Genomic DNA, 115,343 nt, shown 5'->3' with positions numbered 1-115,343 from the left:
ATCTGGTTAAAGGCTGATAGCAAGATAAGCTTGCAGTTGCATCCATGATTGCTGTTGTATAATGATTTTCTTCATTAGATCCATAGGCGTTCGCTAAAGGATCGATCATATTCAAATAATACTCATCATTAATGTTATTGACGCGCGCATAGTAATCTAGACTATTGGCTAAATTGGAGCCGCAGCTAAGCTCATTTCGTATGATTTGTTCGGCAGTATTTGGAGGTAATTTCGATTGGATAGAGTTTTTATTTTTAAAAAATTGGCTTCTTATCATTCTGGAGGTTGGTGTTTCTCCCTTACTTTTTCGAGATGTGGTTTGTTTTTTAACACCTATAATATCAAAATTGTGTGTTCCTTCTGCATACCTGGTAATGCCCCATACATAGATTCTGAGTGCAAACATTGAAAAATACTGAGCATGAAGTTTGTCATTTTTTAATTCACTGGCAGGAGAGTAATGATATTTTATAAACTTATCCCGTTCCTTTTTGGTCATGAGCTTGCATCCTTTAGGACTATCAATCTCTTCAGTTCTTGCAAATAATCTTAAATCAGTAGGTATTGGCATTTATGTTCTCCTTGCGTCATTGTAGATCTAAAAATAAAAAGCTGCATTATGAAAATGATTACACTGATGTATTTAATAGTGAAACGTTCAGTTTCTGGCAATAAATAGCCGTATGAATAAACGCAACAATTTATATGGTTGGATACGCAGAGAATCTAAAAGCCATTTTTTAGATTTGACAAAATTTGAGCATAGTCTATGTTTTAATTAAACACTTATTTAATCGTTGAACTAATTATGCTTACTCAAGATCAAATTATTGCTTTAAGTGACACATTGCATTTAATGGGGGAAGCAAATCGTCTCAAACTTCTTATAACTTGCCTTCAAGGTCCAAAATCAGTTTCTGAATTAGCGGAACAATTACATCTTTCAGTCCCTTTGACCAGTCATCATTTAAGTCTTTTGCGTTCCGCACGCCTTCTTGTTGCCAGACGGGAAGGGAAACATATTTATTACAGTATTTTCGATACGCATGTTCGTTGTATTTTGGAGGACATGCTGAAACATTTTACAGAAAAAATGGAGAATTAACATGAGCTTTATAAAGCGTATTTTTGGTACTTATATCAATAATCATCAAAGTGGAAATCGTAGCTCTCACCATGATGGATATTCTAAATCACATCATGGGCAAAAGAGTCATTATAATGATTCTTCGTTTAGTAATGAGACTCAAGGCGTTCGCTGTTTAAAATGCCAAACCTATAATGCCCCAGGTGCACGTTTTTGCGGCCAATGTGGGCAAGGAATAAAAAGTGCAACATGTGTTTGTGGCTCATTAATTGAGGTGGGAGCTAAATTTTGTGGTCAATGTGGGCAGTCAATAGGATAACGCCGCAATGAATGGGCATAATAAACTTTCTATCTGGATATATTATTGACAATAAAATTTGAAATATGATTATAATGAGGAGCGGGATGTAATTTTTATCACAAGGAAGGTGTTCGATGAAAAAAATAATTCAATGGTTGACCGTAGTACTTGATGACATTGTTGGTGTTGCTGAGGAAAAACCTAACAAACGTTATATGAGTGTTTGTGAGGCTCAGAAAAAATTTGATGCTGGTTTGATCAGCGTGCGTGAATATAATGAAGTATTGAAACGCACAAGAATATAATCAAACTAAAAACAATATTACTTAGGAGTTTGTATTTCCAATGAGCAGTAAATCAATCATCTAAAATATGCCACAGGTGATTGATTTTATTTGAGCCTTCCCTATTAATGGGCAGCTGCAGATCACCCTAATATGAACTCTATAATTTTCAAAATTTCTAAAATCATAAGCTCATTCGCTGAATGAGTTTCATTCGCATATTATAACTCCTGATTTATTAATACAAAAATAGACTGTAGTTGAATCTCCATCTGATGAGGCAACTCCTGTGGCCAATGCAAACAGAGCAGTTATCTCCAATTTTGAAATTTACGTGCTAAAAATTGAATTATTAGTTTTTTTGATATGACATATAAATTAATCTAATTAGTTATAAAAATAAAAATTTGATTGAATATGGGGCTAAAATCAACCTTAAATAAGAAAATATGAAATCAACATCATTCAATCAATTACCCCCAGAACTTAAAGTAGAAATAGCAAAACATTTATCACCTAAAGATTTAGAAACACTGGCTATGACATCCACAAATCATCGGGCGTTATTTCAACCTCTAGTTGATGTTTCTAAATTATTGCACTATGTAGCTCATAGTGAGAAAAGTGCAGTGCGCTACATGTTACTAAAAGAAATTAATTTAATTTTAAAAAGAGGTAGCGTGACGGATTGTTCTGGAAGAACTTTTGAGGGAATCAGTGGATTTGAGTATGCTCTTTGGGCTTTGGATCTGGATATGTGCACAATGATTCTTAATTGCATCCCTCATAATGAGACAGGCCACAAAGTATTAGTAAAATTGCTTGCACAATACAACAAAGTAAACGCAGAGGGCATAAAATATACGCTTAGTGGTAATCCAGTTACTGAAAAACATTTTGATTTCAATAATACTATTATCAAGGAACTGCGAGTAGGAGAACGGCTGGCAAGGGGGATAAGAATGTCTAGGGATGTGAGTGTTGTTGATCAACACTGGCGAGAAGGTGTAGGTGGAGCTCAAAAGCTAATCCCTATGCATGTCCATCTTTCTTACTATCCTAAGCCTCAAAATTCCGTCAACTCCTTGTCAACATTGGATACCATGATGAAGTTTAGGCAAGAATGTGTGGATGCGGTAAAAAAACTATTGTCTGTTGGTGGGTCTACCTCTAATAATTCTTTTTTTCCTAACGCCCTGTCAAAAATATCGAAGAAAACTTGGTTAAGTAGTGATTCGAAACTAGGTAAGGATTTTGCATTATATAGAGGAGTTCAAGGAAAGGTAGTCGTAAAATATGGAGCGCCTTTTGAGCATACAACAACGCGCAATCTTACAGAGTTATCCAGGTTATTTAATACAAAAGCAAACGATTTTATAAATTTCCAAGCAGAGTTCGAAAAAAGAATGGCGTTGCAAAATCAGCCCAGAGTTTAAATAAATGACTTCATGTAGAAGCAGAAATTCGGCGGCATAGTAAGCCGCCACATGTCCATGGTGTTGAAAAAACGTTATATCTTTCCAATAAGGAGTGATTCAAAAGGCGATGAATCCTTCTAGGTGAAACATTACTCAGTCTTTCTAAACTTAGGTATGGCTCGGCTTTAGGAAAATTTTTATGACTATTAAGTATAAATATTCTACTAAAATTGAACGAATAAAGTTTTCAATAATTAATATTTAAAAAGTAATAGTCCTTCCTCTTTAAATAGCTAAAGAGTATTAACTGTCTTGAATTAATCTTGTTATTCTAATTACATTATTATTTGGCTAGCAGGTAATACTCATCATGAAAAATAATATTGTTGTTTTGGATTCTAAACCATTAATTAATGACGGTCTGTGTCTTGATAGTCTTTATGAACTAGGGGAGGTAAGTCTCTATGATAAAACACCTGACGAATTGGTTATAGAGCGTAGCAGTGAGGCTGAAATTATTATTACTAATAAAGTAAAATTAACGGAACAACATTTTAGTAAACTTCCACGTCTTCGTTATATTGGTGAAACGGCTACTGGTGTTGATAATATCGATATCAAGGCCGCAGCAAAACATAATATTATTGTTACTAATGTTCCTGATTATAGCACTGACAGTGTCGCACAGCATGTGCTTGCTTTATTACTGACTCATACCAATCATGTTGAAAATCATAACCAATCTATCCAACGTGGAGAGTGGCAAGCCCAACCTTATTTTTCGTATTGGTCAAATCCCATAATTGAATTGGCTGGAATGACTCTAGGGCTAATGGGGTATGGTAAAGTAGCGCAAAAAGTTGCTCAGATGACCAATGCTTTGGGAATGAAAATTATTGCTCACAAACCAACAATGTTTCTCGATAAACTAGCAACGTGGGTAAGTTTCTCTGATCTTCTTGAGCAAAGTGATGTATTAAGTTTGCATTGTCCATTGACTGAGGGTACAAAAAATATGATTAACAGCGGGACGCTGAAACAAATGAAGCCGACTGCTGTGCTTATTAACACAGGGCGTGGCGGTTTAATTAATGAATCAGACTTGGCTAGCGCGTTAAAGGCAAAGCAAATCACCGCTGCCTATCTTGACGTTCTAAGCGAAGAACCTCCGTGTACTGATAATCGCTTAATTGGTTTAACCAATTGCACCATCACGCCTCATATTGCCTGGGCCTCGGTTGCAGCACGAAAACGATTGTTAAATACAGTATGTGAAAATATTATTCATTTTCTGAAGGGTAAACCGATTAATGTAATACGCCCTTTATAAATCTGTGCTGAAACAATTAAGTCGATAACATCATAAAAATAGCTGAGTTGCTCTGTTCGTTTATAGTAGGGTAGTGCAAGTTTATTTTCATAGTATAAGCCACGGTTGAGTAATATTAATTCTCTCTTGTCTAAATAAGATTGGCATAATTCAGTTTTTTGCAGCATGATTTCCACGGTGATAACGCAAACACAGAGCTATTTAAATATAAATCCATCCTCAACTGTCCCCCGCCGAACTCTCTCTTTCGGCAATCGACAATTTGGGGCAATGTGACAAAAATATCAATCACTCCTGCTTAATGAGCTCTTAATACGCATAATGTACAATTGCGAACAACCAATTCTAGTGGGATATATAAATGTCTAAATATGTTCGAAAAACAGCTACAAACTTACCCTCCAACTCTCCTTTTCCCGTACAAAAATCACGCTATGAATCAAAGAAGCCTGGCTATCAAACAAAACCAAACCATTCACAACCACCTATGGACTCTTTGGCGGTCTTTGAGTGGGAGACTTTTGCTCCTTTAACAGATTTTTCAGATAACAGTTTAGCTGAAGTATATAAGCGTATTTCTCGAGATATTATTGAACGCCCATACCACTATGATCCTCATAAAGTTTTTAATGCTCAAGGTAAAAAAATTGATAAGTATCCATTTAGTAAAGCAAATAACACTGAACCCCCAGAAAAAATTTCTGGGGTAGCTGTCTATAAGCAAAATCATGGAACCGGCCATGCATTACGACAGATGATTTATACCGATGCAATAATCAATAAAATGGCTGTGGATGGTAATTCAAAAGGGCGCGCTATCGCCCAAGCAATTAATAGCAATCCTGAAATCAAAAGTGCTTTAAAATTAGCCGCTTATTGTAAACGTATTGGCCGTACCTTGGATCATGAAAAAGATAATCGTGGCTCTGCAACTATTTATTCAAAACGCTCTGCAGACATGTTTGAACAGATAGCCAAAGAATTAGGATTTAACCATAATTTAATTCAAATTATTAAAGAGGGTATGCTTGAGCATACCCTCAAAAAGAAACACACCTTAGACAGTTACCAAGATGTCGCAGGCATTAATGGTAAAGCCTTGAGATACTTTACTGAGAATGTATTGATGTCAGCTCATCGAATAGATTTAACCCGAATATTTTCTGTAAAGCGGGGTGCTTTAGAAAATTCTCTTCAATACTATTTTGATAATTCTCAATTAAAAGAAGTTGTTAATAATTTAGTAGAAATGGGATGTAAAGCCAATGCAATGACTGGAAATAAAGTGGCTCACCAAGAAGCTGGAGTTAATTATACTTACAAGCCTTCCTTAGATGGCAAAAAGCTGGTTGAGGTAGTGGCTAATATAGATCAAGCCATTACCGAACTATCTCATCTACAATTAGCAACATCAAATCCTGTGATAAATTTAGATAATCCAATAAGTCTTCCTCAACCTACTGAGACTAAATATGTATTTGCTTTTGATATAGATGACACGTTAATTAAACAACACTCATTTAAAGATAAAGAAGGACCTCTCTTTAAGCAGAAGGAAATGACTAAAATTAAGGCAAAAATGGCAGAGGCAATAAGTAATGGTCATGAAGTCTGGATTGTGACGGCTAATTGGAAATATAAAAAAGAGGATATGAAAAAATTATTTGGTCAAGACTCTGATAATCTACTAGGAAAAATAAAATTTTATAATGGTATCGATATTGGGCAAGAATTAAATATTCCGCATGATCGATTACACACTATTCACTCTGAGGGGAAGAAAGCTGAATTTCTGTCAAAAGTAATAATGAAGAACGATGATTTAAAAAATTATAAAGTTAATTGTGTGCTTTTTGATGACACTCAAAGCCAAATTGATAAATGTGTTGCGTACTGTTCTGGTAATATTAACATCGAAGGATATAGAGTCGATGATTATAAAGCTTTACGCCAGGAGCGTCCGTGGCCCAAAAGATTACTTTCTGAAGTGTTTGCTAAAAAAGTAAATAATGCACTAGCAACGCAACCTGGATTGAATCCACAAATTTGCGTACCAATGAATCAACCTCCTGTACCCTTGATAAAAGATTATTTTTTAGGTAATGGTCATAAAGTAATAGGAATCGCCGTAAATACAAAACCTGAAGGAGGATTTATTGTCCAGGGAAAAAACTCCAATGGTGATGATCGCTTTATTCAAGTTCATGCCAATGGAAGTATTCGTAATTACCAAGGAAAACGCATCATTAATGGGTATGTCGCTCAAAAGATGAAAGCGGAAGTTAGTGAAATTTTCAAACATTTTAATGTAATTTTGCTCGTCGCGGTAGAAAATAAAAATGGTTACAAAGCCTCAGATGGAAAAAATATTCATTTCTTCTCCTCTGCTATGCCAACACAGCACGTGAAGAAATTAGACCACTCAATGGAAAGCAAGGTTCAAACTCAATGCTTTTGAAAGAGCCAGGTTAAGAACTGACTATTCTTGCCCAAAGAAAATCATCTCTCTTTAATTCTCTCCCCACATGTGGGGAGAGAATACTTTTAGGAGCTAACTCAAGGAAAGGTTATATTTTTTTGATTACGTTCATTCAATGAAGTTAATCATTTTTTTTAAGTATTCTGGTACAGCTTATTTATCAATTATGGAAATTTTGTTATTCGGTACTTTTTATTGTTGAAGTGATAAGCAAATCTTTTTCTTATCATTTGAGATAATACGGTTATTTACGTGATAAGGAATTATCATATCTCCGAATCGATGATCAGAGATATGAGTCTAAATTTACAAATATTGTATGATTAACTTAGTCTAGGGTCTGTTGACAATTCACCTGTCGCCTACGTGCCACGGCTTGTCCGCGGCATCCAATGGGAGTTTATTGATGGCAGTATTGTCAAAGCTCATCAACATAGTGCTGGCGCACCTAATAAGGAAGAACAAGGCATTGGTAAGTCGGCTGCTGGAAATACAACGAAGATTCATATGGCTGTTGATGCTCACGGATTACCTATTGATTTTGAAATAACAGGTGGCGAAGTGCATGATTGCAAAGTGGCACCAGAATTTATCGAAAAGTTACCTGCTGCAGAACATACTATTGCAGATAAGGGTTATGATAGCGAAGAGGTTCGAGATACCATTCGAAAAAAATCATCCATTCCCGTGATTCCAGGAAAGAGCAATTCTAAAACTGGCAATGCAGATATGGATTGGGGTATTTATAAATACAGACATCGAGTTGAAAATTTTTTTGTCAGAATAAAACACGTTCGTGCAATCGCCACAAGAGTTGATAAATTAAAGCGAAACGATGCTTCTGTTGTTGCTATGGCATGCGCATTTTTATGGCTACCTATGTAGCGCAGCTTCCGGTATTATCTTAGTGTTTGTCCAACATTCAAGGAAGTACGATGAGTCTGGCTTATGTTTCTATTCTTGCGAGTCAGCATCATGGTACTCTTTACGTAGGGTCTACGTCAGACATCATTAAACGGACTTGGGAACACAAAAATAAAGTCAGTCCTGGTTTCACTGCTCAGTATAACGTACATATGCGGGTCTATTATGAAGCATATGAATTATACGTTGAAGCAGCACGACGTGAAAAACGTTTCAAAAATTGGCCAAGACAATGGAAAATAAATTTAATAGAGAAACTAAACCCTCAATCGCGTGACCTGTATGAAGAAATGTGCCAATGATTTAGATCGAATGGATGCCGCGGACAAGAAGCGGCACGTAGACGGCAGGTGAATTGTCAACAGACCCTAATCTTTACGTGAGAATTCGTTATTTCTAGCTGAAGATCAAGACCAAGTGAATTTAGAAATACAAACCATCCCAATGCTCTTGGAAAAGTTAGCTATAAGAATCAACAGATATCATTGAGGTGCAAAGGTCTCATCATCACCAAATCCTGGAATCTTCTAAAACGCATTACCTCGCTTCCTTAAAGGTCATCCACAATTTATTCTCAAAATCATATAATTTGCATTTTTTAAAAATACTTAATACGTATCGCAACTTAAAATGATACTCATGAAAGTATTCTCCATATTTTGCTTTTAATGCTTTATGTGCTTGCGGTAAGTTATAAAAAGGAATTCTTGGATCTAAATGGTGGGGGATATGTATCATTATATTGTGTAATAGTATTCTTGAGATTGTTGATGAGTGGATAATCGTGCTGCAATACAAAGCACCCACAGAATGAGACCATTCGTTTTTCAAATCGAAAAAAGGGATGTCGGGATGTGTGTGATGTAGATATACAATTATTGCAATGAAATAATTAAAAACGATAAAAGGTAAAATGATTGCAGCAAGAATACCGATAATGCCTCCTGCAAAAACATACCCCAAAATTGACATCATGAGCGCATAAAAGAGAACTACAAGTTTACCATGTCGATAATATTGGTATTCTTTTTTATCTTTACCAGGATTAAAACATACCATTTGTTCCCACCAAATTCTACGAAAATAATGAAAAGCACAAGTGAAAAAACATCGTTCTATTCGATAGAGTGAGCGCTGGAACATAGAAAGTGATTGGTATTCGGAACACGTCATGGGTCGCCATATCCAATCTATGGGAGAAAAAGAGGCAAATCCATGGTGAACTTTATTATGGCCAAAGGTCCACATTCGATAAATATTCAATGAGGGGAGCATGGCTATTGTTCCTAGCACCTCGGAAATTTTGTTGTTTTTGAAAAGAGCTCCATGTGCTGCATCATGTGCCCAAACAAACATCATAGCTGAAGCTATACCGGCAATTAAACCACCTAGTAATTGTAATTCCACATTAAAATTTAAAAAAACCAGAGTGATTCCGGACAAAAACAAGACGAGATCAAAAAAATACCAAAATAAAGTCTTACTATGAGACTGTTTATAACACTCATTGGGAATGTTTGAACGAGCCACAGATGATTTTATTTCCTTTATTTGTTTCCATAATTTATCTGAAGTGGTGGATTTCATAAGATGTTACCTCTAATACAGCTGGCGAAAGTTATTGGAATTTATAATTCAATAAATAAAAAATAGTTAGAGAATACGATTATTGTTGATGTAATAATGCAACCTATAATCTAATTTTTTGGTTATTTTAATGAGTTTTTTCTAGAAGACATTGATCTAGATCATGGAAACGTAATCGAGCGTAAAACTGAAACCATTCTATAGTCCTTAAGGACAAATACGGCAATTAGAATGTCTTGTTCTAAATTTTTTGCTGAGGATATATTTACTGCCGGGTAAATTTTATTTTTTAGTCATTAGGGTGCTGATAATTGGCACCTAACGCCAATGTGCCACAGTCAGCAATAAGTTTTAATTTTTCGGGTTGCAGAAATTGAATGTTTTTACGATCAATTGCGATAATTTCATTTTTTTTAAATTGAGATAAAAGACGGCTGACAGTTTCTGCTGTAAGTTTTAAATAATTACCTATATCTTGACGAGACATTGGTAAAAGAAACTTTGTATGCATTTCTGATGCATGTAATCGGAATGATAAATCAATAAGAAAAGCTGCAAGGCGCTGTTCTGCTGTGATTGAAAACAAATAATTTCCCATATTTAATTGTTGGCTCATTAAATATAAAATATGTTTTTGTAGGGCAGGATTTAATTGCAGTAATTCTAAGAAATTCTCATAAGGAATTTCACAAATAACACTATCAGACAGTGCCACCGCTGATAAAAGGTAATGTCGGGTGTAAATTGCCTCAAAACCAAGGACTTCGCCGCTAAAATAAAATCCTCGAATTAATTCATTTCCATCCGCATCAACTTGATAAGTTTTTAAATTCCCATATTGGATAGCGTAGATGTTTCGAAATATATTCTGAGGAAAATATAAGACTTCATGCTTTTTTAAATAATGGTGTTGCTTTACTGCGGGAGTAATTTGATTCATTCGATGTGAATTTTGCTCCTCTATAATACAAAAAGGAGATAAGGTGCAATCCTCACATGTTAAATGATAATTATTAATGTCTATCATATTTGAATCATCACACAAACTGAAGGCTAGATTATTTATTATAAATTGCAAATACATTTTAAAATACAAATTTTTTTCATAGTGAAGATAAATGTTTCTATTGGTGCGTTTTTAGAATTTCATAAAGTTATATTTCAGTACGGATGCTCGTTTAAAGCCTAGGGTAATGTAGGAGCGATGATCAGTTCGTTTTTAGGAGAGTTCGGCGTGTCGCTTCTATGGTTGAAAAAACTATGCTTTTTTAAGGCACTTAGGGTTTCAGGGGGCAGTGAATTTTTTTCTAGCCAAGTAATCATGGTGTCTGCTGAAGTTGGATGGGTATTTTCGGTTAATCCTAACAGTTTGGTGCAGGCCGTTAAATCTAATACCATACCGGTCCCATAATTCCCATACACATAGAGCGCATAATAAAGGTACTCCCAGGGATCAGTACCATTTGGTGTTAAGTTGAATAAATTAGGGTGTGAAGCAAGACTTGTGGCTGCATTTTTAAGTGCTAAAGCAGTGAGGGCACAACAGCCTGTGATCAACAGTGTTTTGAGGAGATCCACAGGTTTTTGTTTGACGTGTACAAAAACATTTCCAATAATGTGATCGGGAAATTCATAGCCTGACATAAAGGCCACTATACCAGCAGTGATTCCTGGAGTAATGGCAATGGCTAATTTAGCCGCATAATGAAGCTCATCCATAGGGCAATTGTCTAACAAAAGTTGACAGATCAATTTAAAACCATCATAGCCCGCTTGACTGCAAAAAATAAAGAATGCTGTGCTTAACCAGGCTCCAGTACCTGTTGTAGTTAGAAAAGTTACAAATTCACTAAGACGAGTAGAGCAAAATGGCGCTAATAAATCAGGCTGATCTAGTAGTTGTTGGTAAAATTGTCCTAATTTATCTTGAATTAATTCGTCATCAAAGGTTTGATCTGCAGGTCCTATCCATGCTAAGGCACTTGGATGTTGCTTATTAATGAGACTTAATTGCGTTATGATTTGTTTTTGGAATTGTCTGTCTTCATTAAATTTATCTTTAATCATGGTAAAAAAATTGGGTAGGAAGACAAGACGTACAGCGGAAGTCATGCAAAAGCTGGACAATGCAGAAAGACCGGATAAGGCTTGTGGAGCCCAGCTTGCTGCATAATATCCCATGGCTCCAGAGGGCATAGCAGAAATTGTCGAGATCAGCATGATGGTAGAGTTCGATAAAAAATTACCGGAGTTAGTACAGAAGCTGCCCGCGATTTTTTTTAAACTTGCTACCATGTGTTGATAATAGCTAAAACGTGTTCCCGTTCCCACAGCGAGAAAAATAGCGGATGAACCAATCAGATACAATTGTGTGTTCAGATCCAATCCTGCCCACCAATCGGCCCCTAACGAAGCAGGAGTCTTGGTTAGTACATAGGGCAAAAAGGGGAGTGTTGTCGCAAAAGCAGCGGTACCATAAGCTACGGTCGACCATGATGGCAAATAGCGTGTCAGTGAGGATGGTGATGGGAGGTAACGGGTCAACCAAGTAGTGAGGGAGGCGGGGGATACATTATATATGGCAGTATTTGCAAGATCACTGGGCTCAAAAGTATGGTAATTGGGTAGAGGGTTGATATTAAATTCTCTTCCATTGTCTGAGTGAGTCCCGCTTGGGATTTCTTGCATTTCTAAAATAACGCTACCATCTTCATGCCCTGGTTTCATAGGTCCATCTCTTCAACAGCTTTGATTGAAAATTATCAAATCGGCGCTTAGTGTGCAAGGGTTTATGCGCGTTAGGCTTCATGAGTAAATCATTGCTCCAATCATGCTCGCTGAATTGGAGCACTAATGGGTATGATAGCTCTAGGTTTTTAGGCCGCAATCTCACCAAAATTCACCCACGATTACCTCTAAATAGTAAATAATGTTATCAATTTTTGTTTATTGTTTGCTATTTTGTAAATAATTATACTTATCCTAGTTCACGAATTTTGGAGATTGTTATGCGCATCGTGGTTATAGGTGGAACTGGCACTTTAGGGCGGGAGGTGGTCAAAGAATTGTCATCACGTCATGAAGTTATAATCGCTTCAAGGCACGATGGTGATGTATTTATTGATATAACAGACCATCATACGATAGAAAAGATGTATAAAACGCTGGGTCGAGTCGATGCAGTTATTTTAACAACGGGAACCGTCTATTTTGGTGCATTGGATGAAATGACAGAATCACAATATTGCATCGGTTTAAATAATAAGCTTATGGGACAAGTTAATACGGTATTGATTGGACTGCCTTATGTCAATGATGGTGGCTCATTTACGCTAACTAGCGGTATATTAAACCGTGATCCCATTCGCTATGGCTCATCAGCTGCGATGGTCAATGGTGCTTTGGATGGATTTGTTAAAGGCGCTGCCATTGAAATGTCGAGAGGTCTGCGTATTAACGTAGTAAGTCCAACCGTTTTACAAGAGTCGATGAATGATTACGCTGACTATTTTCATGGGTTTATACCGGTATCTGCTGCTCGGGCAGCAATGGCATATTCCAAAAGTGTAGAAGGCGGCCAAACAGGGCAATTGTATTGTGTATGAAAATTAAAAAGTAGACTTAAATTGCTCCCCGGAGGATGCGAACCTTAAAACTCCTGGTTCGCAGCCACATAAATTGACTAAATTTTTAATAAAATTATCTGGTGCAATGTAATTAATAATTACGACAGTTTTCTGGCAAATCAGTTACACCTTAACTTTCTAATAGATCCGGCATGAATCTCCAAAAATTTCTTTTTGCTATTATTTTGAAGAAAAAAATGACTCAAGTTTTGGTGGGGGATTTTGTAACTCCTCTTCTACGATCTTAGAAGTTTCCGGGGTTGTTGTTATTATTAGAATAGGCTTGGGAGCCATTAATCCAAAAAAATTCAAGCTTGTTGTAGATGTTTTCTCATTTTGATTTACTTGGGATAATTGATTTTCTTGCGGTTGGAAGTTATTTTCCAAAACTGGAACATTTTGATAAGTATTATCATTTTCCTTTGTTGTATCCTCCTTCAGCTGGATATTTTGATGCAGGGTCTCCGCTGCTGCTTCAATTACGGGTATTGGTTGATCTTTAGGATTTTCTATTCTTATCGTATAAGAAATGTTTACTGTTTCTGTTTTTCCATGCTCAAAGTCTTTCATTTCTCGAGTCGGCCTGATTCCATTGAATTCAATTTCTATTTTATCCAGTTTCTCCTCAGTTTTAACAAGCACGGTATTTGCCCCCGTTAACTCAGGAACACCTAAAAAGTCATTCGATGAATAACAATGAAAACACCCCATCAAGGCAAACCACTTTCCATGATGCTCTTTCATTTCTTTCTCTATGATTTTAGTGGCTGTGTAATTCATACTTTGAATACGGAAAGAGTCCTTTGTTATTCCTGTAACCAATCCATAAGCATATATCATATGATCTTTTTCATATTGTTCCGAATAGGTATATTCCGTGTCGATTCCTACCACTCGTATGCCATATTGTTTGGCTGCTTTTACTAATTCTAAAAAATTATTTCCTGACCGATAATTACATTGTTGGCATTTACAGTGTTTATCATGAGTTAGAATCTGCTCTGGCGAAATCAGAAATCCTCGATCTAGTGTTTCCAGACAAGTTTCAATTTTTTGATTTGAGGCAGTTGCAACATTGGGATCATATTCGTCCATTTCCTGTTGATCATCATAATATAAATGCTCCAGAAACATGGTGGTATACCCAGCTTCCTTTAGTCTTTTCATATGTTGAATTAAAAAATTTTTAGGAGCGCGATCCTCATGAAATTCACCAACAATAAAATTTGTTTTCAACAAATCTGCAAGCGTGTTTACCGCTGCGTGATTTATTGGTTTGCAACTCAGATAAAAGGCCCTTAATTTCTCCTCAAGAGAAGTACGTGTTTTGTTTGGGGAAATTCTTTTATAGAAAAATGAAATTCGATTCTTGTTTTCTGGGGATCCTGTAATTTCCAGAACAGCTTGTTTGTATTTATTCTCTTTCGTTTGATCGAAAGAGGGCCGGCAATGTTTGTTTAGTTGATATACCATAATTCATTTAGCTTTTAGAAGTTATTTGTTTGAACAATAGCAAAAAATAATGAGGGGAAGATTAGCTAAATATGAAATAAGAGATTGAGTCAGTAATTTTTGGAATAGGAATTGTTATTCCTTGATTTAGCTGGATCTCAAGTGACAAAGTTGGGCATCCAGCTATCTCATTTTTTGAATTAGGGCTCTTTTATGCATCATAAGTTTCTCTTGGTATCCTTGGTTTAGGTCTTGACTGTTAGAATTTTACTTCTTCAATACCAAAGTATCTTTTTCAACTTCTTCCTTGTTTTCGATATTCTTTGTACTGATATACCGGTCTTTGAAATTTTTAAAGCGCTGACTCGATTTTATAAGAGCAGCATTCTCTTCTTTAATGAGATAATCATTCCAAATTTTCCCATAATGGGGGGAAGTAATGGAGTTTCCCTGAGTTTTGAAGCTCTCTAAATTACTGGGGTGTTTAATAGACATGAGGCTCAATTTATAAGCTTTATCCTCGATTCCAACTACTTTAGCCTTTTCTGGAATATCTTCCCGGATTTTATGTTTATCCACTAGTTTGTTGTTCCTATCGGATATTTCTCTCCAATAGCCCGCCATATTGATTAAATCACGGAAGGTGGGTGGTTTTTGATGTGTAGCTAAAGCAGTTTGGTATTTTTTGTTCCATTGTTGGCCTAGGATTTCAGCTTCTTCCTTTATGATATTTTTGGTTTGAAGAATTTGTGCTAATTCAGAAACGGGATATTCTGGCATTTGAATGGTTTGTAAGCGTCGATTAAGCGCTTCACTCGCTTGGCGACGTCCGGATAGAGTTGCTGGATTTTGAGTGCCTAGAAGTATAAATCCTGGCTGCCTGGGGTATTCCCCTGCATCATCTTTACCCATTAAAAGGTGATTTAAAAACTGTTCCATCATCGGCGAGCTATTGATTTCATCCATAATTACCACGGCGCCTTCATGAAAGGCCTTTCTTAGGAGATCTTTCTTTTGTTTGATGGAGTACTCGGCTGGAATACGATAGAAATGGTTGCTGGGTCCATCCTGAGTGTCGGGGGATTCTTTATGACTCAGAGAGCATTCCTTTAATCCCCATGATCTTAGAAGATGTATGAGGAATTCGCTTTTCCCCACGCCCGGATTGCCTTCAAGTACAAGCCCTCCTAAACCGCCATACAGCTGCGCAGGATTTGCTGAAAGGATTTCGTTGCGACGTTGTTGACGTAATAAAAACAGTTGGTTTATTGATTGTTCAATAGGTAACCTGGACGTGGTGATGCAAAAGGAGGAGTGGCAAGAAGGTTCGCTCGGATTAATCAACTGCTTTAGAGTTGTAAGTGGTTTAAAGTTCTGTTTAAAATCCTGTTGATGCTCTTGAGGTACTAAAGGCAGTGCCAATTTATAGGAAAAATGCTTTACTGCTTCTTTAGGGTTTGCATTTTGATCAGTTTTTTCTTGATGTTCACAATAACTTCGGGTCAACAAAGCCATCATCTGTAATTCTCTAGGTGAAATGAGAATTTTGGTATCGGAATAACGACATAGGGTGGTGTACACCTCAAGGAGGTGCTGTTGAATGGACTCAATTACTTCTTTTTCTAAAGAAGAGCCCTCAAAAATTGGATTTAAGATACGCTCTTTAATCACTGAGTTAGGTAAAGGGGTAAATACAACGGCATTACCATGCTCTTGAAAAAGAGAGGGTAACGTGCGTCCTTCCCCATAACTTAAAGGATTTCCAGCAAATACTACTTTATGCCGCGGGCTTAGAACATGCACATTTCCCTTGTACAATAATGAGGGCGGTGTATTAAATAAGTCCTGAAACTCACTAAAATCACGTTGACCTATGTTCGCCTCATCAATAAAGAGAATTTGGTAGTGCTCGTCTGAACCGGAGTCTTTGGCTTTCAACCATTCTTCTAGCGTGAAATGAAGCTTATGTTTGTCTCTACCACAAAATTCTGATTCTATAAACGAGGTTTTACCTACTCCAGACAGTCCACTTAAAAAAACATAGGGGTTGTTTTTTAAGACCGAATTACAAGCATCAATTCGGTCTTGCATGAATGTTTGTGCACTAATTTGCTTGAGGGGATTGTTGCTTAAGGTGTGAAAATCACTTAAGTCAGATTTTGGATTTAAAGTAGTTGGCATCAAAATCAGGTTACCTGTTGCATTTGGATCGTTTCGTCGCTCATGGAGTAAAGCGTGTAATTCATCCATTAATGGAGCTGGGATTTGACCTTTTAGAATAACGACTTGATTTTCTTTCAATGCCTTGATTAAAGCCCCTTCTTTTTCTTGAAACACGAGAGAACCTGTTTTAGTGTCTTTTAAAGTCAAGCGTTTGATTAAATCAGAAGCCTGCGCTTCAGATGCGTCAATCACGAGCGGATTGTTGAACTGTTTGATCTGATTTTGTGTTACTTCTTTAGAGTAAGATACAGGATAAAACCTATCTCGGGCATCAACTACAGGCGTTTCTTTTATGTTGTGAATAGGGCTTAAGAGTCTCTCGGGGAGACTAACACCTTTCGCCAAATACACCGTGAGTTTCAGTTTGGCTTCATTAGCTTGTGTTAGCAATTTTGCCCATTGGTCCTCGCTAAGTGCTCTGCTGATGGTTAGCGTTAATTCTTTTCCCTGGCGCTGAGCCGCCTCCTCAATCAATCCTTTTTGTTCAACTAATTGTCCGTTGTCGCAAATATAGCGTTTAAAAAGATTATTAAATCGGGATGGATTTATCACTTCACCGGATCCTTGACCGCTATAGCATGTCAAGGAAGTTTCATTCAGTTTATTCCAGTTATAACCTGTTTGGTGGAGCAACTTCAGGTTGTCAGGCAAAACAATGTTTTTTCCTTGGTGTTGGATAGATCCTAACACTATAGCTTTTTGCCAAAAGGCTTGGTATTCAGCATTAGATTCTAATCCATTGTTTATTACCAACGTTTGCGGTATGGGGTCAGATTTTAAAGCTTTTTCTAAAAGCCCCTCTTTAAAACGAAAACCATCCCTATCAGGGACCCACTGTCCTAGAAGCTCTGTTTTCCAATAAGGGGAATGAAATAGATTTATGACGGTCTTGTTACCCACATCATGGTCAAGGGGGTTTTCTAATTGGGGTACAGGAGGAAGGTCCTTGAACGCAGAGAGTTTATTCTGCATGCGTGAAGTAAAATCCGATTCATTATAACAGTCTGGATTGGCACTGTTTCTAAAGCCTATGACTCGAAATTGAGTTTTACCTTGCTCCAAAGTATTAGGGACGGAATCCCTAAAGAGGTGGCTGAAAACGACACCATCTATGGTGGGATCTGGGTCTAATAAGCTATTAAACCGTACAAAATCACTATCTTTGAATCGATCATAGTTGATAAGTAAGGTTGGATTTTTGTCTTTATTTTCCTTAAGAAAGTGATACAAAGGGCCACCAGGTCCTTTTTGTAGCTTTCCATTCTCATTGATGTAATCCACACTGCAAAGAAGATCTTCCGGTGAATCGATAAGATAGACAGGATGTCCGCTGACTTTTGCTTTTTGAAAGACCTCAAGTTGCAACATCTGTGTTTTTTTATCAGTATTGCAAGAAATTAAAGTATTGTTTTTTGCAGATAATACCTCCTTACAATACTGAGTTAAGTCTGTGTACTCGTGGGTCGGGGTACTTTGAGATTGAAGATAATCGACGCACCATTGTTCCAATTGTTTTTGGCTTTGGGTCTGTGTCTTAATGTGTTTTGAAAGATTATCTTGTGCTGCTTTTCCGGGTGTTGAATCAGAAACCAACTGAGCAATCCAGTTAGTGGCACTCGGACTCTTCTTTATCTTATGCATTTGTTCTTGGCTCAGATGGTCAATGCTTTCCTTCAAGGATTGTTCAAAGCTTAAGTTATCTCCATTGCAATAAGATTGTTTGTACTCTTTTAAAAGCTGTTTCGTAAAAACCCGTAACTCTGGGGAATGATGATTGATTCCCCAAAACCATGCAGGGATTCCATTTGTATCACGTAAGAAGAGGCCATCGGATAATTCTTCGACAGAAAATTGAACATTTTTGCACTGAGATAATATATTATCCCTGTTCTGTACCTCACATAGAGTCAATAGTCCTCCTGTACTGAGAAAATGCTTAGATAGTGACAGTGGAGTGTTGGGTTTTATAACATGTGATTCAACCGTTAGATTAGCGGATCCTAAAGCAAGTTTAATTGTCTTTTTCAGGTCTTTATCAGACACATTTTTAGGTCCATTAATATAGTTAGGGTCATAGACCGTCCAGGTGGTTTTTAAAGGAGGGGCAGGAGGTTCCAATGCAATCGCATGCCAGGGATTATGAAGTACTATGGGTTGTTTCACTTGTTCAATCAGTGCTTCTACCCATTTCTTCCCTAGACTTATGGATGTTCGATGCTGCTTAAGTTGAACCCTATTGACGTAGTCTATGAGCTGATTAAAATCATTCTCAAGTTCTTTGGGTGGATTGGGGGTGTTTATAGGATCCCACGTTACAACTCGCTCAAAGAAAGCATTAAAATCTGAGGGATTGTGAATAAAATACGTAGATAAAGCAACGCACATTCCATCTTGAATAGCCTGGACTAAATTCCTATGTTGGTTAGGAGTTTTATTCATTAAATACTGCGAGAATTTTGCAACAATCATTCCTTGGTGATTGCCTGAAAAAGAAGTTGGGAAGGAGAATTCTTCTGATTTTTTAGGTATGAAAGTTAAGAATTCTTTGACATTAAAATGAGGGTCTTCTGGAGCGGTTGCCCTATCTGAATTGTCTGTACAGTCTGAAAGGAACTTTTCACTGCCGTTAGGATCGGCCTCTAGATACAAAATTTTTACATCTTCAAGTTGGATATTTGGAGCAATTCTTACTAGTTGTTCAAAGTGCTCTTCTGTAAAGCGATCATCTACATAAAAAGATTTAAGATGAGTCAATCCTGATTGAATTGATAATAGATTGGTCAGATCTAATTTATCAAACCTGAATAAATCAAGTTTTTCAAGATTTGGTGCTGCACGCACTAGTTCGTTAAGTTCTTCTTTGCTTATGAAACTGTATCTTAAAATAAGTGACTTAAGCTTGCTCAAACACTCTGGTTGGGATGACAATGAACCTGTCAGTTGTAATTTACCTGACCAAGATAGATTAAGGGTTTCAAGATTTGGCGCTGCGAGTAGTAACTCTTGTTTTGCAGTGACATAACTCTCCTCTAAATCCAGATATTTAAGTTTCGCCAAGCATTGGGGGGGAGATAAAGTTGCGTTTGGGCACCAATAATTCGACATTTGGATAAATTAAGGGTCTCAAGATTTGGAGCTGCAAGTAATAATTGGCTAAGTTGTGCTGCGGTGATAGAAGTTCCACTTAAATCAAGAGACCTGATATTGATTAATGATTTTGGTAAAAGTGATGAAAAATCATCAGCTTCTCCAAGCTTGTTACAGTTCTTTAGAACAAGAGTTTCAACATTGGGCGTTTTGGAAAGTAATTGACTTAATTGTGTTCCGGTTATAGGACTGCCACTGAAATTAAGAGATCTAATTTGATCTGAAAAACTTAATATAGGTGATAAAAACTCATTACATCGCCTCGCGAAATTTACTTCTATTTTTTTTGCAAGCATGTCATTGCTAATGGATTCTAAGTTATTTTCCCCCGCTTGAATCGTAATGATTTTATATCGCTTTACACGGTTTAGATCCATCTGCCTTGGTGGTATAACCTCATCATCCTCAGGGAAAATATCATCAATAAACTGTGTTAATTGGGGGGAAGATTTCGCAAGTATTTCTAAGGCTTCTATCTTCGATGAATCATCTAATTTTTTCCATAAACTAGCATATATAGCTCGTTCTAAAGGTTTTTTATTATTTTCTAGAAGTTGAGAGACCCAATAATCATCCAATAGTAATATCGAATTTTTAGTAAGACGATGATTTTGAACTGCAAGTTTGATAATACTGTCTGGATAGGCTTTAGTGATAGATTCTAGAATTTCATTATTATCCAATTGCGATAGATTATCTTGATTCAGTGGTACAAGGCTTCCTTTTTGCCATAAGAATATAGGAAAGTTTTGGTTTATAAGTTCGATTAGTATTTTTTTCAGTTGCTCTACCTCATTTTGGGAACGGCAACTTAAGAAAAAATCATTAATAATTAGGGTCTTAGGTATTGATTTTTCGTTTAAACTCCTAGATACCCAAAATTTCGGATCTTTTTGTCGAAGTTTATCACTATCAAGCTCGCCTCCTGATGGTATGGTTGAGTATGTTTGTTGCTCATCACTGTATTGATAATAAAAACTTTTCCGCATAGTTTTGTCTATGAGGAGTTCAATTTTATCTGTAGTCATCCTTTGCTCCTTAAACTGTATATTATTCAGTTTAACGAGACATAATTAACCCAATATGACTTTCATGCGAACAGTGGAGTGTTCTTATTCCAGTTTGGAATAAGAACCATGCCAGGTTTAATTCGATTGCTGATCGAACATCAATAATTAACCAAAAGGATTCCGGCCGAAAATTATAGGTTTATGGTTAAAGTTGGCTCTAGAAAACGTTTGGGCATTTAAAAGACCTAAAGAAGTGTTTATGCAGCAGTATAAAAATGACTTCCTGTAGCTAGAGTACGCGGCCGATGTCTTCGGAATAGACCTTGATTTCATTGGCGTCCCGGAGAGGATTTGAACCTCCGACCTGCCCCTTAGGAGGGGGCTGCGCTATCCAGCTGTGCCACCGGGACTTAACAAAATTCTAAGTCTACCGTTATCATTGAGAAATAACAACTTCAATTTCTATTTTAGAAAATTGATGAAAATGAAGAGGGTAAAGTTGATTAAAAATTGATATATATGGACGTATGATAGACTTGCTATGGTATACTGTGACAATTTTTCATGTCGAGTCGCTTCAATGGATACTTCCGATTTAAAATACCCATTCCATTCAGCCTGGCATTTTTTATGGCAGGTGATTAAACCTTATCGGTGGTGGTATGTTCTGATGCTTCAGGCTCCGCTACTCACCGCTTTTTATATTTTTGCGAATAATTATTCTTTTAAACTCATTGTTGATGCTTTTTCCAATGAAACAGTTACCTCTTATTATCAATTACTATTTCCTATTTTGTTGTTTATTATTGCGCAAATTACTTTGGATGTAGTCTGGAGAATTAGTGATTTTGCGGAATGGAAGGCTGAGCCGTACGCTCGACAAAGATTGTTAGCTTCTGCCTATAATTATGTGCAGTATCATTCGTATAGTTATTTCCAAAACACGCCCAGCGGAACTGTAATCAGTAAACTGAAAGGGCTTTTGGATGGCTACGACAGTGTTTTTGCGAATATCCATCATATTGTAGGTAAGCATTTTTGTGTGGTTTTTGTTTCAGTTTTTGTACTTTTAGTGGTTAATCCGAATGTATTTTATTTTATGTTTGTCTGGTGTGTGTTAGTGATGGCAATCATGTTACCCATGGCGCTTAAACTAAATCAGCTATCTAATAAGACTGCAGAAAGTAAACACCAGGTAATAGGTGCGCTTTCGGATAATATTACCAATATATTTTCTTTATTCTATTTTGCAAAACGTCGTTTTGAACATCAGCGCGTGATGCAGCTAATGTCTGATAATTTTGTACCGCGCCAAATTGCCCTTTATCGATATGATTTTAAATTTAATCTGATCGGCTCAGTGCTTTATTGGTTCATGCTAATTACTGTTTTTTGTTCATGATATATTTACGTACGCATGGAGAAATTTCAACAGGCGACTTTCTGTTTGTCATGCTGACAGCGATTACAATTTCTTTTGATTTATGGACGCTTATGAGTAGCCTTTGTACTTTTTTAAAAGAAATTGGTGATTTCAAATCTTCTTTTACTATTTTATCTATGCCTCATGAATCTGTTGATGATCCTCAGGCACAAGACTTTCAACTAAGTGAAGGAAAAATTGATTTTGATCAATTATCTTTTGTTTATAATGAAGGAAAGTCTGTATTTGCAAATCTTAATTTACGCATTAAGCCGGGTGAGAAGATTGGTTTAGTCGGGCATTCTGGGGCCGGGAAATCTACTTTGATTTCGTTGCTATTGAAGAACTTCAAGCCTACTTCAGGTCAGATTTTTATTGATGATAGGCCTATTGCAAGCATTACATCCGATTCATTACGGCAACAAATTGCGCTTATTCCCCAAGATATTATGCTTTTTCATCGTACGATCGGTGAAAATATAGGCTATGCAAAAGATAATGCTACACTGCAGGATATAAAAATGGCGGCAGTCATGGCAAATATAGATGATTTTATTGAGTCATTGCCGGAAAAATATAATACTCTTGTTGGTGAGAGAGGAGTAAAACTTTCTGGCGGGCAACGCCAACGAATTGCAATTGCCAGAGCATTTTTAAAAAATGCAACAATTGTTATTCTAGATGAGGCAACTTCAAGTCTTGATAGTATTTCGGAGCAGGAAATTCAACAGTCAATTAATGAAATGTTAGAACAAAACAAGGCAACGGTAATTGCTATTGCCCATCGCTTGTCTACTATTCGTCATATGGATAGAATCGTGGTAATGGAAGATGGCATGATCATCGAAGAGGGGGCTTTTGATGACTTGGTTAATAACCAAGATAGTTACTTTAAAAAGCTTTGGGATAGTCAGGTAAATGGAATGGTTTTATAAGAGTAAAGGGAAGATTAGGTCATGTGAAGCAAAACAGTGGTACTTTTGCGCAGTTCTGCTTCACTCTATCCCTAAAATCATAATGCTGAGTTATCCCTATTTGTTATTCGGGATAGCAATATATGTCACCTCCACCAGCGGTGCCAGAATGATATATAATGACATTGCCTCCAACAACTTCTACTTTTTCTTTTAGACATCGATATCCTGAGTACGTATAGTAATAATCGCCTTCGGGAACAGGCCCCTCAACTGTGGTATAAGTTTGGGTTTGTGGATCAACGGTTATAGGAACGCTTTTCCATGTTTTGGTTTCTGTGATGATGGTGGTATCAGCAAATACAGCTGTAGCAACTGCTAATTGCAATGCGATAAGTAATATGTTTTTCATTTGCATCCTCCCTGCATATATATTTAAAATAATCAGTATCCTTAATTAGGGATGCTATGGTTAAATATAGCACTATTTGATCGTTAAATGAATTTTATGGTCTTTGGGGCTAACAGGAAGGGTAATCTATTTTATATCATAATAAGTATTTTTAAATCTTCTCCCTTTGAGGGAGAAGAAGACGTTTTAACGGTGACTGTGCACATTCACATTAGTACTGTGGCCATGGGTGTGGCTATCGTGTCCATGCACATTGTTACCACTATCATGTCCATATACGTGACTATCATGCCCGTGTACATGGCTGCTAGAATAAACAGATCCTGTATCCCGATGTCCATGGCGGTGAGAGTCCGTAAAAACTGATGCAGTAGAATTACTGGGAGAATAAAAACCAAAAGTATTATAACCAGTAGTAACGGTGCTGCTGGGTGTATAAGTAGTGTTGCGGCTAAATAAAAAAGGTAATACACAAACAAGACCAATTAAGACAAACGCAATTGGAAATAGCGGTGTAAAAGCTGATGCAAATGCCATTTTAGCAGCTATTGTGGTCGTGGTTGCTGCCGTAGACTTGAGGCTTACTGCTGCAAGTATTCCTGCGGTGGCTACTGCAGCTGCTGTGAGAGCAGCCATGCATTTAAGTAAAAAACTGTAATTGGTAGTGTCGTTTTGCTTTGTATGTTGTGTTTTCATAAGGTATTCCTTTATTTTGGCGATTGAGTAAGGATTATTAAACTCAAAAACTTAGGTCCTAAATAATGATCGAATTTAAGTGAATATTTATCGTAAGCTTAAGACATCAAAGACAGTAAGATGCCTTTGATGCCTGCTTCATGTTACTTTAATAGGTGTTTTTTAGGGAAAAGTTTCCAAAATGATGAGTTGTCCATTTCAACAATATCAGAAGCCATATAGTCAAAATACATAAATAGTCCGTTAATAATCGCTAGTGCTTCTTCATCACGATTCAGCAGACGTTCTAGTACTTCTTTTAGACCTAATTGATCCTCTTTGAATCCCCAATATTCTGGGTTACTGATTACATAGGAATCTATAGCTATTCCTGTTTTTAGATTTAATGTGAGTGAGACCACTACATCGGTTACCATAACTGAGTCACGAGATTGGTCTTCTGGAAGTTTATCAAGATCGATTTTTGCTGAAACTAATGCAGTTAACCCTGTGTAATTACCATCGGTATCTTTAGTAGTTGACGTGACCACACCATTGACTGAAATTGCTTCTCCGTATTCTTCAGTATACTCTTTTGTAAGTTCTTGCAAAAACTCAATAGCGCTTGGAATTATCTTATTACTTTCATCGCGCGTTAAAAATTTGGTAAGATCGAGCCCAATTGAACCTTTTAAAGCAGTGGTTGGCGATTTTCCATCTCCATAATCATAGCTTAGATTATCAATTGACACATTAAAGGTATTGGTTGAACCAACTTTGCTATAAAGCCCATTTAAAATGACGTTAGTTGCGCGTTCATCATCGATTTCTACTGCATCAAACTTGAGTTTAGCTGTAGTGCTTTGATTTTGAAAGGGAGCAAGAATATTTGTAATTTCAGAATTTAGTAGGTCTATTGGACTATCACTTGCAAATACGCTGGATACGAGACAAAAACTCAAACCGAGAGAACAAAAAAATTTTTTCATAGTAAAACATCCTGTTTGATATAGGTTTATTTAAATTAAGCTGTTTTTAAAAACAAAGTTAATAAAATCAATTCTATTTTTATAAAACTGCGGGTGCATTATGACATTATTTAGCAGTAAAAAAAATCTTTATCATGGAGAGGCATTAAGTGATTTCGGGGAGGGATAATGGGGGTGAACTGCTACAGCTAATGTAAGTAACATGCATTATTGCTTCTCTTACTACAACATAAGACAGTGCAATGATGCATGTTATTTGTTTATCACTATTTCAGGTGTCTCTGGGCTTAATTGAGAACTTATTCATCTTCCCAGCTTAACGTGCCTCCTGCCTGATATTCAATCACACGAGTTTCGAAGAAGTTTTTCTCTTTTTTCAAATCCATCATTTCACTCATCCATGGGAATGGATTGACAGCACCTGGATATTGTTCTGCTAAACCAATTTGAGTCAGGCGACGATTTGCAATGAAGTGTAAGTACTCTTCAAACATTTCTGCATTCATTCCAAGAATTCCTTGTGGCATAGTATCTTTGGCATATTGATATTCCAAATCTACTCCTTGACGAATGAGCTGAATTATTTCTTCTTTAAATTCAGAAGTCCATAAATGTGGATTTTCAATTTTAATTTGATTAATCACATCAATACCAAAATTCATATGCATGGATTCATCGCGTAAAATGTATTGGAATTGCTCCGAGGTGCCTACCATTTTGTTTCTACGACCCATGGAAAGAATTTGTGTAAACCCAACATAGAAGAATATTCCCTCAAATACGACATAAAAAGCAATTAAATCGCGTAATAATCGTTGGTCATTCTCTACAGTACCGGTGTGGAATGTTTCATCGGCCAAACTTTGGGTATAGGGTAATGCCCAAGCTGCTTTAGTAGCTACTGAAGGAATTTCCCGATACATATTGAAGACTTCTGCTTCGTCAAGTCCCAAACTTTCAATAACATATTGATACGCATGGGTATGCAGAGCCTCTTCAAAGGCTTGCCGCAAGAGATATTGTCTGCATTCTGGATTGGTTATATGTCTATAAACAGCCAGAACCAGATTATTGGCAACTAAAGAGTCGGCTGTTGAGAAAAAGCCTAAGTTGCGTTTGATAATTAAACGTTCTGCTTCTGTAAGGCCATTAGGATCTTTCCAGAGTGCTACGTCAGCACTCATACTGATTTCATTGGGCATCCAGTGATTAGCACAAGCGGTTAAATATTTATCCCAAGCCCACTTGTATTTAAAGGGAACGAGCTGGTTTAAGTCTGCTCGGCAATTGATAATACGCTTATCATCCACATGAATGCGCGCAGCTCCCATTTCAAGAGACTCATAGCCTGTCGCACCTGTAAGAGTGATGTCTTGTTGTTGTATGATATTTTCTGACATTTAAGTTCTTCCTAATTATTGGCACGCTTCGCAGTCTGGATCGAGTATGGAGCATGCTTTGGGTGCTTCGGTCATTATTTTGACTGCATTGAGTGCACTATCAGTCACAGTGGATTTTTCTGCATTAGATGCGCCCATGCTACGTAAATAATAAGTTGTTTTTAACCCACGAATCCATGCATGCATGTAAAGCTGATCCAGTTTTTTACCAGAAGGCTGGGCCATATAGATGTTGAGTGATTGGGCTTGATCGATCCATTTTTGGCGACGAGAAGCAGCATCAACTAACCAAATCGGATCCATTTCAAAGGAGGTCGCATAACGTTTTTTCAAGTCAGCTGGAATACGACTGATTGGTTGTACGCTGCCATTAAAATATTTCAAGTCATTAACCATCACTTCATCCCAAAGATCCAGAGCTTTCAAATCTGCAACCAGATAGGGGTTGATCACTGTAAATTCACCTGACAAATTGGATTTGACATATAAGTTTTGATAAGTAGGTTCAATGGATTGCGCTACACCGCAAATATTAGAGATGGTGGCTGTTGGCGCGATAGCCATTACGTTTGAGTTACGCATTCCTTGAGTACGTACTTTAATGCGCAAGCTTTCCCAATCTAAGCGTTGTGAACGATCTTGCTCCAAGTATTTATTACGCGCTTGTTGTAATAAATTAATAGAGTCAATTGGCAATATGCCTTTACTCCATAAAGAACCTTCGTAACTGGAGTAGCTGCCTCTTTCTTTAGCTAAATCACAAGATGCTTCGATTGCATAATAGCTAATTAATTCCATAGATGAATCAGCAAATTCGACGGCTTCTTGAGAAGCATAATCGATTTTTAATTCATACAATGCATCCTGGAAGCCCATTAAACCAAGGCCAACAGGTCTGTGTTTTAAATTGGAGTTACGTGCTTGAGGTACAGAATAATAATTAATATCAATTACGTTATCCAACATACGAACGGCTGTTTTAATAGTTTGTTTTAATTTCTCAATATCGAGTTGGCCATTTTTGATGTGCGCAGGAAGATTGATGCTGCCCAAATTACATACAGCAATTTCTTCTTCTGAAGTATTAAGCGTAATTTCAGTACATAAGTTAGAGCTGTGAACCACGCCAGAATGTTGCTGTGGTGAGCGCAAGTTACATGGATCTTTAAATGTCATCCATGGGTGGCCAGTTTCAAAAAGCATGGATAACATTTTGCGCCACAGTTTGACTGCAGATACAGTTTTTACATTTTTCATAAGACCTTGGCGGGCTTTTTCTTCATATTCACCATATAAAGCTTCAAAGGCCTTACCGAATTGATCATGTAACTCGGGAACTTCATCAGGAGAAAATAAAGTCCAATCAGCATCTTCGCGTACACGCATCATAAATAAATCGGGTATCCACAATGCAGTATTCATATCATGGGTACGACGTCGATCATCTCCAGTATTTTTTCTTAATTCTAAAAACTCTTCTACGTCTTTATGCCAACACTCCAAATAAGCACAAACGGCGCCTTTGCGTTTTCCTCCTTGGTTTACGGCAACTGCTGTGGCATCAGCAACATTTAGAAAAGGAACTACGCCTTGTGATTTTCCGTTAGTTCCTTTGATGTGAGATCCCATTGCACGTACGGGTGTCCAGTCATTACCTAAACCTCCTGCATATTTAGAAAGCAAGGCATTGTCTTTAATGGCACTGTAAATACCATCTAAATGATCAGGGACTGTAGTCAAATAGCAGCTGGAGAGCTGGGGTCTAATCGTCCCAGAGTTAAATAGGGTTGGTGTAGAGGACATGTAATCAAAAGAAGACAATAATTGGTAAAACTCAATTGCTTTTTCATTTTTATCTTTCTCCCGTATTGCCAGACCCATAGCAACGCGCATGAAAAAAGCCTGGGGTAATTCATAACGTGTTCCTTGGTCATGAATAAAATAACGATCATATAAAGTCTGCAAGCTTAGATAGGTAAATTTCATGTCACGCTCAGGTAATAGTGCTTTACCCAATTTTTCTAAATCAAAATCAACCATTTTTTCATCAAGCATTCCTTGCTTGATGCCATGGGCAACATAGATTTTAAAATAAGCAGGGTAGAGTTGACTCATTTCATCAAAGGTAGCGTCTGCTTCAATACCTAATTTATGCAATGCTTCTATTCGTAAACTGTCTAATAGTAAGCGTGCGCTGACATAAGTGTAGTTTGGCTCTTTTTCAACTAAAGTACGTGCCGCCATAATTAATGCTTTATGTACATCGGCGAATTTTGCTTCATTATAAAGGTTGCGCAGTGCATCTTTAATGACTGGTTCCGCTTCAACATGTTCTAGATTGCGACATGCTTCATGAACAATCGTATTCATTCGTTCTGTGTCTAATGGTTTTAATTCTCCATCAGGCATAGTAATTAACAGAAGCTTCTGGTCACTCGCTTGCTTTTTTAATTCATTTTCGCGTGCTCTACGATGCTCTTCGCGGTATAACACATAGGCTCTGGCTACTTTATAGTGGCCGCTACGCATAAGTGCTAGCTCGACTTGATCCTGGATGTCTTCTATATGAACCGCGCCACCACTGGGTAAACGGCGTTTAAAGACTTGTGTGATTTGACGAGTAAGTTCTTCAATTTGCTGATGGATACGATCCGATGTAGACGCTGTGCCTCCTTCGTCAGCAATAAAGGCTTTGGTAATTGCTATTTTAATTTTTGTATCATCGTAATTTACTACTTTACCATTGCGCTTAATGGTTTTTAATAAACCAGGGGCATTAGCGGTCAATTCCAATTGACTGATTTGCGGCACATCATTTACCGGATCAATAGTTGCAGACATTTTTCCTCCGCTGGGTTTTAATTTTTATTATTTGAAGTGGATATAATTACAGTATAGGAGTTAAAAATCAACAAAAAAAGTAATCAACAAAACAATATATAGTGTATTTTTTTAGTTGACGCAACAATATAATGTGTTTGTTAGTGGTTAATGTATTTTTGTCAAGAGAATAAAGTGGGAATATATTGTGGATAACTTGTGATTAATTTCAGAATAATTTTTTCTCAATCACAAGCCTCTTTTTTCACGATAATTGCATCACTAACATTGGAGAATCCATGCACATTTAGCAGGAACGATCCTATATGTGCATACAATTGACTGGAGCTACCGCCGTCCAGGTTGATGGCATCGATGCAAGATAATGGGGGGGAGCGCATCAAATGAGCAAGTTTATTAGTAGTCATTGCTGCATTGGTGGTGACCAAGAGAATAATTTTCCCGTCTGCGTTGATCCCCAAAGCAGATCGTTCGGCAATGCCAGGTTTTAGCGATGGAATTTTCCGGTTGATCAATAATCGGGGGCCACTTTGAATGGCAAAATCAATCTCACCGTCATAATGAAACTGGCGCAGACTCGAAATATGCGCCTTATTATTTTTTATAAAAAAAACACCCCACCAACTAATTCGCTTTAGTGGATTTTCTAATTTTCCATTAGTGATCCTAAGTCCAAGAGGGTTAAATTCATGATCAAAAAAACCGCCATTGAGGCTTAGAAGTGCGTTGCTGTGTTCTGCAAATTGATTAACAGAGGCATTTTTTAAGGATAAATTTTTTGCATTGACCAAACCTAACTTATTTTTATTGAGATCGATTCGAAAAACATAGACATGCGACCAAGGTGCGAGTATTCCTCCTGCGAGATCCTGATACTCTATGCCAGGGCTTAATTTCTGCCAATTTCCTTCAGCATGAGATTGAAATGGAGCTAAAAAAATACTTATAAAAAACAAGAAAAAGAACAAATATAATTTGTTTGCATGATAAACATTGGTTTGCGAAGACATGTTATTGTATCCTTATGTACATCATTCAACACCACGGAATCTCTTATGCAAATTAAACCGCAACATAACAATAGTGAAGTACATAAGTCAACTACAGATTTAACTCGTTTGATGAATGAGGTACTCGAAATTGCCCGAAAAGAGGGGGCAACAGACGCTATGGTCGCTGTGACTAATGACAAGGGTTTTTCAGTCGATGTACGTATGAGAGAGGTGGAAACTGTTGCTTTTAGTGAGGATAAAGGAATTGGTTTGACTGTGTATATTGGCAAACGAAAAGGGGGAGCCAGCAGTACGGATACATCGCCTGCTGCCTTGGAGGCAATGGTTAAAGCCGCCTGCGATATAGCAAGAGTGAGTGCTGAAGATCCTTGTTTTGGATTAGCAGATAAGGAGTTAATGACGACTAATTATCCTGATCTTGATTTATTCCATCCTTGGGATATAAATCCTCAACAAGCGATTGATTTAGCTATAAAATGTGAAAACTATGCCTTGTCATTGGATAAGCGAATTACAAATTCAGATGGAGTTAATGTGTCTACACATGAATCCCATCATGGATTTGCAAACACGCATGGTGGGTGTGGCTTCATCCATAGTACACGCCATAGTTTAAGTTGTTCGTTTATCGCCAAAGAGGGTGAGGAAATGCAACGTGATTATGATTATACCACCGTTCGTCATGCGAACGACTTGGTGGACAGTCATTTAGTCGCAAAAAATGCAGTAGAGCGAGCTGTCAGTCGGTTGGGAGCACAACAGATTGCTACACAAACAATCCCTATTATTTTTTCATCGCGAATTTCTAGTAGCCTATTTTCAAGTTTTATTAATGCAATTAGTGGTTCGAATCTTTATAGAAAAAATACCTTTTTATTGGATTCCATAGGACAACTAGTGTTTCCTGAATTTATTCGTATTTATGAGCAACCTCATTTGTTGGGCGCTTTAGGGAGTTCGCCATTTGATAGTGAGGGTGTTCCCACTCGGCCTAATCTCATAGTAGAAAAAGGACGTGTGATGCAATATGTATTAGGAAGTTATTCCGCTCGTAAGCTTGGCTTAAAGACGACGGCAAATAGTGATGGAGTGCATAATTTAACAATTGACCCAACAGCAGGGGATCTGGCTGATTTATTAAAAATAATGGGTAAGGGACTGTTAGTTACTGAATTAATGGGTCAAGGAATAAATGGGGTTACAGGAGACTACTCACGGGGGGCGAGTGGTTATTGGGTCGAAAATGGAATGATTCAGTATCCTGTTGATGAAGTGACCATTGCAGGAAATTTAAAAGATATTTTTAAAGGGATTCTTGCGGTGGGAAGTGATATCAACCCTAATATTGCTACACGATGTGGTTCTATACTCATTGACAAGATGATGGTGGCAGGAAAGTAATTTAATAAGGTACGTTCGATGTAAAGGCACTTTTATGCGGCCTTTACATCGGCTAAACCACGTGAATTAAGGTAATGTGATGAATCCATTCATCGTATTAAATTGAGAAAAAACTTACTTACAAATAAAATCCATTCCATCTGTTACCTAAGCGGAAGGCCTAAGATCCCCAGGTGATCATCTGAAATAGATATAATTCTTCTTTAAATAGAGACAATTACTTGCTTTGTTGATTCTATATTCTACGCTTTAGATAAGAGGATTCAATTGGAGACAGCATGCGCAGCTTTATTTTAGCAGCATTGCTGGTTGTCAATACTGCTTTTGCTGATGGAGAGGTTGTCGGTTTTGCAGCATTTGAAAATGGAGATTATACAACTGCTTATCCTTATTTGATGCAAGCAGCCAGAGATGGCAATATTGAGGCTATGTATTTACTGGGTCGTATGTTCCAATATGGACAAGGTGTATCAAAAAATCCCGAAGAAGCGCTCAAGTGGTATCAAAAATCTGCAGAAAAAAATTATCCTTTAGCACAATTAAGTCTAGGTTTTATGTATGATCTGGGGGAAGGGGTAAAACAAAATTTTCCAGCGGCGTTTCAATGGTATATGAAGTCGGCACAACAAGGTAATGCCATCGCACAAAGAAATATTGCTTTGATGTATAGCACAGGGGATGGTGTCACAGCAAATAAAAAAATGGCATTTGATTGGTTCGAAAAATCAGCAAAACAAGGGTACAGTAAAGCACAGGTGAATCTTGCCTATGATTATATTATGGGAGAGGGAACCAAAAAAGATGTGAATAAGGCCCTCTACTGGTATCAAAAAGCAGCAGAACAAGGTGATGCAAAAGCAGAATACAGTTTAGGGCTTTTATATACTGGGCAACAACCCGGTGTTGGACAAGATGATCCATCGGCTTTTTATTGGTTTTCACAAGCAGCAAATCAAGGTCATCCCAGAGCACAAACTTACTTAGCTTATTACTACCTAAAAGGCTATGGAGTTGAAGCTGATCCTCAAAAAGCAGCTTATTGGTATCAGGTTGCTGCTCAAAATGGGCAATCTGATGCCCAGGTAGAAATAGGGCAATTGCTACTCACGGGAACAGGAGTAGATAAAGATTATGCACAATCCTTCTATTGGTTTACTAAGGCTGCAGCACAAGGAAACACACTAGGACAAGCTAAGTTAGGTTATATGTATCTTGCAGGATTAGGAGTCGATAAAGATTGGATTAAAGCGTATGCTTTATTTAAAATTGCAGCAGAAAATAAAAATCAGGAAGCAGCAAAAGAGTTAAAAGTGCTTCAAAAGAAATTATCTGCAGATGAGATAAAAGAAGCTGAGGAGCTGGCTAAAGAAATAGCCCAGAATATGAAACAAGAATCTCAGGATGATTAAAAAATATTGAGACTTTCTCTCAGAAGCGTAACCGTAATTTTTCCATTTTTATCACGATTTCTTTTCAACAAAGAATATACGGTTAAGTTTATATTATCACTGGTAGCGGAGGCAACATTGAGAAAGTAACTGCTTTCTAGTGTGATTTGATCGCTGGCAATATCGAGTTTCTGGAGTAATTCAGTGATTTTTTTTAAGTCTTTAATTCCATTTTCTTTTCTTTGTTTCAGTAGCTCATTAAGTTGGGTATCTTTTATTGTAGCGCTTAATGATTTTAGCACTTGTTTTGGTGCTGTATTGATATTAATAGGCGTAATCTCAGGTAATGCACATATGAATGGCTCTAAAGCCAAGTAAATAGGTGCGCTTACATCTTTAACCAATCGTAGTTCAGATTGGCTACTCATGAGTTGATGGCTTGGATAATAAGGGGGTTTTTGGCTTGTGTAATAAGATAGGTAGTTATCTTTGCCTCGAGCAAGATCATAGGATGTCAGCCAATCACTCACAGCAAGAGTTAATTGCGTTTTTTCTGCTTCGGAGATTTGTGGTATGGTTGCTCCAATAAGATTGACGAACCCAAGCATTGCTTTTTTATTTGTCAAATTATTTAGGTTATATCGAGATTGTAAATCATAAAGTACACCACTTAATACAACTGTCTTGTCAATATGCTCCATATTTAGAGGATATTGGCTTACTATTCCCTGAGCGCTTGCTTTCATGAATTTATTTTTGGGATTATTTAATTCTCCCATTGCCCAAAAAGTTTCTGCTTGGGTAGCAAGATAAAGCTTATCATGAGTGAGTATTAGTTTTGTACGGTAAATATCTAACTGGATTTTAGTACTCATTGCTGTAGCTACGATTGCAACTAAGGTCATGATAAAAAGAGCAGTAAGCAACGCACTGCCTTTATTTAGCCTCTTATGACATACTACAGTGAGTTTTTCCTCAAATTTTACTGTAGGCTTTACCGTATTAATTTTGGGCATAAAGTGCCCCTGGTAAGGTGAATAATAAATTGATTTCACCTAGATCCCGCAAAGTCAAATTCACTTGTAAGGCTTTGGGAAATGGCTCTTTGCGTTGATTTAAGCTCACCGCTTGTTCTCTCCATTCAGGGAGTATTTGCAAGTTTTGATTTAAGTAACCAAAATGACAATCAGTAAGATGAGATAATAAAGGCTTATCTTCATAAGCATTTCGATTTAAGCTATCAAGTGTATTCCATGATCTACGAATCAAAGTTCCTTCTTGACAAACATAAGCTACTCGTTTTAGTGTGCTCCGCTTTTCAATACTACCAGGGTTTACCACTCCATCACGTGTAAATTCCAGGTAGTTCGTCTGTCCTATAAAAGCTGAAAATAAGCGCATTTCGTTGCCTCTTATGGCTCGTTCCACAACTTGGCTTGTATCTTGCTGAATTAGACTTATTGCTAGTTGAACTTCGTTTAAACGATAGCTTTGCTCATTAACTCGTGAACGAGTGGTAAATGCATTATATAAAACGGATGTGGTGATTGTAGCAAGAATGGCAAATACGGCCAGCGCAATTAAAATTTCAATTAGAGTAAATCCCCTAATTTTTTTTTGATTTTTTAAGGTTTTTTTCATGGCACATACCTGAATGCCTGCAGCTCTTCCCTAAAAGGGCCTGCTTTTTCGGTGCTTACAAAAATAATTATTTTTTGAATGTTTTTTTGTGATGTTGCGCTGATTTTTGCTCGCCAATACCAATGTTCATTGAGCATCGTTGTATCTTGGGTTGTTTCTTGACTTGGACTCACCTGAAGTAAGTTGAGCTGAATCATGGCTACCCCTTGCATGGCAATCCAGTGGCTTACGGTCTTTTCTTTAATACGTCGCGCAGTTTCAACATTTTGAGAAATTGCCTTGAGCAACGCTGTGAGTGCAATAGCAATTACAGAAAGGGCTAATAATACTTCGATGAGTGTAAATCCTGCTTTTTTATCATGCTTTATCATTTATTATTAACCACATTAAATTTTAAACTTCCATTTGACTTGCCAACAATTAAGGCGAGATTGTGTTCTTTCTCAGTACCGAAATACAAAGAAAATGGCGTCATATCACCAGATGAGGTCAGAATGATAGAAGGTCCACCAGACAGAGCCCGGTGGTTGATTTTTAAGTTAATATGTGTGCCTTGAGGGAAATAGGTGACTTTAAATACTCCTTTATTCGAAATGGGTTTCCATTGCGAATTATTTTGCAGCTGAAGAATTTGATAGCTCTCGTTATTAATGCGTAGACCCAGTGTACTGGTCTCTAAAATTGCTTGTTGTTGTGCCAATTGAAGTGTATTTACTAGCTGTTCGGCTGCAAACAGAACACGTCGACCTTCTCCAAAATCACCAAAGCTAAGTAAGGCAAAACCAAAGGTTATGCCTATAATCACTAAAACTATTAAAATTTCAATTAAAGTAAAACCTAGATTATTTTTTCTCATCCCAATTACCGATCTCGGCATTAATTCCTGTACCTCCTGGTTGTCCTTCCGCTCCGTAGGTAAACACATCTACATCACCATGTTGTCCGGGATTTAAATAAAGATAATCTCTTCCCCATGGATCAGTTGGTAATGATTTTAAGTATTGCTTCCAATTGTTTGGTATGGGGTTGGAGTTGGGTTTGTCAACAAGTGCTGCTAAACCTTGATCCGTAGTTGGATAAGTGCCGTTATCAAGTTTATATAAGTCAAGAGCATTTTGAATGGCAAGTACATCTTGTTTTGCTTTGACTTTTCGTGCTTCATCGGGGCGCCCCATAATTTTAGGAACCACTATAGAGGCAAGAATGCCCAATATAACAACCACAACCATGATTTCAATTAATGAGAAACCTTTTTGTCTATTCATCTTTACTCCGTCTAAATATAACCTAGGTAATGGAGGCACCTGCCATAAAGCAAATCCCAGGAAATCCATATTATACCCCATTTTGGGGTTTATTTATTGCGGTATTATACCATATTAAGTAATTAATTGTTCCATTGAAAAAATAGGAAGCAAGGTAGCTAAAACAATGAATAAAACGATTGCCCCCATCAAAAGAATGACCATAGGTTCTAATAATGTAAGTGATGTATCAATTAAACGTTTTACTTCGTTATCTAGATGAAGTGCTGCGCGTTCCATCATATTTGCCAATTGGCCGCTCTTTTCGCCACTGGCAATTAAATGGATTGCCATGGGACTGATATAACCTGTTTCTTTTAACGCTTCATTGATCCCACATCCCTCTCTTACTTTTATTGCCGCCGTATCAAATGACTGGCGCATGATAACATTAGTCACTAAACTCGCAGCAACACGCATTGTTTCAAGAACGTTTACACCGGCAGCGAAAAGAATACCAAAAGTATGAATATAGCGTGAGACATTAATGGTTTTTACCAAATAAGAGACTATGGGAAGTTTAAGCAGTAGGCGATGCCAGAATGTTTTAATTTTAATATTAGCTAAGCTTTTTTTAAAAGCAATCAGTAGAAGAAGAATCCCAAGTAACGTGTAAAAGCCATAATTTTTGATGAAATTGCTCAAGCTGATTAAGAGCACAGTCATTTCCGGCAGTGTTTGTCCACTACTAGTGAATACTTCGATGATTTTAGGGACTACGAAGCTTAATAAAAAAGATATAATGCCAATTGAAACGAGAATCATAATGATGGGATAGATTAAAGCTTGTTGAACTTTTTGTTTTGTTTGCTGTTGATTTTCCGTGTAATCCGCCAATTTTTCTAAAACGACATCTAAACGCCCGGTTTGCTCCCCTGAGCCCACTGTTGCTCGATATAACTCAGGAAATGCATGGGGATATTGAGCCATAGCTTGCGCTAAACCATAACCTTCAAGTACTTTTGAGCGAACCCCAATAATTAATTCTCTCACTTTATCTTTTTCTGTTTGTTCACTGACACCACGTAGTGATTCCTCTACAGGGATACCCGCTGCCAGTAATGTGGCTAACTGACGAGTGAATAAGGCCAGATCGGCCGCAGAAATTTTACTTTTGGCGTGATTGCCTGAGCGTTGTTGTGTTAGAATCCGAATTTGTGTGGGGATAAGTCCTCGATCACGTAAGAGTTGGCGCGCATGGCGTTCGGAGTCCGCTTCGAGCACTCCTTTAGTCGTATTGCCATTTTTTTGTAGTGCCTGATATTGATACGCACCCATAGTTTTTTATTGTTATGAAGGAAAACATACAGTTTAATCTATTGGGTTTAAGAAGTCACTTAAGGTACACTATACAACCAGATTATCCTGGAGACCTATAATGAGCAAAAATACTATACTTGAGGCAATTAAAGAGCACGAGGCAAAATTAATTGACTTACGATTTACTGATATACGCGGGAAAGAACAACATATTACTATTCCAGTTTCTGCTGTAGATAATGATTTTGTTGAAAGCGGGAAAATGATCGATGGATCTTCTTTTAAGGGATGGCAAAAAATTCACCAGTCAGACTTGGCTTTGGTACCTGATTTGGAAACAATAAAGCTCGATCCTTTTTTTCAAGACAATACCTTATTTATCCGTTGCAACGTTGTTGATCCTAAAACAATGATGGGATATGAGCGTTGTCCGCGTTCTCTCGCTTTACGAGCTGAAGCTTATTTACAATCCACAGGAATAGCTGATACTGCTTATTTTGGTCCCGAACCCGAATTTTTCATTTTTGATAGCGTACAATGGGAAACAACTATTGGAGGCGCTTTTTATAAAATTGATTCGGAAGAGGCTCAATGGTACTCAGGAAAAGAGTTGGAAGGAGGGAATATTGGTCATCGTCCTGGAATAAAGGGGGGGTACTTCCCTGTGCCTCCAGTAGATTCTTCTCATGACATACGATCGGCAATGTGTTTGACTTTAGAATCATTAGGAACGATCGTCGAAGCGCATCATCATGAGGTTGCCACCGCAAATCAGTGTGAAATTGCAACTCGCTATAATACGTTGACCAAAAAAGCTGATGAATTACAAATTTTAAAATATGTGGTCCATAATGTCGCACATAATTATGGCAAAACAGCTACTTTTATGCCCAAGCCGCTGGTAGGAGACAATGGAAATGGGATGCATTGTCATCAATCCTTATCCAAAGATGGTGTTAATTTGTTTTCTGGAGACCAGTATGCAGGACTTTCAGAAACTGCATTGTATTACATTGGAGGCATTATAAAACATGCTCGTGCCTTAAATGCATTCACTAATCCAGCAACGAATAGTTATAAGCGTTTGGTTCCAGGCTTTGAAGCTCCCGTTCTTTTAGCTTATTCTGCAAGAAATCGATCAGCAGCTATTCGTATTCCTCATGTGAATAATCCTAAAGCTCGTCGTATTGAAATACGATTCCCAGATCCTACAGCAAATCCTTATCTTGCGTTTTCAGCAATGATGATGGCTGGCTTAGATGGTATTCAAAGAAAAATTCATCCAGGGCAGGCAATGGATAAAGATCTTTATGATTTACCACCAGAAGAGCTTGTTGATATACCTACAGTATGTTCTTCTTTGGAACAAGCAATGGAACATCTGAAGATGGATCATGATTTCTTATTACAAGGTGATGTATTTACTAAAGACTTCATTATGAATTACATCAACATGAAAGAAGAAGAAACAAGCAGAATTAGAAGTATGACTCATCCTTATGAGTTTGAGTTATATTACAGCCTTTAGGAATAGAGTGATGAAAGTTTTTGTCTTTCTATTATTAATGACGATAATTTGCGCATCTAATGCGCAAATTTATAAATGGGTAGACAGTCAGGGAGGTGTGCATTTTAGTGATACACCTCATGCAGGAGCTCAAATCATTACTCTCCCTGATGAAAATAACTCTTCGTCACCATCTTCTATACCTCCTAAAACATCTCCTGAACCAAACGAATTACAAGATCAAAGCCCTGTAAAATTAAAACATTCGTATACTCAAATTGGGATTGTTCAGCCTGAGAGCGGAGCGACAATTCGTAATAATCAAGGTTTTGTCACAGTAACAGCTCAAACAGAACCTGATCTTTATCCAGGTGACAAATTGCAATTGCTCTATGATAATGCAGTTCTAGGGGAGCCGCAAAAAAATCCTGTGTTTGAAATAAATGGTATGTATCGAGGATCACATACTTTAGCAGTTCAAGTGATAGATGAGGATGGAAATGTAATTGAGAGTAGCGATCCCATAACGATTTATGTTTTCCGACCGAGAGTAGGTATGGTCCCTGGTACTAAACCACATTAAAAATACATGGAAATGATACATGCTTATTTTATTATCACCAGCTAAAAAATTATTAGATCCATCTAAGCCATACGATGCTAATATATCGAAACCCGCATTTATGGATAAAACGCGCATTCTTGTAAATTTGATGCAAACTAAATCTGTAGATGAAATTGCAGCGCTTATGGATTTATCGAAAGATCTTGCTGAATTAAATTATCATCGATACCAAATATTTCATTTGGATGATAAGGCGTTACTTCATTCATACCCAGCATTATTTTTATTTCAAGGTGATGTCTATCAAGGCTTACAAGCAAAAAACTGGACTCAAGATGCGGTACGATATTCTCAAGATCATTTAAGAATCCTGTCGGGACTTTATGGTCTACTGAATCCTCTAGATGCAATTCAACCTTATAGACTCGAAATGGGAGTTCGTTTAGAAAATTCTGAGGGAAAGAATTTATATGATTTTTGGCAAGATACAATAACAGATGCACTGAATCAACAGCTGGCCGATCAAGAAAATCCTGTATTAATTAATCTAGCTTCTGTTGAATATTTTAAGGTAGTTGATGAAAAAAAATTCAATTATCCAATAATTACGATTAATTTTTATGAAAACAAGAATGGACAGTTAAAAATGATTGGCATTCATGCTAAAAAAGCTCGTGGAGCCATGGCAAGATTTGTTATGCAAAATCAATTTGATGATTTGTCTCGTCTTAAAGAATTTAGTGAGCTAGGTTATAAGTTTAATGAGTCTACATCCTCGGAACGGCATCTGGATTTTGTTAGAAGCTCTCCAGCGTGAATTATCGTAGCCTGGTGAAGTTTAGCTTCTAGACAACTAACTATAAAAATCTAACAACTGTCATGTGGAATTTATCTAGTAGAGCACACCGTTTAAATCATTTTCCTGCGGATGGGAGCGTTTGTTATGTCAAAAGAGATGACGAGTTAGGTTGTGGAATTAGCGGTTCGAAATTACGTAAATATGCTAGCCTTTTACCTTTTTTGCTGGAGCAAAAAATACGCCATCTTATTATTATTGCTGGACCTCAATCGAATAACTTACTTGCGGTTTTGCAACTAGCAAGAGAGTTTCAATTTAAAGTGACTGCTTTTTTGATTCAACCTTGGAAATTAGAATTGCAAGGAAATTATAAACTAAGTCGTCTTTTTCTCGAAGAGCATGAAGTTGTATGGGTGGCTCGTCACGAATGGTCTCAGGTGAATAAACTTGCTTATTCCTATCTTAGCACACTCAGTGAACAAGGATTTGTATTACATGAAGGGGCGAGTGTTCCAGAAGCAATGGAAGGATCTTTGACGCTTGCTGCAGATATTATCTTAAATGAAAGTGCTTTAGGAGTAACATTTGAACATCTTTTTATTGATGCCGGAACTGGTTTTTCTGCTGCAGCACTCATTAATGGGCTAGCAAGATTAGAGCATCAAGCAAAAATTCATGTACTGCTATTAGCGGATAATGAAGGGTTATTTCGTAGTAAGTTAAATCAATGGATTGGATCCATTCCAACTAATTTCTGCTGTTTTTACCCAACAACAGCTAAGGCTTTTGGCTCTGTGAATCAAACAATTAAAAATGAAGTAAAACGTTTAGCAAAAGAAGAGGGTATTTTGGCAGATCCTATTTATGCTGCTAAATTATTTCATGAGTCAAGAAAGCGTATTAGCTCAGAACAATTAATAGGTAATATATTGATTATCCATTCTGGTGGAACCTTGACTGTTTCTGCATTTAATTATGTCTAATAAATGGAGATAACATTGTATGTCTTCGCAGCTTTTACCCATAATCTATTAGCAAATTGATCGATGCGCGAATTTTATGTACCTCTGAGATTTCTTAGGTGCTGAGCGTAAGAATTTTAATTTTCATCATATTACCCCTTGAAATTTAGCAACTGATCCCTATATCAATTAAATCATTAGATAATGTGTTAATAGGAGATTAGATAAAAATGTCAAGCAAGCAACAAACTATGGGCTTTCAAACAGAAGTAAAGCAAATGTTGCATTTAGTAGTGCACTCGCTTTATTCGAATAAGGAAATATTCTTACGTGAATTAATTTCTAACGCTTCAGATGCTTTAGATAAATTAAGATTTTTAGCTTTATCAAACAGTGCACTTTATGAAAATGATTCGGATTTGAAAATCAGTATTGATTTTAATGAAAAATTGAAAACTATCACCATCAGAGACAATGGAATTGGTTTAAGCTGGGATGAGGCCATTGATAATTTAGGTACCATTGCTAAATCTGGCACCAAAGAGTTTATGAGTCATTTAACAGGTGAAAGTGCCAAAGATTCCCAATTAATTGGACAATTTGGGGTTGGTTTTTATTCAGCTTTTATTGTTGCAGATAAAGTCACAGTTAAAAGTCGTCGCGCAGGTTTAAAACCCGAAGAAGGTATTGTTTGGGAGTCAAATGGTGAAGGTGAGTTCACTATTGATTATGAGAAAAAGGCATCCCGTGGTACAGAGGTTATCCTGCATATCAGAGAAGATAATGATGAGTTTTTGAGTGGTTGGCGTCTTCGCAGTATCATAAGCAAATATTCCGATCATATTTGTTGGCCCATAGTGATGAAAAAAACATCAACTGAAGAGAAAGAGTCCGATGAGTATGAAACAGTAAATAAAGCGACTGCCTTGTGGACGATGCAGAAATCAGATATTACCGATGAAGATTATAAATTGCTTTATAAGCATATTTCTCATGATTATCAAGATCCGCTTACATGGTCGCATAATCATGTTGAAGGAAAGCATGATTATATTTCTTTGCTTTATATTCCAGCTCATGCTCCTTTTGATTTATGGCAACAGGAAACCAAACATGGTTTAAAACTCTATGTAAAACGCGTATTTATTATGGATGATGCAACTCAGTTTTTACCGCGTTATTTACGATTTATAAAAGGTATTGTTGATGCAAGTGATTTGCCATTGAATGTATCACGAGAAATTTTACAAGATAATAAACAAGTCGAAAGCATCCGCGCGGCATGTACAAAACGTGTTTTGTCCATGTTAGAAAAGATGAGTACTCAAGATAAAGAAACCTATCAAAAATTTTGGAATGAATTTGGTTTAGTATTAAAAGAAGGTCCTATCGAGGATTTTGCAAATAAAGAAACGATTGCTAAATTATTGCGATTCGCTACTACGGCCAGTGAATCAGAGAAGCAAGAAGCGACTTTGGATGATTATATAAGTCGAATGAAAGAAGGGCAGGATAAGATCTATTATATTACGGCATCTAGCTATAATGCGGCTAAGAACAGTCCTCATTTAGAAATCTTCAAGAAAAAAGGAATTGAGGTATTATTATTAAGTGACAAAGTCGATGAGTGGTTGGTTGGCTATTTAAGTGAATATGCTGGTAAAAAATTGCAGTCGATTTCTAAAGGAAAAGTTGAGTTTGATGATGATGCTACAGATCAAATTAAAGAACAAGAAAAAACACTAGAACCAATTCTTACTCATATTAAGAAAATTTTAGAAAGTAAAGTTAAGGATGTAGTTGTTACTAATCGTTTAACTGATTCTCCTGCATGTATTGTTGCTGACGAACAAGATATGGGCTTGGAAATGCAACGTATTTTACAAGCAGCAGGCCAACAAGTTCCAACGACTAAACCCGTATTTGAAATTAATCCTGAACACGTATTAATTAAACGTCTGCATGATATTCAGGATGATAATTTGTTTGAGTTATGGGTTACTATGTTATTTGAGCAGGCCGTTTTAGCAGAAGGCGGTCAATTAGATAATCCTGCGGATTTTGTAAGTAGAGTCAATAAGCTATTAGCATCATCAACGGTGTAATTGTAGTCTGATAGAAGCGCGGCAAATCACAGTTTATGAGGATTTGCCGCGCTTACCTTTTCAACTAGAACCTAGCAAGAAAGAGTATTTCTTGGGGTGTGTTCTAATTGTGGTGCTGTTGGCTTAACCGTTGATTGAATTATGGTTTCACCACCAAAGAACGGTATATTCCTTGCTTCTGTCACAACAATTTGTTTGGCCTGATGAAGTAATGAATCTTCTTGTTGTTGCAAATTGTTAATTTTCTTATCAAGTAAATTAAAACTCTTTTCTGCCTCACTGATTTTTTCTTTTATTGAAGGAATTATTTCTTGTTCAAGAGATATGATTTCTCCAGATTGTTTCGATATGGCTGTTATATTTTGCTGCATTGTTATTTTGTTGTGTTCTAACGCATTGCTATCACTATTGTTTTTTAGCGTATATGCTAAAGTTGCCAGGAAAATACCTACGGTAATAAAGCTTATTACTGCTGCAGGAGCAAAGCACAAAGAGATTAAAACCATAGGCATCATATACATTCCTAAAAATCCTCCGCCAACAGCGATTCCTGAGCATAAGAGGCTAAATAATCCAATTTTTAGTAGATAATCTCTATAAGTGCCTCGTTCTTCAATGGTATGTTTTAATTGTTTATTTTCTATTTCAAGAGCTTGATTTTGAGCATGAAGTTGCGGGTTTGCTTTTTTTAATTGAGCGACCCTACTTTCTTTTTGATTTAAATCTTGTACATGTGTCTCTTTATCACGATAAACTGAGTGGCGGATTGAAATTTGCTTATACTTTTCAGCTTGGGTTAAAAGATAATTCTCCATAGCGCTAATTATTTGTCTTAACGCTTCTTTTTCCTGATACTTTAAGGTTAGTGATTGTAATAGATAGGGAAGCCGGATCAAGAATGTTTTATAGCTCATTTCTGTTGCATTTTGCATTAATTGATGCTGCATTTTGTGAAGTTTTTCATGCGAATCAATAATTGATTGTTGTAAAGCACGATAATTTTTTATGGATAATTGGTTTTCGGTAGCTTCGTCGTATATACGAGCTTGCTCTCGCATTGTGCGTGCCTTGGCGCGATCATTTCGTTGCTTTTGTTTTTCAGGGAATTCTGTAGTTAATCTGGTTGTTATGCCTTCTATGCGTCTTTGTTGTTCTTGAGCAAGCATACGTTTGTTTCTTAATGTTCCTTCCAGTTGCTTTAGTTTTTGAGAAAGAGTATTTTTCTGAAACTCTAATGATTCTCTCTCGTGAGCATGGTGATGTCCTGTGTCTGATGGACTTTGGGCTGTGTTAGGACGTTGATCCGTCATGTTCGGATGCGTATGTTGTGTTGGCTCAGGATGAGTATGTGTATGTTGTGTTGGCTCTGGATGAGTATGTGTATGTTGTGTTGACTCTGGATGAGTATGTGTATGTTGTGTTGGCTCTGGATGAGTATGTGTATGTTGTGTTGGCTCTGGATGAGTATGTGTATGTTGTGTTGGCTCAGGATGAGTATGTGTATGTTGTGTTGACTCAGGATGAGTATGTGTATGTTGTGTGGATTCTGAATGGGGCGTTAGTGCAATTTGTCTTGAGATTTCTTTGATGTAAGATTCATGACGCAATATATCCTCTTCAATCTCATTAAGCTCGTTACCAATCAATCGTTTTTGTACTTGAGTTGAGAGCAATTCATGTTCTAGTTGAGCGACTAATTCTAAATCGGTTTGGCTTTCTTGATGGTCTACTTCTTTTTCTTTCAAATCGTGTTGAATTTGTTTTTTACATGCATCTACCGTTAATTGAGTGGCAGTATTTTGTTTATCTTGGGCTAAAAGCTGGCTAAGTTCCTTTTGAATTTCAGTTGTTACAGCAGATACTGGCGATAATTGAATACAGGAATTACGTAGAGTAGCATAATCTGAAACAGCAATGTACCTATCTGTTATTTGTTCCAGTAAGTGATTAATATTAAGGGTTGATAATGACATACTGAGTTCCTCCATGCGAATTTTTTGTCCATTTTATAGAAGGATACTAAAGAGTCAACCAATAAATTTTAAAAAGATCCTGAAAAAAGAGAGTAATCTTTTTTCAGGAATTATCAATAAGAAAAATTATGCATAAGGAAGAACTAATACGGTTGTACCTACATCAATAAAATTCTCATTGAGCCACTTTGCAGCGCCTGGGAGGACACGAATACAGCCATGGCTGCTATTGTATTTAGGAACCTCATAAGCCGCATGAATTGCGTAGCCATCATGAAAATGCATGCAATAAGGCATTTTGGCGCCACCGGCTACGTGACCATCACGTGCAAGAGGATATTCATTGGATTTACAATCAGCCCCTTTTTTATTAAATACAGCGAAAGTTCCAGTAACAGTTCGACATGATTGATCCGAGTCAGGGCAGTGATCCATGCCTCCAGAGGCGCTGCCTGTCATTACTCGATTACCTTGAGCATCGTAGGCCGCCCATGCATCAGCATTAGGATCAAAAACAAAAAGTTTTTTACCTTTTACATTCCATGTCGCGGGGAACACATTTTGACCTCGTGTATCATCTTGGTAGGGGGTGGTGTAATGTAATTGACCTGCATCATCAGCGATAACATCAGGTTTGTCAGTGACACAAGAAGTTGCAAGAAGACCAATTAGGGGGGCTAGATACATAAATTTTTTCATCTAATAAATCCTTAAAACATACTGTAAAAAAAAGGCTCGATTCATCGAGCCTTTTTATTCTAATCGGAAATCATTCCAAATTAAAACTATTCATCAGTTAATCGAAAATATTTTGTTCCAAAATATCTTTGAAGTTTCTTCCTAATTGTGCCGCGACTAATGCCAAGCATTTTAGCAGCTTGTAGTTGATTGCCACGTCGTTTTTCCATTACTGCTTGAAGCAATGGAGGTTCAACCTCAGATAATATCATGTCATATAGATCATCAATGTTTTTATTTTTATTTTCGGCAAGAAAACGAGAGACTAAATTATAGACTAGATCTTGTAGACCTTGGTCTTGTTTAATGATACTTTGGGTTGTTTCAGGTGTTTCAATGACAGTCATCTTAACTTCCTTATTAATAATTAAATCATAATTCCAGTTGCTTACATTCAAAATGAAAGCAAAATTAATTGTACATGAAGGATAATTGATATTCTATATTTTTAAGATAAAACTATGCATTTTTTTTGTGCAATTCATTCGCCACAAGATCAAACAATGAGCGATCAGATTTTTCTGCAGACAACGACTGTTTCACCTTAGTTAATTGGGTGAGCATTTTATGGGGTTGTTCAGGATCGTTATAGAAATGATCAATATAACGAGTTAATTCATATGCATTGCAATCATATTGCAAGAACTCAGGAACGATCATTCTATTTGCTAGAAGATTACACAAGCCTAAAAATTTTACTTTGATAAACTTCATTGCTAAAACATAATTGAGTAAAGATGATTTATAAATAATACACATCGGTTTTTCTAATAATGCACATTCAAGAGAAGCGGTTCCCGAGGAAACAATGACAAAATCTGCTGCGGCCATACAATTTAATGCTTGTCCCTCTATAAAACTTATTGGTAAGTGGGTTTCAGAAAAATAATGTTTAATTTTTTCGGGATTAATTGTATTCGCAATAGGAATGACAAAATATAGGTTAGGATGGCGTTTTTGAAGAAGCAGTGCTGTATCACGTAAAATTGGCATATGATGCTCAATCTCATTATTACGGCTTCCTGGAAGAAGTGCAATAATTCGACTGTCGGCAGGAAGCTTAAGTGTGTCGCGCTGTATTTGAGTATCGTTGGCGGAGAAAGATATTTTTTCTACTAAAGGATGGCCAACAAAATTTACTGGAACTTTTGCTTTTTCATATATGGCTTTTTCAAAGGGCAAAATAACCGCCATTTGGTCAATGCATTGCTTTATAAGATGAATTCGTTTGGCCTTCCAAGCCCAAATTTGGGGGCTTATATAGTAAAGAATTTTAATGCCTAGTCTTTGCTTTGCATATTTTGCTAATCTTAGGTTAAAACCAGGATAGTCGACCAGAATGAGTAGATCTGGTTTTTGCCGGTTTAAATGTTTCTTTACTGCAACAAAAGCCTCACGAATTACTTTAAGGTGACGAATGACTGCTGTAAGACCTGTTACCCCAAAGCGCGCGAGATCAGAAATTAATTCTGCACCTGCTTCTTGCATATGCTGGCCACCTATTCCACTAATTTTTATATTGGGGTAGGCGTCTTTTAATTGACGAATCAAAACTGATGCATGAACATCCCCTGATTCTTCCCCCGCAATAATCACTATCCGTTTAGATTCTTGCATGGCGTTCCATCAAGTTAGCATTGATAAGTGAAGTAATTTTTTCTGCTGTTTCCAGGGCCTGTAGGCCGTCTTCTCCAGTAACCAGCGGGATACTATCTTCTTCAATGCATTTGATAAAAGCTTTTATTTCTTCATACAAAGCATCTCCATTGGCAAATTCCTTTTGTTCATGGGTAATATCGGGAATTCCAGGGAACAGCTCACCATCACCTTTTTTAAAGACTGCAAATTTTTTATTTTGATAGTCTATTGAAAGATAAGTATTTTGTTGAAAAATTCGTGTCGTGCGTTCAGTTTTAAAACTAATACGGCTTGCTGTAAGATTAGCAACACAATGGTTGGCAAAAGTAATGCGAGCATTAGCAATATCGATTGCGTTTGTCAGTACTGGGGCTCCTTGAGCAGAAATTGAAATAATAGGGCTATTAACCATATTTAGAATTAAATCAATATCATGAATCATCACATCAAGTATCACATTGACATCAGCGCCACGCGGATTGTATGGAGCTAAACGTTGTGAGTCTATAAACAATGGATTATCCAGGTATTTATCTAAAGCGAGTCGGGCGGAATTAAATCGCTCTAAATGCCCAACTTGCAATTTAGCATTGTTCATTTTGGCCAGTTGTATTAATTCAGCTGCTTGTGATAATGTTTCGGTAATTGGTTTTTCTATTAAGGTGTGTATTCCCCGCTCTAAAAAAGATTTCGCAATTTCATAATGTTTGTTAGTCGTTGCCGAAATACTTACCGCATCAACCTTATCAAATAAATCATGATAATTAGTATAACCGGGAACTTGTAACTCATGCGATACTGTTTCTACTGTTTTTTGATCTAGATCGCAAACGGCAACTAATTCTACATTAGAAAGAAGTTTATATTTTTGTGCGTGAAATCTACCTAAATAACCGACACCAATTACTGCACAACGAATTTTACTCATTCTGTCTATCTGTTAATTATTTGTGCGCATGATCGCATTTCTTTGATGATAAATCAATTTTAAAAGGATATTATTAGCCTTTAATAAAATGAATCATGGATAATATAATGCTTGTAGCTGGTGTAGATGAAGTCGGACGAGGGCCTTTGGCTGGAGCTGTTGTAACTGCTGCTGTTATTTTAAAAGAACCCATAGAGGGGCTTACGGACTCAAAAAAATTAAGCGCAAAAAAACGTGAATTACTCTCATTACTTATTAAAGAACAAGCTATTGCTTATGCTTATGGTCGGGCGGAAGTCGATGAAATTGATGCGCTTAATATTCATCATGCTACTTTGTTGGCGATGCAACGAGCCATAGAGGCTTTATCGGTTAAGCCTGATCAGGTATTAGTGGATGGTTTACATATTCCTAAGTTAAATATTCCGTGTAAGGCAATCGTTCAGGGTGATGATTTAATTCCCGAAATTAGTGCTGCCTCTATTCTTGCTAAAGTCTCCCGTGATGCAGAAATGGAAGCACTTGATGCGATTTATCCAGGATATGGTTTTGCTGGGCATAAGGGATATCCGACGGTCGCACATCGAGAAGCATTAAAACGACTTGGGCCAAGCCAGATTCACCGAAAAAGTTTTGCGCTAATCGGCAGTTTAACTTAATTTAAACTGTTAAATAAAATCTTGTGCGAGCTAATAGACATCAAGATACCAAAACTTGCTAAAAAGGTAACCATTGCTGTTCCTCCATAGCTTACCAGCGGTAATGGAATACCGACAACAGGTATTATTCCCATGACCATGCCGATATTAACAAATCCAGACATGAAGAAGGACATAGCGAGACTTGCTGCTAATAAGCGGGTAAATGTAGTTTGGGCATTAGATGCAATATGGAGACTACGCAAAGCGATCATGACAATAAGAGCAATGATCGCGAATCCACCAGCAAAGCCAAACTCTTCGCTACTTACAGCAAAAATAAAATCAGTGGCATGTTCTGGTAAAAAATTAAGATGGGATTGACTTCCCTCTAACCAACCTTTTCCTGCAAGCCCGCCTGAGCCAATAGCAATTTTTGATTGAATGATATGGTATCCTGCACCCAGAGGATCTTGTTCTGGATCAAGCAGGGTATAAACTCGTTGCTTTTGATAATCATGCATCACATGCCAGATGACTGGAATAGCTGATCCTACCATAAGTATAAGTAATAGAATCACTTTAAAGCGAATTCCTGCTAAAAATACAACACATAATCCAGCAGCTGAGACCATTATCGCAGTACCCAAATCAGGCTGTTTGGCAATTAATAATGCGGGGACACAGATAATCAGTCCTGCGACAGCAATCGCTTTAAAACTACTCGGGCGAGCTTGACGATCAAAATACCAAGCAGCCATCATGGGTACAGCTAATTTCATGATTTCCGACGGTTGAAATCGGAATAAACCTAATTCGAGCCAGCGTTGAGCTCCTTTACCGATTTTCCCCATCAGCATTACTGCAATCAATAAAGTTAATCCTACGCTATATATCCATGGTGTCCAAATTTTGTATTTATGGGGGGGAATAAAACCAAGCACAAGCATAATGAACGAGGCAAAAATGAGTCTCATTGATTGACGTAAGATCATTCCCGTGTTCGCGTTAGAGGCACTATACAAAATCAAAAGACCAAAACTAATCAATACAAGCAATAAGCCCAATAAGGGGAAGTCTAAGTGTAATGATTTCGCAGTAAAACGATAAACGGGTTTACTATTGAGTCTGTTCATTTTTCTTTTTCATCGGATAAAGTTTATAATATGTATCAAGTACTTTGCGAGCAACCATTGAGGCGGCAACATCATTTTCTACAACCACTGCTATTGCAATTTCTGGTTCTTCAACCGGAGTAAAAGCAATAAACAATGAATTGTCTCGTAATGCTTCAGGGATGTCTTCATATTTTGTTTTTTCATATTGTCTGCCGCTAAAAACCTGGGCAGTTCCCGTCTTTCCCGCAACAGGGTAGGGTGGATTGCGACCAAAACGATAACCTGTACCTTCATTACTGATTAAAACATTATGCATGGCGTCAGCAACTATGTCCCAGTTTGCTTCATCTTTCAGATAAATTGGGTATTCTTCTATGGGTTTATATCGTTTTACCTCCCCACTGTCACTATTTACGGTTTTTGTTAATAAATGAGGTCTGAATCGGCGGCCATGTTGACTTAAGGATGCTGTTGCGTTAGCCATCTGTAATGGTGTAGCTAACATAAATCCTTGTCCTATGGAAGTAATTAAGGTATCACCAGGATACCAGGGCACACCTTTAGTTTGTTTTTTCCAACGCAAGCTTGGGACGATACCAGAAGCTTCTTCATGGAGATCAATTTGGCTTAAATGGCCTAGACCAAATTTGACAAGCATATCCTCAATATTGGAAATACCCATTTTATTTCCAAGCTGATAAAAATAAGTATCGCACGAAACAGTGATTGCTCTTTTAAAATTGATCATTCCATGTCCTGTTTTTTTCCAGTCTCTATAGATATGGCTGGAGTTAGGTAGTTTATATTTACCTGGATCATAGATTGTTGTTGCTGTAGTTATAAATCCTTTTTCTAAACCTGCTAAACCAACAAAAGGTTTAATTGTTGATGCAGGAGGATAGACACCGCGAACAGCACGATTAAATAGCGGTCTTTGTAAGGTATTAGAAAGTTTTTTGTATTCCTTAGAGCTTACTCCAGCCACAAAAATATTGGGATCAAAACTAGGAGAGCTTACCATAGCCAGAACTTCACCATTTTTAGTATTAATAGCTACGGCAGCTCCACGCTTATCTTTTAATGCTTCATAAGCTGCTTGTTGCAGTCTGACATCAAGGCTTAAATAGAGTTTTGATCCGGAATGAGGATTAATTTTATCAATTGTTCTTAGAGTACGACCACTAACATCAGTTTCTACCATTTGATATCCAACTTTGCCGTGGAGAATATCCTCGTAGTATTTTTCAATGCCGGCTTTACCAATAAAGTTTGTAGCTCGGTAATTGGTAGGATCTACTGCTTTTAATTCTTGGAGATTGATTCTACCTACATAACCAAGAACATGTGCCGTTATTGCTCCTAAAGGGTAGTGACGCATCAGACGAGCTTTAATGCTCACACCTGGAAAATGGTATTGATTAATCGCAAAAATGGCAACTTCTTCCTGAGTCAATTTTAATTTGATGGGGACGGGGACAAATGAGCGATTTTGTTTGCGAGTGCGCTTAAAATTTTCAATATCTTCGTCAGAAATTGAAGGAATTAGTTTTTGCAATTCAGCTAACGTATGCTCCATATTCTTTACATGTTCAGGAATAATTTCCAAAACATACACGGGTACATTTTCTGCCAACAATACTCCATTTCTGTCAAGAATAACCCCTCTTGGTGGCGCAATCGGAATGATACTCATTTGATTTTTTAGTGAAAGTGTTTGGTATTTTTTGAATTCAGAAATTTGTAGAAATGCGAGCCTTAAAACTAGGATTAAAGATAAAATAATAAGAAAAGCGACCAGCAAGTTAATTCTGAAAAGTTGATGCCGAGATTCGATTCGATAATTTTTAAATGATTGATTTCGACTCATAACCTACAGTCAATTAAGATGGATACAAAAAATCGCATGGTAACTTAAAATGGGGCCGTTTACTATAGATTTACTTACTTATGGTACGGATGATTGTGAATAATAGACCAGGCCCTATACAATGTTTCTAATAAAATGATTCGCACTAATGGATGGGGGAGAGTAAGTTTTGATAAAGACCATCGTTCATCACAACGATTGAGCGTTTCTTGCGAGAGTCCCTCTGGCCCACCTATTAAAAAGCAAAGGTGGCTGTCTGTGTGTTGTAATTGGGAAATTTTAATTGCTAGCTCTTCACTGCTAAATGATTTTCCCCCCATGTCTAAAGCAATAATTCGTGAATTATGTGGTAATGCTTCTTTAATTAGAACTGATTCCTTTTCTAGAATCTTGCTTAAATCAGAAGACTTACTCCGACGAATTAAAGGAATTTCGATGATTTTAAGCTGAATACCGTCATTAAGTCGCTTTGCATATTCTTGAGAGCCTTGGACGACCCAAGCGGGCATTTTATTGCCTAACGTGATAACGGTAACTTTTAGCATAATATTGTTTAAGGCAGATCTTCCCAAAGACTCTCAAGATTATAGTATTGTCTGTATTCAGGTTGCATAACATGGACAACAAGGTCACTAAAGTCGATCAGTGCCCAATCTCCTGTTTCTAGGCCAGTGCAATGCATTGCAGGCATTCCTGAGGACTTCATTTCCTCCATTATCTTTTGTGAGATTGCTTTGACATGGCGCGATGAACGACCTGAAGCAATAATCATATAGTCAGTAATAGTTGTTTGTTTGCGAACGTCGATTACTTTAACGTCAATTGCTTGGTTGTCATCAAGTAGATGTAACACTTTGTCTAACATTGGGTTTTGTTCTGACATATTTTTAGGTGGTTATTTATAAAAAAGCGCTGAATGATAGCAGTATTTTCTCTATATAAAAAGAGTTATCAGCAGAAACTCGCTTTAGGATAACAATATTAAAATGCTTCATCTGATTTATTCAGTCAAATGGACATGCGTCAATAAAAATTTAATGACCGCAAATAAAACCAGACAGCATAAAGAGGCAAGAAAAAGAATACCTAATTGTTGTGTAAATGCGGTAGCATAAAGTGTTTTTAATACAGCAATGTTCGTTTCTCCAGAAGGAATTGCGGTTAATGCTGCGAGCTTGCCAGATAGAAATCCTCCAATTCCTAGAGAAACAAAAAAGATTCCCATCATAGTGCTCACTTTATTTTTATCGGCTAAAAGTGTAATTGCAGATAATCCCACTGGTGATAAAAGTAGCTCGGCTAATGAAAACATTAGATATGCAGGAATAATTAAAAGTGGAGAGAGTAAAGAGTTCTTGTCAGTAAAATTACTGACCAATGCGATGACCGCGTAAGCTAAAGTGGTAATAAATATTGCAAGCAAGAATTTTTTTCCAATGCTTAAACCACGCTCAATTAAATTAAGTTTGAAATTTCTGCGTGAGAGGACAAAACCAATAATGAGCATGCCTAGACTTTGGATGGTAACGTAATAGGGGGGGGGAAATAAAATGCCACAAAATGTGGGTTCAACAACTCGTGAAATAAACAGCGTCAGCGACATGAACATTTGAAAATAGAAAGCCCAAAATACCACTGAAATAATGCATAGTAAACCAATAACTAATGTTTTTCTTGATTGATTCGCATTTTCCTTACTCACTGAATACATGATGTAAGCTGCAGAAAATAAAACAACAAGTCCAAAGATAAGGTTCGCTAATTTGGGTGAATTCAAAATATAAAATGATAAAGACCAAAGAAATATCATTAGAGCAATTGCTGCAATGATTTTTTTATATTGAAAAACAAAAGGGTTGTAATCTTTTATTTTATATTTTTTGATTCCATATGAAAAGACAATAAAAGCAATGATCATTCCAATTGCTGCGCTTGTAAAAGAAGCTACCCAGCCAAAGCGGTCATGTAAAATACTTGGTAAAGTAGTCCCTAAAATAATACCGGTGGTTATTCCCATATAAAAGATAGTAAAGCCGCTTTCACGACGAGCGCAACCCGAAAGGTATTCATTACCTAAAAGGGAGGAAATATTGGGCTTTAGTAAACCAGTGCCCACGGCAATACCAGCAAGTGATGCAGTAAGCACGAAGGGATTATCTACCAATGAGAGTAAGCAATAACTTATAAATAAAACAACAGCCCCGAGTAACACTGCTCTTTTTTGGCCAATTAATTTGTCGGCTATCCAACCGCCAACGACTGGAGAAAGATAGGTTAGAGCGGTAAACGAGCCAACTAAAGCATAAACTTCCTTATCAGGCCATTTAAAATACAACGCTAAATAAAGTGCGAGAAGGGATTGAACTACATAAAAGCCGTAACGCTCCCACATTTCGGTTGCGAAAAAGATGCGTAATGATTTTGGATGTTTTTCGTTTTGCACTTTAATAATACACTTGGTTCGATATTTTAATTATATAACATATCATTTCTTATGCTATATACAAAGTGTTATTTTATATTGCATCTTGTAGGTTAGATAATACAATTATGAAGCATATTAAAAATAACAAACAGTGTTTACACTATGATATAGACTTCCCCGCTCGATAAAAATCTTCTGTATGTTTGTAAAATAAAAATTTATTACCTCGTAAGCGATATAGATGTCTATGCGCTGAAATTTCTCTGGTGTATGATGCTTCTATTTGATTCTCTATAGGGGAGTTTGTATGAATGGACACACCCAAAATCGGGTAATTAGGGCTAATCGTGGGACTGAAAAGCAAGCTAAAACGTGGTTGACAGAGGCAGCACTTCGTATGCTCTGCAATAATCTTGATCCAGATGTAGCAGAAGATCCTAATTCTTTAATTGTTTATGGTGGTCTGGGGAAAGCAGCACGTAATTGGGAGTGCTTTGACAAGATTGTAGACGTTCTTAAATCATTAGAAGAACACCAAACTTTATTAATTCAATCAGGGAAACCAGTCGGCGTATTTACTACTCATGAAGATGCACCGCGAGTACTTATTGCTAACTCTAATTTAGTTCCTCATTGGGCTACTTGGGAACACTTTAATGAGTTAGATAAAAAAGGGTTGATGATGTATGGACAGATGACCGCGGGCAGTTGGATTTACATTGGTTCTCAAGGTATTGTACAAGGAACTTATGAAACTTTTGTTGCAGCGGCGCGAAAACATTATGAAGGAAGTTTAGCGGGACGCTGGATTTTAACAGGTGGCTTAGGAGGTATGGGGGGAGCGCAAACTTTGGCTGGCACAATGGCAGGAGCAAGTGTTTTAGCTGTTGAATGTGATTTATCAAGAATTGAGAAGCGCCTTAAAACTAAATATTTAGATCGTTATACTACAAATTTAGACGAAGCTTTAAATTGGATAAACGAATCTTGTGAGAAAAAAACTCCATTATCTGTTGCTGTATTAGGTAATGCGGCAGAAATATTTCCTAAGCTCGTTGAACGTGGAGTTTCTCCTGCTTTAGTTACCGATCAAACAAGTGCCCATGATCCATTAAACGGCTATCTTCCAGCAGGTTGGACTTTAGAACATGCAGCTGAATTGCGCAAAACTGCTCCTGAAGAAGTTGTAGCGGCAGCTAAAAAATCGATGGCAGTTCAAGTTCATGCAATGTTGCAATTTCAAAAAAGAGGTATCCCTGTTTTCGATTATGGCAATAATATAAGGCAAATGGCTTTTGAAGCAGGGGAAAAAAATGCCTTTGCATTTGAAGGTTTTGTTCCTGCTTATATTCGACCCCTATTTTGTGAGGGGATAGGACCTTTTAGATGGGTGGCTTTATCAGGAGATCCTGAGGATATTTATGCTACTGATGCAATGGTAAAAAAACTTATTCCGAATAATCCTCATCTGCATCATTGGTTAGATATGGCAAAAGAGAAAATTTCATTTCAAGGGTTACCAGCCAGAATTTGTTGGGTTGGTTTGAAAGATCGTGCACGCTTAGCATTAATATTTAATTCAATGGTTCGTAGTGGAGAACTTAAAGCACCTATTGTAATTGGGCGTGATCATTTGGACTCAGGCTCTGTGGCAAGCCCTAATCGCGAAACAGAAAGCATGATGGATGGTAGCGATGCAGTTTCTGATTGGCCCTTACTCAATGCGTTACTCAATTGTGCCAGTGGTGCAACTTGGGTTAGCATTCACCATGGTGGTGGTGTTGGAATGGGTTTTTCACAACATGCAGGCGTTGTTATTGTGGCTGATGGAACAGAAAAAGCCGCACTGCGAATATCGCGAGTCCTGCATAATGATCCTGCTACTGGTGTGATGCGTCATGCTGACGCAGGTTATGAGATTGCAAAAAATTGCGCTAAAGAAAACTCACTTTGGCTGCCTATGGAAGTTTAAAATGTTATCTGAGTCTCGTGTTCCATTCCCAAGTAAAAATGTCAGATTGGAGTGCACGGATTTCAGTCAGCCGGTAGGTGACTCAGGGGGCAGCGAAACGGACCCCAGTTTTTATAGTACGATTTCCCGGGTTTCGCTTTGCTGCACCCAGGCTATATGTTTTAAAATAGCAAGGAGTTAATTGAATGGCCGAACATTTTATTCTTCAACCTGGTGCATTGACTTTACAGTCAATTAAGCACGTTTTAAATCAACAGTTAAAGTGTAGCTTAGCTGAAGATGCATTGGCGAAAATTGATGCATCACGCCAGACTGTTAAAAAAGTAATTCTTGATAAAAAAACAGTGTATGGCATTAATACAGGGTTTGGCTCATTAGCTAATCAAACTATCTCTTCAGAGAATTTAAAACAATTACAAAGAAACATTGTGCTTTCCCATGCTTGTGGTACTGGTGAATTACTTTCGGATGAAATCGTTTCTTTAATATTATTGCTTAAAATAAATAATTTAGCGCAAGGTTATTCTGGGGTACGTTTGGAACTCATTGAAACTCTAATTTCTCTATACAATCATAAGATTTACCCTTGTATTCCTTCTAAAGGTTCTGTTGGTGCTTCAGGTGATTTAGCCCCTTTAGCGCATATGTCTTTACCTTTACTTGGGGTAGGAGAGGTACGTTATCAAGGAAAAAAAATAAGTGCGGTAGAAGGTTTAAAAATCGCCGGTCTAAAACCAATTGAATTAGAGGCTAAAGAGGGACTAGCTCTTTTAAACGGATTACAAGTTTCAACAGCAATTGCTTTAACCGCGTTGTTTGCTACGGAAAATCTGTTCGAAACAGCATTGATTGCGGGGGCATTATCTGTTGATGCAGCAAATGGCAGTGATGTTCCTTTCGATGATCGAATCCAAAAAGTCCGAGGCCATGAAGCTCAGCGAAGTGTGGCCGCATGTTATCGAGAGTTATTAGCAGGAAGTCAGATCAGAGAGTCACATCTTGATTGTGCTCGTGTACAAGATCCCTATTCATTACGATGCCAACCACAGATTATGGGCGCGGTGCTTCATCAAATCCAATTTGTAAAGGAGACTTTGCAGGTAGAAGTGAATGCTATCTCTGATAATCCTCTAGTTTTTAGTGAGCAAGAACAAATTATTTCAGGAGGTAATTTTCATGGTGAAATTGTTGCTATGGCAGCTGATAATCTTGCTTTAGCTATAGCTGAAATTGGCTCTAATGCGGAGCGAAGGATTGCATTACTTATTGATAAAAACTTTAGTAATTTACCTGCGTTTTTAATTAAAGAAAGTGGTTTAAACTCAGGCTTCATGATTGCCCATGTGACTGCTGCTGCATGTGCGAGCGAAAACAAAGCCCTTGCTCATCCGCATTCAGTGGATAGTTTACCTACCTCCGCTAATCAAGAAGACCATGTTTCAATGGCAACAAGTGCAGCAAGACGATTACATGCTATGAATGATAATACTGCAACTATTTTGGCAATCGAATTATTAGCAGCAAGTCAGGGAGTAGAGTTTCATAAACCGTTAAAATCATCGCAGTTATTGGAAGAGGTGCATCAACGTCTGCGGTCTTATGTAGCACCTTATGATAGTGATCGTTTCTTTGCGCCTGATATTGATCTCGTAAAAGAGAAAATTTCAGCTGGAGAATTCACCACTCCTTTTTTTCACTTGTGGGATATTGAGTAGGATCAACGTGATTGTCGAAATTTATACTGATGGGGCATGCAAAGGAAACCCCGGGCCTGGAGGCTGGGGAGTGTTACTTCGTTTCAAAGGGCAAGAAAAGACTTTACACGGCGGAGAAGCACATACTACAAATAATCGTATGGAACTTATGGCTGCAATTAAAGGTTTAGAGGCTCTAAAACGTTCTTGTATTGTAGATCTATACACTGATTCTCAATATCTAAGACAAGGAATGATGGACTGGTTGCCTAATTGGAAAATGAAAGGGTGGCGAAACTCCAAAAAAGAGCCTGTAAAGAACGCTGATCTTTGGATGTTGCTTGATGAATTAGCTTCTCGTCACCAAATAAATTGGCATTGGGTTAAAGGTCATTCAGGTCACTTGGAAAATGACCTCGTTGATGCTTTGGCTAACCAAGCTATTCAAGAGTTAAGAGAGTAAGGCATGAGACAAGTTGTTTTAGATACAGAAACTACAGGTATTGGGCATGAGCACGGCCATCGTGTTATAGAAATTGGTTGTGTGGAATTAATTGATAGAAAATTAACCGGAAATCATTATCATGTTTATCTCAATCCACAACGTCTGGTAGATGAAGGAGCATTCCGTGTCCATGGAATAAGTAATGAATTTCTACAGGACAAACCTTTATTTGCAGAGGTAGCTGAGCAATTTTGGCAGTTTATTAGTGGTGCAGAATTAATTATTCACAATGCTCCTTTTGATGTCGGCTTTTTAAACTCAGAGTTACAACTTATTAACTGGAATAAGAAACTTGAAGTTTATTGTAAGATTACCGATACACTGGTTTTAGCCAGAGAAAAATATCCAGGACAACGTAACAGTTTGGACGCGTTATGTAAACGCTATGGAATCGACCATTTTAATCGTGAGTTACATGGAGCTTTATTAGATGCTGAGATTTTAGCTTTTGTTTATCTAGCAATGACTGGTGGACAAACTAGTTTATTTGCAGAAGTTGAAGAAGCCTCCATCCATGTTAATGCAAAAAGCCAAGAAACAGTTGCGCTTCATTTAGAAAACTCTGTAGTTTTGCCAGTAAGCTCTGATGAACTTGAATCACATCAATTATTTGTTGATTTTTTGCAAAAAAAATCTGGAGTGAATTACTGGGAAGATTAATGCTTCTTTTCTGGTTCAAAAATATAATTGGCGCAGAATTTTCGAGGAATTTCTGCGCTTTCCTGTTTTGTGCTCAATGCTTTAAAAATATTAAACAACAACGAATGATGATTTGTCTATATTTATTATCTCAGCAACAAACCCGTTTACTCATGAAAACCAGGTAAAGTACCAGTCCTTCACGTTATCCTTGATGTGAATATAAGTTGCGGTGATTTAAGAGGATTTGAGTTAATCTGCTTAAATCCTAGAACAATATTATGTTACAGACGCTCTTGGTGACAAAAAAATAATCAAATAAATTACTTGTTGTTATTATTCCTTATCGTGCTATGCGCTAAGCACGGTGAGCTCAAAAAATAATAACAATCCAATCTCGAGCTCACTTTAATTTACTAGAGGGCTGTTCTTAAGTAATTTTCATTTATATTTTTTATTTATCATTTTATTAGCTTTTTGGAATCAGATATTTAATCGCAAAATCTTTACCGATACATTCTCCAAGGGATTTTCCCCAGGTAGCTGCTGTCTCATCTGTGAGTTTATCGGGGATTTTTGCATAGAGATCTTGCTGGCATTTACTGACACTTTCAGGAATTGCGGCCAGACATTGATCATGAGTCATTTTGATATCATCAAGTCGTTTTTTCAACTGAGCATCATTTTCGAATCCTTTACAAATAAGATCAGGTAGTAAAGGAGTAATTGATTTGAACCATTCATCTTTTGTAATACTAGTAGAAGTGCTGGATGCACTCGCACCTGTAGTGTCAGTACTTGTGGTGCTAGCAGTACTAGGGCTATCAGCTTGTACTGTATACGGTATAACGGTGCAACTAATAAAAACTGCTGTTACTGCAGATATAAGTCTACGCATGATTGAATCCTTTTAAAGGTGCTCAATTAATATAGTAGAACAATTATTGTTTGATTGTACAAAAAAATCTTGTTTTGATTAAAAATTAATCTAAAATATAAAGTGAAGATGAATAATAATTAGGGAATAATTATGGAAAAACAAAATCCTATTTTATCGTCGCTAGCTTATGCCTTATTCTTTCCACTCTTGTATTTTCTTTGTTTGTCTCCTGCTGATGCGAATACTTTTGTTTTCAATCCAAATACACTTTCATGGAAGGCTATTAACTCACAAGGCAAGGTAGTGCGCACAGGAAGAGCTTCGGGGGGCAGAAAATACTGTCCGGATATACACAGAGGGTGTAAAACGCCTTCAGGCGTTTTCTCAGTTTGGAGCAAGGGCGGTCCAGGATGTGTTTCCAGTCGATACCCCGTAGGGAAGGGAGGAGCTCCTATGCCTTATTGCATGTATTTTACTAAAAATTATGCGATACATGGTTCCTATGAAGTCCCTCATTACAACGCCAGTCACGGATGCATACGTTTGATCCCGAGTGATGCTAAATGGCTAAGTTATAATTTTATTAAAATAGGGACTAAGGTAATCGTTTATCCTTATTGAGCAGGATCTTGTTCTAGTAAAGCAGAATTTAATTTTCTGTTTACTAGGCAAGATGATTTTTACTCTTCATCATCCATGCTAAATGAGGAACCACACCCGCAAGTGGTTTTAGCATTTGGATTTCGGATCACAAATTGTTCCCCTTGAATCCCTTGAGTATAATCAATTTCAGCATCATGTAAATATTGATAGCTCATTGAATCAATAAGCAGTTTTACTGACGATGTTCCATCGGAGCATTGTTGTACTATTACAGTATCATCTTCATTAATCTCTTCATCGAAACTAAATCCATATTGAAATCCAGAGCAGCCCCCGCCTGTAATAGAAATACGAAGATTCAAATTGAAATTATTTTCTTCTCTAATCAGTTCAGCTACTTTATCTGCTGCACTAACAGAAAATCGGATGTCACTGGTAGTAGGGGATATATCTATAGCAGCCATTTTAACTCCCGTTGTATTCATATAATTATAATCTAACTATCCTAAATCAATTACTTATTTAGGATTATCTAATAATGTGTTCAATAGTAGCGCCACCCAAACATTGGTTTTTATCATAAAAAACAATATATTGTCCTGGTGTAACAGCACGTTGTGGATTTGAAAACATCACATAATGTTGATTTCCATCTTCAGGAGAAATCATGCATCCTTGTTCTGCTTGCCTGTATCTTGTTTTTGCATAACAAGTAAGTGGTAATTTATTACTGCAATCAGCTAACCAATGAATTGGACCACATATAAGACCATGCGCATAAAGCATGGGATGTTGACTTCCTTGCGCTACATATAAGGTATTAGTGCTTATATCTTTATCAACAACATACCAAGGATCATCTGTTGTGTTTTGTAGACCACCAATACCTAAACCTTGTCTTTGCCCTATAGTATAAAACATTAATCCATCATGTTTTCCTAATATTTCTCCCTCGGTACTTTTGATTTCTCCTGGGCGAGCCAAAATGAACTCTTGTAAGAAAGTCTTAAATCGTTTTTCACCAATAAAACAAATTCCTGTTGAGTCTTTCTTAGCTTGCGTGACTAATCCTAGCTTTTTGGCAAACTCTCTGATTTCAGGTTTTGTATAATCTCCAATGGGAAATAGTGTTTTTGCCAGAGCTTTGGGATTTACTGCATGAAGAAAGTAAGTTTGATCTTTATCTCTATCCTTTGCTTTAAATAAAAATCCAGTATCTCCATCGATGACGTTTTTAGCATAATGTCCCGTTGCAATATAATCGGCACCAAGGGTTAATGCATGGTCTAAAAAAGATTTGAATTTTATTTCTTTATTACAGAGTACGTCAGGATTTGGGGTTCTTCCCTTTTCATATTCACTCAAAAAATAAGTAAACACATTTTGCCAATATTCTTTAGAAAAATTGACAGTATGTAGAGGAATTCGCAATTGATTACATACTGCTTGAGCATCAGCAAGATCTTGTGCTGCAGGACAAAATCCGTCTTTGTCATCTTGCTCCCAGTTTTTCATAAACAAGCCTTCAACCTGATAGCCTGCTTCTTGTAATAACCATGCTGCAACTGAGGAGTCAACTCCTCCTGACATTCCGATAATAACTTTAGCTTTCATAAAATTGAGATACCGCTTAATATTAAAAAGTGAAAAAATTTAATTTTAATAAATTTAGATTTATATAATAGAGTTTAACTGTTTTTTCACCGTTAAAGCAAAAAATATAACATTCTAGGATAAGATAATAATGCTTCACTTACAAGAAATGGTCAAACATGGCTCGCAAAATAGAACAATAGAGCTCAAGGAACGTTTACCGAATTTTATAACTGCTCCATGTCATTTACATGTGACTTATCAGGTTGAGGCTAAGGAGGATTTTTACCTCGTTTATCTTCATGTTACAGGTGAATTACCTATTGAATGTCAGCGCTGTCTAGACGAATTTAATTTTCCATATGATAATAAGACAGTGATTGCGGTATGTCGTAATGATGAACGTGCAGAACAGATACTTGAACATTATGAGTGTATTGTTTCTGCTAATTTACAAATAAGTCTAGAGGACGTGCTTATTGACGAATTACATCTTTATGCACCACAATTTCATGCGCAAATGAGTGATTGCAGCAGTGAAATAAATCAAATTTTGATGGGAACAAAGTGAATTTTATTGAAATTTTATTGAATTAACACTAATATTCACGCTTTATGAATGCAAATTGTTTAGGAGTAATACAATGGCTGTACAACAAAATAAAAAATCACGTTCACGTCGTGATATGCGTCGTTCACATGACGGTTTAACTAAGCCAACGCTTTCTGTTGATGCAACTACTGGTGAAACACATCTGCGTCATCATATGACACCAGATGGTTACTATCGTGGTAAAAAAATTATTGATACTGATACCGTATACGAACAAGAGTAATTTTCTTGAAAAATATCACCATTGCAATTGATGCGATGGGTGGGGATCATGGATTAAGCGTAGTGATTCCTGCCTGTGTTCGCGCTGCGAAAAATAATCCTGAATTAAAGCTGATACTTGTCGGAGTTCACGATAAGGTACAAGCTTTTTTAAAAAAATATGGTGTATCGTCCTCAGATCAATTTTCTATAGTTCATGCCTCAGAAGTGGTAACAATGGATGAATTGCCTTCTCACGCTTTGCGTAACAAAAAAGACTCTTCTATGAGAGTGGCAATTAATTTAGTTAAAGAAGGCATGGCTCAAGCCTGTGTTAGTGCTGGAAATACTGGTGCATTAATGGCCACAGCACGTTTTGTTCTTAAGACACTCCCTGGTATTGATAGGCCTGCAATTGTTTCTGAATTACCAACGAAAAAAGGTAGAACCTGGGTTATTGATCTAGGCGCTAATGTAGATTCCTGCGCAGAGCATTTGTTTCAGTTTGCGGTTATGGGATCTGCATTAGTACAAGCAGTTGCCAATAAGCCTAAACCTAAAATCGCCTTATTAAATATTGGCGTAGAAGAAATGAAAGGAAATGATCAAGTCAAGCGTACTGCACATATGCTTGCTGAATGCTCAGTAATGAACTATGTGGGCTATGTTGAGGGAGATCATTTTTATAGCGGAGAAGTAGATTTAGTCGTTTGTGATGGTTTTGTGGGTAATGTTGCTTTAAAAGCTAGTGAAGGCCTTGCAAAGCTTTTTGTGAGTTTACTCATGGAATCATTTAGTAAGAACTGGTATACCAAGCTTTCTGCATTAATTGCACGTCCGGCATTGAGGCATCTTAAGAGGCGCTTCGATCCTTCTAGCTATAACGGGGCGAGTATGCTTGGTCTAAATGGTATTGTAGTTAAAAGTCATGGTGGAGCAAATGAACTTGGGTTCCAACATGCCATAGAGCAAGCAGTTTTGGAAGTAAAAAATAATGTAATTGATTTAGTGCGTGCTCAAATAAATGATTTTATAAATCAAGGGTTGCTGTTATGAAAAATGCTGTAATTAGTGGCACTGGAAGTTATATTCCCGAGAAACAACTGACTAATCTTGAACTGGAGTCAATGTTAGAGACCACTGATGAATGGATTGTCACCAGAACAGGCATAAGCAGTCGTAGTATTGCGCAACCTCATGAAACTACATCATATATGGCAGCTCAAGCTGCTGAGCAAGCATTAAATGCATCAGGTTTAGACGCTAATGAAATTGATTTAATAGTGGTTGCTACCTGTACTCCAGATCATTTTTTTCCTGGAGTAGCATGCTATGTCCAACATGCATTAAAGATTAAAAAACCTATACCAGCATTTGATGTCGGTGCTGCATGCAGTGGTTTTGTGTATGTTATGGATATTGCCAAACAATACATTATGAATGGCATGGCAAGACATATTCTGGTCATTGGTAGTGAAAGCATGTCCCGGGCAGTGGATTGGAGTGACCGAGCAACCTGCGTACTTTTTGGTGATGGTGCCGGTGCAGTAGTCTTAAGTGCAAGTGAGCGTCAAGGTATTGTAGGAAGCGTATTGCATGCATCTTACGATGCTGAAAAATTATTAAACCTAAGTAATGGAACATTTGATACGCAACGAGCCATGATAAGTATGCGCGGCAATGAAGTTTTTAAAATCGCGGTCAAATATATGGGAGATGTTGTTGATGAGGTTTTAGAGGCGAGTCAATTGACCAAAGCAGATATTCAATGGTTAATTCCCCACCAGGCAAATATGCGTATTATTCAAGCTATAGCTAAGAAGTTAGATCTGCCTATGTCTCGAGTGATTGTTACAATAGGTAGCCAAGGCAATACCTCGGCAGCTTCCATTCCTTTGGCTCTAGATCATTCTATTAAAACCAATCAAATAAAGCGAGATGAGCTATTATTGATTGAGTCCTTTGGTGGTGGAATGACTTGGGGAGCTATGGTTATTCGTTATTAATTAATTGTAAATTTAAATTAAAATCTAGTTCGGAGCTATTTTTAACATGGTAAAAACGGCGTTTGTATTTCCTGGGCAAGGATCTCAATCAATAGGGATGTTGGCTGATTTTGAGTTGCAATACTCTATTGTGGTTAAGACTTTTGCTGAAGCATCAGAGGCTGTAGGCTATGACTTATGGAAACTCATACAACATGGACCTGAAGAAAAACTGAATCAAACAGAACATACTCAAGTTGCAATGCTTACTGCAGATGTTGCTATATACAGGTTACTGATGCAACAAGGTATTGTTCAACCATGTATCATAGCTGGCCATAGTTTAGGTGAATATGCTGCTTTAGTTTGTGCTGATGCTTTATCCTTGTTTGATGCTGCTAGTTTGGTCAGCCGTAGAGGACAAGTAATGCAAAATGCAGTGCCCCTAGGATTAGGAGCGATGGCTGCACTGGTTGGCTTAACTGATGAACAAGTAAAAAATTTATGTGATCAAGCAAGTCGATCCAATGAAGTAGTTACGCCAGCAAACTATAATGCAATTGGACAAGTTGTTGTTGCTGGTCATACTCCCGCGGTGACACGAGTTTTGGGATTAGCTGAAGATGCTGGGGCTAGATTGGCTAAAATAATTCCTGTAAGTGTACCATGCCACTGTCCTTTATTATTTGATGCAGCGGAAGTTTTTGGTGAGTATTTAGCTAAAATCGAATTCAAAAAACCCAAGATTGATGTTGTTAGTAACGTGGATTTGAGTATTTATCATTCAGCAGAAGATATACGTAAAAAATTGCAAGAGCAATTATATAGTCCTGTACGATGGGTTGAGACAATACAACTTTTTAAACAAAATGGCATCGAAGTTGTTCTTGAGTGTGGGCCTGGAAAAGTACTTGGTGGGTTAATTAAACGAATAGATAGGAGTTTAAATACTATCAGTGTTTACGATACTATTAGCCTTGAACAGGTTGAGGAACAATTTGCATAAATGGCAAAATTGAGCTTTGCCAACAATATCTAACCAATTACTCAATACGTTGTGTTCCTCAAACAGGCATGAACATAGGCAAACTGGGTGTTAAAATAAATATTTAAAGGAAACTAAATGATTAATTTAGAGGGCAAAATTGCCTTAGTTACGGGAGCGAGCCGAGGAATAGGTCAAGCAATAGCTTCAAAGTTAGCACAACAGGGAGCTTTTGTTTTTGGCACAGCAACTACAGAACAGGGTGCTCAATCAATCAATGCTTATCTTGAGAAGGAAAAACTATCTGGAAAAGGCCTTGTACTCGATGTAACTAATTCAGAACAAATAGAAGAGGTGATGGGGAAGCTAAGCGATGAAAACCAATCTCCTTCAATATTGGTAAATAATGCGGGAATCACTTCTGATAATTTATTGTTACGTATGGATGATGATGAATGGTATAAAGTCATTGAAACCAATTTGAACTCTATATATAAGATGACTAAAGTTTGTATAAAGTCGATGTTTAGAGCACGATGGGGACGAATTATTTCTATTGGCTCAGTTGTTGGTTCAAGTGGCAACTCAGGCCAAGTCAATTATACTGCTGCCAAAGCAGGTATCGTCGGCTTTAGTAAATCATTAGCACAAGAATTAGGTAGCAGAGGAATTACTGTGAATGTTGTTGCACCTGGTTTTATCGATACGGATATGACGGCCTCATTACCAGATATGGTTAAAGAGGAAATGTTAAAAAGAATCCCTATGCGTAAGCTTGGTGAACCATCTGATATCGCTGAAGCCGTTGCTTTTCTAGCATCAGAAAGTGCTAAATATATCACAGGTGAAACAATTCATGTCAATGGTGGCATGTATATGAATTAATGCACTTGCGTTATCTGTATAAATGAATAAACTATACCACTTCCATTTAACTTTGACTATTTTTTTGGATTAGATGCTAAATTTGACTGATGAATTGATCTGTAAGTTAGCTCAAAGGAGTTCTTGCTAAGCAGTTAAAGTTAAGTGGAAGTAGTATGATAAAATACCTTTATAGTTTTTATATTTCTATCAACCGAAAGAGGAAAATCAAGTTATGAGTACAGTTGAAGAGCGTGTTCGCAAAATTGTTGTTGAACAATTGGGTGTTAAGGAAGAGGAATTAAAGAATGATGCATCATTCGTTGATGATTTAGGTGCTGATTCTTTAGATACCGTTGAATTGGTTATGGCTCTCGAAGAAGAATTTGAAACAGAAATTCCTGATGAAAAAGCTGAAAAAATCACCACAATTCAAGAAGCGATTGATTATATTGAATCTAATTTAAATAAAGAAGAAGCATAATATTTGTAATCACTCAGATCCCCTATATCAATGTTTGCGTGAGCGGTAGGATTTGAGTACAGCTTGTGAGAAAATTTTTCTAAGTAAGTGCAGCATATAAGTTGTGATATAAAGCATTGCTTAGGAAAATTTTCTCGCAAAATGTGCCAAATAATACTGTTCGTCCATAGGGGCTGACCACTTACTGATTTTTTGCTTTTATCTCGTCTCTCCTGCTAGACATGTGAGGGATAGAGTTTGTTTTAAGGAGCTTTCATTGAATAAGCGGCGTGTAGTAATTACTGGCATGGGTATGATTACTCCTGTTGGACTTAATGTAAAAGAAACTTGGCAAAATATATTAGCCGGCGTGAGTGGTGTTGTTTTGGCTGAAGAATTTGATCCCAATGAATACAGCACACGAATTTGGGCTAAGGTTAAGAATTTTAATATTGAGGACTATGTTCCGCTTAAAGATGCTCGTAAGATGGATGTGTTTACCCAATATGGTCTTGCTGCTGCTGACGAAGCAATTCTTGATTCGGGTTTAAAAATTGATGCGAGTTTATCAACGCGTGTTGGTGTAGCTGTTGGTGCAGGTATTGGCGGTATTCAAACCATCACGAATAACCAAGATAAGCTTATGGCAGGTGGAGCTCGAAAAGTTTCTCCATTTTTTATTCCGGCGGGCATTATTAATATGGTTGCCGGACAGATTTCGATTAGACATCAGCTTAAAGGCCCTAATATTTCTGTAGTCACCGCCTGTACGACCGGAACTCATAATATCGGTCTTGCTGGGCGTATGATTACATATGGTGATGCTGATGTTATGGTATGCGGTGGAGCAGAAATGACCTTAACTCCACTGTGTTTAGCTGGATTCTCTGCGGTACGTTCATTATCCAAACGTAATGAAGAGCCTGAAAAAGCATCACGACCTTTCGATAAAGATAGAGATGGTTTTGTTATGGGCGAGGGTGCTGGTGTTCTTGTATTAGAAGAATATGAGCATGCAAAAGCCCGTGGCGCAAAGATTTATGCGGAACTCGTAGGTTTTGGTATGTCTGGGGATGCTTATCATATAACTGCACCTGATGAAGATGCCGATGGTGCTGCTCGTGCAATGGAAGCAGCGCTACATGATGCGCATATTGATGTAGAACAAGTGGATTACATTAATGCGCATGGTACATCAACTTATTTAAACGATTTAAATGAAACGAAAGCTATTAAGCGAATATTCAAACAACATGCTTATGAGTTAGCGGTCAGCTCTACTAAATCTATGACTGGCCATTTGCTAGGTGCTGCTGGTGCAGTAGAAGCGATATTTAGTATTTTGGCAATAAGAGATCAAATTGTTCCACCAACCATTAATCTGGATAACCCAGATGAAGGGTGTGACTTGAACTATGTGCCTTATACTCCTCAAAAGAGAGATGTTAATTATGTTCTTAGCAATTCATTAGGTTTTGGCGGAACTAATGGTAGTCTCTTATTTAAACGGATCTAAATGGCATTTTTAAGACATAAAAAGTGGCTATTCTCTATTGCAATACTGTTTTTTATGTCTTGCATATTTTTTCTTGTGCCTATCTATATGCAGATAGCAAAACCCCTTGTTTCTATTCAAGGGGTTCCGGTAGTAATCACTCTTGATCGAACTACTACGGCCTCACAGTTTGTGCACACATTAAAGGAACAAAATTTAATTTCTGCCAGGACACCCCTTCTTATGGTGATTCGCTACACTGGCCTTTCCTCCCAACTCAAAGCTGGAGTATATGAAATAAAGCCTGGCGAAACGGCACTACAACTGCTTCATCGAGTTGTAGATGGTGATGTTTTAACGCAAAATTTCACGATTATTGCAGGAACTACCCAACAAAAAGTGACGCAAGATTTAACAAAAGCCGCTTATCTAAACTATCAAGCTAGTGATTGGAATGATATAAAAGGAAATTATCCTAATGCCGAGGGATTGCTGCTCGCGGATACTTACCAGTACCAAGGTGGAAGTAGCAGTAAGAGTTTATTAGAGCACGCGCATCGTAATTTAATTAATTACTTGAATAAGAGTTGGGCTAATAGAGCGCCTCATTTACCCTATAAAAATCCTTATGAATTGCTTACTGCGGCTTCGATAATCGAAAAGGAAACTGCTATTCCACAAGAACGAAAGTTGATTTCAGGAGTACTGATTAACCGCTTAAATAAAAACATGCCGTTACAGATGGATCCTACTGTAATCTACGGTTTAGGTGCTGCATACACGGGAAAACTATCTCATGATGATATGCAAATTGATTCACCCTATAATTCATATCGTTATAGAGGCTTGCCACCAACGCCTATTGCTATGGTCGGTAAAGAGTCTTTGGATGCAGCAGCGCATCCCCAACTGTCTAATTATTTATATTTTGTTGCTAAAGGAGATGGAACACATCAGTTTTCAGAAACTTATCAACAGCAAAAACAAGCAATTAACCAATATAAACGAAAGGATTTCTAAATGATCTCTTCAACGGGGAAGTTAATTGTTATCGAAGGATTAGAGGGTGCAGGAAAATCCACTGCGGTAAATACAGTAATCGACTTTTTAGCCGAAAGGCAGATCAACACAATCACCACACGTGAGCCGGGTGGGACGGCTATTGGTGAGATTTTACGTAATCTAATAAAAAATCCTGAGTATCGTGATATTTTGGATGATCGAAGTGAATTATTACTTCTTTATACAGCTAGAATCCAATTATTGAAACAAGTTATTGAACCTGCACTGCAAAAGGGTGTGTGGGTTATTGCTGATCGATTTGAATTGTCAACTATTGCTTATCAAGGTGGAGGTAGAGGGTTGGATCAAGAGATGATTAGCCATCTGTCTTCCTTTGCATTACAGGGATTGAAACCTGATTTGACTTTGTATCTAGATATTAGTCCTGAAGAGGGAATGCAACGTGTTAAGTCAAGGGGGGAACTTGATAGAATCGAGCAACAATCAATCGAATTTTTTCATCGAGTGCGTGATAGTTATCTTCAATACATCAAAATGAATCCCTATGTAGTAAGTATTAATGCCGCACTTCCATTAAAAAAAGTGCAATTAGCGCTTCAAAAAGCAATAGATGAGTTTATAGAGCATCAAACATGATCGCTTATATTCAAAAAGAAGAAAAATATTTGGCTCAATGGAATCAAATTCAATTAGCATGGCAAAAGGGGCGTGCGCCTCAAGGAATGTTATTTGTTGGTTCATTAGATTGTGCTTTAAGTGAGTTTATTCGTAAATTTGCTCAATTCATTTTTTGTAAGAAGGAAGAAAAACCGTGTGGTGAATGTATTGATTGCCGAATGGCCCTCTGTTCTGAGCATCCCGATCTGAAGTGGATTAAGCCAGAAAAAAAAGGAGGATCAATAAAAGTTGATTCAATAAGAGAACTACACGATTATGCTTATTTAACTCCCCAACGAGCAAATCATCGTTTGATTGTGATTGAATCAGCCGAACGGATGAATATCTCTGCTGCAAATTCATTATTAAAAATTTTGGAAGAACCCGCTCAACATATTTTGTTTTTACTGGTGGCACAGCAGTTGAGCACAGTATTACCAACAATCTTAAGTCGATGTCAGATAATGCATTTTGCATCATATGTTGATTTATCTACTTTAAATTTTCTGCAGTTGGGAGCGCGTTATCCTCAAGAATCAGAACAAATGGAAATTATAAACCAAGCTGAGTTTGTCTTAGATGGTTTGATTTCTGTGATTAAAGAGCAAACACATCCATGTATTGTGGCTGCGCAATGGAGCCAATTTGAGATTAATATTCTGTTGTGGTTTTTGTATTTGGTTTATTCACAAATACAAATAATACAAATTAATGGAATGATTAATGCTGGGTGTGCAACCCAACAGCTGCAAAGCTTAGCAAGTTTATTAAGTCCCGTTATGATTTTTGCTCAAATTGATAGAATAAATGCATTGCAGAGAAAATTAAGCCATAATATTAATGTAAATCAAACTTTAGCATTAGAGGATCTATTGTTGGCGATTCGCGGTGAATAGCTATCATATAAGATAAGCAGATTGCTTTTGGGGTTGATGAATAAGGAAATTAAGTATGGATAAACAACAGATTAACTGTATATTTCCTAATGAATCAGTGCTGTATGCAGCCTATATGCCCTTTGTAAAAAATGGTGGAATATTTATTCGTACAAATCATAAAATTGAATTTGGTGCCCTGGTGAGCTTATCCATAAAACTAATGGATGAGGATGAGCTTTTCGATGTTGATGGGAAAGTGGTATGGATTACGCCTCAAGGTGCTCAAGGTAATAAGACTCCTGGAATAGGGGTGCAGTTTGTGGGAGAAAATAGCAGTAATTTGTGCAATAAAATAGAGACCTATTTAGCAGGCATGTTAAAATCACCCCAAATAACCGATACAATTTAGTTGGTTATTGAAATAATAAAGCGCTGAAGAAACTTAATTTTTCTACGCCATTTTTTGCTATTTAATGAGGCCATCCCATGTTAGTTGATTCGCATTGTCATTTGAACTTTCTTGACTTAGCTGATTTTAATCATGATATTACAAATGTTCTATCACAAGCAAAAGCCAATGATGTGGGGCATTTTTTATGTGTTTGCGTGGAGTTGGTCGATTATCCGCAATTAAAAAATCTTGCCATGCATTATTCCAATATTAGTATTTCTGTTGGTGTTCACCCAAATAGCGACATGGATTTTCCTGTTACTTCTGAAATGTTGTGTAATTTAGCTGTGAATCCTGCATGTATTGCAATTGGTGAAACAGGCTTGGATTATTATCGAACACATACAGATGAGGCGCAAGAAGTACAGCGCCATCGATTCAGAGAGCATATTAAAGCCGCTTTAAAGACTGAAAAACCATTGATTATTCATACTCGTGAGGCAGCAGAAGATACAATCGCACTGATGATAGAGGAAAATGCGGCTCAAATTGGTGGGGTTATGCATTGTTTTGCAGAAAGTTTAGATATAGCTTATAAAGCTATGGATTTAAATTTTTATATCTCATTTTCAGGGATTCTTACTTTTAAAAATGCAACTGCCCTTCAAGAGGTAGCTCGAAAAATACCTTTAAATCGAATACTCATAGAAACAGATTCACCTTATTTGGCACCAGTTCCTTATCGAGGCAAACAAAACCATCCTGCTTTAGTGAAATATGTAGCAGAAGCCCTTGCTGAGCTACGAGGTATGGACGTTGAAGAAATTGCTGCGATAACAACAGAAAATTTTTATAATTGTTTCAAACTGAGGAACAGCTAATGAGTTTATACATAGGCTTAATGTCTGGAACAAGTATGGATGGTATTGATACTGCACTTGTTGATATCTCTACAAATAAATTATTGTTGGGCCTCACTATAGGATATAGTGATGAGGTCAAAAATCGGATTAATATTCTGTTGGATGGCTCAAATTTAAGTCTTGCTTCTATTTGTCAATTAAATACATTAATCGGAAAAGAGTTTGCTCGTGCAGTCAATGAGCTGTTACACGAAGCACAATTATCCCCCAGTGATATTTGTGCTATAGGAAGTCACGGTCAAACCGTTTGTCACGACACCAATTGCGCTATTCCCTATACATTGCAATTAGGATGCGCCCATACTATTTCTACACTAACCGGTATTACGGTAGTGGCTGATTTTAGAACTCGAGATATAGCCCTTGGAGGGCAGGGTGCTCCTTTTGCACCAATTTATCACCAAGAACTATTTAAACATGAAAATAATCCTATAGCTGTAGTTAATGTGGGAGGAATTGCTAATATTACCCTGATTAACCCCAATGAACCAATTAAAGGATGGGATGTTGGACCTGGAAACTGTTTAATGGATGCATGGATTATGAAGCATCAAGGAAAATCCTACGATGCTCATGGCAGTTGGGCTCAGCGGGGAGATGTTATTGAGACTCTGCTTACATCATTAATGGGAGATCCTTTTGTCCATCTTTCAGCACCAAAGAGTATAGGTAAAGAGTACTTTTCTTTAGCATGGTTGGAAGGTCATTTACGTAATGATTATAAGCCTGTAAATGTGCAAAAAACATTGCTGGTATTTACCGTAAAAACGATTGCTCATAGTCTTTTAACAGAAAAAAAATATGTTGAGAAGTTGTACTTATGTGGAGGCGGTACACATAATCTTGCTTTATTAGACATGCTCAATCAATTATTGCCTGCAATAGAAGTAAAAAGTATTGCCGATGTAGGCATAAGTCCTGACCATTTAGAAGCAATGATGTTTGCCTGGCTTGCCGCACAAACAATAAATTCTATTCCCTTAGATTTAAGAACAATAACTGGTTCAACTCATCCCGCTATATTAGGTGCCATTTATCCAATTAGCAAAAAGTCAGTCTGCTCTCCTCAATAGGTTCTTCTTGTTGAGTATCCTGAGGTTCAACGACTTGTTTTTGGACTATAGAAGGAGTTTGGTTTTCAAATTTAGCTGCGGCTTCTTGAACTAACTCATCAGTTTCTTCTGTTGTTTTAGGGGTAAACTTCTGAATTCGCATTAATGACTGGGTACAGCAAGAATAGAATTTTTGTTTTAGTTCGACATCCTCATGGGCCATTATAAAGCTCAGTACAGAGTCATGTGCTTCTGGGCTTAAAATGACAACCTTATTAGGATTTTCTTCTAGTTTTAATTCAAATTCATCTATTAACTTTTTAGGAGACTCGTGATAGTCAATAATAAGGGTATTTTCATCAATATTTGATTTTCCTATGAAGTAACGCTGCTTGTATTTTTTCATTACTCATAGGGCCTGTAACTTCATCTGTATTTATAGGATTTTGATTGAATAAATTTCTTATATAGTGAAAAGGCTTATTTATAGTGCTTCCAACTATCCCCGCTCCTGTTTGGGCAGCAGTTAATGTGGCTGATACTAATAATGCAGGTGCAGCTAATAAAGTTGCTCCTACTTTTAAACTGGTGGAATTACGATCATAAATAAGATTTAAGTTATATAATATATCTTCAAATTGTTCTTTGGGATTTACCAAGCCTCTAAAAAAAATATTTGGAGTTTTAGCTAGAGCGACAAGAGCAACTAAAGCTAAATTGGCATTTTTTCTTATTGGTGTTGCAGAGGTCATATACCTTTCTACGTAATAGCCAAGAGCGTGATCTAATGGTCTATGAGTAGTAAGTGGTGAAAAGAAACCAAATTGTTTTCCTTCAGAGATAGTATTTCTTGCTGCTTTAGCATTTTCCAATACTTGTTGTGGTGTTCCAAAAAAACCCAGAGCACGTTTTTCCAATATAGATTTCAACAACGGATCATGAACTGCTCCTGCTGACAAAACCTCTATTGAAGTAAGAGAACAGTTATGAGTCTGTAAATCGAATTTTTTTGCACCAGGTGAAGCAAGTTCGTTCATTTTTTGCAACATGGCAAGAGGGTGTAATCCTCTATTGCCATTCATTGCTAAAGGTAAAGATACTTGATGATCAGGAGGTAGTCCAATGACCATGTATGCTGAGGCATTTTCACTATAAAATTCTGAAAATTCTTTTATTTTGAATAACTCGATTTCTATTTTTGCTAATTCATCTTTAAGCTTATTTTCTGTTTCCGGAAGTGATCCTTTTTCTTTTGTTAGCTCAATTTGGCGTTGCTCAAGCTGGCTTATTATTGATTTTTTAGATTCTTTTGTGATTCTTTGACAAGGTGCGTCGAGCTTCGATTTCCATTCTTTTACTGAATCATTAAATGACTCTTCCAACTCACGTGACAACAATACTCCAGTGAGTTTGTCGCTTCTTAATTGCTCTTGAATATGAGTTAATTTTGCAATTTCGGGATTTTCAGACTGTAATAACTCCTTTCTAGCTTGTTTAATATCATTTTCTTCAATTCCTTCTTCCCACAGCGCATCTGCTAGACCGCTGTCATCATCTTCATATTGCTTACACATGTGCTCATATTTTTCGATTAACTTAAGGTATTGATCATTTTTTCCACTTTGTTTATCTAAAAGTTTTGATTTTAATATGTCGATATACTCTATTAGGTTTTCAATGGATTTAGGTGATAGAGAAGAGTTTTCTAGTTGTACTGCATCTTTTAAGAAGGGCAGGGATTGAACCAACTTATCTATTTCTACTGTATAGGGAGTTTGATCAGAATCATCTTTTTCAAACTCTTTCAATAACTTTTCTATGCTCACTTGTTGCTGTTCTATATGTTCAATTTGCTTTTGTACATCTTCTAATTGATTTTGAATTTCGTAAAAAGCATTTTCAATATTTTTTGAAGCATCCTCTGTCTTTATACCCTTTTCAGCATCATGAAGTGCTATTTCTAATTCTGATCTTCTTTCATACAAGCACGTTGAAAGATATTGTTTGAAATCACTTAAGTTAGATAGATCTGTTCCTTTTTCTTTGGTTTGATGAAGAATATGGTTGATATTCATACCCAAGTTTTTAAACATTAACTCCATAGACGGACTTATTTTTGCAGAAGACAATACGTCAATCTTAGAGCTTAATAAATTAATAAGGTTTAACTTTTCTTCAATTTGATTAATTTGATGTTTCCTTGTTATTCTATCTAGCTCACAAGAGGGAATATCTCTTTGGTGGATAATCGCCGAAGGTGCATAATCCATTAGCCTACTTCCTAATTTCCCTCGATGTAATCTTTGCTCTGGTTCTAAAATTTCTTTCCATTTTTCATCGTATGCAAAGTGTTTTCCTTCTCGCTCCCAAATCATATCGTCGTTGGTATTTTGTATTCTTCCAGGCCACCAACTCCAATCAATATCAAAATAAATTTGTTCATATGCTTTTTCATTTGTAGGGAAAATAATGCCAGATGAGTCATATTTAGCTACCCGAGTTATTTGGTTTGTTAGCGTTATGGGAATTAGTTTATCTGCCTCTTCAAGGTATTTCTCATAACTTATATCTTCTCCTTTTGATTTTTTATATTCTTCGTAAGTTTGTTTATAACAATAGTTTTCTATCCATTCTTTTGTCGTTGATGTAACGGGTAATTTCATGTTAATAGATGCATGACCTACATCACCTCCAAAAAGCTGTTGATCAGCAAATGTAAGCATCCCATTGCTTGCTCTTGATTTTGTTCCCCAAGTTTGAACTGTAATGCCAAACAGCGAGTCATTAGGTATTTCAATTTCATCTTTTGAATTAGACATTTTAGCGCTCTCAATGATTGCCTATAAATACATCATAAATGTCTTTAGTTAATCAAAAGTTAAAATACTCGATCATTTTTTGTGTGGCATATACTGTTTTTGAAGAGAGCAACGAACGATAAGCAGATTCTATACTGTCTTGTTTAATTGATTCTATTTGGATTTCAATGGTTTAAATTAATACAATTCACCCCAAATTAACACAAGAAGTAAAGGTAACTAAAAAAGAAAAAAAATAAATTATTTTGAGCAACTATTTTTTTCTTTAAACACAAGCGCCTATCTGTTACTAGAAAAGTTCTTCAAGGAAATAAGATAGAAACTATTGTTCAGAAACTACAAAAATTTAGTCAAAGTTTATATTATCTTTATTTTATTTAAATAGTTATATTGTTTATATACTAAGATTATATTGACAAAGTAAATATGTATAAGCTTAAATGTGGAATTTCAAACGGAGTGACCTTAAATTGAGCTCATATAATATTGATAATACACCTCAAGGAGCAAATGCTCGCCTTGGTACCGCTTATTTTATTTTTTTTCTGGCAGCATCATTTTATTTATATGAATTCATTCTTCAAGTAGCGCCCAGTGTAATGGCGGAATCAATGATGAAGACTTTTGGTGTCACAGGACAGGGGTTTGGCTTTATTTCCGCGTTTTATTTCTATGCCTATGCACCTACCCAATTGCCGGCAGGGGTGTTGTATGATCGTTATGGTCCGCGCAAGTTGATGACTTTCGCAATTATTTTATGTGCTTTGGGTTCGGCATTTTTTGCATCTACGGACAGTATATTTACTGCTTGTATTGGTAGATTTCTTATTGGAATTGGCTCTGCTTTTTCTTTCATAGGTGTTTTGGTTCTTTTATCGCGTTGGTTTCCTCCTTATTATTTTGCGATTTTGGCCGGAGTAGCTCAATTAATGAGTTCAGTAGGCGCTATATTTGGAGAAATGCCATTAGCCTATTTGATTGCGGGTGTTGGCTGGCGTAATGCAAGCTTTATTTTAGCTGTTATTGGTTTTATATTAGCGATATTTTTTTGGTTTTTTATCCGTGATTATCCTCATCAGCAAAATCAATCCGTACCTGAACATTATCTGCGTGAGGAGTGGAAACGACTTGTTGCAGTATGTAAACATAGTTATACCTGGATAATAGGAGGATATGCTTTTGCGATTTGGACTCCAATTGCCGTTTTTGCAGCACTTTGGGGAGTGCCCTATTTACAAGAAAAATTTCAAATTAGTGTTGTTGCTGCTTCAGGGCTCTGCAGTTTAATTTGGATTGGGATAGGAGTAGGAAGTCCTCTGCTAGGCTGGTTAAGTGATCGAATTGAAAGCCGTCGAATAGCTTTGATTCTTAGCGCTGTTTTAGGTTTATTGGCAACATTAGTATTATTGTATGTACCAGGATTAACTTATGGTTGGGCTCCATTTGTTTTATTTGTACTCGGTTTGGGAGCAGGAGGACAAACAGTGAGTTTTGCTGTGGTTAAAGAAAATAATCCTCCAGAACTTGTTGGCACTGCTTCGGGGTTTAATAATCTTTCTGTATTAATCGGTGGTGCAATATTTCAGCCTTTAGTTGGTTATATATTACAACATACTCATTCATGGCATGTGGTTAATGGAGTACATGTATATAGTATTACAAGTTATCAGGTTTCTTTGATGGTTATGCCAATATGCTTTTTAGTTAGTTTGCTCATCGCAGTTTTCTTGCTTAAAGAGTCTCATCCAGCACATAATAAGCATGCATAACTAGCCAGTCTTTTAGAGGCACCTCAATCAATTGACGTCTGCGACTTTACCTGTGTTGTTGCCGATTTATAAAATCCGCAACAACGTAGATAAAGCGATGGAGTATTTCATGTAATAGTTTTTATCGACCCATGATAATAACTCTGTTGCAGTACTGTTCTCTAAGAAACAATTGGATCGTATGAGCCCATTTCCCATGTTTTGGGCCCGCTCCTATATCTACAGATAAATAACCATTTTTTAATAGAACATTATTAAATAAATTAGCTGTTAATTCACCAAATAGAATGGGAGTATATTTAGGGAGCTGGAAATTAGCAGTCGTTGTAAATTCTTAGGTACTATTGTGCGGGCTCGGATTATTAAAATGATTTTGATTTCCCCAATTATCAAAAAATTGCCGCAGAGACTTTTTTCTGTTTTATTGAAATCAAGGTATTGCTCTGCAAGTTTTTTTAAACCTTGCAAAACCAACTCTTCGTTATAGAAGAATTTACAGATCGCCAAAATATCCTGCCTGAGATTTTCATCGAGTTCGGTATATCCATATTTTTTTAGCCAGAGCTCATAATCATTGCTATCGATTTGTTTCTTGCGAATAAGATCTAAGGTCATTATGATTTGCTCTCTTTATGAAAATGACTGATATAGGAATCAGAATTTTATAAAATAAACATCACTTGAGAATTTAAATTGAACCTATAAATCCATAGTTGCACGAAGAGTTTTAATAAAGAGCGAATTGGGGAAAGTAAGTTAAAAACATAAACGCTTTAACTTAGTGGACAGTTTTATGCTCACCAACAGCCATGTCTTTATCAATTAAAAAAATTAATCCTGTAAATATAAAAAATAGTAATTCTGTGATGTTACAGTAGAGTCCGAAATGAAGATTATTATGGTGCACGTAAAATAGATTTCCCGTTTCTGTTCCTATAGCCCCAATAACCATAATGCCTAAGCTGATTACAGCTGAGGCAGTACCTTTGCTTACTGGAGTGACAAAAAGGCAATATCTGTTTAATGGCGCATTAATAATGCTGAGTGCAAAGAAATAAATGATTGTTCCAGGCAACAAATAATAATATGCATTGCCGAACAGATAAGGAAGAAGGGATGTTAAAACTGCACCAACAACCATAATGATACAACCTAGTAGGATGATTTGTTTGATTTGATACCTATAAGTTAAGTGATGTAAAAACCAATTACCTAAAATAGTTGCCCCAAAGACTGGAATTTGCCAAAGTGCGTATTGGATTATCGTGAGTTTTGCTTCAACAATCAAAATAATAGGTGATAATGCAATCCAAGCAAGACAAGGAATACCAACTGTGCCAGCTGCCAAGGTCGCAAAACAAAAAATTTTATTAGAAAATAAGGTCTTATAGTTTTCAAAAACCTTTTTTGCAGAAAATTTAGCCTTGGGTGTTAACTCTCCATTTCTTTTAATCTGACCTATTGGTTCAGGCATGTATCGCCACAACCCCCATAAAGCAATAAGTGCACCTAGAGCAATGGTTACGAAAATATAGCGCCAAGAAGTGTAGTGAATCACTACAGCACCGATGAGTGGCCCTAATAAAGGAGCTAGAATTGCCACATTTGCCATAATTGAAATGATGCGGATAGCATCCATTTCCTCAAAAATTTCTTGGATTGTGGCGTAACCAATAACACCTATGAAACACAGACCCATTCCTTGAAAAAAGCGTGCAGTTAAAAATTGACTCATTGAATTGGAGCAAGCAATAAATATAGTAAAAATAAAAAATAAAAATGCACCAAGAAGCATCATTGGCCTTCGACCATAGCTGTCTGATATGGGGCCTAAAATAACTTGCAGACTCGCGCCACCAAGTATGTAGACAGTTAAAGACGTTGCTATCGTTGTTTCAGCCGCGTTAAATGAGTGCACCACATGAATCATCCCGGGCATAATCATATCGTTGGCGATATACGTTAGAAACTCATACATTACAAAAAAACAAGCGAAGGTTAATGCATGCTTTTTAGTGATAAGAATAAGGGGTTCAGTCATAGCAATCACTCTGGTATTTTTTTTCTTCAAGTTGTTCTTCCTTGTAATTCTATGGTTAAATTTTATATACTCTTCTGATATTTTTTTTGGGAAACAATCTTATGAAATGGCATTTTTTTGGCGAAAATGGTGGTAAACCCAAAATAAGTGAGCATTTAATGCTCTACATTCTAAGTCTACTTGATCCGTCTTCACAGTTCAACGCTTCGTTGGTGAATCATAAATGGAAAGAGTTAGTTGATTTAACTCGTAAATACATGGCATTGCTGCCAACGATTCAAAAAATACCTATGCTTTCTACACTTGGTCTTGATGTTTTAAGATTAAAATTAATGGCAGGCGGTATGACAAACACCACATACAGAGTGCAAGTCGGCCCTGATATCGCTAGATGGCTCTCAAAAACTCCTGAAGTAGATCCTTCTATTGTTGCGCGCCACAAAGCCAATCGATGGGTACTGCGTATTCCTGGTGAAGTGTCATCATTTTCAGTATCACGAGAGCATGAAGCAAAAAATGCGCGTCAAGCCTCAGTTTTAGGACTTAATGTCCCTATAGAGTATTTCGATTCGAATGGATTGCAGTTAACAAAATTTATTGAAAAAGTTAAAATTCTGGACAAAAAAACATTAGAGCGGGCTGATATCTTGCAAACGCTTGCTACGATGGCAAAACAGTTACATTCTTCAGAGCGTTTTGCCAATGATACAGCCGTTTTTGAACGCAATCAGGGATTACTTGAGGCATTAAAAACAAAAAGCTTTAATTTTCCTGGTGAAGTAGGGGGCATTGAAGAAAAAATGTCAGCGTTGCATCAATTGTTTTCTGCTTATAGGATTGAAACATGTCCATGCCATAATGATTCAACACCTCTAAATTATATGATGACCCAAGAAAAAGATAAAAAAGAATCGTTCTATCAAATTGATTGGGAATACTCAAGCAATAATGATTTTCTTTGGGATCTTGCTTATTTTGCCATAGAGGCCAAACTTGATAAAGAACAGGAGCTGACTTACTTAACTGCATATTTTGGTAAAGAAAGGCTTACAGATACAGTACTTGCCTGGTATACAGCTTATAAGCCTGTTGTTGAATGGTGGATAACTCTTTGGTCGTGGACCCAATTAGCCAATAAAGCAAAATCTGTGGATCCGGAAGCCTATGCTCAATTAGGTTTAGAGCGTTATCAAAAAACGCTCATGCATTTGCAAAGTGATGAGTATATGAATGCGTTAGCAGTGATTGATAAAGAGAGATTAATGCCTTCATTTTCGGGGCAAAGGCCTTTTTAAAGAATTAGAAAAAGGCCATCTTATCTACAAAGTTTTTTATTAGGTCCTGAAATTTTGTGTATTCAAGCTGCTGATGAGTTTAAAAATTGGGGTTCTATTTATTTGTTTGGATCAATGACGTGACTTAACGAATCTGACCCTTCGTAAACAAGTGTTTGGTACTCTGCGTAAAACGTATGGGCTGTTTCATAAAGTGCTTGAACTTAAGTTATCACAGAGCTTATTAATTAAATAAACTCTTTTCTTTGGACATATTGTTTAAAAATTCTTGTAAGTGTTTTTCTCCTTTTCGGAGCCTAGATAGGTTTTAAGTAATGTTATTGAATGCTCGTATTCTTCATGGTTAATCACCCCACGCATCAATTCAAATCGTAAAAAGACACAGTAGGTATTCAAGACGTCGGTTTCACAATAATCACGGATATTTTTTATCTGGCCTGATAAATAGTGTTCCCAAACTTTGGAGCCGCTCATTCCCATTTTCCCAGGAAAACCCAACATACTGGAAATCTCATCTAATGGAGCAAATGCTTTATTTTGGTATCCAGCAATTACATCCATGAGATCGAGATGACGATAATGAAATCGGCTTAAGTAATTGTTCCAACGAAAGTGCTGCTGATTTTCACCAATTTCCCAGTAAGTAGGCGCTTGGATGCCGTGTAATAGAGCTCGATAATGTAAAACAGGTAGGTCAAACCCACTTCCATTCCAGCTAACCAAAGTTGGAGTATGTTTATCTATTCCAGCAAAAAAACGTGTGATTAATTCTTTTTCTTCTGAGAGCTCATCTCCTAAAGACCAAACTTTAATCTGGGAGCCATGACTCATTACTAAGGAAATAGCACAAATCCTTTGTAAATAATGTGGTAAAAAATCGTTACCTACTTTGGTACGACGCAATGCAAACATAGCTTGAGCTGTCTCTTCATCAGTCAATCCATGTAAATTGTACAAATTACGGGCGGATTCAATATCAGGAATCGTTTCTATATCAAATACAAGAATGGTCATTGGCTACACGTAGTCATTTAAAATGAGTTGATATAGTAACATGAAGCAAAATGAGGTAATAGATTTTCATACCTGAATGATGAATTATCCAGGTATGTCTCAGTACTTTAGAGTTAGGTTAATGAAAACCAGCCCTATTTACTTTCTAATGGGTGTTGGACTCGTGCTCTTGTTTAACGAAAAGCGATCAACAATAGTTGATAATCTCATAACAAAACTGTCAAGCGTTGAATTAAGACTTCTAACTAAGGATGAGGAGGGATGTTGATCTATAGTTTCAGGGGCTAGCTCTTTAATTTTTGCTTGCCTTGCTTTTAATGCTCCTGCCATAGCTGTTCTTAATTTTGATGATCCTTCATAAATATCGATCCGGTTACCATTACGAGATTGGGGTAAAGGTGGTTTTTTAGGAAGATCGAGCATTAGCTCCTCGAGCTTTTGCTCTTTCATCAGAATTTGATTTGTAAACTTAATCACTTCATTGTTAAGTTGTTTACGGCCATTTTCGGTATTTCGATGAGGGAATTTGGTAATATTGTCCAACTTATATTGACTCTCATCACGAAGCCTTATGCTGGAAAGTATGTCATCTTTTTGGGCTTGAATAACTGACTCAATCACTGCCTGGGGACGAGTATAATTAATGAGAATATCCACTTGGCCTTTGGTATAACCGTCTATCTTTACTCTAGTAATTTGATCAGATGGAAAAGCTTTGCCTTCACATCCAGAGCGAAATGGTTTACCTTCAATTCCTACCTCATCAATGACTACCACTGAGTCTCTATTAATAAATGTGTCAGTTGTAATGCCATGAGTATGGTCTTCTATCCAAAAGTGAGAAGCAACAAGATCCTCTTCGGAGTTAAAGCAACCACAAAAATAAATGTCCTCTACGGGGTATTCTGTCGGATCCCTAAGAGCAACAATCTGTCTCATGGCTTCAAGTCTTTGCTCTTGAAGGTTATTACCAAGCTTCGATCGATCTTGATTTAAAAGATTATCTGCAAGCTCCATAAATTTTTGATGGATATTTGTTAAGCTGGATTCATCCCCGCTTAAAGCCCATGTAGAGCAGGCTTGATCTCCAATTGGATATGGCATAATTAATCCTCTTATTGCGGTTTACATAAGAAACAAATTGATTAATATGATATCACAAATTAAACTTAATACAATAATATATACGAATTGTTCAAGCTAAGTCTGAACAAGAGAAAAGCATGTTCTACTTTAGTCTTTAGGGACGAGTACTAAGCTACCCTCATCCCTATTTTTTAAAGTTGAATCGTCAAGCGATAAGTCGTTTCACTTCAAGAGAAATATGAGTAAGTTCCTTAAAAAAACCGTTTTCTACATATTCAGCGACATTATTCCCTTCGGATATTTTTTGAATCAAACTCTCAGTCCCTACAAAAATATCCATTACAGAGGCAACTTCTTTCTCGCTATTACTGGCTTTATCGGAATCTTGTCTTAGTTTTTTATAAGAACTAATTTTCACTAAAATGATATCCAATTCCGCATCATCTATTTTCGCTAAAAAGAAAGGAGTTTTTTGCTTTTTACCAGCGGCAGATTTGGCTGAAAGTAGAACTTTCCTAATTGACTCTACCACTGAATCTAGATTTTTTAATAGTATCTGAAGTTCTCGATTATCTTGACTCATCGAATTTCCTTGTTTATAGGTCGTTTTGCAACCAATCTCTATTAATAAATGGATCTGTCGTAATACCATGAGTTGCTCTTCTATTCAGTAATAACTTAAGACAACATCATTTTCCCTTATAAAACCATCACATAAAGAGTAGCAATTTGTTTCATTACCTCAAGCCGTTGTGCTTGAAGATCATCACCTTGCTCTCTTCATTGATATTCAAAAGATGATCGGCCAATTTAGACAGTTCTCGGTAAGTGCTTGTTTCTCTAGATTCATCAACGCTTAAAGCCATGTAGAGCAGGATTGGTCTCCAATTGGGAATAGCATATTGAGTCTCCTATACCTTGATTGTAAAAAATCACTTGAGTTAATATTTTATCAGTGTTGGCTTAGTATTTTATTAAATACATTACAAAAATTATCAAATTTTTATAGTACGCCATGATGGGCATAGATTGTAGTTGCTAAATTTGCTAAAATTAATTTTTTGCATCTTTGGTTGCTCATGAGCTTTTTATTTCAATTTTTTAAGAAGTTAAGAATAGCCGTTCTATTCGTTGCTGTATTGCTAACAGGCTGTGTTAGTCCTCCTCCGGCAGATGTGAATAATCTTTGCAATATATTTAGACAATATCCTAAATGGTATACAGACGCTAAGGATGTTGAGCGACGTTGGAAGGTACCGGTTCCAGTCCAAATGGCTATTATTCATCAAGAGTCAAAATTTAATGCCCGGGCACGTCCTCCACGGACAAAACTATTATATATAATTCCTTGGAAAAGGCCTTCTTCAGCTTATGGCTACACACAAGCATTACATGATACATGGAAACATTATAAACGAAGTAATGGCGGATTGTTTGCTTCACGCGATGATTTTGGTGATGGTGTTGATTTTATTGGATGGTACGCAAATCAAGCATATATCAGAGCTGGAATCGCACGGACAGATACGTATTCACTTTATTTAGCGTATCATGAAGGGATTGGTGGTTATCAACGCAAAACCTATTTAAAAAAATCTTGGTTAATTCCTGTCGCAAGGAAAGTTCAAGCGCGATCCCAGCTTTACGCAATGCAACTTAACTCATGCAGGAGATCTTTTGAGTCTCGCTTATGGTTCTAAGCTCAGAAATGACTATATTTTGAACTAATAGAGCAATAATACGAAGATATTTGGATTAAAGAGGATACTAAAGACATTATAAATGGAATGTAATGGTATTAATGCTGCATACAGGCTACATTTAATTTATAAAATTTTAAACTAATAGTATAATACTACTTAAAAATGAAATGGGTATAAATATCATTAAGGAGTTTTAATGCGATTAATGCTTTTAGGTGGTCCTGGTGCAGGAAAGGGAACTCAGGCTTTGCGTTTGATTGAACGTTATAAAATTCCACAAATTTCAACAGGTGATATGCTACGGGCAGCTATCGCACAAGGGACTCAATTAGGACTAAGTGCGAAAAAAATTATGGAAACTGGTGGTTTAGTGTCAGATGATATTATCATCGGTTTAGTTAAAGAACGTTTAAAGAAAAGTGATTGTGCTAATGGTTTTCTTTTTGATGGTTTTCCTAGAACTATTATACAAGCAGATGCTTTAAAGCAAGCTGGTATTTATTTAGATCACGTCATCGAAATTTCAGTAGATGATGAGGAAATTATTAAACGAATTAGTGGTCGACGTATTCATCAACCATCAGGTCGTGTTTACCATATCCAAAATCATCCCCCTAAACAGGAAGGTATTGATGATGTTACTGGAGATCCTTTAATCCAACGGGAAGATGATAAAGAAGAAACAGTTAGAAAGCGATTAGAAGTTTATCATAACCAAACCGCCCCTCTAATCAATTATTATAAGGCTTGGTCTGAAAATGATGGCCACGGCGCTCCTGAATTCCATAGTATTTGCGGTACCGGAGACGTTGATGAAGTATTTCAAAAGATTATAAACTCTATAGAAGCCAAGGAAGAAATATGACTTCTTTAAGTGTATCCAGTGCAGACTTTGAATCTTTAATCAATGATAATGAAATTGTATTTATTGATTTTTGGGCCGATTGGTGTGCCCCATGCAAACAATTTTCGAATGCATATGAACAAGTGGCTGAGCAATTTCCTAATATCAAATTTGCAAAGGTAAATATCGAAGCAGAGCAGCAATTATGTGATTTTTTTGAAATACGCTCTATTCCTCATCTTATGGTTTTTAAAAAAGGGATCATTGTTTATTCTAATGCAGGAAGTATTCCTGCATCTACTTTAAAAGAGTTAGCTCAACAAGCTTTAGTGGTTGATGTTAGTGCCATACAAGAGGAGCTTCAGCAGGATGATGAAAAAGAGTAATTTTTGATAGATATTCCGCAAGATTTTCTCTACCTTTTGCATCGATGACTAACTCCAACTTAGTTCGTCGTTTTAATATATCATCACAACTTTGAGCCCATTCTTCTAAAATTAAATAATCGACCTCTACTTGGTAAAGATAAGTACAATATTTTTTACCAAGACATTCCATATTGGAACAGGGCGCAAGAAATTTTTCCATACAACTACCATAAGTGTATAAGTAGCGATTAAGTAAATCTGGATCCATCCATTTGTATTTTTCTTTAGCATACATGACATACTGTGCAAAATTCATTTGATCAAAAGATGCTCCTGGCAAAGGCGTAGTTGCTGTTACTGATTGGCGCATGTCAGGAAATATAGGGATAAGTTGATTAATGATTTCTTCTGCTAATTGTCGATAAGTGGTAATTTTACCACCGTAAATTGTAATAATAGGTGCTGGTTTAAAAGAAACTTTGTAGGAATAATTACGACTCAGAGATTTTGCCTCTTTGTTTTCATCAGCTAATAATGCTCTTACACCACTCCAGGTGTAGATGATATCCTTTTCGGATAATTTGCTTTTGAAATAGAAATTGACCAAATTAATCAAATAGTGAATTTCCTCATGACCGATAGTGACATGATCTGGATTGCCTGGAAGTGGAATATCTGTTGTGCCAATCATACTAAATCCATGATAAGGGATAACGAAAATGACTCTTTTGTCTTCATGTTGTAAAAAATAAGCATGATGACCTTCATAGATTTGTGGCACGATAATGTGGCTGCCTTTAATTAAACTAATTTTTTGTTGATCAGGGGTTTGCGTGAGGTGTTCTACAGATTTAACCCATGGCCCAGCGGCATTTACTATTGAGCGTGCATGGAGTACATAAGTTGAACCTATTTTAGGTTCAATGGTTAATTGCCATAAATTGTTTACAACCTCGGTATGAATTACTGCTGAATGTGTGCGTATGCTTGCACCGTGATTTTTTGCTTGGATTGCATTGATGATCGTTAATCGAGCATCATCTGTTATGGCGTCATAGAATAAAAAGCCTTTATTGAGCTCATTTATTAAAGGATCAAAATAACCTCCTTTACTTTCTCTGTGAATTGTTTTGCATTTGGGTAAGCGATTTTTACGACTTAAATGATCATAAAAAAATAGTCCCAAACGTAGAAACCAAGAAGGGCGCATATGATGTTCATAAGGTAAAACTAACGCTTGAGGGTGTACCAAATGAGGTGCCAAATCTAATAATCTTTGTCGCTCAATGAGTGCTTTTTTAACCAGGTTAAACTCATAATGTTCCAAGTACCTTAAGCCACCATGAATAAGTTTAGTACTGCTTGAAGAGGTTTTGGAGGCCAAATCATCTTGTTCAAGAAGCACTACTGACAACCCTCTTAATGCTGCATCAGCAGCACAACCAGAGCCATTGATGCCGCCTCCAATAATTGCAACATCAAAAACCACACTCATATTTTGGTCTCCATAAAAAAGATATACACTAACACTATACACATAATCGTTGGGACAAGGAACAATGCAAATAATGGGTTATTTACTTGCTATAGATCAGGGAACGAGCAGTACACGGGCTATGTTATACACTACGCAGGGGGAATTAATTGCAACAAGTCAGTATCCTCTTGCTCAATATTATCCTAAAGCAGGTTGGGTGGAACATGATCCAGAGGAAATATGGAAAAAGACTTTAACCGCAATGAGAGATGTAGTGTCTCGAGTTCCTGGAGAGCAAATCTTATCTTGCGGTGTAACGAATCAACGAGAAACTACAGTCATTTGGGATAAAAAAACAGGTGAATGCATTGCTCCAGCTATTGTTTGGCAGGATCGTAGAACTGCGGAGTATTGTAAAAATTTACTTGCTGATGAAAGAATGATTCAAGATAAAACTGGTTTGCTCCCAGATCCCTATTTTTCAGCCAGTAAATTGAAATGGTTTTTAGATAATAATGCTAAAGCGAATGAACTCGCAAAAAAGGGTGAGTTAGCTTTTGGAACTATAGATAGCTTCCTGATTTGGCGCCTCACTACAGAACATTTGCATTTAACTGATGTCACAAATGCATCACGAACAATGTTATTTAATATCAAAACAGAACAATGGGATTCTGATTTACTAAAATACTTCGCAATACCTGAATCTGTTTTACCTAAAGTTTGTGCAAGCGATAGTCATTTTGGAATTATTAATAAACAGTGGCTTGGCTTCGAGTTGCCTATTACTGGGGTAGCTGGAGATCAGCAAGCAGCATTAGTTGGACAAGGATGCTTTAAAACGGGAATGGTAAAAGCAACCTTTGGTACAGGTGCCTTTTTATTACTCAATACGGGTACTAAACCAGTGTTTTCAAATCATAAGTTATTAACAACAGTGGCTTATAAAATTCGAGGGCAGATGGTTTATGGGTTAGAGGGAAGTATTTATCATGCAGGTACTACAGTAAAATGGCTACGCGATTCCATGAAATTAATTACTCATGTTGATGAAACGGAGGTATTAGCGCGATCATTAGAGAAAAATGAGGGTGTGTATTTAATTTCATCATTTACAGGTTTAGGTGCTCCTCATTGGTTATCAGTTCCTGGCGCATCTATTGTAGGTTTGAGTCTTTATAGTAATAGAGCTCATTTTGCTCGAGCAGCACTCGAAGGAGTATGTTATCAGGCTCGAGAGGTTTGTTTTTGTATGAAAGAGGACAGTCAAATGGACTTATCACTGTTACGCGTTGATGGAGGTATGGCCGTTAATCAATGGTTTTTACAGTTTTTAGCAGATCAATGCCAACTAAAAATCCAAAAACCTAGAGATATTGAAACAACTGCTAGAGGGGCAGCAATTTTGGCTGCATTAGGATATGGTGTTTTTGATTCATTAGATGAGCTGCACATAACATGGGACTTGGAGCAAGAGTTTCAACCACAAAGACCTTTAAATCAAGTAGAGGAGGATTATCAAGGCTGGAGGCATGCTTTACAAAAAGCAAAAGGATAGTTTCTGCGCTTAGATTGCAAGCACTATTTTTTCACTATCGAAACAGTAGGGTTCGAATAACCCTGTTTTTTCTTAGCTTGAAATAAAGGTAGTAGATAATTCTGTTAAATCGATTAACTGCTCATGGCCTTCAAATAGCACTGAGTGTTCGGCTCCTGTCAATATACTTACTGCAACTAAATAGTGTCCATGATCTAATATAGAAAAGTCGATCAATTCACCAAGCTCTGATGATTGATATCCACTAAACAACTTTTGCCCAGAATATATTTTTTGCTTCGTTTTAATTTCATAAATTTTTAATTGATGTTTTAATGTCGCTTTATAGTGCATGCGTGCGATTATCTCTTGTCCTTTGTAACACCCCTTATTGAAACTAATATAATGGGTTTGATGTAAATCAAGTCGATGCGGAAGGAATAAACCTCTAGATGTTGGATAAATCTCAATTTGTTGTTGTGCTAACCTCAACGTATGCCAAGATAATGAGCCAAGTATTTGTTCTTTATCTACAAAACACTTTTTTATATCATGAGCCAAATCAGAGTGAACTAACAAAATATAAAACTCATTACCTAAATGATACAGGCAAGAATAATCGTTGTAGGTTTGAGCATAAAAAGGGGCGGGAAAAAATTTTATATTAGGAAGAATATCTTCATCGTTTTGCAAATAAAATCCAAAAATACATAACTGATCATTTTTTTTAAGGGTGATGCGAGAAAGCATCGCGGTTTTATTTAATGAGTTTAGAGTAGGCTCAATCAGATCTTTGGGGAGTACTAATTTAACTCCCTGCCAAGAGACGATATCCATTAAACATAAAATTCGTCCTTTAAGGTTACACTGAGCACCTTGAACCATTTGAATGTCGGAAATTGAGTGGATATCGCAGGTTAATTGCCCTTGAAGAAAATCCAATGCTTGAGTCCCTTCAACGTCCAAAACAGCAAGATAGGATAAATCAAACAAATAGTTTTTTTTAGGTTGAAGCTTTAATTCTTCATTTATCGGTTTGAATGTAGATAGCATTCTATCATTAATCGAATATTCAAAAATAGTACTCATCATCGTATAACGCATTTCGTTTATAAATACACTAGTGTATCATTTATAAGTTACTTAAATCACGAAGAGATTTGCAATGTTGGACAATCAAGAGAAAGCAAGGCTTGCATGGCATTGTCGCCGTGGCATGTTAGAATTGGATCTTATTTTACAACGATTTCTTGAAAAGCATCTGGATCTTATATCAAAAGAGGAGCTGGATGCTTTTAACAATTTATTAAGTTGTACCGATCCCGAGCTATTTGCATGGTTAATGGGACATGATGAACCCCAAGAGAATGAGTTAAAAAAAATTGTCGCTATTATTCGATCTAGTAATTGAGCCAAAAAAATCAAAAACTTATTTGCGATTGGTTTTGATAATTTATTTATTCACTGTTTTGTTAATTTTATATTCATCAATATATTTATTTCTTAAATTTGCTTTAATTGGATATATTGCTGTTTTATTCAGATTTGATTGGATCAATCGGAAACCATGCGTGGAAATTAAAAAGATTCAATTCATTGATAATCAATGGGTTTTAGAATTTCATGATGGTAAAAAAGAAAATTATCTTCAAGTAACGATTCTTATCAATAACTTTCTTTTTTCATTAATTCAATTAAAAAGCATGCAACAAAAAAGATCGATCATTTTATTTCATGATCAGCTTACAGCGATGCAATTACGTTTCTTATATTTTAAAACACAAGATCAATATATTGGTATATAATTAAACATAATAATCAATTATTATACATCGATCTAAAAAAATAAAGAGAATGTAATGAAGAAACAAACTTCTTATAGCGATGAAGACTTGGTTAGTTTGGCACAACAAGGGGATATGGGTGCGTATAATTTGTTGTTGTCACGATACAATAACAAGATTCAGCAAATAATTAACTTGCATATTCAAGATAGAGCAAATGTAAGTGATTTAGTTCAAGAAGTGCTCATTAAAGTCTATCGTTACCTCCAGCATTTTAATGAAAAAAGTCAATTTTCTACGTGGTTATATCGAATTACACAAAATACGATTAAAAATCATTATAGATCAGCTAGCTTACGTATGGATTTGGAAGCAGAGTATGCTGACAATTATGCTCCATCAGTTCAATTATCACCTGAATATTTATTAATTAATATTGAGTTTGGAGAGCAGTTAGAGTCAGCTATTTCTACGTTGTCCGATGAATTACGTATTTGTTATGGAATGCATATTATTGATGGCCGATCTTATGAAGATATTGCAAAAAAGATGGATTGTCCTATTGGGACCGTACGGTCGAGAATATTTAGGGCTAGAAAATTACTAATGCAATCAATGGGCTCTTATTGAGGTATATAAGAAAGAACATTTTAATTATTGTGGTTATACCAGGCAAGTATTGCTGGAGAAAAATGATTTAAGTTTGTATATTATTTAATCGGCAAAATTTACAACTTTGAGCATTAAGGAGTTATGCAAAGCGATTTTGCCATTTTTTTATTTGACTTAAATATCTTTTTGTAAGGTTACTTGTCGCATCCCAATTATATGTTTATCATTATATTTTATTTGTCTATTTCAAAATGATTGATGCGATACAAAACGAACTCAACAATGAATTTACTTATAATTACAAACAACCTGATGAATACCATTTTAGTCTTGACTCAATTCACCTTGCTAGATTTGTCGCAACACAATTGAAATCCCACTCAGATCTTGGTTCATTACGCGTATTGGATCTTTGTGCAGGCTGTGGGGTTATTGGGATGGAGTTATCATGGCATCTTAAAGCAATTCGACAGATTGATTTTATCGAGATCCAGGATATTTATACTGAATATTTTTATCAAAACCTGGCTCATATCAATCGACCAGAATTGCAGTTTCGGTGGCATCTTTTAAATTATGATGAATTACATGAAAAAAAATGGGAAGGTCAATTTGATTTGACTGTCAGCAATCCACCTTATTTTCAACTAGGTCATGGAATGCTTTCACCCTCCCAATTTAAAAATCGGTGTAGATTTTATTTAGATAGCTCTTTTCATAATTATATTCGAGCACTGGAAAATTCGCTTGCAAACAAAGGTAAAGCTTATTTTTTATTACGACCATTAAAGCATCATGGGTTGGATTTATTTGCTGATATACAAAAAATACTACAGGAAACATCAACAACAGTAAAAAAAATATCGCATATCCGAGGTACAGATATTATTTTATTGCAAAAACTCAATTGACGTTTTGGGGCGAATGAAACTTGTCTTGCTTTTCTCGGGTGTGGCGAGGATCCCGCATCGATATAATAAAAGCCTCTATTTAAAAAAATTTTAAATCAGTGAATATATTTATATAAAAATATTTTTTTAACGGGTTACAAAGAAAACGACTCTGAATTCAAGGCTATGTCCTGGGTAGATATATAGTTTGAATGACTCAGAAAATAGCTATCAGGGTAATATGCAAATACCACGGAACCATTTTTAATAGTATTGATCACCGGTTTCGCTAAACTTTCTGCAATAGCAGGACAGCCCCATGAACATCCTGCTCGTCCTTCCTTTTTGATAAAACTCGGTTCTACGTACCAGGCTCCATGAACCACTACTCGTCTATTGTAGGCATTAGAGTTGAGACCTTTTTCTAATCCTTCAAGGTTTAGGGAAAGCCCTTTGCGTCCTATGTATGCATCTTCAGTGATATAGGTTCCAAGACTCGATTTTTTGCTTGATATGTCGTTAGAAAAGCTATCAGGTACTTTTCCTGATCCCGAATTACGACCATGAGCAACATAGGTTTCAAATACTAAAGATTCTGTATTCATATTAAAAATCCACATGCGAGGCTGATCGGATGGGACAGAATAATCGATAATTGTTAAGACAGGTCTTTTAACGTCCCCTTGCTCATAAGCTTTGGTATATGCTCTTAATGCAAGCTCAATCACTTCTTTATTCAATGTTGGTGCTGAGTCGCTAAGTTTTTGTATCTCTAATTGGTACATGGGTAAAGTATTTGTCTCTTGTTCCATGTCCGTAATTGGAAAAGCTAACGCGGGGATAATTGCTGTTAAGGTAGATAATAAAACAAGTAACTTACTCATTGGACCTCTGATATGTATAAATAATGATATCTATGTGTATGAAAGCGAGTTGAAATTCATTTATTTTGTCTTAATTGATCATTTTACAAAAGTGAACTTAACAGAAGATTATACGAACATTCATATTAGTAATGGGTTATGCCAAAGTGTAATGGCTACTTGTCAATCAAATATTCCGTTATTAAAGAGCTTATTTTTAATTTTTTTAAAATCAGCTGCGATTCAAAAAACATATGATAAAATGCTTTTATCCATCAAAATCCCTAAATAAAATCCTATGCTGGAAAGTGATCGCATAATAAGCACTCAAAGTAATGTCTCAGATGAAGTTATTGATCGGGCTATCAGACCCTTAAGTCTTGGTGAGTATATTGGGCAAGAAAATGTAAGCTCGCAGATGCAAATTTTTATTCATGCTGCTAAGAAGCGGAGTGATGCTTTGGATCATGTATTGATTTTTGGTCCTCCGGGTCTTGGAAAAACAACTTTGGCCAATATTATTGCACATGAAATGGGGGTTAATTTACGTCAAACCTCTGGGCCTGTAATCGAAAGAGCAGGGGATATTGCCGCAATACTCACCAATTTACAAGAAAATGACATTCTATTTATTGATGAAATTCATAGACTTAGTCCAGTTATTGAAGAGGTGCTCTATCCAGCGATGGAAGACTATAAATTGGATATTATGATAGGAGAGGGGCCTGCTGCCCGCTCTATAAAGCTCGAATTACCTCCATTTACGTTGATTGGAGCAACGACGCGAGCAGGTTTATTAACTTCTCCGCTTAGGGATCGATTTGGTATAGTCCAACGTCTTGAATATTATTCTGTAGATTCACTGACGAAAATTGTTGCGCGCTCTGCACAACTACTGAATGTAAAAACACAACCTGAAGGGGCACGAGAAATTGCCTTACGTTCAAGAGGTACGCCACGAATCGCCAATCGTTTACTTCGTCGTGTTCGAGATTATGCGGAAGTGAAAGGTGGTGGCATTATCAATATTGAAATTGCCCAAAAAGCTTTAGAGATGCTCGAGGTAGATAAACACGGTTTTGATCTTATGGATAGAAAATTGCTTATGGCTGTAATCGAGCAATTTAGTGGTGGTCCAGTAGGAGTTGATAGCATCGCTGCTGCAATTGGCGAAGAAAAGGGCACAATAGAAGATGTATTAGAGCCATTTTTAATACAACAAGGATTCCTTATGCGCACGCCAAGAGGTAGAATAGCTACCCGGAGGGCATATATGCATTTTGGTATACCGATAGATCAGGAGCCGGATTAGTAAAATGGATGATACAACCACGCATCAATATACCTTCAGAATCTACGTTGAGGATGTAGATTATATGGGTATTGTTTATCATGCGAACTATCTTTGCTATTTTGAACGTGCTCGAACAGAGATGTTGAGACAAAATAATATGGTTCTTTCTGATTTAATAAAGCAAGACACGTTGTTTGCTATATATGATGTACATATTCGTTATAAGGCGCCGGCCCGGCTGGATGATTTATTAACGATTAAAACTCAAGTCCAGCAATTAGGTGTTTGTAGTTTTTTATTTGATCAGATAATGCAAAACCAACAGGAACAAATAATTTGTGAGGCTAAAATACAAGTGGTATGCGTGAATAGTAATTTAAAACCAAAACGAATTCCGCATTAAATGGGTTTCATAAATCATATTTTAGGCTGGGTAAAGTACAATATAACTTCAAAGTATATTCTTGGAATTAATTTCTACTGTACTTTCCCAGGTGATGAATTTTATAGAAGCAAAAAGTAAAAAAATCTTGCTACTGGAGATGATAGATGGGTAATCAAGCAAATGTGTTAATGTACTTTATGCAAGCAGGCTTAGTTGTTAAGACCGTCATGTTATTGCTGGCCGCTGCATCAATTACTTCATGGACATTAATATTTCAAAGAGCATGGTTTTTTAACCAGAAGAAACAACTTACAGATGCGTTTAATCGGCGATTCTGGGAAAGCGGTGATTTAAGCAGGCTTTATGCTGATGTTGATAGTAACTCCGATGAGCGGCAGGGGATGGCGGCTATTTTTCACTCTGGTTTTAAAGAGTTTATACGAGCTCGTAAGCAGGGGAATGTAGTTATTGAACCGATACAAAGAGTAATGCAAATTACTCATGCTAAAGAAGCAGAAAAACTAGAAAAGCATTTGCCTTTTTTTGCTTCTGTAGGTTCTATTGCACCTTATGTGGGACTATTTGGTACAGTTTGGGGTATAATGACCTCTTTTCAGGCATTAGGCCATGCTCAGCAAGCTACTATAGCCATGGTGGCTCCAGGAATTTCTGAAGCACTAGTAGCTACAGCTTTAGGTCTATTTACAGCAATACCTGCTGTTATTGCCTATAACCGTTATACAACTCGTGCTAATGATTTATTAAATCGATTTGATTTATTTCAGGAAGAATTGATATCGCTTATAGAACAACAAAGTAATGACACTGTAAGAGGGTAAAAATGATCAGAGCAAAAACAAAACGCGATCGTCCCATATCTGAAATTAACGTTGTACCCTATATTGATGTAATGTTGGTTTTACTGGTTATCTTTATGATTACAGCACCTATGTTGAGTCAAGGTGTTACAGTTGACTTACCTAAGGCAGCAAGTCAAACTCTAGCACCTACGGATAGAGAACCTATTATTGTTTCAGTAAATCAACAGGGGTCCTATTTCCTTAATATTAGCAGTACACCTGCAGAACCTATAGAAGCACAAGCTCTAGTTGTTCGTGTTGCTGCGGAATTAGAGTTAGCAAAACAATCAAGCCAGAAACTTAACGTTTTAGTTAAGGGTGATCAAGGGGTTGCATATGGTAAAGTTGTTCAAGCAATGGCATTACTCAAGCAAGCAGGAGCGGAGCAAGTAGGCTTGTTAACTGATTCAGAGTCAGAGAAATCAGAGGGTCAAGCATGATAAGCAACTCCAGTTATCGTAATGCCTTTTTTGCAGCGGTTGGTTTGCATCTTTTTTTAATCGTGATGCTTTTAACCGATAATTCAAGCCAACGTCCTGTGTTAACAGCTGAAACTAAAAATATGCCTGGTATAGAGCAACCTGTTGCTGTGACACCACAAAATGAGGTTGTAAAAGCAGTAAGCGTTGACAACAAACAAGTCATGGAAACAGTTAATCGTCTAAAACAGGAACGTGAGCAACAAAAAAGAGCTGAAATCAATAGACAAAATGAGCTTAAGCGTCAGGCTGAAGCCGCTCGTCAGCAAAGAATTAAAGAACAACAACAATTAGCACGACTTAAAGAAGAAGCAAATAAAATCGCTATTGCAAGAAAAAAACAAGCCGAAGAAGAAAAGAAACGTTTAAAACAAATGGCTGAGCAAAAAGCACTAGAGGCAAAGCGTATTGAGGAGTTAAAGAAACAAAAGGAAGAGTTAGTCAAACAGCAAAAATTGGAAGCACAGAAACTTGCTGAATTAAATAAAAAGAAATTGGCTGAAAAAGAAAAAGCAGAGAAAGCCCAAGCAGAAATGGAGAAAAAGAAAGCTGAGGCGGAGGCAAAAAAGCAAGCTGAAGCGGATGCTGCTGCTGCCAAACAAGCACAAGCAGCACAAAATGCTGAAAGACAGGCTCGTATAGCGGGTGAAGTGGATAAGTATAAAGCACTTATTGTCAATGCGATCGGCAGAAATTGGATATTACCCGAAAATGTTGACAGTACCTTGTCAAGTCAATTTAGAATTCGACTTGCTCCTGACGGCATGGTTTTAGAGGTCTCTTTAACACGCAGTAGCGGTGATCCGCTTCTTGACCGTTCAGCGCAAACTGCTATTTATAAAGCATCACCACTACCTGTACCTACAGATCCTGATACGTTCAATCTGTTTCGTGATATAAGTTTAACCGTTCGTCCTGAACAAGTTAGGGGATAAAACTCGTGATTAATCGAATTATTAAATTATGTTTTCTGTTTTTTATGCAGCAAGTTTTTGCTCTTGATTTAGAGTTAACCCAAGGGGTTAATTCAGCGCTACCTATTGCTATTAATTCTTTTGGTACGAATAGTTCCGCCCAAGAAATTGGTCAAATCATTGAAAATGATTTAAATTTATCAGGACAATTTCGAATTGTTTCAGGGCCTCAAGGTCCGAATGGACAATCATCCGTAAATACTTTACGACAATTGGGAGCTGATAGCGTTGTAACTGGCCGAGTCAATCAAGTAGGTAATCGCTATGAAGTAAGCTTTACTTTAACTGATGCAGTTGCCAAAGGAGCAACTTTACTGACTAAAACCTATCAAGTTAGTGCTAATCAAATTAGACCACTAGCACATCATATTAGTGATGAGGTATATCAAAAGTTAACTGGAGAAAGAGGAGTATTTTCTACACGTATCGCTTATATCTCAGTACAAAGAACGCCAAGAATTACTCGTTATTCTCTCGAAGTTGCTGATGCAGATGGATATAATCCTCAAAGTTTATTGGTTTCAGGGGATCCAATTATGTCTCCTGCGTGGTCTCCTGATGGCAAATCAATCTCTTATGTGTCGTTTGAGAAAAAGAAAGCTCAAATTTTTACGGTTTCAGTAGAAACAGGACAAAGACGCTTAATCACAAGCTTCCCTGGCATTAATGGCGCTCCCGCATGGTCACCAGATGGAAATCAATTGGCTGTAGTTCTATCTAAAAGCGGTACACCTAAAATTTACAGTGTTGACATACATAGCGGCACTATGAAGCAATTAACTTTTGGCGATGCTATTGATACCGAACCACGGTATGCCCCTGATGGGAAAAGCATATTATTCACTTCAGGTCGAGGTGGTTCACCGCAAATTTATCGTTTATCTTTAGCAACAGGCGAGGTAGCTCGCGTAACCTTTGAAGGAAATTATAATGCACGCGCTTCTTATACACCTGATATGAAAAATATCGTGATGCTGCATCGTGATGATAGACAATTTAATATAGGACTACAAAGCGTTTCTGGTGGGCCTATTCTTAGTTTGACTTCTTCTGGTCGAGATGAGTCTCCATCTGTTGCTCCAAATGGTCGTCTTGTTCTCTATGCGACGCATAATCAAGATAAAGGAGTATTGGGCATCGTTTCTCTTGACGGTAGAATAAAAATGAGACTTCCTGCGCGGGAAGGGGATGTACAAGAGCCCGCTTGGTCCCCCTATTTAGGTTAATAATGATTCGCGTTATTTATTCATTCATTTTTTGTTTTTGGGTATTTCAAGGTTACGCGTGGAATGCGGCAGGCCACAAGGTAGTGGCTCAGATTGCTTACGATAATTTATCACCTGAAGCAAAATTGATGTCTCACAAATATCTTCGTTCATACTCACATAAAACGCCTAACTCAAGTTTTGTCCGCGCGTCAACCTGGATGGATGAAATCAGGTTTAGAGAGATTTATTGGTATGATGTAATGCACTATATCGATATTCCCTTTAGCACAGAAGAGCTGGAATTACCTCCAGTTGAGAGTATTAATGCAGTGTGGGCAATTAAGCAGGCTATGCATGTATTTTCATCTAAAAAGACAAAACCATCTGAGAAACAGCTTGCGTTACGTATGTTAATCCACATTATTGGAGATATCCATCAGCCATTGCACGCAGTAACTCGAGTTAGCCAAGAATATCCTAAGGGAGATTTAGGAGGGAATTTGTTTCCTTTAGGTGTGAATCCTGTAGGTAATAATTTGCATAAGTACTGGGACAACGGCGCGGGTTTTTTTCTAGGTAAATATGATTCAAAAAAGGTTAAAAAGACAGCACATGATTTAGAGAAAAATTTATCATGCTCACGAATTAGTACACAAATAGAACCTAAAAAATGGGCCAAGATGTCTCACAAGCTTGCATTAAAAAACGCGTATCAGCTCAATCCCAAAGAAACTCCAAGTACTAAATATCAAGAAAATGCACAAATGCTGGTACGAAAGCAGATTGTATTTGCAGGTTGTAGATTAGCTGTGATACTCAATAAATTGGCTAAAGCATGAATTAATCGTTTTCTAGATTGTGCATAATGCAGTGGCTCTGATCCTGTGATATTTCCTCTCGAGTAAGTAGTGCTATTTTGCTTTTCTTATACCCTTAATCATCTTTAGTGCATTAATAGGAGTTCGACTAAAGATGAGTCACTAAAATTTAGCCAATTATTTAATCAAATAGCCTTTAATATCTAAATTTTGCTATACATGCTACTATTCGTTCATTTTATACCATAATCGATGATATGTGAGATTTATAATGAGTAAGAACCCTAAGGAAGAAGTAGCACGAGCGGTAGCAGCAAAAATCGTTAAAGATTTATTGGATACACCAAGGCAAAACCCTTTAACAAAACAAGAAGTAAGCACTCTCATTAATAAACATATAGAAGAGGCTTATCAAAACACCACTCATGTAGAGATAACATCCTTATATAAAGCGTTCTGTATACTCTTGCACCCCGATAAGCAGTTTTCTGAAATTGACCCAAGACTAAACAGCTATCTGGAACAGGACGAATTAGCTCTTACTGGGGAACCATTTAAAGTTTTAAATCGGATCAATCAGAAGTATCTCCTTAAGAATGCGACCAAAAATCCAAAGGATGGTTTTAGTAGTTATATGGAGTATTTTGATGAGTTAATGAAGCCTTTGGAAGATTCCTTGAATCGTTATTATCAACCATTTCGATTTTTAGCAAAGGCCGCTTATGGGATGTTTTCTATATTCATTGGTGCAGCTGTTTTTATTGGTATCATTGGTTTTATTCTTGCGACGATTGTTTTAGAGATTACTAATGGACTTATTCATTTTACAGTAAATTCATTAACAAATAATCAATATACCAAAGAGTTAAATGATTATTTGGAACCTCATTTTGAGAAATATAAAGCATCATTCTTAAAAAACTATAGAGCTGAGGTAATTGAGTTACTCATTGCACAACAAAAAGAGCAAGAGGCAGAACAAATTCAGACAATGAGTGATGATGATTTATTTACATACATTATTAATACTGAAGTGGAGATTAAGTTAAGAGAATTATTTCAACAAAATATAAATCCCTTCACACCTAATACAGAAGCCTTGATGATGCAAATAAGACAACAATGCACCGAATCATTAAGAAATGAAATAAATAATAATTATAAGCAATTCATTAAAAATCAAGCTTCTATTAATAATTTTACTCGACTGAAATTAATAACTTTTGCTTTATATGACGCGATAACGAAACCATTAGATCAAGTTGACGGGAATAAATTATTCTCCTTGAGTTTGAGGCCCATACAAATTGCAGCATCACCTTTAATCCTTGGAGCAGCGATTCTGGTGGAGTTAATGAGTGTTATTACCGTCGGTCTGGTTCTTACTGGAGTGGGTTTAAGTTTCGTAGCTAAAGCTGCAGCATTAGCACTGCTCAACACACCTCTTTTTGTATTGGATTTTAGTCATTATGTGTCAAAAAAACTCCAGAAATGTGTACGACCCAATGAATATAATGAATTAATGAATGAAGGACCCCGAAATTTACTCATGCTTGAATGGCATCAAGATAATTCGCCAAAATGCACAGAAAAACCTCCTGTCCATAGTGAGGCCCTGTTTACAAACCCAACATCTAGGATCCCAACAAAAATTAGTGAGCAAGAATTACCAACAAGAGACTACTCAATAAGTTGTTAAAATTTAAAAAGAAAGGATGTAGATGGGGCAAGGAAGCTCTTTCTTATCCTAATAGGTCGATAAATCTTTCTTCTAATTACCTATATGTATATATAGTGCACTGTTATACTTAATTATATACTATTGTTAAAAAGCAATTATGACATATCCTCACAAAAAGCATGTCATTCTATCCGAGAAAATGAATGAGTTAAAAGGCAAAATAACTTTATTACAACAACAGCAGAAATTATCATTTATCGAAACAATCAATAAAAGGGGAAAATTGTCAAAATTTTTTCTGGATGGCGTGCAAAAAATATTTGATTTTGTGACATCAATCATTGCCTCCAGCAAAGAATTACCTATCATTGGATTTGTATTACGAATGATTTCAGCAATTCCCAATGCAATAACTACTTTGACTGATAAAAATAGTTCCGTTGGAAGTAAAGTTTTAGCTATGTCGCTTCTTTTAGTTACAACAGGTTTCGGTATTGCAGCGTTTATTCTAGGAGGAATAGTATCTGCCGGTATTGGATTAGCTTTTGCTTCGCTTGGTACCCTTATTGAGGGTATTTCATTACTAAGCTCGATAATAGAGAAATTTCAATCTGCAAAAGCATATAAAGAAAAAAAGATATTTATGGACCTCATAGGCAAACGAGAGTTATCTGTATTGGACTCTGATATTTATAGAGATCGATTAGAGATTCGTGCTTTGGAACTGAAATTTTTACTCAATAAGCCCAACACCCTATCTAGTAAACAAATAGAAGAAGAGCTGGAGTTTATTAATAAGATTAGAGTACAAAGAGGTTGGAACCAACAGACTTTTTCAGATGATAGCCTACCATGTAAACTGCTAAGGCTATATCAAGAGCGTAATGAAATGTTGGTGCACTTGGAGAAAATGGTACAAATTTTTGAAAAAGAGTACACGAGAGGCAAAAGCACCGAAAACTCACAACTTATTGACTTCGTGAGTAATCTCCAACATGAAATCACTCAAATCGATGAGGATATTGGAAAAATAACTGAACCATTACACCAATTAAAGCAGCAAAACTTGTTAGCCAATGAGACTATTGCTAAATCCTATACTAATTTTGCGCTTGGTGGTGCTGGTGTAATTTTCTCAGTTATTGGATTAATGGTGCTTATTAGTGCATTTGCTGTGCCACCCTTGGTTGGTACTATTTTATTTGGATTTGGTATTGGCCTTGCAACATTTGGATTGATTAAATGGAGCGTAGAGCAATATGCAAATAAAGAAGATAAAAAACTCCTAAAGGAACGTACAAAAGAACATGAAGAAACGATACTTGAAGAGGCACTTGATTGTTATGAGCATGAGATGACAAAAAATTATCATCATGCAGGGAAATGCAGCTACACAACAAGCTTAAGAGAGCTCCTCTTATCAAGCGAAACGAGAGAAAATATTTCTGAGTGTGACGATTTGATAACAACATCCAAAATACCAGAGCCTGCTATGGAGCTTTCGGAAAAGAAGTCGGAACTTGTCCGTACTAATTATTATTGAATGAGGTATATTTTGAGTAATTAAAATTACTCATCAATGCACTCTAATAACAAAAAATAAATATTGTGCTATATTTTAATGGTCACTATAAATTGGATGCAGATCCTAAATAAAAGGAATAAAAATATGAACAAGTTATGCGTAAAAATGGGAGTATTTGCAGTATTAATGAGTGTGAGTTTTTTGGGTTGGTCAGGAGGAGCTTGTAAGGCTATTGCAATCTCTTGTATGCAGAATGGTTATTTTAAGGGAGGGGAAGGCTCAGGCAAAGATTTAATTAAGAATTGCGTAATACCTGTAGTAGCAGGTACTAAAACCCTGCCAAACACAAACTTTAGTCCAGAACAATTGCAACAATGCAAGATGTCATTAGCTGAAAAAATGAAGGACAAAATGCAACAAAAAGCACAAACTCAACAACCACAAACTCAACAGCCAGAAACTCAACAGCCACCACAACAATAAAATACCAGCCTCTCTTGCGTCCCGTGACGTGTTCGTTGGGTACGGTGTTTAGCAACAGTACCCTAGATTCCGTGGACAAGCAGAGGAACGGCGGAGGATGTTTTCATCTTCTTGTTGAAGAAATTGGCTTAAGTTCATTTGGCGCGATATGCGCCAAATGAAGCCTCTCGATGTATGAGGGATGAATACACCGTTTGGGGAGTGCGGTATATAATTTAGCTTCTATTCCATCTGTAAGGATTGTATTACGGAACCTAAGAAGCGAGTTGCCTCGCCACCTGTAACAGCCCTATGATCAAAACTAAGTGATAAAGGAAGCATATTATGCACTTCTATTTTCTCCTCGACAGGAACAACCCCTTGATAAAGCCTTCCGACAGCTAAGATTGCAACCATTGGTGGGACAATAATAGGGCTTGCAAAACGACCAGCAAATTTGCCAAAATTCGAGAGCGTAAACGTAGCCCCCTTTAATTTGTCCGCTGTAATTTCACGATTACCTACCGATTGTTTGAATTCATTAATCATGGTGCGTAATTCAGTATCAGAGCGTTTTCCTGCATCATGAATAACAGGAACAAATAACCCTTCCTCATTATCCATCGCTAACCCAAGATGTACTTCATTAAAGCATTGTCGCGCACCATGTTTTGTATCAAACCATGCATTTAATGCAGGTTCGCATTTAGTGGCATCAATTATAGCTCTAATTAAGCGAACGGTAATATCAGTTCCAGATTTCCAGGCACTTATATCTGCCTCATCAAAGATGCTCACAGGAACTACTTCGGCGTGTGATTGAGCCATGCTATTGAGCATAGCGCGCCTTACTCCACGCAGAGGTTCAAAACCTACAGGAACTTGTGAGTTCTTATCTGCTTGGGCTTGAACATCATCTCGAGTGATGATTCCAAATTCACCTGTACCTTTTATTGTCGATAAATCAACACCTAGTTTTTTTGCAAGCATTTTTACAGCAGGGGTTGTCTTTATACGACCATGAGTAGTGTGTTGTACCCCAATAGTAAAAGTATCTTCGAAAACTTCGCTACTTTCTTCTAGGTTGCCAACTACGGTTCCCTTATCGGCTGCTTTTGCTACTGACGATACAAAAGCAACTAATGGTTCCCCTGTTTTAATAATGTCGCCTGGTTTGCCATATAATTTACTTATAATTCCTGTTTGTGGGCATGGAACATCCACCACAGCCTTAGCTGTTTCCATAGAGACTAGAGGTTGATCTACGACAACAGTATCTCCTTCTTTGACAAACCACTCATGAATCTCAGCATCAGGTAAGCCTTCACCTAAATCAGGTAGATTGAAAATATTCATTATTACTCCATTATGCTCATAACACTGTTTTTAATACGCGTAACACTGGGGATGTATTGCTTTTCCAGTTGGAAATAGGGCATTACTGTATCGTATCCAGTCACCCTTTGAACAGGGGCCATTAAATCAGCCATGGAATTTTCCATAATGAGGGCTGAAATTTCAGCTCCTACACCACAGGTTTTTGCTCCTTCATGTACAATAACGCAACGACCAGTTTTTTCTACTGAGGCTAAAATTGTTTCAATATCTAAGGGTTTAATTGTAGCGACGTCAATTATTTCACAAGAAATTCCTTCCTCTCTTAATTGTTTCGTTGCGAGCTGCGTTTCATGCAAACTTGCTCCCCAACTTATTAAGGTAACATCTTCACCTTGTTGTAAGGTGAAACACTTACCAATGGGCAGTGCCTCTCCATTATCTTCCACAGGTTGTTTAACAAGGCGATAGATACGCTTTGGTTCTAGAAAAATTACTGGATCGGGATTACGCATTGCCGCCAAGAGTAAACCATAAGCACGTCTAGGCGAAGAGGGTATAACAACTTGTAAACCTGGAATATGGGCAAATAATGCTTCGGTGCTTTCAGAGTGATGCTCTGGTGCCCTGATTCCTCCCCCAAAAGGAGCTCGAAAAACGAGAGGACAGTGTAGGCGTCCGCGTGTCCTATTTCGCATACGAGCAGCATGAGAGATAATTTGATTCATAGCAGGGTAAATAAAACCCATAAATTGAAATTCGGCAACGGGCCTCAGGCCTTGTATGGACATTCCGATTGCTAATCCCGCAATCATTGACTCAGCTAGAGGAGTATCAAATACTCTTTTTTCTCCGAAGCGTTCTTGTAACCCTACTGTTGCCCTAAAAACACCACCGTTTTTACCTACATCCTCTCCAAAAACCACCACATTTTCATCGTGAGCTAACTCATAAGCTAAAGCCTGAGTAACTGCTTCAATTAAAGTAATATCAGGCATTGGTTGCTTCCTCCATAGCTATTGCACGTTGTTCAACTAAATATTCAGGTAGTTCTGCATAATGATAATCAAAAATGCTGGTAACTGGTTGAATTTTCATGTTCAGATATTCATTAACTGCTTTTTCAACTTCTTCTGAGCATTGGATAACCAAGTTCTCCTCATCTTGCGCATTCCATATCTTTTGTTCCATGAGAAACTCTTTAAATCGTGCAATAGGCTCTTTCGGTTTGGCTTTTTCTACATCTGCAGAGGGTTGATATCGGGTTGCATCATCAGCAGTGGTATGATCGGATAAACGATATGATAATGCCTCAATTAAAGTTGGGCCTTCGCCTTGACGCGCTTTTTCAATAGCATTCCCTATGATCTGTCTTGTTGCTAAGATGTCATTGCCATCAACTTGTATGCCAGAAAAGCCTGCAGCAATTGCTTTTGTGCAATAGTTTGGGTCCCCGTTTGTTTCTCTCTGGGAACTGAAATAGCCCATTGGTTATTATTTACCACAAAAACCACAGGTAATTTCCAGGTGCCCGCTATATTTATAGCTTCATAAAAATCACCTTCAGAAGTACCGCCTTCACCAAGACAGACTACTGCAACACGAGGCTGATTTCTGTATTGGAAAGCAAAAGCAATACCTGTCGCATGCAGACATTGCGACGCAATGGGAACGCAAATAGGTAAGTCTTCAGAATTACAAGAAAACTGACTGCCACGCTCATCTCCTCCCCAAAAGGCAAGAATCTCAGACATTTTTACGCCGCGTTGAAATTGCGCAGCATAATCACGATAATAGGGTACGAATACGTCCTCAGGACGCATCGCATGGCCTATGGCTGTAGAAATTGCTTCTTGGCCATTAATAGGAGCATAAGTTCCCATCTTTCCGGTTCTTTGTAGCGCAATTGCTTTTTTATCAAAGGTACGCGTCAGAACCATCATTTTATAAAGTTCTTTCAATACGGTATAATCTTTGGCAAAATCAGGAAGCTGACCTGCTAATTTTCCATGTTCATCCAAAAATTGAGTATAAGTAATGTCAAATTGAGCAACTGTTGCCATGGAGGCTCCTTGTCAATAAAGCGTGTGCATAGCATACTCACAAATGAATTTAAAAACCAGAGATAAGTAACGTGAGTTTGATTGAAAAGAGTATAGAAATGCATTTTGCTTACTAAGCGAAGTTTATCTTATACGGCTTGTTCTTAGTGACGTGAGGGACATAGAGTATTTATGTGGGATTTTCAGTTTAAAAGACAGTAATCCGATATATGAACTGAACTGGAATTGTAGAAAGCAACTAGCCTTATATAGAGCAATGATGTTACATTAAAAATCATTGCGGTTGAGAGAAATAAAGGCTTAGATAACCGTGAGGTCTGTGGGATATAAGAGATTTTCTTTTATCTCTATGTCTATAATACTCAATTTGCTTGCAGAATCCAAAGAGAATTAAGTTTTTTGCTCAACAATATGTTGAGCAACATAGGTTCAATGAATTTATTTGTGAGGATATATTTTGAGTCAATTTGTACTATATTCTTTAGACTATTCTCCGTCTCTACCTGAATTGTATCAAAAACTTAGCCATCTTCCTGGTTTTGTGTTGCTTGAAAGTAGTGATCATGTAAGAGGTCGTTACGATATTGTCAGTGCATATCCTTATGATTTTATCCAGATCGATCAAAACACGCATAACACCCAGTCGCTGGTCAATCAGTTGAATCATATCTTATCTTCTCAGTTGGCAGTGACTGATCTTCCTTTTCAAGGTGGGGCTATAGGCTATATTTCTTATGATTTTGGAGCAAGACAATTAGGAATTGATTCAAAGGTTCAATCTGGATTGCAGAATATGCCCTTATTAAATCTTGGTTTGTATGATTGGGCTATCATAGCGGATCATGATCAAAAATCAGTGACTTTATTTGCTGCAAATCTTCAGCAGGCGACGCCTGGGGTAGTCAAGGAAGTTTTAGACTTATGGCATGACTCGGAAAAGCAATGCAAGGATTGCATCCTTCAGAGTGATTTTATCCCTTTAATGGACCACGAAAAGTATATAAAAGCTTTTGGGGAAATATATCAATCACTAAAAGCAGGGAGAAGTTATCAAGTCAATCTCACTCAGCCTTTCCTTGCTGCCTATGAAGGAGATAGTTGGGCTTTATATAAAAAAGTCAGCAAACAAAATCCAGTGCCTTTTTCTGCTTTTTTAAGAACATTTGCTGGAGATATTTTAAGTTTTTCTCCTGAGCGTTTCTTGTATTATGAAAATGGTCAATTAATCACATCACCCATTAAAGGAACCATTAGACGTTCTAACGATCTTTTAGAAGATGAACAATTAAAACATGAATTGAGTTCTTGCGAAAAAAATAGGGCTGAGAATGTTATGATTGTAGATCTTCTACGTAATGATTTGGGTAAAATTGCTCAACCAGGTTCAGTCCAAGTAACTGGTTTATGTGAGGTTCAAAGTTATAATTCAGTTCATCATTTAGTAAGTACAATAGAAGCTCAATGTTTATCATCGGTGCGACCATTCGATGCATTTTTATCTTGTTTTCCAGGTGGTTCAATCACGGGTGCTCCAAAAATTGAGTCAATGAAAATTATTCATGAACAAGAGTTGTATGCGCGTGGCGTTTATTGTGGTGCAATCGGTTATTTTTCACGACATGGACGTTTTGATACGAATATTGCAATTCGAACAATAACAGCTAAAGATAATTTTTTACATCTGGCAGCTGGCGGTGGAGTCGTTATTGACTCAAACTATGAAGATGAATATCGTGAATGTTTTATTAAAATGGCAGCAATCATGAATGGCCTCAAATGAATTAATAGCAAATGGTTTTACAAATTCAGCCGTGATTGTTCTTTATGAACAAGAGTCTGACTCATTAATTCTCACTAAAAGGAGCGATCAACTTCGGACGCACCCGGGTGAAATTTGTTTTCCTGGTGGAGTGTGGGAGGAGAGTGATGAAAATTACTATGCTACTGCACTTAGAGAGTTGAATGAAGAGCTGGGTATTAATCCTCATCGTGTAACCCTAATAAAAGAATTAAAGATCCAAAAAACACTCTTAGGAAGCATTATTCATCCTTGGTTTGCAGGTATAAGCTCAATACATCCTTATCATTTAAATGTTCAGGAGGTGGTAAGTGTCATTTCTATTCCCATGTCATTAGTGCAAAATCCAAAGAATTATAGAACTTTTATGATTGAACGTAATGGACTTAGGTACAAGACGTGTGAATTCACAGCAAATGAAGATTGGGTCTGGGGGGCAACAGCTAGGATAATGCAGCAATTGGTAAAATAAATCCCTGACAAGCCCCCCGAGAATAGAATCAACATCAATGTACTTCTCTATTGTACAGATTACAAGGAGTTATTGGTGGGTCAATAAAACGACCACACCTACAATAAAGCGTCTCTAGGCTATTTTTATACTGCAACAGCAGGTTTTTTACTTGATAGACTCGGAGAGGGAGTGTCTTGCGAGTTTTTAAGTGCACGGCGGAGGATTTTACCCACATTTGTTTTTGGAAGTTCCTTATAAAACTCGACCTCTTTAGGAACTTTATATGCAGTTAAATGCTCACGGCAATAAGAAATAACTTGTTCAGCAGTAAGATTAGGATCTTTTTTTACAATACATGCTTTGACGCGCTCACCAGAATCCTTATCAAAAATACCAACAACACCAACCTCTAACACACCAGGATGCATCCCTATTACCTGCTCTATTTCATTAGGATAAACATTAAATCCAGAGACTAACAGCATGTCCTTTTTTCGATCAACTAAATAAATAAAACCCTCTTCATCCATTCTCCCTATGTCTCCAGTCTTCAAATAGCCATTCTTAGTAAAAACTAAGGCTGTTTCATCGGGTCGCTTCCAATAGCCAGGAGTTACCTGTGGTCCTTTAATACATATTTCGCCACTTGTCCCTATAGGAACTTCATTCTCGTTGTCGTCGACAATAGCTACCTCAGTAGATGAAATAGGTACTCCTATACTGCCAGTGTATTCTGTAAGATTCATGGGATTCATGATGGCTGCGGGACTTGTTTCTGTTAAGCCATATGCCTCTAAGACAGGGGTCTTAGTCACTTCGAGCCACTTAAGTGCAACACTTTTTTGTAATGCCATTCCACCAGAAAGGGCAATTTTTAATCTACTGAAATCAACATCTTTAAATTGTGGATGGTTTAATAAACCGTTAAATAAAGTATTTACACCAGTAATAGCAGTAAAACGAACATTTTTAATCTCTTTAATAAAATTTCCCATATCACGAGGATTTGTTATGAGTACATTTTTTGCGCCTTCTTTTAAGAAGGTCAGACAATTAGCAGTAAGGGAAAAAACATGATATAGAGGAATCGCAGTTACAATAATCTCATCATTATCTAAACCTAAAGGCTTTATCCATGAATCAGCTTGCAAAATATTAGCTATCATATTGCCATGTGTTAAAATAGCACCTTTAGCTACACCAGTTGTTCCTCCTGTATATTGGAGAAATGCAATATCATCATGAGTTAAGTCCACGTGATGTAATGGAGCTTGTTTTCCTTCCAATAACGCATAATTAAAGGCTACTGCATGAGGAATGTGATAAGCCGGTACTCCTTTTTTTACGTATTTCACTATGGAATTGACAATGATTCGTTTTATCGTAGGAAATAAATCGCCTACTTCGGTGACAAGAACATGTTTTAAAGCAGGAATCGAGCTTAATCCTTTTTCAACAGTTTTTGCAAAATTTGCAAGTACTATGATTGCTTCAGCTCCGGAATCATTCATTTGATGAACGAGTTCATCAGTCGTATAGAGCGGATTTGTGTTAACTACAACATAGCCCGCTCGCAAAATAGCAAATAAGGCTACCGGATATTGGAGAACGTTAGGAAGCATAATGGCAACTCGCGCTCCTTTTTTTAAGTTAAGTTGTTGCAGGTAGGCAGCAAAATCACGGCTTAATGTATTTAGTTCTGCAAATGTAATACTGTGCCCCATATTGGTATATGATGGTTTATGAGCATAACGAGTACATGATTCTTTAAACAAAGCTACAAGGGAAGAATATTGACTAGGGTCAATTTCATGAGGAACTCCTTTTTGATATTGTTCAAACCACCGTTTATCCACCTTAATATCCTTCTGTTATTGGTTTTCACATGTTAGTATAAACAAAAATATTGATTATGGATATCATACTCATGAGTGAAAATACAACACAGATACAAGCGTTTAAATTAAAAGGGCGTCTTTATACATTTACTGTATTACATGTATTAAATACAAACATTAATCTTTTTTCACACCAACTCCATGATACAATAAATAAAGCACCAAAATTATTTGAACATATTCCTGTGGTTTTTGATTTATCTGCCGTTCAACATCTGGAGTTTGATTTACAAGCATTAGTCCAGGCTGCTCGAACTCATGGCATGATTCCTGTTGCTATTCAAGGTGGAACTGCACTGCATCATTCTGTAGCACAATGTCACGGTTTAGCTGTGTTGCATGCCTCTTCGAATCAGGATAAGCCTATCGTCGAAACTATTGAGAACACGCATCATGATACAGTGAAAACAACGGCTAAATTACTTACTACTCCTGTTCGATCAGGACAACAAGTGGTGGCCAAAGGTACTGATCTTATTGTTACTTCTTCAGTGAGTCATGGCGCTGAATTGTTAGCTGATGGAAGCATCCATGTTTATGGTGCTTTAAGAGGAAGGGCTTTAGCTGGTATTTCTGGAGATAAAGAAGCGCGGATTTTTTGTCACTCACTTGAGGCAGAATTAGTATCAATTGCAGGTTTTTATCGCTTAAGTGATGCAATAGAACCTTGTAATAAACCTTGTCAAATTTATTTATTAGACGAACACATACACATTGAGCCTTTATGATAGATGTTGTTTTTATTTCAGACCTACATTTGCACCCAGAGGATCATAAGATTCAAGAGCGTTTTAATCAATTTATTGAATGGGCAAAAGTCTCTGTTAAAAATATTTATATTTTGGGAGATTTTTTCCATGCATGGGCAGGAGATGATTCAATTGATGAGTGGAGTAGAGGTATCGCTCTTCAATTACATGCTTTGAAAAATCAAGGAATAAATATTTTTTACATGCATGGTAATCGTGATTTTTTATTGGGCAGGGATTTTGCCCAACTTGCAGGCTGGACGATTTTATCTGAACCCACTATTATTAAGTTAGGACAAGAAAAGATACTTTTAGTTCATGGAGATCGTTATTGTACTAAAGACTTCGCACATCAACGGTTTAGGCGATTAACCAGAAATAAGCTATTTCCCTACTTTTTTCTAAAGCTCCCGCTAAAATTGCGCCAGCGTTTGGTGAGTCAAGTGCGTTATCGAAGTCAGATGAATCTAAATAAATCTGTGGAAGAAATGGATGTGGTTTCAGAAGTGATTATTCAACATATGGTGTATTATAAAATCACGCAATTAATTCATGGACATACTCATAAACCGGGTATAACTATTTATGAAAATAATTTGGAAAAATTAAGACGTTATGTATTAAGTGATTGGGATGACAAACCTCAGTTGTTGTGTTATGATAATACAAAAGGGCTCTGTTTTGCTCATATTTAATTTTTGTGGAGAGGCTGAGTATGACTAGTAGTAAAGATGATGAATATGCGAAAAAAATGGCCGAAGCACAGGAAAAATCTGCAAAAGCCGCAGAGGAGTTCCGTAGAGAAGAAAATGAAAGAATAACCCAAGACTACCAAAATGCGCAAATGCTTAAGCGGCGCATGGAGTATGCTCAGGCAATGGAGGAGCTTAGAAATAGGCATATACTCCATAAAGGGACTCAGCAAGAAACGACTCTTTGGGAGGAAGTCAACCGCCTTGCTGACGAAGCCATGAAACCAGAACAAAACTCTTATCAAGACTATCGTGCGTCAATGATGTCTTTGTTGAATATGTTTGGCAAAATGAACAAAGCAATCAATGTATCAGTTGATCAAACTTTTGGCGAATTTTATAACAAATATGTATATGAGAAAAATGAAGATCCAATTGGTAAAGCATGGCTTAAGTTAAAGAGTAATATGCGTGATGCCCTTAAAGGTGATCCTAACATTGACCTGCCTACCCTTCACCACAATGTTACATTTAAAGATGGGAAGCTAGATGTTGCTTCGTTAACTCGTAAAGATGGTGCTCCACTGGTAGTTTACGAACGAGATGAAAAAGGGAATCTTAAATATGAAATGGATGAAAAAACCGGAAAACCAAAGCTTGATGATAAGAACCAGCCGATAAAGATACCTAGCTCAGAGCCTCACCCCGCAAATGAAGCATTTAGAGCTCTTATTGATGCGTGGTTAATTGAAAATGATTTCCAACCAGTGCCCGGAGAGCCAAATAAGTATATGAATCCCACTACTGGTAAATATTTAGATGAAGATACGTTCAATAGCTTAAAACCAAGCCTTGCTGAATTTCTAAAAAATCCAGCAAATGCTGAACTGACTATTGAAGAAGCACCGCCGTCTCCTTCAATGAGATGAGATTTTATTGATACGGTATTCCGCTATGAAAACGAAATACCGTATCTGTTGCCAAAATAAAGCTATTCTCCAAAGATAAAAAGATGTTGAGTCGGCTTTCAATATCCCCACCGTATAATTTCGCTAGCCGCAAGTAATCTTCGAAATGTCGGGCTTCTGATTTAATTAAAGTACTGTAAAATTTTACTAAATCATGGTCTTCAAGGTAAGGAATAATGGCATGGAAACGCTCGCATGAACGTGCTTCAATGATGGCACCAATTATAAGCTGATCACATAAACGCTGAATCATATCTCTGCTTGTAACCTGCTTATGCATTTGAGTTGCATATCCAGAAGGCTGCAAAGGACTAAATTGAATGCCTTTGCGAAGCATAATTTGTATCACTTTTTCAAAGTGAAGCAGCTCCTCACGTGCCAAAGGCGACATGACTTCGACTAATTCCTTTTTTTCTGGATATTTACTGATGAAATTGATGGCACTTGCGGCTGCTTTACGTTCACAATGAGCATGATCAATTAACAGTAAAGGAATGTGTTTTGCTGCATACTCCAACCATTGTTGAGGTGTTTTTATCCTCAGAAAATCATTTACTGATTGTAAATCAGTATCTAATCGTTTTAACATCTATGAATACACTATACTTATTAAAATAAGCTGTCTTATATCACATACTTTAAAAAAATTAAATCGGATGAAAAATGAACGGGGAAGAAGGTAATAATGAATTAAGCCATTGGTTTTCTACTTATGGCGCCATCACGGCTGAACGCATCTTGGGTAAATACCAAGTTAATTTAGAATATGCAGAACTGGTTGAAGCAGTTAAAACTCCGACTAGCTTATATCATCATCTAGTGCAAGTTCCATTAAGAAATGTATTAAATGGCATTATTTTGGAACAGGCAAATGATTATCACGTCTACGCTCAAAAACTTTTCATCGATTATTTGTTGTCTGGAGAAAGTGCTAAAGATGAAGAGGCTCAAGGTGCTGCAACTCGGGAAGCTTTAGAAAGGGAGCGACAACAATTAATATCCCTTGGTGATGAGTTTCATAAAACACATGGCCAGCATGATTATCTCATTGCTGAAAGTCAATCAGTCCTTATAAAAGTAACGCAGATGTTTAATAGTGAAATGGAAAAAGCGATTAATGCGTTGAAGTCCCCATTAAAAACTGCGAATTTTTCGGGAACTAAAAGTGAAATTCGTAAAGCAATTAGACACGCCTTGATTTATTGTAACATAATGGATAATCAAACAGAGGAAAACAAACTTCATTTTATTGAAAAAATGAATGAAACACTTAAAGCATCATTAAACCAGGATCTCAAAGCAAGAATGGTTTTCAATTTGGAAAAAATATTTCAAATTGAATCTGATTTTGATGTGCAAATAAAGGAATATATTATTAGAGCCGAAGAAA

108 protein-coding genes, 1 tRNA gene and 3 pseudogenes (2 of these 112 running past the window's edge) are annotated in these 115,343 nt (G+C 36.9%); 64 read left to right on the top strand and 48 right to left on the bottom strand.

The genetic code is table 11. The annotated features are described in order from the left end of the window. On the bottom strand, nucleotides 1-571 hold the 5' portion of the coding sequence (locus EL220_RS09815; RefSeq protein WP_027272303.1) for a hypothetical protein. The gene continues 497 nt to the left of window position 1, outside the view; only the first 571 of its 1,068 coding nucleotides appear in the window; its start codon is at nucleotides 569-571; the stop codon falls past the left edge of the window. Nucleotides 572-808: 237 nt separating this feature from the next. Here EL220_RS09815 and EL220_RS09810 point away from each other — a divergent pair, with 237 nt between their 5' ends. From EL220_RS09810 to EL220_RS09780, 8 genes and pseudogenes are all read left to right on the top strand, one after another. Continuing rightward, nucleotides 809-1,105: an ArsR/SmtB family transcription factor gene (locus EL220_RS09810; RefSeq protein ID WP_027272304.1), complete on the top strand. Its 297-nt coding sequence runs from the start codon at nucleotides 809-811 to the stop codon at nucleotides 1,103-1,105. Between the two features lies 1 nt (nucleotide 1,106). After that, nucleotides 1,107-1,406, top strand: a complete 300-nt coding sequence (locus EL220_RS09805) for a zinc ribbon domain-containing protein (protein ID WP_027272305.1) — start codon at nucleotides 1,107-1,109, stop codon at nucleotides 1,404-1,406. Between the two features lie 116 nt (nucleotides 1,407-1,522). Further along, complete coding sequence (locus EL220_RS18185) at nucleotides 1,523-1,693, top strand: hypothetical protein (RefSeq protein WP_164480592.1); 171 nt, start codon at nucleotides 1,523-1,525, stop codon at nucleotides 1,691-1,693. A gap of 428 nt (nucleotides 1,694-2,121) precedes the next feature. Then, entirely contained in the window at nucleotides 2,122-3,108 is a 987-nt protein-coding gene (locus EL220_RS09800; protein WP_027272306.1) for an F-box protein, read from the top strand. Nucleotides 3,109-3,460: 352 nt separating this feature from the next. Beyond that, the gene (locus EL220_RS09795; RefSeq protein ID WP_035906591.1) at nucleotides 3,461-4,420 is read left to right on the top strand and encodes a D-2-hydroxyacid dehydrogenase; all 960 of its coding nucleotides are present in this window, start codon (nucleotides 3,461-3,463) and stop codon (nucleotides 4,418-4,420) included. 361 nt (nucleotides 4,421-4,781) lie between these two features. Continuing rightward, nucleotides 4,782-6,878: a SidE phosphodiesterase domain-containing protein gene (locus tag EL220_RS09790; protein ID WP_051544793.1), complete on the top strand. Its 2,097-nt coding sequence runs from the start codon at nucleotides 4,782-4,784 to the stop codon at nucleotides 6,876-6,878. Nucleotides 6,879-7,286: 408 nt separating this feature from the next. Continuing rightward, nucleotides 7,287-7,784 (top strand): annotated as a pseudogene (locus EL220_RS09785) (IS5 family transposase); the annotation flags it as partial. Between the two features lie 50 nt (nucleotides 7,785-7,834). Next, nucleotides 7,835-8,125: a GIY-YIG nuclease family protein gene (locus EL220_RS09780; RefSeq protein WP_128130874.1), complete on the top strand. Its 291-nt coding sequence runs from the start codon at nucleotides 7,835-7,837 to the stop codon at nucleotides 8,123-8,125. Between the two features lie 235 nt (nucleotides 8,126-8,360). Here EL220_RS09780 and EL220_RS09775 read toward each other — a convergent pair whose 3' ends face one another. The 3 genes from EL220_RS09775 to EL220_RS18925 all read right to left on the bottom strand — a co-directional run bounded on the left by EL220_RS09775 (nucleotide 8,361) and on the right by EL220_RS18925 (nucleotide 12,137). Continuing rightward, nucleotides 8,361-9,410 (bottom strand): fatty acid desaturase, encoded by a 1,050-nt coding sequence (locus tag EL220_RS09775; RefSeq protein ID WP_027269696.1) that lies wholly within the window; start codon nucleotides 9,408-9,410, stop codon nucleotides 8,361-8,363. A 289-nt stretch (nucleotides 9,411-9,699) separates the two neighbouring features. After that, entirely contained in the window at nucleotides 9,700-10,437 is a 738-nt protein-coding gene (locus tag EL220_RS09770; protein WP_027269697.1) for a helix-turn-helix domain-containing protein, read from the bottom strand. Nucleotides 10,438-10,595: 158 nt separating this feature from the next. Beyond that, on the bottom strand, nucleotides 10,596-12,137 hold the full coding sequence (locus EL220_RS18925; protein ID WP_232002367.1) for a hypothetical protein: 1,542 nt from the start codon (nucleotides 12,135-12,137) through the stop codon (nucleotides 10,596-10,598). A gap of 281 nt (nucleotides 12,138-12,418) precedes the next feature. Here EL220_RS18925 and EL220_RS09755 point away from each other — a divergent pair, with 281 nt between their 5' ends. After that, complete coding sequence (locus EL220_RS09755) at nucleotides 12,419-13,015, top strand: short chain dehydrogenase (protein ID WP_027269698.1); 597 nt, start codon at nucleotides 12,419-12,421, stop codon at nucleotides 13,013-13,015. Between the two features lie 201 nt (nucleotides 13,016-13,216). Here EL220_RS09755 and EL220_RS09750 read toward each other — a convergent pair whose 3' ends face one another. From EL220_RS09750 to EL220_RS09740, 4 genes are all read right to left on the bottom strand, one after another. Further along, nucleotides 13,217-14,509: a membrane-targeted effector domain-containing toxin gene (locus EL220_RS09750; protein ID WP_027269699.1), complete on the bottom strand. Its 1,293-nt coding sequence runs from the start codon at nucleotides 14,507-14,509 to the stop codon at nucleotides 13,217-13,219. A gap of 246 nt (nucleotides 14,510-14,755) precedes the next feature. Continuing rightward, nucleotides 14,756-19,816 (bottom strand): P-loop NTPase family protein, encoded by a 5,061-nt coding sequence (locus EL220_RS09745; protein ID WP_232002366.1) that lies wholly within the window; start codon nucleotides 19,814-19,816, stop codon nucleotides 14,756-14,758. Continuing rightward, entirely contained in the window at nucleotides 19,741-20,886 is a 1,146-nt protein-coding gene (locus EL220_RS18920; RefSeq protein ID WP_232002365.1) for a leucine-rich repeat domain-containing protein, read from the bottom strand. The genes EL220_RS09745 and EL220_RS18920 overlap by 76 nt, the downstream gene beginning before the upstream one ends. 315 nt (nucleotides 20,887-21,201) lie before the next feature. Beyond that, nucleotides 21,202-21,278 (bottom strand) — tRNA-Arg (locus EL220_RS09740). Between the two features lie 170 nt (nucleotides 21,279-21,448). Here EL220_RS09740 and EL220_RS18915 point away from each other — a divergent pair. Together EL220_RS18915 and EL220_RS18910 are read left to right on the top strand one after the other, a co-directional pair. Continuing rightward, nucleotides 21,449-22,270, top strand: a complete 822-nt coding sequence (locus EL220_RS18915) for an ABC transporter transmembrane domain-containing protein (RefSeq protein ID WP_232002364.1) — start codon at nucleotides 21,449-21,451, stop codon at nucleotides 22,268-22,270. Beyond that, nucleotides 22,267-23,226, top strand: a complete 960-nt coding sequence (locus EL220_RS18910; RefSeq protein ID WP_232002363.1) for an ABC transporter ATP-binding protein — start codon at nucleotides 22,267-22,269, stop codon at nucleotides 23,224-23,226. The genes EL220_RS18915 and EL220_RS18910 overlap by 4 nt, the downstream gene beginning before the upstream one ends. Nucleotides 23,227-23,329: 103 nt before the next feature. On the opposite strand, the gene EL220_RS09730 is transcribed toward EL220_RS18910, so the two are convergent. The 6 genes from EL220_RS09730 to EL220_RS09705 all read right to left on the bottom strand — a co-directional run bounded on the left by EL220_RS09730 (nucleotide 23,330) and on the right by EL220_RS09705 (nucleotide 30,532). Further along, on the bottom strand, nucleotides 23,330-23,617 hold the full coding sequence (locus tag EL220_RS09730) for a hypothetical protein (RefSeq protein WP_027269702.1): 288 nt from the start codon (nucleotides 23,615-23,617) through the stop codon (nucleotides 23,330-23,332). A 186-nt stretch (nucleotides 23,618-23,803) separates the two neighbouring features. Continuing rightward, nucleotides 23,804-24,313, bottom strand: a complete 510-nt coding sequence (locus EL220_RS09725; protein WP_027269703.1) for a hypothetical protein — start codon at nucleotides 24,311-24,313, stop codon at nucleotides 23,804-23,806. A 143-nt stretch (nucleotides 24,314-24,456) separates the two neighbouring features. After that, on the bottom strand, nucleotides 24,457-25,281 hold the full coding sequence (locus EL220_RS09720) for a hypothetical protein (protein WP_027269704.1): 825 nt from the start codon (nucleotides 25,279-25,281) through the stop codon (nucleotides 24,457-24,459). A gap of 299 nt (nucleotides 25,282-25,580) precedes the next feature. Next, nucleotides 25,581-26,681, bottom strand: coding sequence for a ribonucleotide-diphosphate reductase subunit beta (locus tag EL220_RS09715; RefSeq protein ID WP_027269705.1), 1,101 nt, complete (start codon nucleotides 26,679-26,681; stop codon nucleotides 25,581-25,583). Between the two features lie 15 nt (nucleotides 26,682-26,696). Then, nucleotides 26,697-29,522: a ribonucleoside-diphosphate reductase subunit alpha gene (locus tag EL220_RS09710; protein ID WP_027269706.1), complete on the bottom strand. Its 2,826-nt coding sequence runs from the start codon at nucleotides 29,520-29,522 to the stop codon at nucleotides 26,697-26,699. Between the two features lie 224 nt (nucleotides 29,523-29,746). Continuing rightward, the gene (locus EL220_RS09705) at nucleotides 29,747-30,532 is read right to left on the bottom strand and encodes a phosphodiester glycosidase family protein (RefSeq protein WP_128130873.1); all 786 of its coding nucleotides are present in this window, start codon (nucleotides 30,530-30,532) and stop codon (nucleotides 29,747-29,749) included. Between the two features lie 45 nt (nucleotides 30,533-30,577). Here EL220_RS09705 and pmbA point away from each other — a divergent pair, with 45 nt between their 5' ends. Together pmbA and EL220_RS09695 are read left to right on the top strand one after the other, a co-directional pair. Further along, entirely contained in the window at nucleotides 30,578-31,936 is a 1,359-nt protein-coding gene (gene pmbA, locus EL220_RS09700) for a metalloprotease PmbA (protein WP_027269708.1), read from the top strand. Between the two features lie 278 nt (nucleotides 31,937-32,214). Beyond that, entirely contained in the window at nucleotides 32,215-33,345 is a 1,131-nt protein-coding gene (locus EL220_RS09695) for a tetratricopeptide repeat protein (RefSeq protein ID WP_027269709.1), read from the top strand. Here the strand turns inward: EL220_RS09695 and gspK are convergent. From gspK to lspF, 6 genes are all read right to left on the bottom strand, one after another. Continuing rightward, nucleotides 33,342-34,340, bottom strand: coding sequence for a type II secretion system minor pseudopilin GspK (gene gspK / locus EL220_RS09690; RefSeq protein ID WP_027269710.1), 999 nt, complete (start codon nucleotides 34,338-34,340; stop codon nucleotides 33,342-33,344). The two genes, EL220_RS09695 and gspK, sit on opposite strands and share 4 nt — an antisense overlap. Further along, nucleotides 34,327-34,965, bottom strand: coding sequence for a GspJ family T2SS minor pseudopilin variant LspJ (gene lspJ, locus EL220_RS09685; RefSeq protein WP_027269711.1), 639 nt, complete (start codon nucleotides 34,963-34,965; stop codon nucleotides 34,327-34,329). The genes gspK and lspJ overlap by 14 nt, the downstream gene beginning before the upstream one ends. Beyond that, nucleotides 34,962-35,336 carry a GspI family T2SS minor pseudopilin variant LspI gene (lspI, locus tag EL220_RS09680; RefSeq protein ID WP_027269712.1) on the bottom strand — a complete coding sequence of 125 codons (375 nt, stop codon included), beginning with the start codon at nucleotides 35,334-35,336 and terminating at the stop codon, nucleotides 34,962-34,964. The genes lspJ and lspI overlap by 4 nt, the downstream gene beginning before the upstream one ends. Continuing rightward, nucleotides 35,333-35,821, bottom strand: coding sequence for a type II secretion system minor pseudopilin GspH (gene gspH / locus EL220_RS09675; protein WP_027269713.1), 489 nt, complete (start codon nucleotides 35,819-35,821; stop codon nucleotides 35,333-35,335). Before gspH ends, lspI begins: the two co-directional genes overlap by 4 nt. Then, nucleotides 35,808-36,230 (bottom strand): GspG family T2SS major pseudopilin variant LspG, encoded by a 423-nt coding sequence (gene lspG / locus EL220_RS09670; protein ID WP_027269714.1) that lies wholly within the window; start codon nucleotides 36,228-36,230, stop codon nucleotides 35,808-35,810. Before lspG ends, gspH begins: the two co-directional genes overlap by 14 nt. Nucleotides 36,231-36,344: 114 nt before the next feature. Beyond that, nucleotides 36,345-37,547 (bottom strand): GspF family T2SS innner membrane protein variant LspF, encoded by a 1,203-nt coding sequence (lspF, locus tag EL220_RS09665; RefSeq protein WP_027269715.1) that lies wholly within the window; start codon nucleotides 37,545-37,547, stop codon nucleotides 36,345-36,347. A gap of 100 nt (nucleotides 37,548-37,647) precedes the next feature. On the opposite strand from lspF, the gene glnA reads away from it, so the two are divergent. The 5 genes from glnA (at nucleotide 37,648) to htpG (ending at nucleotide 43,467) form a co-directional block, all read left to right on the top strand. Continuing rightward, nucleotides 37,648-39,057, top strand: coding sequence for a type I glutamate--ammonia ligase (gene glnA, locus EL220_RS09660; RefSeq protein ID WP_027269716.1), 1,410 nt, complete (start codon nucleotides 37,648-37,650; stop codon nucleotides 39,055-39,057). A gap of 10 nt (nucleotides 39,058-39,067) precedes the next feature. Further along, nucleotides 39,068-39,619 carry a DUF4124 domain-containing protein gene (locus tag EL220_RS09655; protein ID WP_128130872.1) on the top strand — a complete coding sequence of 184 codons (552 nt, stop codon included), beginning with the start codon at nucleotides 39,068-39,070 and terminating at the stop codon, nucleotides 39,617-39,619. Nucleotides 39,620-39,638: 19 nt separating this feature from the next. After that, a complete protein-coding gene (gene yaaA / locus EL220_RS09650) occupies nucleotides 39,639-40,418 on the top strand; it encodes a peroxide stress protein YaaA (protein WP_027269718.1) in 780 nt (259 codons plus the stop codon). A gap of 62 nt (nucleotides 40,419-40,480) precedes the next feature. Further along, nucleotides 40,481-41,383 carry a pyridoxal-phosphate dependent enzyme gene (locus EL220_RS09645; RefSeq protein WP_027269719.1) on the top strand — a complete coding sequence of 301 codons (903 nt, stop codon included), beginning with the start codon at nucleotides 40,481-40,483 and terminating at the stop codon, nucleotides 41,381-41,383. A 209-nt stretch (nucleotides 41,384-41,592) separates the two neighbouring features. Further along, on the top strand, nucleotides 41,593-43,467 hold the full coding sequence (gene htpG / locus EL220_RS09640; RefSeq protein WP_027269720.1) for a molecular chaperone HtpG: 1,875 nt from the start codon (nucleotides 41,593-41,595) through the stop codon (nucleotides 43,465-43,467). A 71-nt stretch (nucleotides 43,468-43,538) separates the two neighbouring features. On the opposite strand, the gene EL220_RS09635 is transcribed toward htpG, so the two are convergent. The 5 genes from EL220_RS09635 to EL220_RS09615 form a co-directional block, all read right to left on the bottom strand. Next, complete coding sequence (locus EL220_RS09635) at nucleotides 43,539-45,440, bottom strand: hypothetical protein (protein ID WP_027269721.1); 1,902 nt, start codon at nucleotides 45,438-45,440, stop codon at nucleotides 43,539-43,541. Between the two features lie 126 nt (nucleotides 45,441-45,566). Then, the gene (locus tag EL220_RS09630; protein WP_027269722.1) at nucleotides 45,567-46,139 is read right to left on the bottom strand and encodes a L,D-transpeptidase; all 573 of its coding nucleotides are present in this window, start codon (nucleotides 46,137-46,139) and stop codon (nucleotides 45,567-45,569) included. Between the two features lie 86 nt (nucleotides 46,140-46,225). Beyond that, nucleotides 46,226-46,525, bottom strand: coding sequence for a helix-turn-helix domain-containing protein (locus tag EL220_RS09625; protein WP_027269723.1), 300 nt, complete (start codon nucleotides 46,523-46,525; stop codon nucleotides 46,226-46,228). A 112-nt stretch (nucleotides 46,526-46,637) separates the two neighbouring features. Further along, complete coding sequence (lpxB, locus tag EL220_RS09620; protein WP_027269724.1) at nucleotides 46,638-47,795, bottom strand: lipid-A-disaccharide synthase; 1,158 nt, start codon at nucleotides 47,793-47,795, stop codon at nucleotides 46,638-46,640. Further along, entirely contained in the window at nucleotides 47,782-48,744 is a 963-nt protein-coding gene (locus tag EL220_RS09615) for a Gfo/Idh/MocA family protein (RefSeq protein ID WP_027269725.1), read from the bottom strand. Before EL220_RS09615 ends, lpxB begins: the two co-directional genes overlap by 14 nt. A 107-nt stretch (nucleotides 48,745-48,851) precedes the next feature. On the opposite strand from EL220_RS09615, the gene rnhB reads away from it, so the two are divergent. After that, nucleotides 48,852-49,403, top strand: coding sequence for a ribonuclease HII (rnhB, locus tag EL220_RS09610; protein WP_035905602.1), 552 nt, complete (start codon nucleotides 48,852-48,854; stop codon nucleotides 49,401-49,403). Here the strand turns inward: rnhB and rodA are convergent. The 5 genes from rodA to EL220_RS09585 form a co-directional block, all read right to left on the bottom strand. Beyond that, the gene (rodA, locus tag EL220_RS09605) at nucleotides 49,400-50,518 is read right to left on the bottom strand and encodes a rod shape-determining protein RodA (protein ID WP_027269727.1); all 1,119 of its coding nucleotides are present in this window, start codon (nucleotides 50,516-50,518) and stop codon (nucleotides 49,400-49,402) included. The genes rnhB and rodA overlap by 4 nt on opposite strands. Continuing rightward, entirely contained in the window at nucleotides 50,502-52,367 is a 1,866-nt protein-coding gene (gene mrdA, locus EL220_RS09600; RefSeq protein WP_027269728.1) for a penicillin-binding protein 2, read from the bottom strand. The genes rodA and mrdA overlap by 17 nt, the downstream gene beginning before the upstream one ends. Nucleotides 52,368-52,441: 74 nt before the next feature. Beyond that, entirely contained in the window at nucleotides 52,442-52,912 is a 471-nt protein-coding gene (gene rlmH / locus EL220_RS09595) for a 23S rRNA (pseudouridine(1915)-N(3))-methyltransferase RlmH (RefSeq protein WP_027269729.1), read from the bottom strand. A gap of 8 nt (nucleotides 52,913-52,920) precedes the next feature. After that, a complete protein-coding gene (gene rsfS / locus EL220_RS09590) occupies nucleotides 52,921-53,250 on the bottom strand; it encodes a ribosome silencing factor (RefSeq protein ID WP_027269730.1) in 330 nt (109 codons plus the stop codon). Nucleotides 53,251-53,367: 117 nt separating this feature from the next. Continuing rightward, nucleotides 53,368-54,759: a peptide MFS transporter gene (locus tag EL220_RS09585; RefSeq protein WP_051544694.1), complete on the bottom strand. Its 1,392-nt coding sequence runs from the start codon at nucleotides 54,757-54,759 to the stop codon at nucleotides 53,368-53,370. Nucleotides 54,760-55,099: 340 nt separating this feature from the next. Here EL220_RS09585 and hutU point away from each other — a divergent pair, with 340 nt between their 5' ends. The 4 genes from hutU to dnaQ all read left to right on the top strand — a co-directional run bounded on the left by hutU (nucleotide 55,100) and on the right by dnaQ (nucleotide 59,623). Continuing rightward, nucleotides 55,100-56,764 carry a urocanate hydratase gene (gene hutU, locus EL220_RS09580; protein ID WP_027269732.1) on the top strand — a complete coding sequence of 555 codons (1,665 nt, stop codon included), beginning with the start codon at nucleotides 55,100-55,102 and terminating at the stop codon, nucleotides 56,762-56,764. Between the two features lie 185 nt (nucleotides 56,765-56,949). After that, on the top strand, nucleotides 56,950-58,479 hold the full coding sequence (gene hutH / locus EL220_RS09575) for a histidine ammonia-lyase (RefSeq protein ID WP_027269733.1): 1,530 nt from the start codon (nucleotides 56,950-56,952) through the stop codon (nucleotides 58,477-58,479). Nucleotides 58,480-58,486: 7 nt separating this feature from the next. Further along, nucleotides 58,487-58,921 (top strand): ribonuclease HI, encoded by a 435-nt coding sequence (gene rnhA, locus EL220_RS09570; RefSeq protein ID WP_027269734.1) that lies wholly within the window; start codon nucleotides 58,487-58,489, stop codon nucleotides 58,919-58,921. A gap of 3 nt (nucleotides 58,922-58,924) precedes the next feature. Beyond that, nucleotides 58,925-59,623 carry a DNA polymerase III subunit epsilon gene (dnaQ, locus tag EL220_RS09565; protein WP_027269735.1) on the top strand — a complete coding sequence of 233 codons (699 nt, stop codon included), beginning with the start codon at nucleotides 58,925-58,927 and terminating at the stop codon, nucleotides 59,621-59,623. A 448-nt stretch (nucleotides 59,624-60,071) separates the two neighbouring features. Here dnaQ and EL220_RS09560 read toward each other — a convergent pair whose 3' ends face one another. Next, entirely contained in the window at nucleotides 60,072-60,500 is a 429-nt protein-coding gene (locus tag EL220_RS09560) for a hypothetical protein (RefSeq protein WP_035905606.1), read from the bottom strand. Nucleotides 60,501-60,632: 132 nt separating this feature from the next. Here EL220_RS09560 and EL220_RS09555 point away from each other — a divergent pair, with 132 nt between their 5' ends. Continuing rightward, nucleotides 60,633-61,103: a L,D-transpeptidase gene (locus EL220_RS09555; protein WP_027269737.1), complete on the top strand. Its 471-nt coding sequence runs from the start codon at nucleotides 60,633-60,635 to the stop codon at nucleotides 61,101-61,103. A 59-nt stretch (nucleotides 61,104-61,162) separates the two neighbouring features. On the opposite strand, the gene erpA is transcribed toward EL220_RS09555, so the two are convergent. Continuing rightward, the gene (gene erpA / locus EL220_RS09550; protein ID WP_027269738.1) at nucleotides 61,163-61,549 is read right to left on the bottom strand and encodes an iron-sulfur cluster insertion protein ErpA; all 387 of its coding nucleotides are present in this window, start codon (nucleotides 61,547-61,549) and stop codon (nucleotides 61,163-61,165) included. 64 nt (nucleotides 61,550-61,613) lie between these two features. Then, a complete protein-coding gene (gene mnmA, locus EL220_RS09545; protein WP_027269739.1) occupies nucleotides 61,614-62,699 on the bottom strand; it encodes a tRNA 2-thiouridine(34) synthase MnmA in 1,086 nt (361 codons plus the stop codon). Nucleotides 62,700-62,829: 130 nt separating this feature from the next. Between mnmA and EL220_RS09540 the strand changes: the two genes are divergently transcribed. The 14 genes from EL220_RS09540 to EL220_RS09475 all read left to right on the top strand — a co-directional run bounded on the left by EL220_RS09540 (nucleotide 62,830) and on the right by EL220_RS09475 (nucleotide 74,229). Beyond that, nucleotides 62,830-63,249 carry a YceD family protein gene (locus EL220_RS09540; protein WP_027269740.1) on the top strand — a complete coding sequence of 140 codons (420 nt, stop codon included), beginning with the start codon at nucleotides 62,830-62,832 and terminating at the stop codon, nucleotides 63,247-63,249. Between the two features lie 73 nt (nucleotides 63,250-63,322). Beyond that, complete coding sequence (rpmF, locus tag EL220_RS09535) at nucleotides 63,323-63,514, top strand: 50S ribosomal protein L32 (RefSeq protein WP_027269741.1); 192 nt, start codon at nucleotides 63,323-63,325, stop codon at nucleotides 63,512-63,514. A 5-nt stretch (nucleotides 63,515-63,519) separates the two neighbouring features. Then, nucleotides 63,520-64,548 carry a phosphate acyltransferase PlsX gene (gene plsX, locus EL220_RS09530; RefSeq protein WP_027269742.1) on the top strand — a complete coding sequence of 343 codons (1,029 nt, stop codon included), beginning with the start codon at nucleotides 63,520-63,522 and terminating at the stop codon, nucleotides 64,546-64,548. Continuing rightward, nucleotides 64,545-65,498 (top strand): beta-ketoacyl-ACP synthase III, encoded by a 954-nt coding sequence (locus tag EL220_RS09525; protein WP_027269743.1) that lies wholly within the window; start codon nucleotides 64,545-64,547, stop codon nucleotides 65,496-65,498. The genes plsX and EL220_RS09525 overlap by 4 nt, the downstream gene beginning before the upstream one ends. Before the next feature lie 46 nt (nucleotides 65,499-65,544). Next, nucleotides 65,545-66,483, top strand: coding sequence for an ACP S-malonyltransferase (fabD, locus tag EL220_RS09520; RefSeq protein ID WP_027269744.1), 939 nt, complete (start codon nucleotides 65,545-65,547; stop codon nucleotides 66,481-66,483). A 117-nt stretch (nucleotides 66,484-66,600) separates the two neighbouring features. Then, complete coding sequence (gene fabG / locus EL220_RS09515) at nucleotides 66,601-67,347, top strand: 3-oxoacyl-ACP reductase FabG (protein WP_027269745.1); 747 nt, start codon at nucleotides 66,601-66,603, stop codon at nucleotides 67,345-67,347. A gap of 214 nt (nucleotides 67,348-67,561) precedes the next feature. Next, a complete protein-coding gene (gene acpP, locus EL220_RS09510) occupies nucleotides 67,562-67,810 on the top strand; it encodes an acyl carrier protein (protein ID WP_003631752.1) in 249 nt (82 codons plus the stop codon). A 256-nt stretch (nucleotides 67,811-68,066) separates the two neighbouring features. After that, nucleotides 68,067-69,305 carry a beta-ketoacyl-ACP synthase II gene (fabF, locus tag EL220_RS09505; protein WP_027269746.1) on the top strand — a complete coding sequence of 413 codons (1,239 nt, stop codon included), beginning with the start codon at nucleotides 68,067-68,069 and terminating at the stop codon, nucleotides 69,303-69,305. Continuing rightward, on the top strand, nucleotides 69,306-70,304 hold the full coding sequence (gene mltG / locus EL220_RS09500; protein ID WP_027269747.1) for an endolytic transglycosylase MltG: 999 nt from the start codon (nucleotides 69,306-69,308) through the stop codon (nucleotides 70,302-70,304). Further along, nucleotides 70,305-70,943, top strand: a complete 639-nt coding sequence (tmk, locus tag EL220_RS09495) for a dTMP kinase (protein ID WP_027269748.1) — start codon at nucleotides 70,305-70,307, stop codon at nucleotides 70,941-70,943. Then, nucleotides 70,940-71,860, top strand: coding sequence for a DNA polymerase III subunit delta' C-terminal domain-containing protein (locus EL220_RS09490; protein WP_035905610.1), 921 nt, complete (start codon nucleotides 70,940-70,942; stop codon nucleotides 71,858-71,860). The genes tmk and EL220_RS09490 overlap by 4 nt, the downstream gene beginning before the upstream one ends. A gap of 55 nt (nucleotides 71,861-71,915) precedes the next feature. Next, the gene (locus EL220_RS09485) at nucleotides 71,916-72,251 is read left to right on the top strand and encodes a PilZ domain-containing protein (RefSeq protein ID WP_027269750.1); all 336 of its coding nucleotides are present in this window, start codon (nucleotides 71,916-71,918) and stop codon (nucleotides 72,249-72,251) included. 77 nt (nucleotides 72,252-72,328) lie between these two features. Then, entirely contained in the window at nucleotides 72,329-73,114 is a 786-nt protein-coding gene (locus EL220_RS09480; protein ID WP_027269751.1) for a TatD family hydrolase, read from the top strand. Next, entirely contained in the window at nucleotides 73,114-74,229 is a 1,116-nt protein-coding gene (locus EL220_RS09475) for an anhydro-N-acetylmuramic acid kinase (RefSeq protein ID WP_027269752.1), read from the top strand. The genes EL220_RS09480 and EL220_RS09475 overlap by 1 nt, the downstream gene beginning before the upstream one ends. Here the strand turns inward: EL220_RS09475 and EL220_RS09470 are convergent. Both EL220_RS09470 and EL220_RS09465 read right to left on the bottom strand, forming a co-directional pair. Continuing rightward, entirely contained in the window at nucleotides 74,198-74,614 is a 417-nt protein-coding gene (locus tag EL220_RS09470) for a hypothetical protein (protein WP_051544688.1), read from the bottom strand. The two genes, EL220_RS09475 and EL220_RS09470, sit on opposite strands and share 32 nt — an antisense overlap. After that, on the bottom strand, nucleotides 74,568-77,027 hold the full coding sequence (locus EL220_RS09465; RefSeq protein WP_051544689.1) for a coiled-coil domain-containing protein: 2,460 nt from the start codon (nucleotides 77,025-77,027) through the stop codon (nucleotides 74,568-74,570). Before EL220_RS09465 ends, EL220_RS09470 begins: the two co-directional genes overlap by 47 nt. A gap of 470 nt (nucleotides 77,028-77,497) precedes the next feature. Here EL220_RS09465 and EL220_RS09460 point away from each other — a divergent pair, with 470 nt between their 5' ends. Continuing rightward, nucleotides 77,498-78,796: an MFS transporter gene (locus EL220_RS09460; RefSeq protein WP_027269753.1), complete on the top strand. Its 1,299-nt coding sequence runs from the start codon at nucleotides 77,498-77,500 to the stop codon at nucleotides 78,794-78,796. Nucleotides 78,797-78,917: 121 nt separating this feature from the next. Here EL220_RS09460 and EL220_RS19565 read toward each other — a convergent pair whose 3' ends face one another. Together EL220_RS19565 and EL220_RS09455 are read right to left on the bottom strand one after the other, a co-directional pair. Further along, a complete protein-coding gene (locus EL220_RS19565) occupies nucleotides 78,918-79,085 on the bottom strand; it encodes a LirA/MavJ family T4SS effector (RefSeq protein ID WP_269147474.1) in 168 nt (55 codons plus the stop codon). 489 nt (nucleotides 79,086-79,574) lie between these two features. Beyond that, entirely contained in the window at nucleotides 79,575-80,837 is a 1,263-nt protein-coding gene (locus tag EL220_RS09455; protein ID WP_027269755.1) for an MFS transporter, read from the bottom strand. A 101-nt stretch (nucleotides 80,838-80,938) separates the two neighbouring features. Between EL220_RS09455 and EL220_RS09450 the strand changes: the two genes are divergently transcribed. Next, entirely contained in the window at nucleotides 80,939-82,132 is a 1,194-nt protein-coding gene (locus EL220_RS09450; protein WP_027269756.1) for a phosphotransferase, read from the top strand. Nucleotides 82,133-82,355: 223 nt separating this feature from the next. On the opposite strand, the pseudogene EL220_RS09445 reads toward EL220_RS09450, so the two are convergent. The 3 genes and pseudogenes from EL220_RS09445 to EL220_RS09435 form a co-directional block, all read right to left on the bottom strand. Continuing rightward, nucleotides 82,356-83,146: pseudogene (locus EL220_RS09445) on the bottom strand (3'-5' exonuclease). Nucleotides 83,147-83,284: 138 nt separating this feature from the next. Next, nucleotides 83,285-84,250, bottom strand: a complete 966-nt coding sequence (locus EL220_RS09440; RefSeq protein WP_027269758.1) for a hypothetical protein — start codon at nucleotides 84,248-84,250, stop codon at nucleotides 83,285-83,287. A gap of 187 nt (nucleotides 84,251-84,437) precedes the next feature. Then, nucleotides 84,438-84,815 (bottom strand): hypothetical protein, encoded by a 378-nt coding sequence (locus EL220_RS09435; RefSeq protein WP_027269759.1) that lies wholly within the window; start codon nucleotides 84,813-84,815, stop codon nucleotides 84,438-84,440. Nucleotides 84,816-85,311: 496 nt separating this feature from the next. On the opposite strand from EL220_RS09435, the gene EL220_RS09430 reads away from it, so the two are divergent. From EL220_RS09430 to EL220_RS09420, 3 genes are all read left to right on the top strand, one after another. Then, nucleotides 85,312-85,932, top strand: coding sequence for a transglycosylase SLT domain-containing protein (locus tag EL220_RS09430; RefSeq protein ID WP_027269760.1), 621 nt, complete (start codon nucleotides 85,312-85,314; stop codon nucleotides 85,930-85,932). Nucleotides 85,933-86,131: 199 nt separating this feature from the next. After that, nucleotides 86,132-86,800 carry an adenylate kinase gene (adk, locus tag EL220_RS09425; protein WP_027269761.1) on the top strand — a complete coding sequence of 223 codons (669 nt, stop codon included), beginning with the start codon at nucleotides 86,132-86,134 and terminating at the stop codon, nucleotides 86,798-86,800. Next, nucleotides 86,797-87,165, top strand: coding sequence for a thioredoxin family protein (locus EL220_RS09420; protein ID WP_027269762.1), 369 nt, complete (start codon nucleotides 86,797-86,799; stop codon nucleotides 87,163-87,165). The genes adk and EL220_RS09420 overlap by 4 nt, the downstream gene beginning before the upstream one ends. Here the strand turns inward: EL220_RS09420 and glpD are convergent. Next, nucleotides 87,119-88,642 carry a glycerol-3-phosphate dehydrogenase gene (gene glpD, locus EL220_RS09415; RefSeq protein WP_027269763.1) on the bottom strand — a complete coding sequence of 508 codons (1,524 nt, stop codon included), beginning with the start codon at nucleotides 88,640-88,642 and terminating at the stop codon, nucleotides 87,119-87,121. The genes EL220_RS09420 and glpD overlap by 47 nt on opposite strands. Before the next feature lie 73 nt (nucleotides 88,643-88,715). Here glpD and glpK point away from each other — a divergent pair, with 73 nt between their 5' ends. Next, nucleotides 88,716-90,182 carry a glycerol kinase GlpK gene (glpK, locus tag EL220_RS09410; RefSeq protein ID WP_027269764.1) on the top strand — a complete coding sequence of 489 codons (1,467 nt, stop codon included), beginning with the start codon at nucleotides 88,716-88,718 and terminating at the stop codon, nucleotides 90,180-90,182. 72 nt (nucleotides 90,183-90,254) lie between these two features. Here the strand turns inward: glpK and ygfZ are convergent, their stop codons facing one another. After that, a complete protein-coding gene (gene ygfZ, locus EL220_RS09405) occupies nucleotides 90,255-91,250 on the bottom strand; it encodes a CAF17-like 4Fe-4S cluster assembly/insertion protein YgfZ (RefSeq protein ID WP_027269765.1) in 996 nt (331 codons plus the stop codon). 76 nt (nucleotides 91,251-91,326) lie between these two features. On the opposite strand from ygfZ, the gene EL220_RS09400 reads away from it, so the two are divergent. The 4 genes from EL220_RS09400 to EL220_RS09385 all read left to right on the top strand — a co-directional run bounded on the left by EL220_RS09400 (nucleotide 91,327) and on the right by EL220_RS09385 (nucleotide 93,468). Continuing rightward, entirely contained in the window at nucleotides 91,327-91,572 is a 246-nt protein-coding gene (locus EL220_RS09400; protein ID WP_035905615.1) for an FAD assembly factor SdhE, read from the top strand. Between the two features lie 160 nt (nucleotides 91,573-91,732). Then, nucleotides 91,733-91,966: a hypothetical protein gene (locus EL220_RS18905; RefSeq protein ID WP_232002362.1), complete on the top strand. Its 234-nt coding sequence runs from the start codon at nucleotides 91,733-91,735 to the stop codon at nucleotides 91,964-91,966. 54 nt (nucleotides 91,967-92,020) lie between these two features. Then, nucleotides 92,021-92,575: a sigma-70 family RNA polymerase sigma factor gene (locus tag EL220_RS09390; protein ID WP_027269768.1), complete on the top strand. Its 555-nt coding sequence runs from the start codon at nucleotides 92,021-92,023 to the stop codon at nucleotides 92,573-92,575. 233 nt (nucleotides 92,576-92,808) lie between these two features. Continuing rightward, entirely contained in the window at nucleotides 92,809-93,468 is a 660-nt protein-coding gene (locus EL220_RS09385) for a methyltransferase (RefSeq protein WP_027269769.1), read from the top strand. Nucleotides 93,469-93,602: 134 nt separating this feature from the next. On the opposite strand, the gene EL220_RS09380 is transcribed toward EL220_RS09385, so the two are convergent. Then, the gene (locus EL220_RS09380) at nucleotides 93,603-94,331 is read right to left on the bottom strand and encodes a murein L,D-transpeptidase catalytic domain family protein (protein ID WP_027269770.1); all 729 of its coding nucleotides are present in this window, start codon (nucleotides 94,329-94,331) and stop codon (nucleotides 93,603-93,605) included. 277 nt (nucleotides 94,332-94,608) lie between these two features. On the opposite strand from EL220_RS09380, the gene ruvB reads away from it, so the two are divergent. The 10 genes from ruvB to EL220_RS09330 all read left to right on the top strand — a co-directional run bounded on the left by ruvB (nucleotide 94,609) and on the right by EL220_RS09330 (nucleotide 104,017). Beyond that, complete coding sequence (gene ruvB / locus EL220_RS09375; protein WP_027269772.1) at nucleotides 94,609-95,622, top strand: Holliday junction branch migration DNA helicase RuvB; 1,014 nt, start codon at nucleotides 94,609-94,611, stop codon at nucleotides 95,620-95,622. A 4-nt stretch (nucleotides 95,623-95,626) separates the two neighbouring features. Further along, nucleotides 95,627-96,007 (top strand): YbgC/FadM family acyl-CoA thioesterase, encoded by a 381-nt coding sequence (locus EL220_RS09370; RefSeq protein WP_027269773.1) that lies wholly within the window; start codon nucleotides 95,627-95,629, stop codon nucleotides 96,005-96,007. A gap of 146 nt (nucleotides 96,008-96,153) precedes the next feature. Next, a complete protein-coding gene (tolQ, locus tag EL220_RS09365) occupies nucleotides 96,154-96,828 on the top strand; it encodes a protein TolQ (RefSeq protein WP_027269774.1) in 675 nt (224 codons plus the stop codon). Between the two features lie 2 nt (nucleotides 96,829-96,830). Next, entirely contained in the window at nucleotides 96,831-97,289 is a 459-nt protein-coding gene (gene tolR, locus EL220_RS09360) for a protein TolR (protein WP_027269775.1), read from the top strand. Beyond that, nucleotides 97,286-98,263 carry a cell envelope integrity protein TolA gene (tolA, locus tag EL220_RS09355; protein ID WP_027269776.1) on the top strand — a complete coding sequence of 326 codons (978 nt, stop codon included), beginning with the start codon at nucleotides 97,286-97,288 and terminating at the stop codon, nucleotides 98,261-98,263. Before tolR ends, tolA begins: the two co-directional genes overlap by 4 nt. 5 nt (nucleotides 98,264-98,268) lie before the next feature. After that, nucleotides 98,269-99,528: a Tol-Pal system beta propeller repeat protein TolB gene (gene tolB / locus EL220_RS09350; RefSeq protein WP_027269777.1), complete on the top strand. Its 1,260-nt coding sequence runs from the start codon at nucleotides 98,269-98,271 to the stop codon at nucleotides 99,526-99,528. A 2-nt stretch (nucleotides 99,529-99,530) separates the two neighbouring features. After that, entirely contained in the window at nucleotides 99,531-100,349 is an 819-nt protein-coding gene (locus EL220_RS09345) for a S1/P1 nuclease (protein WP_027269778.1), read from the top strand. Nucleotides 100,350-100,599: 250 nt separating this feature from the next. Continuing rightward, entirely contained in the window at nucleotides 100,600-102,027 is a 1,428-nt protein-coding gene (locus tag EL220_RS09340) for a hypothetical protein (RefSeq protein WP_027269779.1), read from the top strand. 139 nt (nucleotides 102,028-102,166) lie between these two features. After that, nucleotides 102,167-103,552 (top strand): T4SS effector SidA family protein, encoded by a 1,386-nt coding sequence (locus tag EL220_RS09335; RefSeq protein ID WP_027269780.1) that lies wholly within the window; start codon nucleotides 102,167-102,169, stop codon nucleotides 103,550-103,552. 126 nt (nucleotides 103,553-103,678) lie between these two features. After that, the gene (locus EL220_RS09330; protein WP_027269781.1) at nucleotides 103,679-104,017 is read left to right on the top strand and encodes a hypothetical protein; all 339 of its coding nucleotides are present in this window, start codon (nucleotides 103,679-103,681) and stop codon (nucleotides 104,015-104,017) included. A gap of 222 nt (nucleotides 104,018-104,239) precedes the next feature. On the opposite strand, the gene EL220_RS09325 is transcribed toward EL220_RS09330, so the two are convergent. From EL220_RS09325 to pdhA, 3 genes and pseudogenes are all read right to left on the bottom strand, one after another. Beyond that, nucleotides 104,240-105,352 carry a dihydrolipoamide acetyltransferase family protein gene (locus EL220_RS09325; RefSeq protein WP_027269782.1) on the bottom strand — a complete coding sequence of 371 codons (1,113 nt, stop codon included), beginning with the start codon at nucleotides 105,350-105,352 and terminating at the stop codon, nucleotides 104,240-104,242. 2 nt (nucleotides 105,353-105,354) lie between these two features. Further along, nucleotides 105,355-106,329, bottom strand: a complete 975-nt coding sequence (locus tag EL220_RS09320) for an alpha-ketoacid dehydrogenase subunit beta (protein ID WP_027269783.1) — start codon at nucleotides 106,327-106,329, stop codon at nucleotides 105,355-105,357. After that, nucleotides 106,322-107,271, bottom strand: a pseudogene (gene pdhA / locus EL220_RS09315) (pyruvate dehydrogenase (acetyl-transferring) E1 component subunit alpha). Before pdhA ends, EL220_RS09320 begins: the two are co-directional and overlap by 8 nt. Before the next feature lie 580 nt (nucleotides 107,272-107,851). Here pdhA and pabB point away from each other — a divergent pair. Next, nucleotides 107,852-109,174: an aminodeoxychorismate synthase component I gene (pabB, locus tag EL220_RS09310; protein ID WP_027269785.1), complete on the top strand. Its 1,323-nt coding sequence runs from the start codon at nucleotides 107,852-107,854 to the stop codon at nucleotides 109,172-109,174. After that, complete coding sequence (locus EL220_RS09305) at nucleotides 109,161-109,664, top strand: NUDIX hydrolase (RefSeq protein WP_027269786.1); 504 nt, start codon at nucleotides 109,161-109,163, stop codon at nucleotides 109,662-109,664. Before pabB ends, EL220_RS09305 begins: the two co-directional genes overlap by 14 nt. 125 nt (nucleotides 109,665-109,789) lie before the next feature. On the opposite strand, the gene EL220_RS09300 is transcribed toward EL220_RS09305, so the two are convergent. Continuing rightward, nucleotides 109,790-111,502 carry an AMP-binding protein gene (locus EL220_RS09300; protein WP_027269787.1) on the bottom strand — a complete coding sequence of 571 codons (1,713 nt, stop codon included), beginning with the start codon at nucleotides 111,500-111,502 and terminating at the stop codon, nucleotides 109,790-109,792. Nucleotides 111,503-111,573: 71 nt separating this feature from the next. On the opposite strand from EL220_RS09300, the gene minC reads away from it, so the two are divergent. The 3 genes from minC to EL220_RS09285 are packed head-to-tail and all read left to right on the top strand — an operon-like array spanning nucleotide 111,574 to nucleotide 113,914. Next, entirely contained in the window at nucleotides 111,574-112,272 is a 699-nt protein-coding gene (gene minC, locus EL220_RS09295) for a septum site-determining protein MinC (protein ID WP_027269788.1), read from the top strand. After that, nucleotides 112,269-112,988, top strand: a complete 720-nt coding sequence (locus EL220_RS09290) for a UDP-2,3-diacylglucosamine diphosphatase (RefSeq protein WP_027269789.1) — start codon at nucleotides 112,269-112,271, stop codon at nucleotides 112,986-112,988. Before minC ends, EL220_RS09290 begins: the two co-directional genes overlap by 4 nt. Before the next feature lie 20 nt (nucleotides 112,989-113,008). Then, complete coding sequence (locus tag EL220_RS09285) at nucleotides 113,009-113,914, top strand: hypothetical protein (RefSeq protein WP_027269790.1); 906 nt, start codon at nucleotides 113,009-113,011, stop codon at nucleotides 113,912-113,914. A gap of 4 nt (nucleotides 113,915-113,918) precedes the next feature. Here the strand turns inward: EL220_RS09285 and EL220_RS09280 are convergent, their stop codons facing one another. Beyond that, nucleotides 113,919-114,542 (bottom strand): MiaE family protein, encoded by a 624-nt coding sequence (locus tag EL220_RS09280; RefSeq protein WP_027269791.1) that lies wholly within the window; start codon nucleotides 114,540-114,542, stop codon nucleotides 113,919-113,921. Nucleotides 114,543-114,616: 74 nt separating this feature from the next. Here EL220_RS09280 and EL220_RS09275 point away from each other — a divergent pair, with 74 nt between their 5' ends. Then, on the top strand, nucleotides 114,617-115,343 hold the 5' portion of the coding sequence (locus EL220_RS09275; protein WP_027269792.1) for a hypothetical protein. 161 nt of this gene lie beyond the right edge of the window; only the first 727 of its 888 coding nucleotides appear in the window; it begins with the start codon at nucleotides 114,617-114,619; its stop codon lies off the right edge, out of view.

The sequence above is a fragment of the Legionella sainthelensi genome, from assembly GCF_900637685.1.
In the GTDB taxonomy this organism is placed as follows: domain Bacteria; phylum Pseudomonadota; class Gammaproteobacteria; order Legionellales; family Legionellaceae; genus Legionella; species Legionella sainthelensi.
The sequence above is the reverse complement of the archived record's forward strand: the minus strand, read 5'-3'. Positions and strand labels throughout refer to the sequence as shown.

Coding starts and splice junctions, on each gene's coding strand:
- EL220_RS09810 (WP_027272304.1), top strand. CDS start 809: ATGCTTACTCAAGATCAAATTATTGCTTTAAGTGACACATTGCATTTA.
- EL220_RS09805 (WP_027272305.1), top strand. CDS start 1,107: ATGAGCTTTATAAAGCGTATTTTTGGTACTTATATCAATAATCATCAA.
- EL220_RS18185 (WP_164480592.1), top strand. CDS start 1,523: ATGAAAAAAATAATTCAATGGTTGACCGTAGTACTTGATGACATTGTT.
- EL220_RS09800 (WP_027272306.1), top strand. CDS start 2,122: ATGAAATCAACATCATTCAATCAATTACCCCCAGAACTTAAAGTAGAA.
- EL220_RS09795 (WP_035906591.1), top strand. CDS start 3,461: ATGAAAAATAATATTGTTGTTTTGGATTCTAAACCATTAATTAATGAC.
- EL220_RS09790 (WP_051544793.1), top strand. CDS start 4,782: ATGTCTAAATATGTTCGAAAAACAGCTACAAACTTACCCTCCAACTCT.
- EL220_RS09780 (WP_128130874.1), top strand. CDS start 7,835: ATGAGTCTGGCTTATGTTTCTATTCTTGCGAGTCAGCATCATGGTACT.
- EL220_RS09775 (WP_027269696.1), bottom strand. CDS start 9,410: ATGAAATCCACCACTTCAGATAAATTATGGAAACAAATAAAGGAAATA.
- EL220_RS09770 (WP_027269697.1), bottom strand. CDS start 10,437: ATGATAGACATTAATAATTATCATTTAACATGTGAGGATTGCACCTTA.
- EL220_RS18925 (WP_232002367.1), bottom strand. CDS start 12,137: ATGAAACCAGGGCATGAAGATGGTAGCGTTATTTTAGAAATGCAAGAA.
- EL220_RS09755 (WP_027269698.1), top strand. CDS start 12,419: ATGCGCATCGTGGTTATAGGTGGAACTGGCACTTTAGGGCGGGAGGTG.
- EL220_RS09750 (WP_027269699.1), bottom strand. CDS start 14,509: ATGGTATATCAACTAAACAAACATTGCCGGCCCTCTTTCGATCAAACG.
- EL220_RS09745 (WP_232002366.1), bottom strand. CDS start 19,816: ATGTCGAATTATTGGTGCCCAAACGCAACTTTATCTCCCCCCCAATGC.
- EL220_RS18920 (WP_232002365.1), bottom strand. CDS start 20,886: ATGACTACAGATAAAATTGAACTCCTCATAGACAAAACTATGCGGAAA.
- EL220_RS18915 (WP_232002364.1), top strand. CDS start 21,449: ATGGATACTTCCGATTTAAAATACCCATTCCATTCAGCCTGGCATTTT.
- EL220_RS18910 (WP_232002363.1), top strand. CDS start 22,267: ATGATATATTTACGTACGCATGGAGAAATTTCAACAGGCGACTTTCTG.
- EL220_RS09730 (WP_027269702.1), bottom strand. CDS start 23,617: ATGAAAAACATATTACTTATCGCATTGCAATTAGCAGTTGCTACAGCT.
- EL220_RS09725 (WP_027269703.1), bottom strand. CDS start 24,313: ATGAAAACACAACATACAAAGCAAAACGACACTACCAATTACAGTTTT.
- EL220_RS09720 (WP_027269704.1), bottom strand. CDS start 25,281: ATGAAAAAATTTTTTTGTTCTCTCGGTTTGAGTTTTTGTCTCGTATCC.
- EL220_RS09715 (WP_027269705.1), bottom strand. CDS start 26,681: ATGTCAGAAAATATCATACAACAACAAGACATCACTCTTACAGGTGCG.
- EL220_RS09710 (WP_027269706.1), bottom strand. CDS start 29,522: ATGTCTGCAACTATTGATCCGGTAAATGATGTGCCGCAAATCAGTCAA.
- EL220_RS09705 (WP_128130873.1), bottom strand. CDS start 30,532: ATGTCTTCGCAAACCAATGTTTATCATGCAAACAAATTATATTTGTTC.
- pmbA (WP_027269708.1), top strand. CDS start 30,578: ATGCAAATTAAACCGCAACATAACAATAGTGAAGTACATAAGTCAACT.
- EL220_RS09695 (WP_027269709.1), top strand. CDS start 32,215: ATGCGCAGCTTTATTTTAGCAGCATTGCTGGTTGTCAATACTGCTTTT.
- gspK (WP_027269710.1), bottom strand. CDS start 34,340: ATGCCCAAAATTAATACGGTAAAGCCTACAGTAAAATTTGAGGAAAAA.
- lspJ (WP_027269711.1), bottom strand. CDS start 34,965: ATGAAAAAAACCTTAAAAAATCAAAAAAAAATTAGGGGATTTACTCTA.
- lspI (WP_027269712.1), bottom strand. CDS start 35,336: ATGATAAAGCATGATAAAAAAGCAGGATTTACACTCATCGAAGTATTA.
- gspH (WP_027269713.1), bottom strand. CDS start 35,821: ATGAGAAAAAATAATCTAGGTTTTACTTTAATTGAAATTTTAATAGTT.
- lspG (WP_027269714.1), bottom strand. CDS start 36,230: ATGAATAGACAAAAAGGTTTCTCATTAATTGAAATCATGGTTGTGGTT.
- lspF (WP_027269715.1), bottom strand. CDS start 37,547: ATGGGTGCGTATCAATATCAGGCACTACAAAAAAATGGCAATACGACT.
- glnA (WP_027269716.1), top strand. CDS start 37,648: ATGAGCAAAAATACTATACTTGAGGCAATTAAAGAGCACGAGGCAAAA.
- EL220_RS09655 (WP_128130872.1), top strand. CDS start 39,068: ATGAAAGTTTTTGTCTTTCTATTATTAATGACGATAATTTGCGCATCT.
- yaaA (WP_027269718.1), top strand. CDS start 39,639: ATGCTTATTTTATTATCACCAGCTAAAAAATTATTAGATCCATCTAAG.
- EL220_RS09645 (WP_027269719.1), top strand. CDS start 40,481: ATGTGGAATTTATCTAGTAGAGCACACCGTTTAAATCATTTTCCTGCG.
- htpG (WP_027269720.1), top strand. CDS start 41,593: ATGTCAAGCAAGCAACAAACTATGGGCTTTCAAACAGAAGTAAAGCAA.
- EL220_RS09635 (WP_027269721.1), bottom strand. CDS start 45,440: ATGTCATTATCAACCCTTAATATTAATCACTTACTGGAACAAATAACA.
- EL220_RS09630 (WP_027269722.1), bottom strand. CDS start 46,139: ATGAAAAAATTTATGTATCTAGCCCCCCTAATTGGTCTTCTTGCAACT.
- EL220_RS09625 (WP_027269723.1), bottom strand. CDS start 46,525: ATGACTGTCATTGAAACACCTGAAACAACCCAAAGTATCATTAAACAA.
- lpxB (WP_027269724.1), bottom strand. CDS start 47,795: ATGCAAGAATCTAAACGGATAGTGATTATTGCGGGGGAAGAATCAGGG.
- EL220_RS09615 (WP_027269725.1), bottom strand. CDS start 48,744: ATGAGTAAAATTCGTTGTGCAGTAATTGGTGTCGGTTATTTAGGTAGA.
- rnhB (WP_035905602.1), top strand. CDS start 48,852: ATGCTTGTAGCTGGTGTAGATGAAGTCGGACGAGGGCCTTTGGCTGGA.
- rodA (WP_027269727.1), bottom strand. CDS start 50,518: ATGAACAGACTCAATAGTAAACCCGTTTATCGTTTTACTGCGAAATCA.
- mrdA (WP_027269728.1), bottom strand. CDS start 52,367: ATGAGTCGAAATCAATCATTTAAAAATTATCGAATCGAATCTCGGCAT.
- rlmH (WP_027269729.1), bottom strand. CDS start 52,912: ATGCTAAAAGTTACCGTTATCACGTTAGGCAATAAAATGCCCGCTTGG.
- rsfS (WP_027269730.1), bottom strand. CDS start 53,250: ATGTCAGAACAAAACCCAATGTTAGACAAAGTGTTACATCTACTTGAT.
- EL220_RS09585 (WP_051544694.1), bottom strand. CDS start 54,759: ATGTGGGAGCGTTACGGCTTTTATGTAGTTCAATCCCTTCTCGCACTT.
- hutU (WP_027269732.1), top strand. CDS start 55,100: ATGAATGGACACACCCAAAATCGGGTAATTAGGGCTAATCGTGGGACT.
- hutH (WP_027269733.1), top strand. CDS start 56,950: ATGGCCGAACATTTTATTCTTCAACCTGGTGCATTGACTTTACAGTCA.
- dnaQ (WP_027269735.1), top strand. CDS start 58,925: ATGAGACAAGTTGTTTTAGATACAGAAACTACAGGTATTGGGCATGAG.
- EL220_RS09560 (WP_035905606.1), bottom strand. CDS start 60,500: ATGCGTAGACTTATATCTGCAGTAACAGCAGTTTTTATTAGTTGCACC.
- EL220_RS09555 (WP_027269737.1), top strand. CDS start 60,633: ATGGAAAAACAAAATCCTATTTTATCGTCGCTAGCTTATGCCTTATTC.
- erpA (WP_027269738.1), bottom strand. CDS start 61,549: ATGGCTGCTATAGATATATCCCCTACTACCAGTGACATCCGATTTTCT.
- mnmA (WP_027269739.1), bottom strand. CDS start 62,699: ATGAAAGCTAAAGTTATTATCGGAATGTCAGGAGGAGTTGACTCCTCA.
- EL220_RS09540 (WP_027269740.1), top strand. CDS start 62,830: ATGCTTCACTTACAAGAAATGGTCAAACATGGCTCGCAAAATAGAACA.
- rpmF (WP_027269741.1), top strand. CDS start 63,323: ATGGCTGTACAACAAAATAAAAAATCACGTTCACGTCGTGATATGCGT.
- EL220_RS09525 (WP_027269743.1), top strand. CDS start 64,545: ATGAAAAATGCTGTAATTAGTGGCACTGGAAGTTATATTCCCGAGAAA.
- fabD (WP_027269744.1), top strand. CDS start 65,545: ATGGTAAAAACGGCGTTTGTATTTCCTGGGCAAGGATCTCAATCAATA.
- fabG (WP_027269745.1), top strand. CDS start 66,601: ATGATTAATTTAGAGGGCAAAATTGCCTTAGTTACGGGAGCGAGCCGA.
- acpP (WP_003631752.1), top strand. CDS start 67,562: ATGAGTACAGTTGAAGAGCGTGTTCGCAAAATTGTTGTTGAACAATTG.
- mltG (WP_027269747.1), top strand. CDS start 69,306: ATGGCATTTTTAAGACATAAAAAGTGGCTATTCTCTATTGCAATACTG.
- tmk (WP_027269748.1), top strand. CDS start 70,305: ATGATCTCTTCAACGGGGAAGTTAATTGTTATCGAAGGATTAGAGGGT.
- EL220_RS09490 (WP_035905610.1), top strand. CDS start 70,940: ATGATCGCTTATATTCAAAAAGAAGAAAAATATTTGGCTCAATGGAAT.
- EL220_RS09485 (WP_027269750.1), top strand. CDS start 71,916: ATGGATAAACAACAGATTAACTGTATATTTCCTAATGAATCAGTGCTG.
- EL220_RS09480 (WP_027269751.1), top strand. CDS start 72,329: ATGTTAGTTGATTCGCATTGTCATTTGAACTTTCTTGACTTAGCTGAT.
- EL220_RS09475 (WP_027269752.1), top strand. CDS start 73,114: ATGAGTTTATACATAGGCTTAATGTCTGGAACAAGTATGGATGGTATT.
- EL220_RS09470 (WP_051544688.1), bottom strand. CDS start 74,614: ATGAAAAAATACAAGCAGCGTTACTTCATAGGAAAATCAAATATTGAT.
- EL220_RS09465 (WP_051544689.1), bottom strand. CDS start 77,027: ATGTCTAATTCAAAAGATGAAATTGAAATACCTAATGACTCGCTGTTT.
- EL220_RS09455 (WP_027269755.1), bottom strand. CDS start 80,837: ATGACTGAACCCCTTATTCTTATCACTAAAAAGCATGCATTAACCTTC.
- EL220_RS09450 (WP_027269756.1), top strand. CDS start 80,939: ATGAAATGGCATTTTTTTGGCGAAAATGGTGGTAAACCCAAAATAAGT.
- EL220_RS09440 (WP_027269758.1), bottom strand. CDS start 84,250: ATGCCATATCCAATTGGAGATCAAGCCTGCTCTACATGGGCTTTAAGC.
- EL220_RS09435 (WP_027269759.1), bottom strand. CDS start 84,815: ATGAGTCAAGATAATCGAGAACTTCAGATACTATTAAAAAATCTAGAT.
- EL220_RS09430 (WP_027269760.1), top strand. CDS start 85,312: ATGAGCTTTTTATTTCAATTTTTTAAGAAGTTAAGAATAGCCGTTCTA.
- adk (WP_027269761.1), top strand. CDS start 86,132: ATGCGATTAATGCTTTTAGGTGGTCCTGGTGCAGGAAAGGGAACTCAG.
- EL220_RS09420 (WP_027269762.1), top strand. CDS start 86,797: ATGACTTCTTTAAGTGTATCCAGTGCAGACTTTGAATCTTTAATCAAT.
- glpD (WP_027269763.1), bottom strand. CDS start 88,642: ATGAGTGTGGTTTTTGATGTTGCAATTATTGGAGGCGGCATCAATGGC.
- glpK (WP_027269764.1), top strand. CDS start 88,716: ATGGGTTATTTACTTGCTATAGATCAGGGAACGAGCAGTACACGGGCT.
- ygfZ (WP_027269765.1), bottom strand. CDS start 91,250: ATGAGTACTATTTTTGAATATTCGATTAATGATAGAATGCTATCTACA.
- EL220_RS09400 (WP_035905615.1), top strand. CDS start 91,327: ATGTTGGACAATCAAGAGAAAGCAAGGCTTGCATGGCATTGTCGCCGT.
- EL220_RS09390 (WP_027269768.1), top strand. CDS start 92,021: ATGAAGAAACAAACTTCTTATAGCGATGAAGACTTGGTTAGTTTGGCA.
- EL220_RS09385 (WP_027269769.1), top strand. CDS start 92,809: ATGATTGATGCGATACAAAACGAACTCAACAATGAATTTACTTATAAT.
- EL220_RS09380 (WP_027269770.1), bottom strand. CDS start 94,331: ATGAGTAAGTTACTTGTTTTATTATCTACCTTAACAGCAATTATCCCC.
- ruvB (WP_027269772.1), top strand. CDS start 94,609: ATGCTGGAAAGTGATCGCATAATAAGCACTCAAAGTAATGTCTCAGAT.
- EL220_RS09370 (WP_027269773.1), top strand. CDS start 95,627: ATGGATGATACAACCACGCATCAATATACCTTCAGAATCTACGTTGAG.
- tolQ (WP_027269774.1), top strand. CDS start 96,154: ATGGGTAATCAAGCAAATGTGTTAATGTACTTTATGCAAGCAGGCTTA.
- tolR (WP_027269775.1), top strand. CDS start 96,831: ATGATCAGAGCAAAAACAAAACGCGATCGTCCCATATCTGAAATTAAC.
- tolA (WP_027269776.1), top strand. CDS start 97,286: ATGATAAGCAACTCCAGTTATCGTAATGCCTTTTTTGCAGCGGTTGGT.
- EL220_RS09345 (WP_027269778.1), top strand. CDS start 99,531: ATGATTCGCGTTATTTATTCATTCATTTTTTGTTTTTGGGTATTTCAA.
- EL220_RS09340 (WP_027269779.1), top strand. CDS start 100,600: ATGAGTAAGAACCCTAAGGAAGAAGTAGCACGAGCGGTAGCAGCAAAA.
- EL220_RS09335 (WP_027269780.1), top strand. CDS start 102,167: ATGACATATCCTCACAAAAAGCATGTCATTCTATCCGAGAAAATGAAT.
- EL220_RS09330 (WP_027269781.1), top strand. CDS start 103,679: ATGAACAAGTTATGCGTAAAAATGGGAGTATTTGCAGTATTAATGAGT.
- EL220_RS09325 (WP_027269782.1), bottom strand. CDS start 105,352: ATGAATATTTTCAATCTACCTGATTTAGGTGAAGGCTTACCTGATGCT.
- EL220_RS09320 (WP_027269783.1), bottom strand. CDS start 106,329: ATGCCTGATATTACTTTAATTGAAGCAGTTACTCAGGCTTTAGCTTAT.
- EL220_RS09305 (WP_027269786.1), top strand. CDS start 109,161: ATGGCCTCAAATGAATTAATAGCAAATGGTTTTACAAATTCAGCCGTG.
- minC (WP_027269788.1), top strand. CDS start 111,574: ATGAGTGAAAATACAACACAGATACAAGCGTTTAAATTAAAAGGGCGT.
- EL220_RS09290 (WP_027269789.1), top strand. CDS start 112,269: ATGATAGATGTTGTTTTTATTTCAGACCTACATTTGCACCCAGAGGAT.
- EL220_RS09285 (WP_027269790.1), top strand. CDS start 113,009: ATGACTAGTAGTAAAGATGATGAATATGCGAAAAAAATGGCCGAAGCA.
- EL220_RS09280 (WP_027269791.1), bottom strand. CDS start 114,542: ATGTTAAAACGATTAGATACTGATTTACAATCAGTAAATGATTTTCTG.